We start from the raw sequence: 81,895 nt of genomic DNA on the forward strand, positions 1-81,895 counted from the left end.
CGACGGACCTCGGGACGCTCTTACACCACGTCTGCGCGCGCCACCTACAGCTATCCATTATCAAGGCACTTTAAGGTGGTTAAAGTCATTTTTAGCAGGTTTTAATCGCTCGCAGACACCCAACTAGGCCCTCAAAAGCTAAATTTCGCTGTTACTAAATTAGTGACAGTACTCATATTTAGCATTTTTTGTCCATGGAGTCCCGGGGAGGCGACAATTCGACTCCCCGGGACTGCTCGCCTATTCGGAAATCGGCGCCCCATGGCCCCAAGAGCCTTCCATGCCGCATACGGTCGAAGCAAACCCCGCCGCAAAGTCGAGTGCACGCTCGATGGCCTCGACGCCATCCTCGCCACGCTTGGCGGAATCGAGATAGCACATCAAGAACGAAGTCAGAAACGAGTCACCCGCACCCATAGTGTCCTTCATTTCCGTTACCGGTTTAGCCAGTTGGCGGTAATAACGATCGCCATCATAGGCAATGCAGCCCTCAGCGCCAGCCGTTGCCGATACAAAACGCGGACCTAGGCTCTTCACCCATGCCAGACGCTCGCGAATCTCATCCTCGCTCGCGGCGTCTGCCGCGCTAAAGAATGCGAAGTCAACGTAGGGAGCAATCTGCTCGTAGTACTCGTCGGTCGAATCGTCCGAGAAGTCAAACGAAACCGTGATGCCCGCGGCCTTCAACTTGGGAAGTTCGCGCTCGGTAAAGCAATAGTTGCCCGAGTGGACTACGTCGAACTGCTTCATGTACGCAAGGTCAAAGCGATCGAGCACATAGCGAGCATCACCACGGATGCCACCCTCATTGGAGCCAAGGAAAACACGGTCGCCGTTAACGACGGTCACGCGCGCAGCACCATTCTCACCGATGAGCTGCTTGCATTTGGCTAGTTCAACGTCCTCATCTTCAAGACTCGCAATCACGTGCTCGGCAGCAGCGTCATTACCAAAGATGCCCATATACGCGGAGCGCGCGGCTCCGCATTTCTTGGCATACACGGCAAAGTTCACCGCATTGCCACCCGGATACATCGTGCGAATATGCTCGTAGCGGTCGACGACGTTGTCGCCAAACCCCAGTGCGCTCACGTTAAATGCCATAGCGCGCCCCTCTCTTATGCCAACGGAACCACTGTTGTGACAGCAGTACCGCCCAGGATCTACGCGAGTTCCAGTAGCTCCGGCAGCTGGTCGATAATCTTGTCCGCGGCGTCCTGGCTAAAGCCGAAGCGCTCCTCGCGCTTGGCAATGACCGTCAGGCCGGCTCGCTTGCCGGCAGTGATGCCAGGCACCGAATCCTCAACGCAGCAGCAGCGATTCGCGGGCAGCCCCAGCAGGTCCAGCGCATGCAGGTAGATGTCGGGCTCGGGCTTGCTCTCCTTAAACTGCTCGCCGCTCACCACATACTCAAAGGCATCCGACAGCCCACACGCGTTGAGCACTTCCTCGATGCTATCCATGGGAGACGAGCTGGCAAGCGCCACGCGAACGCCACGGCGCGGCAGCTCTCGAATCGTATCCACGGCGCCTGGGTTAATCAAAGCCTGATAGTCGCGCGGACGCTTATGCGCCCACTCGTCCCAACGGGCCAACGCTTCCTCGCCAGTGAAATGCCCCTTACCGGCGCGCTCAAACCAATCGACCAGCATATGCAGGAAGAACTGATGCGAGGTACCGACTTGCCCATTCAACTCCTCTTGAGTCAGATTAAGCCCAAGCTCCTTGGCAAACGCGGCAGTCTCGCCCAGGTAGTAATACTCGGTATCGACAATAACGCCGTCCATGTCAAAGATAACGGCATCGAACGGAAATGCGGACACGGCACCCTCCCTAACAAAAGGGCGCCTGTAAGCAGGCGCCCGAACCATACATTATCGGCGATTCTAGCCCAGCAGCTTATCCAGCGCCACTGCAATACCGTCTTCGTTGTTATCGGCGGTTACCATCTGGGCAACTGCCTTAACCTCATCGACGGCGTTGCCCATGGCAACACCGGTGCCGGCCCACTCAATCATGGACTTGTCGTTCTGGCCGTCGCCAAACGAGACGACCTCGCTGGCATCGATACCGAGCTTGGGCAGGGCACCCTCGAGCGCACGGGCTTTGTCGATACCGGGCGCCGTGTACTCAAAGTACCAGTCGGCCGTAAACATGCCCGAAAGCGTCTGGGTAAAGGGCGCATACATCTCCTCGTAATGCGCCTGCAGGTAGGTCGGATCACCCGCCGTCAGCAGCTTGTCCACGGGATAAGTGTCCACGACCTCATGCAGGCTCTCGACCTCGCGAATCTTAAGATCGCACGCATCGCGCTCATACTTGACGATATTCTTCCGCAAGCCGTCAGGCAGCGTGATCATGCAATGGTACGAGTCCTCGACGTGCAAATCGCGACCGAGCGAAATCATAGGAATCACGTCGAAATTGCGCAGATGATCAATCAGACGGTGCAGTTCGTCAGCCGGCATGGCCTGATCAAATAGGACCTCATCGGTCTGAGCGTCGACCACGTGCGCGCCATTAAAGGCAACTAGCAGACCATCATGGTTTTGAAGGTCGAGCTCCTGCGCCAAGGCGTGCAGCCCCCATGCAGGACGACCCGAAGCCAAGATGAGCTTAATGCCCGACTCCTGCGCAGCGAGCAGCTTCTCGCACGTACGCGGGCTGATGACCTTTTGGTCGTTGGTGAGTGTACCGTCGATATCCATTGCGATGGCTTTGATTGCCATATATGCCTCCCTATCATTGAACAACCTTGTCTGAGCCATCATACAGAACACCCACGGCGGCTCTGTCTGCAACGGGTAAAAAGTCATATTGTCCCGAACATGAACGGCGCGCCTTCGACGATTGCGATGCCCGTCGAGGCGCCTCCCGATACATTCCATCCTATCCAAATAGCAAGGGCCCGTATCCCAACGGATACGGGCCCCTTTCAGCCATAAGCCAACTCGGCCGTAAAAACTACTTGCGGTGAGCGCGGTAGAACTCGATGAGCGCCTGGGTCGAAGCGTCCTGCTCGGCCTTGGCAGCGTCGTCGTGGAAGGCCGGGGTGATCTGCTTGGCAAGCTGCTTGCCCAGCTCGACGCCCCACTGGTCGTAGGAGTCGATGCCCCAGACCGTGCCCTCGACAAACGTGATGTGCTCGTACAGGGCGATGAGCTCGCCGAGTGCGAACGGGGTCAGCGTGTCGCCGAAGATCGAGGTCGTCGGACGGTTGCCCTCAAAGCAGCGGGCCGGGACGATCTGCTCGGGCGTGCCCTCGGCACGAACCTCGTCGGCCGTCTTACCAAAGGCGAGCGCCTTGGTCTGGGCCAGGAAGTTGCCCAGGAACAGCTCGTGGACGTCCTGGCCGCTGTCGGTTGCGGGGTTGGCAGTGTTGGCGAAAGCGATAAAGTCGGCCGGGACCACCACGGTGCCCTGGTGCAGCAGCTGGTAGAAGGCGTGCTGACCGTTGGTACCGGGCTCGCCCCAGAAGATCTCACCGGTATCGGAGGTCACAGCGCTGCCGTCCCAGCGGACGTGCTTGCCGTTGGACTCCATGGTGAGCTGTTGCAGGTAGGCCGGGAAGCGGTGCAGATACTGGCAGTACGGCAGCACGGCGTGGCTCTTGGAACCGAAGAAGTTGACGTACCAGACGTTGAGCAGGCCCATCAGCGCGACGGCGTTGTTCTCGAGCGGGGTGTTGCAGAAGTACTCGTCGATGGCGTGGAAGCCCTCAAGGAACTGCTGGAAGCGCTCGGGGCCGAGCACGACGATCAGCGACAGACCCACGGCGGAGTCGACGGAATAGCGGCCGCCGACCCAGTTCCAAAAACCGAAGGCGTTGGCGGGGTCGATACCGAAGGCCTCGACCTTTTCGAGCGCGGTGGAAACGGCGACAAAGTGCTTGGCCACGGCCTCGGCGTTCTGCTCATCGGAGCCGTCGATGGCACCCTGAGCCTTGAGCTGCTCGAGCATCCAGGTCTTGACCTCGCGAGCGTTGGTGAGGGTCTCGAGCGTGGTGAAAGTCTTGGAGACGATAATCACGAGCGTGGTCTCGGGATCCAAACCCTTGAGCTTCTCTGCCTGATCGTTGGGGTCGATGTTGGAGATGTAGCGGCAGTCAATACCGGCGTCGGCGTAGGGACGCAGGGCCTCGTAGGCCATGACCGGGCCCAGATCGGAGCCGCCGATGCCGATGGACACCAGGTGCTCGATCTTTTTGCCGGTAACACCCTTCCACTCACCGGAGCGCACGCGCTCGGCGAAGGCATACATGCGGTCGAGAACCTCGTGCACGTCGGCGACGACGTCCTGGCCGTCGACGATGAGCTGGCCCTTCTCGCTTGCCGGGCGGCGCAGCGCGGTGTGCAGGACGGCGCGGTCCTCGGTGGTGTTGATGTGCTCGCCGGAGAACATGGCGTCGCGGCGCTCCTCGAGCTTCACCTCGCGGGCAAGATCGCACAGCAGCTTGACGGTCTCATCAGTCACCAGGTTCTTGGACAGGTCGAAGTGCAGGTCACCGGCGTCAAAGCTCAGCTTGTTCACGCGCTCGGCATCGGCGGCGAACCAGGCCTTGAGGTCGATACCCTCGGCCTCGAGCTTCTCCTGATGGGCCTCGAGCGCCTTCCAAGCGGCAGTCGACGTAGCATCGATAGGTGCGGCAACAGTTGCCATAGAGTCCTCCTCAGCATACGGGCGCACGCCTCCATGCGCCCGGACATTCAGATGCCACTATTCTAGCGCAGGTCAAGACTATAATCAGCGAGCGTTGCCAATCGGCCCCCAAACGGCAACCGACCAAAAAGGGACAGGTTTAATTTGGCAGGTCAAACGCTTTACCAATCAAAAATAACCTATCCCTTTATGCCAAATATTAGGCCGCAGCGCAGACGCTACCGAGCAACTCACGCAGAGGAGACCCGATGCCCTCCAGCAGTTCGGGCGCGATGATGGCAAAAACGGGAACCTCGCCGGCCCCCACGACGGCAGGCACCTTGCCCTCCGAGACGATACATCCATAAGGGACAAAACCGTCTTCGCCGACATCGAGCGCCCCCATGCGACGGGCGAGCTCGCGCGCAAAGCCGGCAGTATCGGCATCGCCAATCGCCAAGACAAAGTCCACGCCTTCGTCGATCGCCAGGGCCACGGCTTCGTCGATCAGCTCGTCTCCTCCGTCGCCTTCAACCGAGCCGCAGCGGAAAAGCACGCGCTCGAGCAGAGCTCGATCAACCGAGCCCAGCGCCGCCGAAACGAGCTCATCACGCGTGTGCTTGTCGCCTCCCAGCACGACCAGTGCCTTGGTGCCGCCATAGTGGGCAACCAATCGCCCGCACCAGCGAGCCACATCCCCATCCGCAACCAAGCGCGTCGGCATACCAAACCCATAGTTGACCATTATCCCCACAACCCTTCCGTGCTTTATGGTGGTATCAATCGTTAGCCTCATGCTACGAAGCGAGCTTTTCCGAGCTGTTACGCACTCTTTAGGGCTGCGTTAAAAACCCGATGCAGCCGCACGACCATACCTGCCAAAAAGGGGCAGGTTTTGACGGTGTCCGGTCGAGCAGGTATTATCGAACAGGTATTCGATAAGAACATGTGTTTGATGGGAGGCTCGGATGGAGCACGAGCAGCACACCTACATCTGCATCGACCTCAAGACGTTTTATGCCAGCGTCGAGTGCGTCGATCGTGGGCTCGATCCGCTCACCACCAACCTGGTCGTTGCCGACGAATCGCGCGGACGCACGACCATCTGTCTCGCTATCACGCAGACCATGAAGGACCTCGGGATACACAACCGCTGCCGTCTATTCGAGATTCCCGACGGCATCGACTACATCAAAGCAGTGCCGCGCATGCAACACTACATGGAGGTGTCGGCGCAAATCTACGGCATCTATCTGGAATACGTGAGTCCGCAAGACATTCACGTCTACTCCATCGATGAGTGCTTTATCGACGTGACGCCCTATCTGGACCTTTATCACACCGATGCCGAAGGGTTCGCCTGCATGTTGCGCGACGAGGTCTTGGGGCGCACCGGCATCACGGCGACGGTCGGTATCGGCCCCAACCTATTCCAGGCCAAGGTGGCGCTCGACATCACCGCCAAGCACGTAGCCAGCCGCATTGGCGTACTCGACGACGAGATCTTTCGCAAGGAGATCTGGCCCCATCGCCCCATCGCCGACATCTGGGGCATCGGCCCCGGCGTGGCGGCCCGTCTCGAGAAATACGGCGTCTACGACCTGATGGGCGTCGCCGCACTCGACGAGAACCTGCTCTACGACGAACTCGGCGTCAATGCCGAATATCTCATCGACCACGCCTTCGGGCGCGAGCCGACAACCATCGCCGATATCCAAGCCTATCGCCCGCAAGCGACCTCGACCACCACAGGACAGGTGCTCTCGAAGGGCTATGCCTACGAGCAGGCCTACACCGTCTTGCGCGAAATGGTCGACAACGCCGTGTTGGATCTAGTCGATAAGCACGTGGTCTGCGACAGCATCTCGCTCTTTGTGGGCTACGCGAGCGAGCGCGCCGACATACGCCGGCTCAACGCCAGCGGCACGGCGCAGTATATAGACGGCTGCGGACACTTGCGCTCGAGCACCTCGAGCATCGAGCCCGCAGCGACCGACGGCCCCGAGCTCGCGCCCCGTGCTCCCAAGCCCGTCCAGCGCGATGACGAAAGGCGTCGCCTGGTGCGCGAAGCGCAGGCAATCGATGGCATCTTTGTGGGAGAGCATGGCGGCAAACCGCGTGGTGGCTATGCCGCACTCTTTGCGCACTCCAACGCCTCGCGAAAGCTGCCCGAGCGCACTAATTCGTTTAAGAAAATCATGGGGTATTTCGATGACCTTTGGGCACAAACGGTCGATCCCAAACGACCGGTCAAGCGCATCAACCTGGGATTTGGCAATCTTGTGCCCGAGGAATTTGCCACCATCGATCTGTTCAGCGATATCGAGGCCGATGAGCGCGAGCGCGACCTGGCGCGCGCCGTCCTGGCCGTGAAAGGCAAGTACGGCAAGAACGCGCTCGTCAAGGGATTAAGCTTTACCGCCGGCGCCACCGCGCGCGAACGCAACGGCCAAGTTGGAGGACATCGTGCCTAAACCCAAGCAGCAGCCCGTGCGCCCGCCGACCGCCTTCGAGCGCCTGGCGGACCCCGAGGGCAGACGCCGCGCCGCCGACCCCAACCTCACTGCCAACGGTGCCGTGCGCGCCAACCGCGCCGCACAGTTTATGCCCTTTGCCGCCCTCACGGGATACTACGAACTCGTGCGCAAGCAGGAAATCACCGTCGAGCCAAAACGTGAGCTCACGGAAGAAAAAGCCCTCGCGCTTTCTAAAAAGCTCGAGGGTCTCAAACGTGGCGACTTGATTCGTGTCACCTATTACGATACATACGGCTATCGCAGCCGCACCGGCATCCTCGACGAGGCGCTCCCCGCCTTCAAGCTCCTCAAACTCCGAGACATCGCCATCGACTTCGACGACATCCAAGACATCGAACTGCGCGGACGAGCCTAGCCAAGGAAGCGCATCCAGGGCGGCGCTTACAGAGTCATGACGTAGTAGCCCGCGTCTTTCACGGCCGTCTCGAGGACACCACGATCAACCGGCCGCTTAGAGCGCACGCGTGCCGTGTGGTCCGCATACGTCACCGTTGCCCACACGCCATCCAGCGCATTGAGGGCATTGGCTACGTTCTGAGCGCAGCCGTCACAGTTCATGCCGCCGATGAGCAGCTCATCGCTATAGGGATAGTGTGACGCATCGGTATCCACCACAACAACCTTTTTGGCCTTCTTGCCGCTCGTACCATCGCTGCAGCAACTCTTCCCGTGTGTCGAAGCGGCAATGCGACGCAGTCCAAAAAACATGCCGACGGCAATGACGGCCAGCACGATGAGATTCGCAGGGTTGAGCAAGTCACTCATGCGCTCCCCTTTCAAGTAGCACTATCTAGATACCCCCATGGGGTGCCCCCATCTTAACCCAAAATCATGTCTGTTCGGTCAATTAGTTTCCCTCTTCAAACTTTTTTGTTGACCATGGCTTACTTTCGTGTATAAGTTTTCCTAGGCTAACAGTTTAGATCCGTAAGGAGCGCCGTGACTCGAACCATAGACATCCCAACGTTTCAGGCAGCGGTCGTGCGCAACTGCTCTCCCACGGTCGCGGGCATCAAGCCGGCATCGCTCTTTACCTATCCAGGCACCTACGCCCACGGGAACGGCTCGACCACAACCGAAACCATCGCAGAACGCCGAGCACGCCTGCTCAACGTTATCGCCCAGTGCAATCGCGAGCTTGACCCGCTCGGCATCCACCTGAGTGTTTTGGTCTGGCGGCCCTGCGGAGCACTCGTGTACGTGTACCAAGCCAAAAGCCTCGCCACCTATTTCGCAGACCCTCGCGTCCAAACGGCGCTCACCTCGGAAGGCTACGATACGAGAGACCTTTCGGCATGCCTTGTGCATTTGGCATCACGCATCACGCTCGCGAGCAATAACGTCGCGGAATGCGCCTGCAGCCAGACTCGATGCGCACTACCCCAGCAAGCTAGCTGCAGCAAAGACTGCACCTGCGAGTTTCCGCACGAAATAGGCTACTTCCTTGGATATCCCTACGACGACGTGCACGAGTTTATCGTCCAGCGCGGCGAGAACTACAAGGTCTTTGGGGCCTGGAAGGTCTACGCAAATGTCGAGCAGGCGCTTGCGACGTTTGATGCCTACCGTGCCTGCACCCAATACTTCACTTTTATCTATCAGCAGGGCTGCAGCCTGGCGCAACTTGCCCAGGCAACCCGATAGAACGTACAAGCCGCGGCAAGCGCCGCACGACCGAAAGGACAAAACATGAGCAAGATCGCCGTCGTCTACTGGAGCGGCACGGGCAATACCGAGGCCATGGCAAACCTCGTCGCCGAAAGCGCCACGTCCGCGGGGGCCGAGACTGAGGTCATCCCCTGCGCCGACTTCTCTGCCGACAAGGCCGCCGAATATGATGCCTTCGCCTTCGGCTGCCCCGCCATGGGCTCCGAGGAGCTTGAGTATGACGAGTTTCAGCCTATGTGGGACGAGGTCAAGGAGACCCTCGGCGACAAGAAGGTCGTCCTCTTTGGCTCCTATTCGTGGGCCGAGGGCGAGTGGATGGACAACTGGAAGGCCGACGCCGACGAGGCCGGCGTCAACGTCGTGGACTCCGTCATTTGCTACGATGCGCCCGACGATGAGGGCGAGGCGGCCTGCAAGGCCCTGGGAGCGGAGCTCGCGTAACGAGCCCGGGGTCTCCAAGAGAGCCTGCATCAAAGCGCATCCCCATCCCTACAAAAGAGCGGGGCTGGATTCAAGTCCAGCCCCGCTCTTTTGTAACGGCAGTTACATCAGCCGGCTACGAAATATTGCCCAAGAACGCCTTGGTGCGCTCGCTCTTGGGGTGGTCAAAGACCTCGCTCGGCGTACCCTCTTCCACGATAACGCCGCCGTCCATAAAGACGACGCGATCGGCGACGTCACGGGCAAAGCCCATCTCGTGCGTCACGACGATCATGGTCATGCCGTCGCGGGCCAAGTCGCGCATAACGCCCAGCACGTCGCGGACGAGCTCTGGGTCGAGCGCGGACGTGGCCTCGTCAAAGAGCATCACGTGCGGGTTCATCGATAGGGCACGGGCGATGGCCACGCGCTGCTGCTGGCCGCCCGAAAGCTGACTCGGCATAAAGTCGATGCGCTCGGCAAGACCAACCTTGGTCAGCTCCTCAACGGCAATCTTCTCGGCCTCTTCCTTGCTGCGCTTGAGTACCTTTTGCTGCGCAAGCATGACGTTCTTTTTGACTGACAGGTGCGGGAACAAATTGAACTGCTGGAACACCATGCCCAGATGCGTACGTACCTTGTTGAGGTCCACGCCCTTGGCGCACACGTCCACGCCCTCAACGACAATCGAGCCGCTCGTGGGGTGCTCCAGACGATTGATGCAGCGAAGCATCGTCGACTTGCCCGAGCCAGAAGGACCCAGAACTACAACGACCTCGCCCTTGTGCACATCCAGATCGATATCGCGCAGGACCACGTTATCGCCAAAGGCCTTCTGGAGGTTCTTGATGCTGACGACGACCTCGTTCGAGTTATTGGTTTCGCTCATGATAGGACCTCCTTACAGACCGGCGATGTGATCAGCGGGCGTCGCGACGACCCGTCCGGCGCTCTTGGCGGGACGCTTCTTTTTGGTTTCGGCCGTACCCAGCAGCCTCGCCTCAAGACCGCTCACCAAGCGAGCAAGCGGCAGAGTAATGACCAGATAGAACAGGGCGGCGACCACATACGGCGTAATGGAGCCCGTCGTGGCCACGATGGTACGGGCGTTCATGACGATCTCGACCACGCCCACGGCGGCGAGCAGCGACGTATCCTTGTAGAGCAGGATAAACTCGCTGGTCAGCGTAGGCAGAACATTGCGGAACGTCTGCGGAATCATAACGTAAAGTAGTGTCTGGAAGGCATTCATGCCCAGCGAGCGAGCAGCCTCGTTTTGGCCCTTAGGAATCGACTGAATACCGGCACGGAAAATCTCGCACAGATACGCAGACGAGTTCATGGACATGACGATGACGCCCAGGACATAATCATCCACCTTGACGCCGGCCAGTGGCAGGCCAAAGAACGCGATATAGATCTGCAGGAACGCCGGCGTGCCGCGGATGATATTCACGTAGATGCCGGCAAGGCAGCGCAGGATGCGCGACTTGGAGATGCGCATGAGCGACAACGCAAAACCGAAGGGAATTGCCAGCGGGAACGCCACAAGCACGATCGAGAGCGACATGAGGAAGCCCTTGAAGACGATCGGCAGGCTCTGGACCAAAATAACCGGGTTCAGGAACAGGCGGAGGAACATATTTGAGTTCCACGCCTCGATCCACGGCTGCTCCTTAAGGTCGGCCAGGAAGTTATCGAATGCCGTCACGCCCTTGATCTCCACCGACGGAATCTTGGAGATCTTCTTGGTCGAGCCGTCAGCCAAGATGTAGGTTCCGCTAAAGGCCTCGTCGCCGCCCTCGACGGGGAACGTCACGCCGTAAACCTCAACACGGAAAAAGCCGCCGGCAGGCGCCGTCTCGCCAAAGTCGATCTTGAGCGTCTGGCCATCGGCCTTGCACGTGGGCTTCATGGGCGTACGGTCCATGAGGTCCTCGCCCGAGAGCATCGTCAATCGCGTGTCATCGGTACCAAACGTCGTGCCGTCGACAAACGTCAGCGAAAGACCGCTCAGCTCCTCATCCGAATCGGCCTGAACTTCCCAGGTAATGCGCGTCTCGGTGCCGCCGACCACAGCGCTGCCCGAACCGGTGTTGGGTCGGGCGGTAATCTTTGCGGTCTCAAGCGCCTGGGCGGTCGTGGGCGCATATGCCCCCGCGCACACCAGCGCGAGCGCCACGGCCATGATGCAGGCTAGCTTTTGGAGCAAGGCGGACAGTGAAAAACGCTGCTCCGTGGCCCCTTTGTTCAATCGAGACAAGGTGGCTCCTATCGTAGAAGTTGCCGGCAAAACAAGACGGAAACGCGGTCCGTCGAGAGAAGCGCAAAGGCCCTCTCCGCAAAACGGAAAGGGCCCGCACGCAATCAAGCATTAATTTACTTGATGCTGTACTTAGCCATGAGGGCGTCAACGGTACCGTCGTCGGTCAGGTCCTTGATGGCCTGGTTGATGTCGTCCTTGAGCTTGGTGTTGCCCTGGTTGATGGCGATGGCGTACTCCTCGCCGGTGCTAATCTGCTTGATGGTCTGGCAGGTGTTGAACTGCTCGGCGGTCAGCTGGCTGGCAACGGAGCGGTTGGTGACTACTGCGTCGCCCTTATCGGACTGCAGGGCGCTGAAGCACTCGGTGGCGTCCTTGTAGGGAACAATCTTGGCCTTGGGGAAGTTCTCCTGGGCAAAGGCCTCGGCGGTCGAGCCAGACTGGACGATGATGGTAGCGTCGGCGTTGTTGAGCTTCTCGCTGAAGTTGTCGGCCGTGATGTCGGTGTTATCGACCTTGGTCACGATAGCCTGATCGTCCATGTAGTAAGAGTCGGAGAAAGTGACTTCCTTCTCACGCTCGGGCGTGTCAGTGATAGCCGCGATGGCGACGTCGTACTTGGCGCCCGAAGCGACGCCCGGAACCAGCGTGTCGAAGTCGTTGTTGACGTACTCGACATCCAGACCCAGCTTATCGCCGATAGCCTTAATGAGTTCAAGGTCAAAGCCCTGGTAGTCGCCGTTGTCATCCTTGTACTCAAACGGCGCGTACTCGGCAGAGGTGCCGACGGTGAGCGTACCGTCCTTGACGAGCGCGTACTCCTTGGAGCCGTCGACCTTCTCGACCTTAGCGTCGTCAGAGCTGCTGGAACTGGCATCAGAACCAGAGGTGGCGTTGGACGAGCCGCAGCCCGTCAGTGCGAGAGCGAGCGCCATGGCGCCCGTGGCGGCAAATGCACCAAGCTTCTTGAGCTTCATAATCAGTCTCCTTCCAGTGACCCCATTTGATTCAGAGGCCTGCAAAAACTGTTGGTTATTATGCACCTGTAAGTGCGAATCTGCAATTAGAAAACTGATTGAAACAATCACATAACGTGAATGGAACACTCCACTTTGTGACAGTCGTTACTGCTGTAACGACCTTAAAAGTTTGATTTCAGCTGCATAACCTGCAAGTTCGTTCGGCGTCTCCAAAATGAACGGCAATGCACGCAAACGGCTATTCGATACAATAATCTGCATAACCTGCATATCACCGCCAAACTCCTCGCTGCCAAGGTATCCCTTGCCGATGCACTCGTGGCGATCCTTATGGGCGCCGCAGGGGTTCTTGGAGTCATTGATATGCACGGCGCGCAAGCGCTCGATACCCACCACGCGGTCGAACTCGTCGAGTACGCCGTCCAGGTCATGGATGATGTCGTAGCCAGCATCGCTCACATGGCAGGTGTCCAAACAAACGCCCAGCTTATCGGACAGCTCCGGGCACTTGGCGGCAACGCCCTCGATAATGCGCGTCAGCTCTTCAAAGCTACGGCCCACCTCGGTGCCCTTGCCCGCCATGGTCTCAAGCAATACCGTCGTCTGCTGTCCCTCAAACATCACCTGGCACAGCGTGTCGACAATCATCTGAATGCCGGCGTCTGCCCCCTGTCCCACATGCGCACCGGGATGGAAGTTGTAGTAGTTGCCGGGCAGTGCTTCCAGACGCTGCAAATCTTCCGCCATAGCCTCCAAGGCAAACTCGCGCGCTCGCTCCTTAGCGGAGCAGGGGTTATAGGTATACGGGGCATGCGCCACCAGCGGTCCAAAGTCGTTTTGCGCCATAAGCTCGCGCAGAGCCGCCACGTCATCCATGTCAAGGTCTTTTGCCTTGCCACCGCGCGGGTTGCGCGTAAAGAACGCAAAGGTATTGGCGCCAATGGACAACGCCGTCTCCCCCATCGCCCGATAGCCCTTCGTCGTCGAAAGATGACACCCGATCGTCAGCATCTCCAACTCCCCCTCATCAGTTGCGGTGAAATACGGTCTATTGGTGCCTTATTTTGGCGCAATCAGACCGTATTCCACCGCAAGATATAAAAGGGGCATCAGGGGCAAGGTCCGCCGAGCCCCCTTGAGCACCAGCACCGCAGCCTAGAGCGTCAAGCGAATCGCATCGATTATCTGCGCGCAGCGCTGCGTGGCGGCAAGAGGCATAACGGGGCTTTCAAGCTCTCCCGTCTGGACGAGCTGCGTCGCATGCTGAATTTCGCCGTAGAAATCATCGACATCAAACGGGGCATTAATTTCGAGCATTCGTCCGTCGGAGTACTTCACATGGGCGAGCTCGGGGCGATGGAGGCGCTCGATTTCCACCGAACCCCGTTCGCAAGCAATCATTAAGCGGCTTTCATATGCTGCTTTGCCGTCGCACACCATATGAATGGGTATACCGCCGACACTCATATGGATCTCATCGGCCCAATCCACGCGGCCGCCTAATACGTCACGCCAGCGAACTTCACGAGACGAAACATCGCACGCACCCGCAAGCAGATCCTCAAACCACCCGACCGCATAGCAGCCCATGTCATATAGACAGCCGCCCTGCAACGGATCGAGCAGATAACTCGAAGGGAACTCACCATAATCGAGTTTTTGCACGCTTTCGATCGAGACGATACAGCCGAACTCGCCCGACGCAAGCAAGTCCTCCACGCGAGTGCGCATCGGGCAAAACCGATTCTTCATCGCCTCCATAAACAGCACGCCGCACTCGCGAGAGGCGGAGGCAATCGAGAGAGCCTCTTCCTCACTCAAAACGGCCGGCTTTTCGCACAGCACGGCCTTTCCGGCGCGCAGCGCGCGACAGGCCCAACGCGTATGCATACCATGCGGAAGAGCCAAGTAGATTGCGTCGACATCGGGGTCGGCAATCAGCGCATCATAAGCCGCATCGCCGCCATCGTCAGCCGTGACATAACTGTGCGCAGCATCGACCGAAAACGCTCGACAAAATTCCTCGACATGTGCAGGAGTGCGGCCGGCCGCAGCCACCAGCCGTGCCCCGTCGACCTTCTTGAGCGACGATGCAAATCGATGCGAAATGTGCCCAGCGCCCAAAACGCCCCAACGAACCTCACGCAAATCATCACATGAATCCCGATAGCCCACGACAGCCCCCTTCAGTTGCGACGAAATAGTTCCTGCTATCGCCCTATTCTGCCGCAAACAGGAACTATTCCATCACAAGATATAAAAGGGTCATGAGGAGCGAGTTTTGCTGAAGACTTTAAGCGCGGCCGTTACGGGGCCAGGCTGGAAACGTCGGCGCGCGTCGTCGAGACGCTCGGGGATATCGATGTGTTGCGGGCAGTGACGCGCACATTTGCCGCACTTGACGCAATTGCTCACGAGCTTGGGCTCGCTCGTGCGCACCGCGCTCGCCGTAAAGTATTGCGACAGCCCCGTAAACCAGCTGTGCGCATAGCTCGCGTTGTAAGCGGCAAAGCAGCCGGGAATGTTAATACCCTTGGGACATGGCATGCAGTAGCCGCATCCCGTGCAGGGCACGCGATTCGATTTTTCAAACTCCGCCAGCACGCGTGCGATGGTATCGAGCTGAGCGGCTGTCATCGAATCCGGCAGGGCCCGATCGGCCAGCACCGCGTTCTCGTCCACCTGAGCGGTATCGGTCATGCCCGAAAGCAGCATCGTGACTTGAGGATGGTTCCACACCCACGAAAGGCCCCAAGCAGCCGGCGTCTTCAGGTACGGATCGCGTACGTCATCGAGCACGGCGCGGGCCCGCGGAGGCAGCTTGCCCGCCAGGCGTCCGCCCAAAAGCGGTTCCATCACAAACACCGCGAGCCCGCGCTCGGCGGCTGCTATAAGTCCCGCCGTTCCCGCTTGGTAGCGCTCTCCAGCGTAGTTGTACTGAATCTGGCAAAAATCCCAGTCATACGCGTCGAGCATCGTGAGGAAGTCCGCCGCACTGCCGTGATACGAAAAACCTATCTGGCGAATACGCCCCGCAGCCTTTTGGTGCGCAATCCAGTCTTCGATGCCTAACGCCACCACGCGCTCCCACTGGGCGGGCGAAGTGATGTTGTGCATAAGGTAATAGTCGATATGGTCGGTCCGCAGGCGACGCAGTTGCTCGTCGAAGAACCGGTCGAAATCCTCCGCGCACTTGCACGAAGCGTGCGGCAACTTGGTCGCCAGCAACACCCGGTCGCGCAGCCCCAAGCGCTCAAGTGAGGCGCCCACGCACGCCTCGTTACCGGGATAGAGATACGCAGTATCCAGATAATTAATCCCCTGCTCCACCGCATGGGAAATGATGGCATCGGCTGTCTTCGCATCGGGGTGTCCCGGCGAACCGGGAAACCTCATGCAGCCCAGACCCAGAGCAGATATTCGGTTACCACTTTTGGGGTCAACGCGGTATTGCACGGCCCCTCCCTTCGCCATCAGCGCCCCGGCAAGGCGAAACACAATGGTCACGCGGCCGAAACATCGTGGAATCGCAATCGAGAACGTATCGTAACGCAGCAGAAATCGAGCCGTCACGACACCGCTTTAACATCAGCAAAAAGCCCGATGAAAGGAGGCGACCGTGACCACACGTGAGGACGCCCACCCCTGCCCCGGCGAGCAGTACATCCTCTCGGTCGACCGCTATCAGATCGAGGTCATGGACCATCTGGACGAGCTTCCCGCCACAGGCGCCGTCATCTTCTGCACCTTCCCCAAGGTGCGCGATGGCGTTGGATATCCCGCACGCGTTTTCGCGGTCTGCCCCGCAGCGTAAGCTCCACGCGTCCATTCATTTAAAAATCGCCACCCTGCATGCACAAGGTGCGCTGGCGGCATACAATCCATCAGGCGCCCCTTACGCGGGCACCTTTTATATGGGGAGATAATTCACATGCAGATCAACAAGGTCACCTTTATCGGCAAGGGCGGCGTCGGGCTACTCTACGGCAGTATGATCGCCCAGGCACTCGGCAACGACGCCGTCGAATACGTTATGGATGACGCCCGTTTTGAGCGTCACGCGGGCGATGCGCTCACCGTCAATGGCAAGCCCTGTGCGCTCAAGTCCGTCCGCGCCAGCGAGGCAACGCCCGCCGATCTGGTCATTCTCACGGTCAAGACGACTGGACTCAACCAAGCACTCAAGACTATGGAGCGCGTCGTGGGACCCAATACGCTCATCGCCTCGCTGTGTAACGGCATTACGAGCGAGCAGAAGATTGCCGAGCGCTTTGGCTGGGAGCATACCGTTCTTGGTATTTGCCAGGGCATGGACGCCGTGTTCCTCAACGGAGAGCTCACCTTTACCAATGCGGGCGAAATCCGCTTTGGCGCGGCGGCCGGCACCGAGCTCGCAACCGTCACCGCCATCGACGAGCTCTACACGCGCTGCGGCATCGCCCATACCGTCGAGAGCGACGTTGCGCACCGCATGTGGGCCAAACTCATGCTCAACGACGGCATCAACCAGACGTGCATGGCCTACGGCGGGACCTACGGAAGCGCCACGGAGCCGGGCTCCGAGCAGCGTCGCTGCCTTGTTTCTGCCATGCGCGAAACGCTTGCGGTCGCCAACGCCGAGGGCATTGAGCTGACCGAGGCAGACCTGACGCAGATGGTGCACCTCATCGAGGGAATCGACCCCACCGGTATGCCCTCGATGGCGCAGGACCGCATCGCGCAACGAAAAACCGAAGTCGAGGAGTTCGCGGGCACCATTTGCCGCCTGGCCGTCAAACACGATATCCAAGTGCCGCAAAACGATTGGCTCTATCAGCGCATCCGCGATATCGAGAAAAGCTGGTAGCGCCCGGCTCACCACGTCAACAGGCTCAACAGCAAAGCCGCCACAAGGAGCACTCCCCTTACGGCGGCTTTCATCTTCATCTATAACCAGTAGTCGATGTCCCGACGGTTAGAGCTGCGACTCCGACGCCTGGTCCTCATCATCGCGACAAAGGACTACACCCGCACTTCCCAGCAGTGCGGCCGCGACCAACGCACTGACCACGATAGAGGCAGCCCCACAAGACCCCTGCATGCCCGCAACGAGCGCGGCCGTAGGACCAAGGCAGCCAAGCACCAATGCGACGGCGGCAATGGCAACATCTCGAGCGTTCACAAGACCACTTCCTCCACGAGAAAGACCTTATTCCTCATGAACTAGTGTGCCCCGCGCCCATATGCGCGGCGTACTGCCACGGTAAGCGCTCTGTTAACTCAAACGCATACATAGAACGGGCGTCCTTACGTTGCCCTAAAGCTCGGTAAAGACGCCCATCCGCCAAATATCCGTGATGCAGAAAAATTACCAGCCAGTGTAGTAGTCGGTGGTTCCGGCAGCACAGCCGGAGTCATAGACCTTGCACTCGCCCTTGGAACCGGTAAACGTGGAGCCTTGGGCCTTATCGCCCGCGGCAACGACGTAGTAGCCATCGGAATCGCGCCAAAAGCCCTCGGAATCCTGCGTCCATTCGCCCGTGCGGTGGTGATACAACACGTTGCTGCTGTAATAAGTCTCGCGGCGGCCGTTATAGTTATTGACGCCGCTCGAGCGCGTCAGACCCGAGCCGTTCGCGTAATACGCAGCAGACGTGTAAGACGAGCCAGAGCCGGCGTTGTAGTACGAAGCCTGGGCGGCCTCGGCAGCCTCCGCCTCGGCTGCGGCGGCCTCGAGCGCTTCGCGCTTGGCATTCTCAAGCGCAGTGCGCAGCTCATCGAGCTCGGTCGACTTCGCGTCGACCTCCCCCATCGTCAAAAGGCTGCCCGCACCATCGATACAACCCTGCAGCACAGCGTGCTCGTCATCGGTGGCATAGTCACCATACATATTCATAATGATCTGAGCGCGCATCTCAAGGGAATCGCGCTTGGCCTCCATCGAGGCGTTCCACTCCTGCATGGAACCATAACCATCGCCGCGATAATCAACGGGCTGTACCAGCGTCGCCTCGGACGGCGTAGATCCAACCGTATCGGACAGTGTTGCCGCGTGGGCATCAGTTGCGCCGGCGCCTGCCAAAAGTGCCACGGTCAGAGCGGCGGAAAGGGCAGCGGCTTTCGGTTTTCGTGAATCGATCCTCATGTAGCTGGAAACCTCCGTAGTGCGTTTTTGCTGCGTTTGAGCTGCGTGTGATTCGATCGCGCTGCATAGTACCTCGAGCAAATCGCGACCTGCGGTTTTACTCAAAAGGCGCACGTCAATTGCGTAAAACTCACATCCTCTCAACAGGAGTTTTCCACAACTCGAATGCATAAAGCATGCCAAAAACCCTGTAATAGCGCCCTTCCTATGCAAAAAAGACGCCTGCGCAACCATTGCTTGCGCAGGCGCCTTGAGCAGGCATTTATGCAGTTATACCTATCGAGTCGCAAGGGGTCCTTGCACAAGTCGCCTTACTCGTCCAGCGCGGCGAAGGCCTGCTTCAGATCCCAAATGATGTCCTCGCCGTTCTCGGTACCGATGGAAAGACGGATCGTGGAGGGCGTGATGTTCTGCTCGGCGAGCTCCTCGGCAGAGAGCTGGGAGTGCGTGGTGGTAGCCGGGTGCACGACGAGCGACTTGACGTCGGCCACGTTGGCGAGCAGCGAGAACACCTGCAGATGATCGATGAACTTCCAGGCAGCCTCCTGGCCACCCTTAATCTCAAAGGTGAAGATCGAGGCGCCGCCGTTGGGGAAGTACTTCTGATAGAGCTCGTGATCGGGGTGCTCAGGCAGGCTCGGGTGGTTCACCTTGGCAACGTGGCTGTCGCCGGCAAGGAACTCAACGACCTTCTTGGTGTTCTCGACATGGCGGTCGACGCGCAGCGACAGGGTCTCGGTGCCCTGGAGCAGGACCCAGGCGTTGAACGGGCTGATGCAGGCACCCTCGTCACGCAGCAGGATGGCGCGGACATAGGTTGCGAAGGCGGCGGGACCGGCAGCCTCGGCAAACGAGACGCCATGGTAGGAGGGGTTGGGCTCGGCGATCTGGGCGTACTTTCCGCTCGCCTTCCAATCGAAGTTACCGCCGTCGACGATCACACCGCCCAGCGAGGTGCCGTGGCCGCCGATGAACTTGGTTGCGGAGTGGACAACGATATTGGCGCCATGCTCCAGCGGACGGAACAGATACGGGGTGCCGAAGGTGTTGTCGACGACAACCGGCAGACCGTGCTTCTTGGCGATCTCGGAGATGGCGTCGATGTTGGGGATGTCAGAGTTGGGGTTGCCGAGCGTCTCGAGATAGATGACCGTGGTGTTGTCCTTGATGGCACCCTCAACCTCTTCCAGGTTATGAGCATCGACAAACGTGGTCTCGACGCCAAACTGGGAGAGCGTATGCTCGAGCAGGTTGTAGGAGCCACCGTAGATGGTCTTCTGAGCCACCACGTGGTCACCAGCCTGGGCAAGAGCCTGCAGGGTATAGGTGATGGCAGCGGCACCGGAGGCGACGGCAAGACCGGCCACGCCACCCTCGAGCGCGGCGATACGGTCCTCAAAGACGCCCTGGGTGGAGTTGGTCAGACGGCCGTAGATGTTACCGGCGTCGGCAAGACCAAAGCGGTCGGCGGCGTGCTGGGAGTTGCGGAACACATAGCTCGTGGTCTGGTAGATAGGCACGGCGCGGGAGTCGGATGCGGGGTCGGCGCTCTCCTGGCCAACATGAAGCTGCAGGGTATCGAAACCAAAGGTGTGCTCGGGGTTGTTGATGAACTGGCTCATGATGATCTCCTTGATCGAACGAAAGTAAATAAAAAGAGAGAAGTAAGTCGCTGTCTCCTGATCACGCCGACGGGCGCAAACAGGAGCCCGGCATTCGTCTTGGTAAGCAATTCATATGCGGGCCTCCTTTCGCATCCCGGTTCCGTGGTCGGCTTAATTACCTACCGCCTTTGTGTGTTTTGAATAGTACGAGCATCGTCTCCCTCAGTCAATCACTTAAAAGCGCTAGCCTGTTATCGGTTTTTTAGATAGCTATCGAAAGGACGGGCGCCGATGACCCTCCAGCAGCTTCGCTTTCTTATCGCCGTGGCAGAATCCGGCTCAATTAACGCCGCAGCGCAGCGCCTCTATACCGCACAGTCCAATATCTCCAACGCCGTCAAAAGCCTCGAGCAGGAGCTCCATCTGGAGATCTTTACGCGCTCCAGCCGCGGCGTCACGCTCACCAACGACGGTACCGAGCTTTTAGGCTATGCGCGCCAGGTCGTGGAGCAGGCAGATATGCTCGAGGCACGCTACGAGGACGGCGGCACCCCGCAAGCCCGCCTCGCCATTTCCGCCCAGCACTACGCCTTTTCGGTCGAGGCCTTTGTCAACGTAGTCGAGCGCTGCCGCGACAGCAAGTTCGAGTTCATCATGCGCGAGACCACCACATCGCAGATCATCGACGACGTGCGCGCGTTTCGCAGCGACATCGGCATCCTCTATCTGGACGACTTTAATACCCGTGTCTTGCAGAAAGCCTTCGCCGATGCCCGCGCAAGCTTCCATTCCCTCTTCGACGCGACGGTCCACGTCTTCGTCAGCGAACGCCATCCGCTCGCACGCCGCCCTCAACTGTCCCTTGCCGACCTCACGCCCTATACGCGCTACAGCTTTGAGCAGGGAACCTCAAACTCCTTCTATTACGCCGAGGAACCCTTTAGCTATATCCCTTGCGACCGCAACATACGAATCTCGGACCGCGGAACACTTACCAACTTACTTATCACGTCGAACGGTTACACCCTGTCGACCGGTGTCCTCTCCAATGAAATGCAATGGGGCATGGCATCGATCCCGTTAGCAGACGCCCCAACGATGCACGTTGGCTACATCATGCACGACGAGCGCAAGCCCTCTCTCCTCTTGCAGCAATACCTCGACGAGCTCAACCGCATCATCCATGCCAGCTAACAGTCGGAAGACGGGGCAGAAATCGTAGATTGCTGGCCCCCGGCGGGCATGGCGCTACAATGGTCACTCACACGAAACGTACCCAACGAAAGGAAACCCGTGAAGGTCATCATCTACACCGACGGCTCGGCCCGATCAAATCCGGGACGCGGCGGCTACGGCGCCGTGCTCAAATACACCAACCCCGCCGGCAAGACCTTTACCTCCGAGCTTTCGCGCGGCTACGCCAAGACCACCAACAACCGCATGGAGCTCATGGCCGTTATCGTGGCGCTCGAGGCACTCAACCGCCCCTGCGAGGTCGAAGTCCATTCCGATTCGCAGTACGTCGTCAACGCCTTTAACAAGCACTGGATCGACGGCTGGAAAAAGCGCGGGTGGAAAACCGCCAACAAGCAGCCCGTCAAGAACCGCGACCTGTGGGAGCGCCTACTCACCGCCAAAAGCAAGCACAAGGTTGAGTTCATCTGGGTTAAGGGTCACGCCGGCCACGAGCTCAACGAGCGCTGCGATGAGCTCGCCACCACGGCGGCCGACGGCAGCAACCTCGATATCGACACCGGCTTTAACGAGAGCGACCTGTAATAGCGTTTTCGCGCAGCTTTATATCCCCACGCGCTACACTCATCCTGTAGACCAAACAACGCAAGGGGGACGTATGCTGCGCATCGCGACCATCGGCACATCCATGATCACTGACGACTTTATCCAAGTCGTCAACGCCAACGACCAAGCCGCGTTTGTGGGCACGCTTTCACGCGATGCCAATCGCGGTGCTGCCTTTACCGCCGAGCGCGGTGGCGAGCGAAACTTTACTTCACTCGATGAGCTCGCGACAGCCGCCGACGTCGACGCCGTCTACATCGGCAGCCCCAATGCGCTCCACTACGAGCAGGCCCTTGCCTGCATCGCCGGTGGCAAGCACGTCATCGTCGAGAAGCCCTTCTGCGCCACCGAAGCGCAGGCTCTGGAAGTCTTCCTCGCTGCCGAGGCAGCAGGTGTCGTGGCCCTCGAGGCCATGCGTCCCCTCCACGATCCCGCCTTCCACGCCATCGAGGACGTCCTGAGCGAGATCGCCCCCATCCGCCGCGCCTCATTGCGCTTTGGCAAGTATTCTTCGCGCTACAACGAGGTTCTCGCGGGGCGCGCCACCAATATCTTCGACTGCAATATGGCATCGGGTTCCCTCATGGACATTGGAGTCTACGCCGTCGAGCCCATGGTCGAGATTTTCGGCATGCCCTCCGGCCTTACGAGCATGACTACTCTACTCGACCCCACCACGCGACGGCTCACGCACGGCCCCATCGACGGTTGCGGTTCCATCCTCGCCAGCTATGGCGGAGGGCGCATCTCCGTCGAACTTGCGCACTCCAAAATTACGAATGACCTGCTGCCCTCGCAGATCGAAGGCGAGCGTGGCACTATCCAGATCGACCATCTGTCCACGCCCCGCAATGTCCGCATCGACTATCGCGGCGATGTCGTATGCGGCTCGGCGACCGAGGCACCGCGCGAACAGGGCGACAACGGCCGCGTGCTCGACCTGCCCAAATCGAGCAACACTATGGAATACGAACTCACAGACTTTATCACCGCCATCGGCGGCATCGATAACGTTAAGGAGGAGATTTGGGAGACCCCGGCGGGACGTCACGAACTTGGCCACTACCGCGATGTCACGCTCGTCTCATTGCGCATCATGGATGCCGTGCGCCAGCAGGCCGGCATTACCTTCCCGTCCGACGCAGGCAAGCAGGCCTAGCGATGGGCTTCTTCGATGCGTTCTTCTCCAGCGTCACCGGCGGCAGTCGAGAGCCTCAAAAACCATCAAACATTGAGCTCGAGTTGCGCCGCAGGCTTACTGTGCTCGCAAGCGACGAGGCCACTCAAGACACTCCCCTGCGCTATTTCCTGCGCTGGGCGGGGCAAGTCCAGGGCGTTGGTTTTCGCTTCACCAACACCAACCTCGCACAGGCACGCGCACTCACCGGCTGGGTGCGCAACATGGAAGACGGCTCGGTCGAGATGGAGATACAGGGAGCTCCGGCAAACATCCTATCTCATCTCGAGGCGCTTCATGCCTCCTACGAGCGCATGGGAACGCGCTTTCGCCTCGTAGAAGCCCAGGCCCAAGCCCCACTTGCCAATGAAGACAGCTTCATTCCTCGTTATTAGTATTGTGTGCTAAATACGGTATCATTTACCTACAACCGTTTGTAGAAAAGAGGCGAGGCGCATGGCGGTGCAAAGAAGGAATACCAGGCAGCGAAAGCTGGTTCTTGACGCCGTGCGCCAAAGCTACAACCATCCCACCGCCGACGAAATCTACAACGTCGTGCGCGCACAGGATGACAAAATCAGCCGCGGTACGGTCTACCGCAATCTCAATCTCTTGGCCGACGCCGGCGAGATCCTCTCCATCAAGACGCCGGGCGGCAGCCGCTTCGATCGCACGATCGAGCCGCATGCGCATATCATCTGCACCTCATGCAGCCGCGTCATCGACGTACCGCTCCCCTTCGATGCCCAGCTCGACGCCAAGGCGTCCGAGCAAATCGGCTGGCACGTCACGTCGCACTACACCATCTTCGAGGGTCTCTGCCCCGACTGCCGGTAGATGTTTGGGACATGCCTACTCAGCAAGTAGACGACGCAGCTCCTCTTCGACCGTGCGCACGTAGCGGACACGGTCATTGACACCGCGCATGCTGGGATTGCAGCTCTCCATCAGATAGGGATGGCCCACCACGTTGAGCATGTCGCGATCGTTTTCGTTATCGCCAAACGCCATCATTTCGTTAGGTGAGATCCCCAGCGCACAACCATAATCGGCAAGCGCGGACCCCTTGCCCGAATCAAAGCCGATAAAGTCGGTCCATTCGGTTCCCGACGTCATCACATCGACCCGGTCGCTAAAGCGACGCACAAAATACTCCAGCGCCGCCGGCTGCTCCGCCCCGGGCGTCTGGAAGGCAATCTTAATGACATCCTCGTCAATGTCTTCGGGACGGTCGACTACCGCCACATCACAATGGACCTCATAACGCAGGTGGTCAACAAACGCATCGTTGCTGCTCATGGTGTAGAGGTGTCCCTTGCACGAAAGGGTCACGTCGGCATGGGGGTACGCAACCACGGCATTCGCGATATCCATGGCCAGGCCACGCTCCATAGAACGCTTGACCACGGCACGCCCCTCGCTCATGACCAGGGCTCCGTTTTCGCATACATAGGCGAGTTCATCGGCCACCGGGGCAAACAGGTAGCGCAGGCTCGCATATTGACGGCCACTCGCCGGCATAAACACGATACCGCGACGATGCAGCTCATCGATAAGCTCAAAGGCCTCGGAACGCGGTTCGCGCTCCCCCGGGTGCAGCAACGTGCCGTCCAAATCGCATGCAATCAGCTTGATTCCCTCAAGACCCATATGCTTCCCCCAAAGCCTCCTATCAACAGCAAGACGGACCTTGATCGGTCACCCCTCAAAGCCCGTCTTGCGCATACGCGCGCTTAGTCGCGCGTCTTTTTAACGATGGTAAAGTCCGGAGCCATGCTCACGACAACATCGGCCGCGCTCGACGCAAAGCGTCGGCCCGCATCGAGCTCGCGCGAAACGATCGAGATTCGAGCTCCCTCGACGCCGCGAAGCATACGGCCCAAAACCGGCTGCACCGGCGTATACATGCGCACGGTATGCTCGTCCGAGTCGCCCCGGAAGAGCGGCGCATGCATGTTGCCGATCTCCCAGCACGCATGCGCGAGCGCAATCGGATCCATGCGGTCGACTTCGACCAAATAGACCTCGGCGCTGCGCAGGCGCACGACAACCACCACGGGCACCCTGCCCGAACGGTCAATGGTGAGCACGTCGCCATCGGCAAGACGACCGCCGTCGGCAGTATCCAGCCGAACATCGATCGTGCGCCCCAGCTCCGTCACGCCCACAAACGTGCGCGCATCAGCCTGGTCCCAATCGAGCAGGAGCTCGTCAACTTCAAAGACACCGCCCAGCTCCCGGCGAAGTAGGAGTTCATAGGACGGATCGTTGAGATTTCCCAAGCATGTCGTCGAAACCAAGCGTTCAGGCATACTCTAGCCCTCGACCTCGACGAGCTCGATATCAAAGTTGAGGTCCTTGCCGGCCAGCTCGTGGTTGGCGTCGAGCGTCACGGCCTCAGGCGTCACGTCGATGACCACGGCGGGGACGGGCATACCGCTCGGCGTGGACAGGAAAAGCTTCATGCCCTTCTCGATCTGCTCGATGTTGGGAACCTGTTCGGCCGGGAAGGTAATAACCATCTCGGGATTGCGCTCGCCGTAGGCATCGGCAGCAGGAATGTGCACGGTCTTCTTCTCGCCCACCTGCATGTCGACAACAGCGGCGTCGAAGCCCTTGATCATCTGACCGGCGCCGCAGGTGAACTCCAGCGGCTCGCCGCGATCGTAGGAGCTATCGAACTGCGTGCCGTCATCGAGCGTGCCGCGATAATGGGTCTTGACCTTCTTGCCCTGGTTGGACATGATAACCTCCGTGATAAGGGCGGCGCACAACGCGGGCCGCCGTGAACATATGGCGCTAACTATACCCTAGTCATACAATTCAATGACAGTTTGCAAAGAAACGCTGCAACCGGAGGAACCATGGCATATCCCGTATTTGACCTACACTGCGACACTGCCGACCGAATCGGCTGGGCCACGCTCGATCTCGACCTGCGCTTTACCGCCGGCACCGACGGTTATTTCCCCGGCGACGAAACGCATCCGCAAGATTTCGACCTCATCGAGGGTAACGCCTGTGCCATCTCGCTCGCAAAGATCGGCAACACGCCGTGGGCACAGTGCTTCGCCACGTTTGTCCCCGACGAGATTCCCACCGCCCACGCCGCGCGCTTCCAGGCGCAGATCATGGCGCATATGAGCGGCCAGGCAATGCTCAACCACGACCGTATGGTCAACGTGCGCAGCGCCGCAGACATTCGCCCCGCGCTCAAGGACGGCAAGGTCGCTTGCATCCACACCATCGAAAACGCCACGTTCTTTGCCGAGGACCCCGCGCTGATCGAGGTGCTCAAGAGCCTGGGCGTGCTTATGTCGTCGCTCAGCTGGAACGCGCAGGGACCGCTCGCGAGCGGCCACGACACCCACGCCGGCCTCACCGCCGCCGGCATCGAGGCGCTTACGCAGATGGAGCACGCCGGCATGGCGCTCGACGTCTCCCACCTCAACGATGAGTGCTTTGACGAGGTCGCCGCCCGCGCCACGCGTCCCTTCGTCGCCAGCCACTCCAACTCCCGTGCGGTTTGCGGCGCCAAACGCAATCTTACCGACGACCAGTTCCGCACCATTCGCGACATGGGTGGCATCGTCGGCCTCAACTACTGCAGCGAGTTCCTTTCCAACGACGCAACCGACAAGACCGCCGCAGACGTCACCTTCGACCAGCTGGCGGCGCATATCGAGCACTGGCTCGACCTGGGCGGCGAGGACGTCATCGCGCTCGGCGGCGACTGGGACGGCGCCACGGTGCCCGCTTTCCTCTCCGATGCCAGCAAGATGCCCGAGTTCCAGAACATGCTTTCCAAGCATTTTGGCAAGACCGTGATGCAAAAGCTCTGCAGCGACAACGCGCTTGCCTTCTTCGAGCGTTATTAATTTCACATCCCTTGAGCGGGCCGGCATGCCGAACGGTCGACATGCCGGCCCGTCCCCGATCTGAAGGACCGCTTTTGACGCAGCAGTTTACGATTTCCGCATCCCGACCGGATGGGACGACCATCCCCGTCGTCGTTACCAAAAAGCGCGTCAAGAACTTCAACCTACGCGTCACATCGAGCGGCGAGGTCCACGCCAGCGCACCGATCGGCGCCAGCCGCGAGCGTATCGAAGCGTTTGTGAAGCGCAACAGCGCCTGGATTATCAGCCGACTTGCCCAGCGCGAGCAACGTCAGGCGACGGCACGAGAGCCGCTCAGCCCCTCGTCCATCATTGCACTTTGGGGCAAGCCCATCACGGTACAGGATGCACTCGATCACAACTTTGCATCACCCGCACCGCGACCCAAACAGGCCACCTTCGCAAGTTTTATGGGTGCCGACGAGCCAAGTGGGTGCACGCAGGCAAAGCAGCGCACAGCCCTCGACGGCCTAACGCCCAAAGAACTCCAGACCCACATCGATCAGCTCTATACGTCCGAAGTCACATCGGCGCTACGTGATATGGTGCACGCATACGAAATCGCAATGGGCGTCGCCGTATCCCGCGTTTCCGTGCGCGGCATGAAAACGCGCTGGGGATCATGCACGCCCAAAACCGGAGCCATTCGCATCGCACGCGAACTTGCCGCCTATCCCATCGAATGCCTCGACATGGTTGTCGCCCACGAGCTCGTCCACTTGCTCGAGCCAAGCCACAACCAGCGGTTCCACGTCCTGCTCGACACATACTGCCCCAACAATAGAGCACTGTCTCAGCGACTCAAAAAACCACCTGTCAACGAGTTGTAGGGCCAGTTAGCGCACGCGCTCGATCTCGACACCGCAGCTTGCCAGGGGAAGACCGACGGGCGCCCAAGGCTTATCGAGCTTAACGCGCACGCCAAGCAGCAGAGGGTAACGACGCAGCAGCATCTGGGCTGTCCCCTCGGCTGCCGCCTCGATGAGCTTAAACGTATGCTCGCGCAGATAGCCATCGACATCGTGGCACACCGAGCCGTAGTCAATCGAGGCATCCAGGTTATCGTGCTCCCCCGCCGCGCGCAGGTCGGCATAGAGCACCAGAGAAACGATGAACTTCTGACCCAGCGCGTTCTCCTCGGGATACACGCCATGGTTGGCAAAAACCTCAAGACCGTCAATGACAATACGATCGGCATGGCGCAAATCGTCATAGCTCACGTGAGGCACCGCCGTTGCGGTGGATATTTCGCCCCTTCCACGGCGGGCGAGCTCGGCGCCTTCGGTCTTGGTTGCATTCTCGGGCAGTTTCTTGTTACTCAACGCGATCGTCTCCTTCGTTTAGAACCCCGACCGCGCAAACTAACTACACGCGAATCGACAGGTTCTTTTTATCATCGCTCCAGTTGCAAGCGTTGCGCGCGGGGCATGCAAAGCAGGCACGCGACGCTTTGTCGGCTGCATAGAGCAGACGCTCAAGCGGTTGGCTGTTCACGCGCAGCTTTCGATGGCCCAGAATGGCCGTCTTAATGGCTGCGGCATCGGCCGGCTCAAACGCCACGTCATCGGGCATGCCGCCGAGAATCGCATCAGCGACGCGTTCGCTTGCAACATCATGGGATATACCCGATTCATACTGTTCATCTTTGCCGATATCGTGAAGAAGTGCCGTGGCGTAGATGACCTCGCGGTCAAATTCGAGCTGTTCCTCGAGATTCTTGATCCACATAATGCGAGCGACATCGAGCAGATGGTCAATACCGTGGCGGCAGAAGATGCGCCCCGATTCCAACTGTACGATGTTGCCCAGGTGCCGCCGGAACAGCCCGTTGGCACAAATGTAATCAATGCGAGGCATGGCACCAAAGGGGGCCAAGCCCGAAGCCATAAAGCCGCGACGCGACGTCCCCTCATCGGTCTTCGATGTAAAGTCGTTGACGACTCTCATGGTTAGCGGCCCAGCATCCTAAAGAAACGCTCCTCGAGCGCGGGATCGGTCTCAAAGACGCCGCGGCGAGCAAGCGTCACGGTCTTGGTGCCGGGCTTTTGCACGCCACGCATCGTCATGCACATATGCTCGGCTTCCATCAACACAATCGCTCCCTGGGGAGCGAGATAATCCATGAGGGCATCGGCAACCTGTGCACACAGTTGCTCCTGCAGCTGAAGACGGCGGGCATAAACCTCAACCGTGCGGGCGAGCTTGGAAAGCCCAGCCACCCGACCGTTAGGGATATAACCAATGGCGGCCTTGCCATAAAACGGCAGCAGATGATGTTCGCACAGCGAGTAGAACGTGATGTCGCGCTCGATAACCAAATCGTTCGAAGCGACGGCAAAGGTTTTGGACAGGTGCTCCTCGGCACTCTGGTCCATGCCGCCGGCAATCTCACCATACATACGGGCAACGCGCGCCGGGGTCTCCAGCAGGCCCTCACGAGTTGGGTCCTCGCCTATGCCCTCAAGCAACAGCTTAATGGCGGCCTCGACTTTTTCCTGATCGACCATCTGGGCCTCACTTTTCCGATTTCACGTTCGCGCTATGGTACCACGCCCTCCGGCATCGACCACAAGCTACATAGTATGGGTCGAATAGACTGGATCGTCCCGCCAAAGCTCCACAGCGTCGCAAAGCGCAACGCCCTCACGCACAGCGCGGTCGCGCGTAGCGTTCATATCGATCACACGCTGGTTACTCGAGCCCCTAAAGCGCAACGAGATATCATAAAGATCCTGAACAAACGGGCCATCCACCAACATGTCGAGGCAGGCAAGGATACGGTCCGTCACCTCAGTATGGTGACGACCACCCGGCATAAGCTCCTCGAGCACATCGCCGGTGAAGCACCAAATAGTCTTCCCCGACCCCGCTGGATAGGCCGCGCGAACACGCTCGACAAAATCAACGAGCCCCGCTTGATTCTCGGGCTCCATAGGCTCGCCGCCCAGAATCGTCAGGCCGTCAATAAAGGGATGATCGAGGCTCTCGATAATCTTGTCCTCGACGGCACGATCAAACGGCTCGCCCGCGGCAAAGTCCCACGCGACGGAGTTAAAGCAATTCTTGCAGCCACGACGGCACCCGCTCACAAACAGAGAAGTACGAACGCCTTCTCCATCAGCAATGTCGAAATACTTAATGTTCGCGTAGTTCATAGGTAACTCTCCCGAGAGGCCGGGACATATCATCCCGTCCTCAAACATTCTCGGCCTGCGGCCTGCGAAACTGCGGGCGGGACGATATGTCCCGGCCTCATGCAAAGGGTAACTCAATGAACGAAGCGAACATCGAGTATAGGGTTCGTGGTCTAATAAAAACTGGGTTGCGGCTCAACCGCCATCGCAAGTAAATCGCAGCTGCAGCTCGAATTATTTCCGCTAAGAACTTCGAGGAGTGAGCAGACCGCGCGCTGCATCTCAGCTACGTCAACTTGGCTGAGCCGAGAGGGCCGCTTGGGCTTTTGCTCGATATGAGTTCCGCACGCAAAGAAGGCCACTTAATGTGGCCTTCGTCTTGCGCAGGACTGTCCGAAATAGCGAGCAAAAGCCCAAGCGGCCCTCTCGGCTCAGCCCCGGAACGGTATTAGAGATGCAGCACGCGGTCGCGGATCTCCTCGGTTCGACCCTGGTTCCAGAACTGGGTACCGATGTAGCCGCACGTGCGACGGGCGACATTCATCTTCTCCTGGTCGCGGTTGCCGCAGTTGGGGCACTCCCACACCAGCTTGCCATCGTCCTCGACAATGCGGATCTCGCCATCGTAGCCGCACACCTGGCAGTAGTCGCTCTTGGTGTTGAGCTCGGCGTACATGATGTTGTCGTAGATGTACTGCATCACGCGGATGACAGCCTTGAGGTTGTCCTGCATGTTGGGAACCTCGACGTAGGAGATGGCACCGCCCGGCGAAAGCTGCTGGAACATGCCCTCGAACTTGAGCTTGTCGAATGCGTCGATCTCCTCGGACACGTGGACGTGGTAGCTGTTGGTGATGTAGCCCTTGTCCGTCACGCCCGGGATGATGCCAAAACGACGCTGCAGGCACTTGGCGAACTTGTAGGTCGTCGACTCAAGCGGGGTACCGTACAGCGAGAAGTCAATATCGCTTTCGGCCTTCCACTCGGCGCACTTGTCGTTCATGCGCTGCATGACGGCCATGGCAAAGGGCGTGCCCTCCTTCTCGGTGTGGCTGTGGCCCGTCATGTACTTGACGCACTCATACAGGCCGGCATACCCCAGGCTGATGGTGGAATAGCCGCCCACGAGCAGCTTATCGATCGTCTCGCCCTTCTTCAGACGCGCCAGGGCGCCGTACTGCCACAGAATCGGTGCGGCATCCGAAAGCGTGCCCATCAGGCGCTCATGACGGCACAGCAGGGCACGATGGCACAGCTCAAGGCGCTCATCGAAGATCTTCCAGAACTTGTCCATGTCCTGATGCGAGCTCAGCGCGACATCGGGCAGGTTGATGGTCACAACACCCTGGTTAAAGCGACCATAGTACTTAGGCTTGGTCGGGTCATAGTTCAGCGCGTTGGCGACATTGTTAAAGCCGTTGCCCGAACGGTCGGGCGTCAGGAAACTACGGCAACCCATGCAGGTGTAGCAATCGCCGTTGCCGGCGGTCTCGCCCTTAGACAGCTTGAGCTCGCGCATCTTCTTCTCGGAGATGTAGTCGGGCACCATGCGCTTGGCGGTGCACTTGGCAGCCAGCTGGGTCAGGTAGAAGTACGGGGAATTCTCGTGAACGTTATCGTCCTCGAGTACATAGATAAGCTTGGGGAATGCCGGGGTAATCCACACACCGGCTTCGTTCTTAACGCCCTCATAGCGCTGACGAAGCGTCTCCTCCACGATCATGGCAAGGTCGTGCTTCTCCTGCGCTGAGCGAGCCTCGTTGAGATACATAAAGACCGTCACAAACGGCGCCTGGCCGTTTGTGGTCATAAGGGTCACGACCTGATACTGAATCGTCTGGACGCCGCGACGGATCTCGTCACGCAGACGGTCCTCAACGACCTCACGGACCTTTTCGGCAGATGCCGAAACACCGAGCTCCTCGAGCTCGCGGGCAACCTCGCCGCGAATCTTTTGACGGCTCACCTCAACAAAGGGGGCGAGATGGGTCAGCGAAATAGACTGGCCGCCGTACTGGGAGGAAGCAACCTGGGCGATAATCTGCGTCGCGATGTTGCAGGCAGTCGAGAAGCTGTGCGGCTTCTCGATCAGCGTGCCCGAGATAACGGTGCCGTTCTGGAGCATGTCCTCCAGGTTCACCAGGTCGCAGTTATGCATGTGCTGGGCAAAGTAGTCGGAATCGTGGAAGTGGATCAGGCCCTCATTGTGGGCATCCACGATCTCCTGGGGCAGCAGCACACGCTGAGTCAGGTCCTTGGAAATCTCGCCGGCCATATAGTCACGCTGGACGGAATTGACGGTCGGGTTCTTGTTAGAGTTCTCCTGCTTGACCTCTTCGTTATTGCACTCGATCAGCGACAGAATCTTGTCGTCGGTCGTGTTCTTCTGGCGCTTCAGGCTCTGAACATAACGATAGATGATGTAGTGGCGAGCAACCTCGTAGCAGTCGAGACGCATGATCTCGTCCTCGACCAAATCCTGGATCTCCTCGACCGAAACGGTGTGGCCCGCGTTCTCGCATGCCTCGGCGACGTTTTGTGCCGCGTAAACCACCTGGCGGTCGGTTAGACGAGAGCTCTCCTCGACCTCCAAGTTGGCGGCGCGGATGGCATTGACGATCTTATCGATGTCAAAGACAACCTCGGTGCCGCTGCGCTTGATGATCTTCATCCTCTTGCCTCTTTCGCGTCGTAGTCTCATTGCGCTTCAGAGCCAAACGATGCCCGGCAGGGCCTGTCCCTGTCTTGCGGCGCCGTCGCGCAATCTGTGTTCTCGATAAACCATAAGCCTCCATGCGGACATTCCCAGGAGCCGATCAAGCGGTTCAAGGACACGTTCAAAAGAGGCAGTTAAGGTCTTCGTTCTCTGTCCGCCATCTATCATACGACAAAGAGGCATCTATATCCTGTATTCTTTTTTTAGGTCAAACACAACATATAGTGTTTCAGCAGGTCAAAGCAATTGGTCATTTTGCAGACGCATTAAAAATGAGGGGTATTTGACAAGTCGGTAAAACGTTACCAACACGGCTACCTGCATGGCAGTTATAAAACCCCCTTAGTCAAGCCGCTGACAAATCCTACCAAAACCAAGCCGCTCACGCCAAAAGAATCCAAAAGATTATGCTTGACCAACATGTTGCGGTCGTGCCTTGCCGAGCCTCATGCAACCGCGGCACGAGTCCTTAAAAGATATGTGTATGCAAACGGAGAAGATGAGAGTTTCCCCGGATGACTACTGAGAAGCATCCCGGAAGATCAAAAACTCGAAATTTGGTGACGTATTTGGCGACACATTTGGCAACCAAAACAAAACAGCCCAGAGGACATAGCCTCTGGGCTGCGAACATTTGGTGGGCGTTAGAAGATTTGAACTTCTGACCTCTTCCGTGTCAGGGAAGCGCTCTCCCCCTGAGCTAAACGCCCAAATGGAGCGGACAACGGGGCTCGAACCCGCGACCCCAACCTTGGCAAGGTTGTGCTCTACCAACTGAGCCATGTCCGCCTGCGAGGATTTAATATACGGGATGATCCACCCAAATGCAAGAACTTTTTTTGAAAAGTTTTGCGACGCCCTCGCGAACCTCGCGAAGACATCAGCCACCACGGAAGGTGTAGGCAAACGCAAGCTCGCCGCAAGAGGCCCCCTACAACTCAGCGAGCATGATCCAGGCAGAGCTGTCCTGCGCGAGCCTGCCATCTGCAAGCGGTGATGAGGTGAGCAGGACCCTACCCGCCGGCAGCTCCACGGGTGCTGCACCGAAGTTCGTCACACACGCCCAGCCGTTGTCGCGGCGATAGGCGATGACGCCGCCCTCAGCGCCCTCGGCACCATCCGCAAGGCCGGTGCACCCGTCAAGATCGAGCCACGCAAGATCGTTGGCGCACCCGCGCAGCTTGCGCCGCAGCCAGAGGGCGTCGCGATAGAACGCAAGCATCGATGCCGGGTCCGCTTCTTCCCTATCGGCAGCGTAATCGGAAAACCATGCAGGCTGTGGCAGATGGGGCGCCGCATCGGCGTCCGCCGGTGAAAACCCAAACGATCCGCCCTGCGCGGGATCGTCCGCTGCCACCCACGGCAGGGGCACACGACAGCCGTCGCGCCCCTTCTCGCGCTTCGGTCCGTGCGTATTGGTCGCAGTGGGATCTTCGAGTGCAGCCCACGGGATGTCAGCCACCTCAAAAAGGCCGAGCTCCTCACCCTGATACACGTATGCCGAGCCCGGAAGCGCCAACTCAAGCAAAAGGGCTGCCCGCGCGCGGCGCTCGCCGAGTTCACGGTCCTCGTCATAAGACGACCCGTCGCGTAAGAGCCAGTCGAGCGCAATCTGATGGTAGCGCGTCGCCTTGATTTGCGGCAGGGCATAGCGTGTCGCCACGCGCGGCACGTCGTGGTTGGAGAGTACCCAGGTCGAGGCGGAACCGGATTCGATGGCCGCCTTCAAGCCCTTCTCGATTGCAGCGTGCATGTCATCATAGGTCCAAGTGGCCTTGGCGAACTCAAAGTTGAATGTCTGGCCAAGCTCGCTGGGGCGTGCGTAGAGATACTGGCGCTCGGGCAGAACCCACGCCTCGGCAACGGCGCTGCGCGGCGGATCATAACGGTCGAACACGCGGCGCCACTCGCGATAGATCTCATGGACCTCGTTGCGGTCCCACAGCGGATGGGTGCCGTCCTCAACCATGTCATCGCCCTCGGCGAGATGCCACTGGTCGAGGTCATCGCGGTCGAGATCCTTGGCGAGACCGTGCGCCACATCAATGCGAAAGCCATCGACGCCTCGATCGCTCCAAAACGCCAGGACGTCGCAAAAGAACGCATGAACCTCGGGACACGACCAGTCAAAGTCCGGCTGCTCGGGCGTAAACATGTGCAGATACCACTGACCGTCCGCGACGCGCGTCCAGGCGGGGCCGCCAAAGTTGGCATTCCAATTGGTGGGAGGCAGCTCGCCGTGCTCGCCGCGACCATCGCGGAAGATATAACGGGCGCGCTCGGGTGATCCGGGGCCGGCGGCAAGAGCGGCTTTGAACCAGGGGTGCTGGTTGGACGAATGGTTGGGCACGATGTCGACGATGACCTTGATGCCGTGCGCATGAGCCGCAGCGATCATGTCATCGAAGTCGTCAAGCGAGCCGAGACGTGGGTCGACATCGCAGTAGTCCGCCACATCATAGCCGCCATCGACAAGAGGCGATGGGTAAAACGGGCTCAGCCAGATGGCCTCGATGCCCAGCTGCTCAAGATAGTCCATCTGCTGGGTAATGCCCGCGATATCGCCCAGATCCGAACCAGTCGAATCCTTAAACGAGCGCGGATAGATCTGATAGATCGCGGCATCGGACATCCATGGGCGCGACGAGGACTTTTCTGTAGCCATGGGATGAGTCTCCCTTGCAACGAGGTTTTGCGAGATGCCCACGATGATACGCCCAAAGCGGACATTCGCGGCAAACAACGCCACAGCCACGCCCCAAACGCTCGCTCCCTCTCGGGTTCGAGTCTCCTGGGACGAATCGATCGATCAGTGAAAAGAACGGAAGGCCCACTCCTCCGGCCACGACAGCGAGCGGGCTCCGGGTGCCCCAAGTTGCCGCGAAAGAGGAGGGAAGCGTACTTTATGTACGCGACCGACGATTGAGGGGCAAGATGGGGTGCCCGGGGCTCGCGCAGCGTCAACAAAAACGCGGTTCGTTAGAACCGCGTAAGATAGTTGGAGCGGACAACGGGGCGTCTGCGTATTCGCTTCGCGGATCCGCACCGGCTTCGGCCGCCTGCCGGCGTCTTCGCCAGCTCGCTACAAACGCTCCGCGTTTGCTTAACGCTCACTCCCTCTCGGGTTCGAGCCCATACGATGGGTACAAAAAAGCCCGGCTACCGTAGTAGTCGGGCTGTTGCGTTTGGAGCGGACAACGGGGCTCGAACCCGCGACCCCAACCTTGGCAAGGTTGTGCTCTACCAACTGAGCCATGTCCGCATATGTAAAACAAAACGGGCGCCGGAGCGCCCGGATGTTACCTGGAGGCGAAGCCCGGATTCGAACCGGGGGTAAAGGCTTTGCAGGCCTCTGCCTTACCACTTGGCCACTTCGCCGAAAAAGGACCGCCTAAACGGTCCGGAAATGCAATGGAGCGGACAACGGGGCTCGAACCCGCGACCCCAACCTTGGCAAGGTTGTGCTCTACCAACTGAGCCATGTCCGCTTGCGGGTTATTAATTTACGCGAGTTGTCCAAAAGACGCAAGTACTTTTTTCAAAAAACTTGTCTGCCGCATGTTCTTAGTAGCTAAACGCGCTAAAGCGATTGGCTAGGCACACGATTCCAGCGCTCCGCTAAACAGCTTCACCATCTGCACGCGCGTGCCGGCGCCGTCCGTACGACGAGCAACCTCCACGTTATCGACGAGCATACGCATAAGCTTGATACCACGGCCGCGCTCCTCAGATGCGACCGGTTCGCTCGTTTCATCGATAGAATAGCCGGCACCTCGATCAAGTACCTCGACCACAACGCGATCGCCATAGGCCTGAACCGTCAGGATGCACCCGATACCGCCCGCATGGTCATAGGCATTACCCAGCGCCTCCCCCGACGCCAACGCGACATCGTAGCGCTCGTCACGGCGCAACGGAAGCGATTCAAGGAGTTCGGCGATGCGATGTCGGTAGTATGGAAGATTCTCGATACCCTGACGGACCTCGACGCTCTTACTCCAGCGAGGCAGCTCCCCCACCGGAATGGCGGGAATAGACTCCCGTGCCGGCCCCGCGACATGAAGAATATCGACAAGACGGGCAATCTCCAAAAAGCGAACAACTTCACCTGATGCATTGACGAGCGAAAGCAGGCCTTCTCGCCTCATGAGCTCACGAGCGCGCGTAAGCAGGAATGCCAAGCCCGTCGAATCGATAAAGCTAACAGCCTGGCAGTTGATGACGACACGACGCACGCCGCGGCCAATCAAAGCATCCAACCGCCGACGCAGCGCAGGCACCGTGGCGATGTCGATATCGCCTGGTGGCGTCAAAACCACTATGTCATTCCACTCATTCATACGACCATGGTTCCCCAAAAAAGCCCACTCGATGCATTCGTTTCCCCAACCGTACGGATTCAGCCCGCCCAGCGTCGTCTATGAACGACCCCGTAAAAACTCAAGGGACACCAATGCAATGTCATCGTCCAGCGCCGATTCGGTAAATCGGTCAAGCTCGCCCAAGACCTTGCCGCAAATGCCCGACACGCCCTCACCCGAGACAGAGAGCAGAAGGTCGCGAAGGCGCTGCTCGCCAAAGAAAGCACCCGAGCGGTCACGCGCTTCGATTGTTCCGTCGGTGTACATAAATAGCATGTCACCAGGAGCGAACGTAAACACGCCTGTCTCGTATACCATGCTCTCAAAGGCACCGATTACCCCCGATTGGCATCCAAGCAGCTCGACCTCCCCCCCACGGGCCTCGCCGCCACCCAGCGGCATCGACTCTGGCCTGATGACCATGGTCGGAGGATGGCCCGCCGAACAATACGTTGCACGTCCGGCTTTAAGGTCAATCTTGGCGATAAAGGCCGTCACGAACGTCTCGACCCTTGAAAAGCCCATGAGCATGCTGTTAAGGGAGCGTGCCATGCGGGCCGGCCCAGCGCCCTCCCAGGCATATGCCGTCAGGGCCGTCTTGACGAGCGCGGACATCGATGCAGCCTCAATGCCTTTGCCAGACACATCGCCCAGAATCATGACGGCGCAATCGTCGGGAAGACGGATGAGCGTATAGAAATCGCCGCCGACCAACGCCGAGTTCGTGGCCGACAGGTACACCGAATCGGCGGCGATTCCCGGAACATCCCCCAGTGAATTTCTCATGCCAATCTGAAGGGTCTGAGCGATATGGCGCTCCTCACGCTTTTGAGATTCGCCTTCATAGATCAGTTCAAAGTCATGAGCCAAGTGCACCAAGTAGTCATATTCAAGGTCATCAATCGGCTCTTGGCTACCATCACGAAGCAGCAGCGCGCGCGTCGTCGGGCCCTTCGCAACAGAAGCAGGAACGATCGCGTCGTTACTGTGCTTGCCATCGCCCTCAGAGCGCGGGCGCCCCGCCTCGATGCCGGCGTCGACGTAGAGACCCTGGCAAGGCAGGCCATGCGCCCTAAGCCAGCCTCCCATAGGCATCGATTCGTCAACGCGAGTTAGACGGACGTGTTTAAGGTCCTCGGCGCTCGTGCCGCCCAAAACAGATGCCTCAAAGCCATCAGGGCCAGCCCCCAGACGTGCCGCTGGCGCCGTCGTGGAAAAGAAAAGCTTCTCGGGATCGTCCGGCAAAGCAACGCGACTGCCGCCTTCAAAATCTATGACGTAGGAATCCAGACTGGCGTCATACTCAATAGGGCAAAAATGGCAGTTGAGCATATTGCAGATCTCGGACGATACCGCCTGGGTAGCCGCGGCGGAATCGTCTAGAAAGGTAAACAACTCGTCACGCAAGACATTGAGCGAGCGGCCAAGCTCGGCCGTGCGACGGGAGCGAAGGCTCGATGCCATGCCGACCAGCTGGATAGACAGGTAATCGCAAATGACCTCGAGCACATTAACGTCATAGGCGAGCGGTGCCTGAGGGCGTTTCCAACCAACTTCCAGCACGCCAAGGATCTGCGTACCGTAAAAAACGGGAAGACAGATCTCGCTGCGGTACGGAGGCATATCCTGCATGCGCAACAGGTGCTTAGAACGATTGTCCAGATCCATGAACATACCGGAGGCGACCTTATCACCCTCAAGGTCCTGTTGAATCGACAAGCGACAGGCACGCGACTCACGAAGAACATACGTCGGAATGCCAGCGCCATACGGCAAAAACTCAGGCAGGTAGCTGTCGTACAGCTCCTTGGAAACACCGCGAAGTTTAAAACCACCGCTCTCAGAAAAATAGATAGCGGCACCCGAAGCATCGAGCGTTCCTACAAGCTGGTTCAAAACGGTATCAAGTAGGCTGGGCAGCTCATCGGAGCCCACGGTACTCATAATGACCGAGAGCGTGCCAGAGAGGCGCTTGTTCGCCACTCTAAGCTCCGAAAGCGCACGCTTGAGTTGCCGGTCGTGAGAATACTGTTCCTCGATACTGTGAAGCGCCACCAGGACACGTGGTGCGCGGCGCCCAAAGATGTGTGGAGGCGTTACGGAGCCCGCACGAACCAAGACGGGAATAAAAGAGCCGTCACTCAGCTTGAGCATCAGTTCGTTCTCGGAGCCATCAGTTTCAAATGGCAGACGATGTTCCGTCGCACGTTCAAAAGCGGACGAGTACAGGACGTCTTTAACATCTCCGCCGATGACGTCGGCGCGTTCCTCGCACATCAAACCAAGTAAGCGATTATTCACATGCAGAATGGTTCCGTCGAGCTCGCAGATGATGACAGCATCGCTCGTGATCTCGACTAGTTGGGCAACGTCTGCCCACTCGTTGCGTTCAAGCGTTTCCATCGTGGACCTCACCGTCTATCGGTAACAAAAAAGCCTCCGAAGAGGCTTCTCAAATGCGATGGTGTCGGAGGCGGGACTTGAACCCGCATGACCAAAAAGCGGTCACTAGCACCTCAAGCTAGCGCGTCTGCCAATTCCGCCACTCCGACATGCTATGTTGTTGATTCGCGGTTCGTTTTGTTGGACCCGCGCGTTCAACGAGGAAGATAATAACCTATGATTCGAGAACTGTGCAAGCACTTTTTTCAAAAAAGTTTACGAATTTGTAAATGCGCAGGTAGATCCGTATGCCCGGCCCCGAATCGGTGTTGCCTCCCGGCGCGTCCTCGGGCATGGGCGATATTTTGCTACGCACTTCGTGCTGCAAAATATCGCTCCCCCTGCGGAATGCGCCGGGAGGCAACACCGATTCGGGGCCTACGGCCACATTCTCCAAACACAATTCCCAAACATGTTCTGGGGGCTGATAAAAAGTTTGTGGCTCGGCTTTGCCGAGCCCTTATATAAGGAGGCCGGAGCTAAAGCTCCGGCCTCACTCAATTTCTTATTAGGTTTAGTGAGCGATCGAGGAATCGCACTCCCCCTGCCGAGTTACCGCAGGGCCCGCCCTGGCGTTACTTTTCAGAACATTCCGCAGGACAGAGGAAGCCCCGCAGCGCGTAGCGCGCGGCGGGGCTTCCGACATGTCCGAGGACGTTCTGAAAAGTAACGCCAGGGCGGGCCCGGACGATAACAACCGACTACAGGTCGATGTGCGATTCCTTGATCGGGAACGGCTCGGCGAAGTGGCACGCGCAGCAGTGGCCCGGGGCAACTTCCTTAAACTCAGGAAGCTTCTCGGAGCAGATGCCCTGCGCGATCGGGCAGCGCGTGTGGAAACGGCAGCCGGTCGGCGGATCCAGCGGCGACGGCGGATCGCCGGCGAGGATGATGCGCTTGCGGGTCTTCTGAATATCCGGATCGGGAACCGGCACGGCAGATAGCAGCGACTGCGTGTACGGATGGTGAGGCTCGCTATAGAGCGTCTTCCAGTCCGAAACCTCGACCATCTTACCCAGATACATAACGGCAACGCGATCGGAGATGTGCTGCACGACGGACAGGTCGTGGGCAATGAAGAGATAGGCCGTACCGAACTTGTCCTGAAGTTCCTTGAGCAGGTTAAGAACCTGGGCCTGAATGGAAACATCCAGAGCGGAAACGGGCTCGTCGCAGATGATCAGCTTGGGCTTCAGAGCGAACGCACGGGCGATGCCGACACGCTGACGCTGACCGCCCGAGAACTCGTGCGGATAGCGGTTGATGTGCTCGGGGTTGAGGCCGACGACGTCCAGCAGCTCGCGGACGCGCTCGATTCGCTCTTCCTTGGTACCCACGCCATGAATGGTCATGGGCTCAGAGACAATCTCGCCGATGGTCATACGAGGATTGAGCGAAGCATAAGGATCCTGGAAGATAAACTGCATCTCGCGACGCATGTCCTTGATCTCATGCTTGCTCATCTCGGCAACGTCTTTGCCCTGGAAAAACACCTTACCGGCGGTCGGCTTGGTCAGGCGCATGATGGTGCGACCCGTCGTGGACTTACCGCAACCAGATTCACCAACCAGACCAAAGGTCTCACCAGGATAAATCTCAAAAGAGATGTCGTTTACAGCAGAGACGACGCGCTTGGAAAAACGCTTGGCGAACATGCCGGACTCTGCGGGGAACTCCTTAGAGAGGTGCTCGACCTTCAGCAGCGGAGTACGCTCGTTGGTATCTGCCATTACGCCTCGCCTCCCTTCTTAGAATCCTTGCGCGTACGGGACGTCTCAGGAGCGTTCTTGAGGAACTCGGGGTCACCGGAGTAGTGGCACGCAGAGTAATGACCGGACTCGGTGACAACGCGCTCGGGGCGCTGCTTGCGGCACTTGTCCGTCGCATAGGGGCAACGAGGAGAGAAGACGCAGCCCTCGGGCAGGTTCATGAGCGAAGGCGGGTTGCCGTGAATCGGCGTCAGCGGCTTCTTCTCTTCGATGGCCTGCTCCGGGATAGAGCGGATAAGGCCCCAGGTGTAGGGGTGGCGGCTCTCGTAGAAGATTTCCTCAGCAGTACCGAACTCGACGGGACGGCCGGCGTACATAACCATGATTTTGTCGGCCATATCGGCGACAACGCCCAGGTCATGGGTAATCATGATGATGGCGTTGCCGTTCTTCTCCTGCATTTCCTGCATAAGCTCAATAATCTGAGCCTGAATGGTAACGTCCAGGGCGGTCGTGGGCTCGTCGGCAATCAGAATATCGGGATCGCAGGCAAGGGCCATAGCAATCATGACACGCTGACGCATGCCACCAGAGAACTGGTGCGGATACTCATTGACGCGCTTCTCGGGCTCGGGAATGCCAACGAGGTCCAAAAGCTCGGTGGCGCGCTTGAGCGCCTCCTGCTTGGAGTAGCCACGATGCAGACGAAGGCCCTCGCCCACCTGCTTGCCGATCTTATAGACCGGGTTCAAGGAGGTCATAGGATCCTGGAAGATCATCGCGATATCGTTACCGCGAATGTGCTGCATCTCTTCCTCGGTCATCTCGAGGATAGAACGACCGCGATAGCGAACGTCGCCGCCCTCAATCTTTCCCGGAGGCATCGAAATGAGGCCCATGATGGTCATGGCGGTCACGGACTTACCGGAGCCGGACTCACCGACGACACCCAGGGTCTCGCCGCGATCGAGTGTGTAGGACACACCGTCGACAGCGCGAACGACACCATCTTCGGTATGGAAATACATCTTAAGGTCATCGACCTCGAGCAGATGCTGGCCCTCGGGAACCGGCTGGTCCTTCAGGTCCACATAGTTCTTGTTCTTCTTCATCCTTATGCGTCCTTCATCTTGACGTCGAGGGCGTCGCGCAGACCGTCACCCAGCAGGGTGAAGGCGAGCACCGTCGAGAGAATTGCCAGACCGGGCATGATCATCATCCAGGGAGCAGTCAGAAGATACTGCTGACCGTCCTGAATCATGGAGCCCCACGAAGGCGTAGGCGGGATAACGCCCATGCCGAGGAAGGACAGGGCAGACTCGGTCAGAATAGCGCCACCAATGTTCATGGTCGCATAGACCACGATAGAAGCAACGGAGTTCGGGAAGATATGGCGCATAACGATACGCGCATCGGATGCACCCATAGCGCGAGCGGCGTCAACATAGTCGTTCTCTTTGACCGTCAGGATCGCGGATCTAAAGACGCGCGCAATCGAAGGCCAGCCGAGAATGCCGATGGCGATAAAGACATTCTGAAGACCACGACCGATAACGGCAATCATGGCAACAACGAACAGCACGTACGGGAACGCCAGGAAGATGTCCGCACAGCGCATGATGATCGTATCCCAGATGCCGCCATAGAAACCGGCCAGGGCGCCCATGACCAGACCGATCACCGTGGAGATGGCGGTGGCCATAATACCGACGGAAAGCGAAACGCGTGCACCGTAGATAACACGGACGAGAATGTCACGACCAAGAGAGTCGGTGCCAAACGGGTGCTCGGCACACGGAGCCAGCAGCGACGTCTCGGCCATGGTGGTCGAGTCAGAAGCCGTAGGAGAGCCGAGCCAGGGCTTAGCCCACAGATCGGCGGTCAGGGCGACCACAACAACGATGATGATCCAGCAGACACCGATAACGGCGAGCTTGTTCTTACGAAGACGCTTAAAAGCGTCGCCCCACAGCGTGCGGGACTTGGCGGGAGCAGATGCGGCCTTGGTGGCGGTAGCCTGCTCCTGAGACTGAGAATCAGTTTCCTGCATGAGACGTACCTCCCTTAGGCCTTATCCGACGGACCGCCAAGGCGGATGCGCGGGTCGAGGAATGCATAGCTAATGTCGACGAGCAGGTTGATCACCATAACGACGACAACAATGAGCGTAACGCCGCCCATAACGATGGGCCAGTCGCGCATGCTAATGGCGCGGTAGACCTCGAAGCCGATGCCGGGCCAGTTAAAGACCGTCTCGGTCAGGATGGCGCCCGAAAGCATGCCGCCGAAGTCGACACCAATATAGGTAACGACGGGGATGAGTGCATTCTTAAGCGCATGCTTGATAATGATCGCGCGATTGGAGAGACCCTTGGCCTTTGCCGTACGGATGTAATCCTGGTTCATGACGTCAAGCAGCTGCGAGCGCATAATGCGGGCGGCATAAGCGGTCGAAACCGAAGCCAGCGTAATGGTCGGAAGCACATAGTGCATCCAATCCTGATACTGAGAGCTGGAACCGCCGGCACCCGAGATCGGCATGGAGAATGCACCGCCCGTGGCGTCCTTGAGAATGACGCCAAAGAACAGCTGCAGCAACATACCGAGCCAGAAGGCCGGGACGGCAACGAGAATCGACGTGGTGAGCGTTACCAAAATATCCCAGAAGGAATAACGCTTAACCGCCGAAATGATACCCGCACCGATACCCATGATTGCCTCGAGCACGATGGCGCACGCGGCAAGTTTGACCGTATACGGATACTTCTGGGCAAAGATTTCCGTAACCGGCAGCTTGCGCTGGTACGAATTGCCCAGATCGCCATGAAGCAGGCCGTTCATGTAATACAAGTAACGGTCCACGAGCGACGTTTGAACGGGGTCGCCGTTCTCGTCAAGGATCGCGTTGCCGTCCTCGTCCGTCTGGACCAGGTGATAGCGAACGCGAAGCTGAAGCTCCACCTCGGGGGACAGAGCCTTGTCTCCACCGATCAGCTTGATCGGATCTCCCGGCACGATATTCTGGAGGGCGAACAGAATCAGCGTAACGCCCAAAAACACCGGGATGAACTGAAGCACACGTTTAACGATGTACTTACCCATACCACTCCCCTATCTAGGGATTAACCTAAATGGGATGCCGATCGCCAGACCGGCATCCCAAAATTACCATCAGCCAGTTTACCCCAGGTTAGGGAGAACTGTATGTTTCCCATGAGGTCTACGTAAATACTTGACCCTCACGGAAGCTGCAAAACCCTTAGGCGAGCTCGGCGGTACCCAGATCGGCGTGCTTCTGCGGATCAACATAGAGATGCTTGACGCGGTCAGAGCCAGCGATGGTGTGCGTGTAGAACATCACCGGGATAACCGGGCAGTCAGCAGCGACCATAGCGTCGGCCTCCCGCATCTTGGCGATGCGCTCCTCGTCATCAACCGTGGTGCGGGCCTCGTCGACCTTGGCATCGAACTCGGGGTTGCTGTAACCGGAGCGGTTGTCGCCACCGAGGGAGTCGGAGTGGAACAGCGGGTACAGGAAGTTGTCCATGATCGGGTAATCGGCGATCCAGCCCAGACGGCCGAACTGATAGTTGAAGTTCTGATACTGCTCGAGCAGGGCAGACCACTCAGGGGTATCGGAGACAGCGGTAACGCCAACCTTGGCGAGGTCGCCGATGATGGACTCCATGATCTCCTTGTGACCACCGTCCTGGTTGTAGGAAAGGGTCACGCTAATGCCACGATCGCCGTTAGCGCCAGCGGGAGCGACCTTGTCGAGGTACTCGTTAGCCTTGTCGACGTCATAGGCGCAGAACTCCCATGCGCCCTCCTTGTAGCCGGCGATTCCCGGAGGAACAATACCGTCGGCGGGGGTACGGGTACCCTTGAAGATGGTCTTGCAGATGGCCTCACGGTTGATGGCCAGGGAGATGCCCTTGCGCAGGTCGGCGTTATTGAACGGCTCGGCCGTGGTGTTGCAGGTCAGATAGTACGTGGAAGGCTCGGCACCGAGCAGCATATGCTCGCCGTCACCCATGGTGTAACCGTCCTTGGACTCGCCACGGTCCTTCTTGGCGGCATCGATCTGAGCAACGGGAACGTCGCAGACATCGAGGTTACCGGCCTGGAACTCCTTGTAAGCGGTCTCCATGTCCTTGATGACCTGGAAGTGGATGCCATCGATCTTGGCCTTGTCGCCATAGTAATCGTCAAACTTCTTGAGGTTGATCTCCTGGCCATCCTCCCACTTACCGTCCATCATGAACGGGCCGTTACCGACCGGGGCAAGGTAGAAGCTCTTGACATCGGACTCGGCGCACTCGGGAACCGGGGACAGAGCCGGGTGAGAGGCGACGAAGGGGAAGTCGGCGTAAGCGGAAGACAGCTTGACGACGAGGGTCTCATCGTCGGGGCAAGTAACACCGCTGAGCTCGGTAGCGTTGCCGGCAAGCAGATCGTCATAGCCCTCAACCATGGAAAGGTGATAGGAGACCTCGGAAGGACCATACTCGGTGGCGATGGCCGACTTGGTGTTGACTAGACGCTCCCAACCGAGCTTGAAGGACTTGGAGGTAACGTCGTCACCGTTGTGGAACTTAGCCTTCTTGATCTTGAAGGTGAACTCGGTGGCGTCGTCGTTAGCCTCAAAGGACTCGCAAGCCAGCGGAACGATCTCGCCCTTCTCGGGGTCGTACTCCGTCAGAGCGTCGAAGAGCTGGTACTCGACCTGAGTGCCCTGATCCTCCTGGACGTTGTAGGGGTCGATGCAGACCGGGTTGTTGATGTAGAAGTTCAGCGTCGAACCGGAGTCAGATCCGGAAGCGTCGCCGCCCTTCTTGCCGCATGCGGCAAGAAAAGCCATGGAGCTCGCAGCGAGGGTGCCGCCAACAAAGGCGCGACGACCCATAACGGGCTGGTGGAACATAGAATCAGCCATGCCATCCTCCTTATGAGATAGGACAAAGTGAATTCGGCCGGGCAACGTCGAGACAGCCCAATCGAACCATTCAAACGCGGTCCGCCGTTATGGCTGGTTATGCAGTGCGGGCCAACGTTTTGCAATACAGTAGCGCATTTTATGCACAATTTGGCGCTGATTCCGGTTAACGGTCGAGAATTTCTTTAGTTAGGCGAAGTATGTGGGGATATTTTGACTCTATTACAAGTCTGTAAACAAAAAGGGCCCCGCACATGCGGGACCCTTTACAAACGTATATACGCCGATGCTTAGTAGCCGACGATGCCCTGCGGGAAGAAGAACATGCACAGCACGACGCACACGGCAAACACAACAGCCATGATGACGGTCAGGCGGTCAAGGTTCTGCTCCATAACGCCCGTGGCAGAGGTGGAGTTATACAGAGAACTGGCGATCATATCCGAAACGCCGGTGCCCTTACCGGAGTGCATCAGAACGAGAATCGTCAGCGCCACGGCAGAAACAGCCCACACAGCAAACAGAAGAATCTGGAACGGACCCATAGATAAGCTCCTTAATAGAACAATTCAAACTCCAGTACTGTACCACAACCCCCAACACTCCCCATCTGCCATTTGGGGACGGAGTAGAAATGGCAGAAATACCAAAAGGGGGTTGCCCGGACGTGGACAACCCCCTTACAAGAAAACGATAGTTGTTTTCTTTAGGCCTCGGTGGCGAGCACGCGGCCCGTCATCTCGGCGGAAGGCTCGAGACCAGCCATGGTGAGCATGGTCGGAGCGATATCGGAGAGACGACCGTCCTCGATACCGGTGAGCTTGGCCTTCTCATCAACGATGATGAACGGCACACGGTTGGTGGTGTGAGCCGTGAACGGATGCTTGGAACCGTCGGAAGCAACGTCAAACATGTGATCGGCGTTGCCGTGGTCGGCGGTAATCAGCGCAAAGCCGCCCTTGGCGAGAATCGCCGGGACAACCTTGGACAGGGCATCGTCAACAGCCTCGACGGCCTTAACGGCGGCGTCGAAGACACCGGTGTGACCAACCATGTCGCAGTTCGCGAAGTTCACGATGTAGAAATCAGCGCGATCCTCGTTAATAGCAGCGACGAGCTTCTCAGTAACCTCCGGAGCGCTCATCTCGGGCTGCAGATCATAGGTAGCGACCTTGGGGGAAGCGACGAGCACGCGCTCCTCGCCCTCCTTGGGCTCCTCGATGCCGCCGTTGAGGAAGAACGTCACGTGGGCGTACTTCTCGGTCTCGGCGGTATGCAGCTGCTTCAGGCCGTTGGCGGCGATAACGTCGGCCAGGACGTTCTCGGGGAACGTCTTGGGGAAGGCGACCTCGACGTCAAACGTCGGATCGTACTCGGTCATCGTCACAAAGTGAGAAAGCTTGATCTGCTCGCGCTCAAAGCCGTCGAACTCCTTGTCCGTGAACACGCGGGTCATCTGACGAGCACGGTCGGGACGGAAGTTGAAGAAGATGGCCGCGTCGCCCTCGTGGATGCCCTCGTTGTGGGCAGCGAAGGGCTCGACGAACTCGTCGCCGCGCGGATCCTTCTCATAGTAGGCCTTGATACCGGCAACGGGGTCGGTATCGGCATCGGACGCGTTGACCATGACGTCGTAGGCGCGCTGGATGCGCTCCCAACGATTATCGCGGTCCATGGCCCAATAACGGCCCGAGACGGTGGCAACGCGAGCGTCGCAACCAGTCTCCTCGGAGATCTTAGCCAGGAAGGCGCAGAACTCACTCATGTAACCGGCACCGGACTGCGGGTCAACGTCGCGGCCATCCATGAAGGCGTGGACGCGAACGGTCTTGACACCATGCTCGGCAGCCATCTTGACCAGAGCCTCGACGTGGTTCATGTGAGAATGAACACCGCCAGGGCTCATAAGGCCCATGAGGTGAAGGGTCTTGCCGTCAGCCTTGACGTCGTCCATAGCCTTGACGAAAACCTCGTTCTTGGCGATGGAGCCGTCCTTGATGGCGTTGTTGATGCGCGAAAGCTCCTGGAACACGATGCGGCCGGCACCGATGTTGAGGTGACCCACCTCGGAGTTACCCATCTGGCCATCGGGAAGACCCACGTCCTCGCCCGAAGCGCCGAGCGTGGTGTGGGGGTACTTCTCGTACAGGCTATCAAGGAAGGGCGTCTTGGCAGCGGCGACGGCGTTCTCGCCATCGGCCGGAGCAAGGCCGCAACCATCCATGATGATCAGGAGTGCAGGAAGATGACGCTGTGCCATATGTCCTACTCGCCTGCCTTGACGACCATAGAGGCGAAGTCGGCAGCCTTGAGCGAAGCGCCGCCCACAAGGGCGCCGTCAACGTCGGGCTTGGCGACGAGCTCGGCGATGTTGCCGGGCTTAGCGGAACCGCCATACAGGACGCGGATGCCGTTAGCGAGCTCCTCGCCGAACATCTCCTTGAGGGTCTCACGGATAGCGCCGCAGACCTCCTGAGCGTCCTCGGCGGTAGCGGTCTTGCCGGTGCCGATGGCCCAGATGGGCTCGTAGGCGACGACGACCTGCTTGGGGCAGGTGATCTCAAGACCAGCAAGGCCGGCCTTGACCTGGTTCACGACGTGCTCGACATAGGTGCCGGCCTCGCGGACCTCAAGGGACTCGCCGCAGCAGAAGACGGGAACAAGACCGGCGGCAACGAGAGCCTTGGCCTTCTTGTTCTGGTCCTCGTCGGTCTCGTGGAAGTAGTCGCGACGCTCGGAGTGACCGATGATGCAGTAGGTGCAACCAGCGGACTTGAGCATGTCGCAAGAGGACTCACCGGTGAAGGCACCCTTGGCCTCCCAGTACACATTCTGTGCACCGAGGGCGATGGGGGCAGCCTGAATGCGGTCATGAACCGTGGTGATGTCGATAGTCGGAGGGCAGACGAGCACCTCGACGCCAGCCGGAACCTCGGGCAGAGCCTGAGCCAGCTCGTCGGCGAGCTTGGCGGCCTCGGCGACGTCGTTGTTCATCTTCCAGTTACCAGCGATAAGAAGGGTGCGATTAGGCATCGAGAAGCGCCTCCACTCCGGGCAGGGCCTTACCCTCGACGAGCTCCATGGAAGCTCCACCACCGGTGGAGATCCAGCTCATCTTGTCGGCCAGGTTGAACTTGTTGACAGCTGCGACGGAGTCGCCACCGCCGATGATCGAGGCGCAGTCGGCCTCGGCGACAGCCTCGGCGATAGCCTGGGTGCCGTGAGCGAAGTTGTCGAACTCGAAGACGCCCATGGGGCCGTTCCAGAACACGGTCTTGGCACCCTTGACGGCCTCGGCGTAAAGCTCCTCGGTCTTGGGGCCGATGTCCATGCCCTCACGATCGTCGGGGATAGCGTCGGAAGCGACAACCTCGGGGACAGCGTCCTCGCCAAAGTGATCGGCAACGCGGTTGTCGATGGGGAGCAGGATCTTGACGCCCTTCTCCTCGGCCTTCTTGAGCATCTCGCCAGCGCGCTCGACCCAGTCCTCTTCCTTGAGGGACTGACCAACGGACAGGCCCTGAGCCAGGAAGAAGGTGTAGGCCATACCGCCACCGATGATCAGGGTGTCAGCAGAGTCGATGAGGTGATCGAGAACGCCGATCTTGGAGGAAACCTTGGAACCGCCGACGATGGCGACGAAGGGGCGCTCGGGCTCGGCGAAGATGCCGGTCAGCGTGTCGACCTCCTTCTCGAGCAGGAAGCCGGCGACGGCAGGCAGGTAAGCGGCGGGGCCCACGACGGAACCCTGGGCGCGGTGAGCGGTGCCGAAGGCATCGAGAACGAAGACGTCACCATAGGAAGCGAGCTTCTTGGCGATCTCGGGATCGTTCTTCTTCTCACGCTTATCGAAGCGGACGTTCTCGAGAACGAGAACCTTGCCCGGCTCGACGGCGGCGACAGCCTCGGCAGCCTTCTCGCCGTAGGTGTCGGCAACAAAGGCAACGTCAAGACCAGAGAGCTCGGCGAGCTTCTTGGCGACGGGCTCGAGGGACAGCTCGGGCTGGAAGCCGGTGCCATCGGGACGGCCGAGGTGGCTCATGAGGATGACGCGAGCATTGTGCTCAACGAGATAGTTGATGGTGGGCAGGGCAGCCTTGATACGGGTGGTGTCGCCAACGACGCCATCCTTGATAGGCACGTTAAAGTCAACGCGGACGAGAACGCGCTTGCCGTCGACATCGATGTCGCGGACGGTCTTCTTGGTAAAGGCCATGTTTGCTTCTACCTTTCGTACGTGTCTGCCTCCCATTACGGCAGACGATTTCTTATAAAAAGGGCGCGACCCTAGGGTGTAAGCCCTATAAGGCCGCGCCCTTCTTTAGACGCTCAACGAGCTATTCGCTAAAAGCTAAATTAAGCAACGAACTTCTCGAAGTACTTGATGGTGCGGACCATCTGAGAGGTGTAGGAGTTCTCGTTGTCGTACCAAGAGGTGACCTGAACGAGGGTCTGGCCGTTGCCGAGGTCAGAGCACATGGTCTGAGTGGCGTCGAAGATGGAGCCATGGGTCTCGCCGATGATGTCGGTGGAGACGATGTCGTCCTCGTTGTAACCGAAGGTCTCGGAGATGGTGGCAGCGTAGGCCTTCATAGCAGCGTTGACCTCGTCGACGGTGACCTTCTTGTCAACGACAGCGTAGAGGTTGGTGATGGAGCCGGTCGGCGTCGGGACGCGCTGGGCGGCACCGATGAGCTTACCGTTGAGCTCGGGGAGAACCAGGCCGATAGCCTTGGCAGCACCGGTGGTGTTGGGGACGATGTTGACGGCGCAGGCGCGGCTACGACGCTTGTTGCCCTTGCGCTGCGGGCCGTCGAGCGGCATCTGGTCGCCAGTCCAGGCGTGAATGGTGGTCATGATGCCGGACACGATGGGAGCGAAGTCGTTCAGACCCTTGGCCATCGGGGCGAGGCAGTTGGTGGTGCAGGAAGCAGCGGAGATGATGTTGTCCTCAGCGGTCAGCGTCTCGTGGTTGACGTTGTACACGATGGTGGGCAGATCGCTGCCAGCCGGAGCGGAGATGACGACCTTCTTGGCGCCAGCGTTGATGTGGGCCTGAGCCTTAGCCTTGCTGGTGTAGAAGCCGGTGCACTCGAGAACGACGTCGACGTCGAGGTCGCCCCAAGGCAGGTTGTTGGCGTCGGCCTCCTTGTAGATCTTGATCTCCTTGCCGTCAACGGTGATGGAATCCTCGCCAGCAACGACCTCGTGATCGCGAGCGTAGTTGCCCTGCGTGGAGTCGTACTTCAGCAGGTAAGCGAGCATATCGGGAGAGGTGAGGTCGTTGATAGCGACGATCTCGGAGCCCTCATGACCGAACATCTGACGGAAAGCCAGACGACCGATGCGACCGAAGCCGTTAATAGCAACCTTTACTGCCATTGTGTCTCCTTTCGTAAGGCCCCCGCAAGCTACAGCGCCTGCCGTTGAGGCCCACAAACTAACCACTCGCCTAATATACCTTTTTTTTGACTTGAATTTCACGAGAATGCTCGAAATTGAAAATCAAATTTACGTTAAAACGTTTTAAATACTAAAACAGCAGCTAAATCCGTATATAAGTCGATACTTTAATCTACCTGTTTGCTTCAATGAGCTTTTCAAGCCTCAAAACTCGATGGTAGAGGGCCGACTTCGACAAGGGAGGGTCAGCCATCTCCCCTAAATCACGCAGCGAAAGATCGGGATAGCGCTCGCGCAGGTCGCAAAAGACCGCCAAGGCATCCGGAAGCGCATCGCGAAGGCCTCGCTGCTCGAGCTCATCGATAAGCGCAAGCTGATGCTGGGCAGCACCGGCGCTTCTGGTCTGGTTGGCGAGCTCGGCGTTCACGCGACGGTTCACATCGTTCTTAACCAACTTGACCGCGCGCGCCTCCTCAATCTCGGCAACGCTGCGCTTGGCACCAATCAGCTTTAATAGATGCTCGATTTCCTCGGCGCTCTTAATGTACACGGCATATGACCCCCGCCGCGCATTAACACGAGCATGGACCCCAATCTGCTCCAACAGATCGCAAAGCCCCTTGGCATATTGCTCGCCCTGCACCGCGATCTCCAAATGAAAGTCGCCGCGGGGATCGGCCACGAAACCGCCCGCGATGAGCGCGCCGCGGATGTAGGCAAGCCTGCAGCAGGGACGGGCAACGATGTGCCGGGGAACACCGGCGACGAGCCCTCCCCTGCGGTCGAGAATGCCCAGCAGCACCAGAGCCTTGTCCAGGTCGGGTTGATCGGGCAAGGTGATGAGGTAGTTTCGAACCTTATGCAATACAGATTTACGGACGGTGAACTCCGTTTTGAGCTTAAGGATGCGATGCGTCAGTGTGATCATCGTGCGCGCGACGGCGCCCGTCTCGGTCGCGACCGTCAAACGATACCGCCCGGAGCCGGCCAACGAAAGCGTACCGCTCACACGCGTCAGGGCGGCAAGCGTCGACAAATCGCAGTATTCACATTCGGGTTCGCAGCGCGCAAGCTCGTCGCGCACCTCAGCGGTAAACGACATGCAGGCCTATGCCTTCGTGTTGGCGCGCGACAGGTCGCGGTGGGAGATGCTCACGTGATACTGGGCGCCTTCCAGGTAACGGGCCGTGGCCTCGGCAATGGCGACGCTACGGTGCTGTCCGCCCGTGCAGCCGATGGCGATAGAAAGCTGCGGCTTACCCTCCGCGATATAGCCCGGCATCACCGTATCGAGCAGCTGCGTCCAGGCCTTCCAGAACTCCTGGGTCTTGGGATGGTCCAGAACAAAGTCGGAGACTTTCTTATCGAGACCGGTCATGGTACGCATCTCGGGATCGTAAAACGGATTGGGCAGGAAGCGAACGTCGATCATAATGTCCGCCTCGACGGGCATACCGTGCTTAAAGCCAAACGAGAACACGTGAACGTCCATGAGCTGCTGGTCGGACAACTCGGAGAACGCCATGCGCAATTTGTTGCGCAGGGCAGAGGTGCGCAGGCGGCTCGTGTCGATAATCATATCGGCTCGATCGCGCACGCCCTGCAGCTGAAGGCGCTCGCGCTGAATGGCATCGGCCGTAGTCTCCCCCGGCTTGGCAATGGGATGACGGCGGCGATTTTCGCTGTAGCGACGAATCAGCACCTCGTCAGAAGCCTCCAGGAACACGATGTCGCAGCTCATCTCGCGCTCTTCGAGCGCGGCGACCGCATCGAGCAACTCGTCAAACAGTCCCTGGCTACGCAAATCGCAGGTGACGGCGAGATGCCTGCCCACGCCCGTATTGATGCCGACGAGCTCGGCAAGCTGGGCGATGAGACGCGGAGGTAGGTTATCAATGCAAAAATAGCCCATGTCCTCGAACACGTGCATGGCCTGTGTGCGGCCCGATCCGGACATTCCGGTGATGATGACGATATCGGGGATGCGCTCCGAGCGCTCCGCCGCATCCATGGCATCTCCCTTTTGCATGTGCTGCCTCCCAAAAACAAGCGCGGGACCCAGCAACCCGGATCCCGCGCGGTCAATTGCCTATATTGAGTATACCGCCCCGAGCGGATACGAGGCCTGTCTTACGCCTCAAGCGCAGCCTTGAACCAACTCGTAATACTCGTGGGGTGCGTGATGGCGGTGCCGACGACAACGGCCCAGGCGCCAGCATCGATCGCAGCGCGAGCCTCCTCGGGCGTGTGCACGCGGCCCTCGCAGATGATGGGAAGACCGGGGAATTCCTCGGTCGCCTGACGCAGGAGTGGCAGGTCGGGGCCATCGGCCATGGTGCAGTCGATGGCGGCGACGCCGTGAGAAAGCGTGGTGGATACCAGGTCAAAGCCCATATCAACCGCACGGCGAATGTCCTCGATGGTGGCACAATCCGCCATCAGGAGCACGCCCTCCTCGTGCAGCGGGCGGAAGGTATCCTCGACGGTCTTGCCATCGGGACGCGGACGATCGGTGGCGTCGATCGCCACGATATCGGCACCGGCAGCAACGCAGGCGCGAGCGTGACGCAGCGTCGGCGTGATGTAAACGCCCTCGTGTCCATCCTTCCACAGGCCGATGACGGGAACCTCACAGCGACCCTTAATAGCGGCAATGTCGGCAAGGCCCTGACAGCGAATGGCGGCGGCGCCGCCAAGCTCGCAAGCGCGAGACATTTGAGCCATGGTCTCGGGCGTACGAAGCGGCTCGCCCATATACGCCTGAACGCTCACGACGAGCTTGCCCTTCAGGGATTGAATCAAAGGATCGACGGTCATAAGGCTGCAACCTTTCTCAGAACAGCCTCCCGAGGCGTGTTGTCTCGGGAGGCTCCTACAGCAGATACGTTTACTTCAACGAGGCAAGAAGATGCTCAGCGGCACCGATGAGCGGAGCATCGCCCTCCAGAGAACCGATGAGGATCGGCGTGTCCTGAAGCGGATCGAGCGCCTGGCTGGCATAGCCCTCGTGCACCGAATCCTTCCACGTCTGCGAACGCCAATCGGGACCTTGGTGAATCACGCCGCCCGAAAGCACGATGACCTCAGGGTCCAGGATGTTAGCGAGCGAGCCCAAGCTGGCGCCCAGCGCAAAGCCGGCGTCGTGGATGACCTCGGTTGCCTTTGCGTCGCCCGCGCGGCACAGGTCGTTCACATCGCGACCGACCGAAGGACGGCTGGGGTCGACGCGGCCAAAGCGCTCATCGTACATACGACCAATGGAAGTGCCCGAAGCGACAGACTCAAGATGGCCGGAACGCCCGCAGGCGCAGGGAATGCCGGCGGCAGCCGAGCACTCGATGTGGCCCATATGGCCAGCAGCACCATGGAAGCCCTGCATCACGCGGCCGTTCTCGACATATGCGCCGCCAATGCCCGTACCGATGCCCAGGCACAAGACGGAGAACTTGCCCTTGCCGACGCCCCAGTGGGCCTCGCCCAGAGCATGAGCCTGCACGTCGCCTACAACGGCAACGGGAAGACCGAGATCCTCACGCAGACGCGGCCCCAACTGAACGCCGGACCAGCCGGGCATGATCTCATTGGCATACGCGATGGCGCCCGTCTTGGGATCGACGACGCCGGCGGCACCGATACCGACGCCAAGGACCTCGACATCGGGATTCGCCTCGAGAGCAGCCTTGATGGACGCCTCAATACGCTGGAAGACGGCCTCGCCGCCCTCTTGGGCCTCCGTGGGAACCTCGGCCTCAAAAACGGGATGGGGCACACTACCGTCAGCCGGGTACTCCATGATGGCAGTCGCAATCTTAGTTCCGCCGATATCGACAGAGCAGACGTACTTGTTCTCCATGTCGCTCTCCTTCGGAGATAAAAACAACTACAGGAAATGCGCCGTCAGGCTAGCCGTCACAGCGCAGTAAAGGTTATCCAGGTGCCCAAGATCGCCGAGAAACCGTGTGGCCATTGACCTAACGGGTCATGGCCACACGGTTGAACGGCGAGGTCGGGTGCCTGGGAAAGCTTTACAGGAGACCGTTGTCCTGGAGGACCTTCTTAATAGCCTCGACGTTCTCGCCAGTCATGGCCTTCACCGGGCGCGGCATGGTCGGGCTGTCGAAGATGCCCATGAGGTTCATAGCGGTCTTGAAGGCGCCGACGCCACCGGCATAGCCCTGGACGCCCGAGGTGACATCCCAGATGTGGGAGATCTCGTTGAGGCGATCCTGCTCGGCCTTGACGGTAGCCCAGTCACCGGCCTGAGCGGCCTTCCACTGGCGCACGTAGCCCTCGGGCTCAACGTTGGCAAGGCCCGGGACAGAACCGTCGGCGCCACCGAGGTAAGCGCCGTCGACGACAACCTCGTGACCGGTGAGGATACTCATCGGATGACCGTTCTTCTCGTTCTCCTGAACGAGGTAGCGGAACGAGATGTCATCACCCGAGGAATCCTTGACGCCAGCAAGGACGCCCTCGGCGCCGAGCTTGGCAAGGAGCTTCCAGGGGAGCTTGGTGTGAACGCAGACGGGAATGTCATAGGCAAAGATGGGCAGGTCGAGCTCCTCGTGCAGGATGCGGAAGTGCTCCTCGACCTCGGTCATGCCCTGCAGGGCATAGAACGGGCAGGTGGCGACAAGCGCATCGGCGCCCAGCTCCTGAGCGACCTTACCGTGCTCGATCATGCGCTCGGTCTCGGTATCGATGATGCCGACCAGGACGGGCACGCGATGGTCGACGATACGAACGGCCTCGGCAATGATCTGGCGACGACGCTCATCGGTGGAGAAAACGACCTCGCCCGAAGAGCCCAGGAAGAACAGGCCATCGACGCCGGCATCGATCATGCGGTTGATGCTGCGCTCAAAGGAGGCAACGTCGAGCTGGTGATCTTCGGTATCGGGAACAACGACGGGAGGGATAACGCCGGTGAATTTCTGAGTTGCCACAAGAATCTCCTTAGTTGTCTGGCGGGCGGCCCTATGCCACCCACTCTTGTTGGCAGTGTCCAGGCCGTCTAGGCCAAAGAACACGGGTAGAACGTTTGGTTAAAAAAGTCGATGACTTCGTTTTCGAACGCATTGATGCGCTCATGAGCGTATTTGGCATAGATGATATGCCTCCGGTCACACTCAAGACCGTTGAATACGGCAAACTGGCCCTTGGGATCGCTCACGGCATCCATGAGCGATGTGCCCATGAGCACCGATCCACGCACCCGAGACGACAACGCCTCGAGGCCACCGGGAATTGGATTGGCAACCGCCGTGCAGGCGAGGCCCCGCTCGTCCAGAGCAGAAACCGCCAGCGCGACTCCGCCGCCAAGGCCCTCGCCCCATGCAAAGATGCGGTCGGGGTCCACGCCATCAAGATTGCGCGCCACCTTCGCCATCGCGCAACCCCAACGGACGCGCTTGACAAAAGCAGGAGAGGCAATCCCCTGCTGCAGCTCGCTGGATCCAATCGCCTCATCGTCCAGCGCAAGCACGGCATATCCCATGGCCGCAAACCTCGTCATGTGATGCCATCCCCGCACGGGTCGGTCGATGTCGTGAAACATCAGACATAGCGGCACAAGCTCGGATGCTCGGGCGCGACCGGCAGGCTCAATCAAGCGTGCGTGGACCACATCGCCACCAAGCTCAAAGGAAACCTCCGAGTAACGGGCGCAGGGGTTAACAAAGTCAATCGCCGTAATGGCCAGGCCTTGAATCTCAAGATTCGAAGCACATGTCTCCAAATCAGAAACATCTGCCTGAACATCACCGTGCCAGTCCCGATATTCAGAGAGCCTTGACGAAACCGTCCCGGGAATCCCCACAAGGTCGGAGACAATCAGCTCGCCGACATTGCTCTCGCACTTAGACATGAGCCTCCCCTCCCTTGCAGAAAAACGGAATGATCAGATCGTCAAAATCCTGAATCTCCTCGTGGCCAAAGCCTTCAAAGAACTCATGACGCTTTTCACAGGTCAGGTTGTTATAGACCGCAAACTGCGTCGCTGGCGGACAGACGGTATCGGCTGTGCCGGTGCCAAACAGCACGGGGCATTTGACCATGGGGGCAAAGTTCTTGGAATCGAAGTACGCCAGCTTGGCATAGGCTTCGTCAATACGAGTCGAGTCCTCGTCAAACCAGCGAGACCAATAGCGCAGGCCCTCGTAGGCGATGTCGTCGGCATCCAAATCCCAGACCAGGCGGAAATCTGACAGGAAGGGATAGAGGATGGCGGCGCGATTGATAAGCTCGCTGTTAAGTGCACAGGTCGCAATGCCCAAACCGCCGCCCTGCGACGCGCCGTTCACAAACACACGGGCAAGATCGATGCCCTCGAGCTCGCGAACGATGCGGCACAGGATGCGAATATCTTGGTGCAAGCGGACATAGTAGAGGTTGGCCGGGTCGCCGTCGATACCGGCGACGATATGGCCCGCGACCGTTGTGCCCTCAAATCCACCAATGTCCTCGGAGGGACCTCCTTGACCGGGGCAGTCGAGGGCGATGAGTGCCATGCCCATGCCCGCAAACGACGCCTGCTCAAACCAGCTGCGGCTTGCACCCGGATATCCATGGAACTGAAGTACCAATGGCACGGGCTCGTCCGAGACGGGTTTAAGGTACTTGGCATGCAGGCGAGCGCCACACATGCCGGTATACCAGAGGTCGAAAAGCTGGCAGGTCACGGCATCTGTGACCGATGCCGTCTCGATCGCATAGTCAAGCCCGACCGCGTCGGCCTCGGCCATGCGATCCTTCCAAAAGAGATCGAAATCTGATGGACGGGGCATGGCGCCTCGATATTCACCAAATTGATGTTGTAGCTCCTGAGCACTTGGCATGGCTCGTGAACCCAACCTTTCGAAATCGCAACGGAGGTGCGCCCGGCAAGGGAACCGGGCGCACGGGAGGGAAAGCGAGGCTACTCGCCGAGCTTGGGATGCAGCAGCGACGGCGCAGCGCCGAGCAGCATCTTGGTGTAGGGGTCCTGGGGGTGCTGGAAGACCTGCTTGGCCTCGCCCTGCTCGACGATCTTGCCGCCATTCATAACGATGATGTCGTCAGAGATATAGCGGACCGTCTGGATGTCATGGCTGATGAACACCATGGCCAGGCCGAGCTCCTTCTTAAGGTCGGTCAGCAGGTTCAGAATCTGCGCGCGGACCGAAACGTCCAGAGCCGAGGTGGGCTCGTCGGCGATGATGGCATCGGGGTTCAGCGACAGGGCACGGGCAATTGCGACGCGCTGGCGCTGGCCGCCCGAAAGCTGGCCGGGAAGAACCTCGGCGGCGGAGCTGGGCAGACCGGTGAGCTCCAAGAGCTCCTTGACGCGCTTCTCCTGCTCGGCCTCGGTACCCAGGTTGTGGACGCGCATGGGGTCGAGCAGTTGCTCGCGAACGACCATGCGGGGGTTGAGTGCCGTGGCCGGGTTCTGGAACACGACCGAGATGACGCGACCCATGTGGCGACGGTCCTCGGCGGTACGTTTGGTAACGTCCTTGCCCTTAAAGTAGACCTTGCCGCTCGTGGGGGCCTGCAGGCCGCACATGACGTTGGCGGTGGTGGACTTACCGCAACCGGACTCGCCGACGATGCCGATCGTCTGACCGGGCATGAGCCTAATCGTTACACCCTGGACGGCGTGAACCAGGTTAGGGTGCAGAATCGAGCCGGTACGGGTCCTAAAGGTGACGTGGACGTCATCAAGGAAGATGATCGGCTCGACGCCGTTGACTGCGGTCTCGCTCATCTACATCACCTCCGCGTGAGGGGTCAAACCATTTGCCTTGAGCACCTCGTCGGGGAGCTCGGAATAGAAGTGCTCGGTGCCGGGCACGCGCTTGAAGACCGGACGGGTGTCCAGGCCAATACGCGGATGGCTCGAGCGGGGCGCGAAGCGATCGCCCTTGGGGAAATCGCGCGGGCTCGGAACGGCGCCGGGCACCTGGTGCAGGCGGCCCGAACCGCTCTCGATGGACAGGACGGAACCCAGAAGACCGCGGGTGTACTCGTGGATCGGGTTGGTGAGCAGCTCCTTGGTGGGCGCCTGCTCGATAACCTGACCGGCGTACATCACCGTGATGTTATGGGCGACCTCGGCGACCAGCGCCAGGTCATGCGAGACGAAGATCATGGCAAAGCCGAGCTTGGCCTGAAGGTCGTTGAGCAGCTTGATGACCTGCTTCTGGACGGTAACGTCCAGGGCGGTCGTGGGCTCGTCGCAGATGACCAGCTTGGGGTCGCGGGTAAGGGCCATAGCAATCAAAACGCGCTGACGCTGACCACCGGAAAGCTCGTGCGGATAGCTTTCGAGCGTACGCTTGGGGTCGAGGCCCACGAGCTCCAGGAGCTCCTCGGCGCTACGGGTGCCGCCACGCTTGGTGAGCTGCTTCATCTGGGCAGAGATGAGCATGGAGGGATTGAGCGAGGACAGGGCGTCCTGATAGACCATAGCGATATCGGTACCGCGCAGGCCGAACCACTCCTTCTTACTCATCTTGAGCAGGTCGCGGCCCTCCCAGAGTACCTCGCCGGAAAGGTGCTCATCGTCGTCGGTCAGGCCCATGATGGCCAGCGTGGTGATGGACTTACCGCAACCGGACTCGCCCACCAGGCCCATGGTCTGACCAGGACGGACGTCAAAGTTGACATGGTCGACGACGTTGATATCACCGTGATGCTCAAACTGAATGCAGAAGTCACGGACCGAGAGAATCGGTTCGACAGACTCGTCGGGCACATGGCGATCGTCACGCTTGAGCTCGACATCGCGCAGGGCGCCAAGGCGAGCAGAGAGGGACTGGGCCTGCTCCTTGTAGGCGCGAACGGGGTCGGAGACCAGCAGGTCGGCCTCGCGACGCTTGGAGGAATCGGTCGGATCCAGGGCGGCGGAGGGAGCAGCGGCCATGGCGTCGGTAATGCCCTCGGAGAGGATGTTGAGCGCCAGGCAGGTGATCATGATGGCCAGGCCCGGGAACAACGCCTGCCACCAACGGCCGGCGAGCACGCCGCCGCGGGCGTCGGCGAGGATGTTGCCCCAGGTAGCGGTGGGCTCCTGGATACCAGCGCCGATGAAGGTCAGCGAAGCCTCGAAGATGATGGCGTCGGCGACTAGGGTAACGGTGAAGACCATGATCGGGGCGATGCAGTTACGCAGAACATGCTTGATTAAAATCCACGGAGCCTTGGCGCCGGAAACGATGACCGCGCGGACATAGTCCTCGCCGTACTCGGACACGATGTTGGCGCGCACGATACGGGCAATCTGCGGAGTGTACATAAAGCCGATGGCGAAGATGATCGACGGCACGGAGTTGCCCAGGATGGAGACGAAGACGGCCGCGAGGGCGATGCCCGGGATGGACATGATGATGTCCAAGATACGCATGATCGTCTCGGAGACGGCCTTGCGCGAAACCGCTGCAAGGGCGCCCACGACCGAGCCGCAGACCAGAGCCATGGCAGTGGCGCCAAAGCCGATAATCAGCGAGTAACGACCACCGTAGAGCATACGCGACAGAATATCGCGACCCTTATCGTCGGTACCGAAGATAAATCCGTTGCCGGGAGCCTGGCGAGCCGTAAAGATCTCGACCGGGCTATAGGGGGCAAGAAGGGGCGCCAGAATCGCAGTCAGGGCGACCAGCACCAGCACGACGGCGGCAATCTTAGAAGATAGCGTCATCTTCTTCCAGCCACCGAGCTTGAGCCCCTTGGAGGCAGCCTTCTCGAGCTGCTCGGTTTGCTTCTCTCGAATCTTTACCATAATCTACACCGTCCTGATGCGCGGGTTGATGAGCAGGTAGAGCATGTCAACCACGATGTTGATGATGATGAAGGCAAGAGCAACGACGATAACGACGCCCTGAACCAGGTTCGCCTCGTTGCCCTGAACGCCCTGCAGAATCGCGGTGCCCATGCCGGGGAGGTTGAAGATAACCTCGATGACGACGGCGCCGCCCATGAGGTAACCGATCTTAAGACCGAGGGTGGTGACCGGGGTGATCAGCGCATTGCGAAGAACGTTGATACCGACGACGACCTTCTCGGGAACGCCGGCACCGCGAGCCATACGGACATAGTCCTTGTCGAGCTCCTCGACCATGGCGGTACGCACGATACGAGTCATCTGGCCCGTCAGGGGAAATGCCAAGGCGATGGCGGGCATAATCATGCGGCCCAGATAACCAGCCGGATTCGTGGTGAAGTGAGGCAGAGCACCCGATGCCGGGAGCACCTTAAGGTAGGAAGAGAACAGCAGGATCAACAGAACGGCAAGCCAGAACGACGGGGTTGCCAAGCCGGCGATGGAAAAGACGCGGATCACTTGGTCCGGCCATTTGTCGCGATACAGTGCCGCGATGACGCCGAGCAAAAACGAAACGACCGCACCGATGGCAAGGCCGATGAAGGTCAGCTGCATCGTGACGGGCAGGGCCGTGGAGATGCGCTTGGCAACGGAGTTGCGAGCAGCACCATAGGTGCCCATGTCGCCATGAATCAAATCGCCCATATAGCGCACGTAGCGCACGGGCCAGGGGTCGTCCAGACCATACTTCTCATGGTACTCGGCAACCGCCTCGGGCGAGGCACCGTCACCCAACGCCGTGTAGGCGGGGTCGGTCTTGGAGAACGACATAAGGAAGAACACCAGGACGGTGACGCCCAATGCCATGATCGGCAGCGCCACAAGACGCCTTCCAATCAAACGTAGCAAGTTGTTCACGTTCTCTCCCCTTTCTTTTGTCGGTAGGACCAACTGGTATATGAGTACGGATACTCATTACAAGACCCGAGCGACATCGTTGCCGCCCGGGTCTTTGTTTCAACTATGAGGATACGGTCCCAACGACCGACATCCTGCATAAAGACTCAAGCGAGTCTTACGCCTTGACGGTCGCGACGCCCCTGAAGGACATGCTCGTCGTGCCGATGCCCTTGAAGCCATCGAGGGCCTCGCCGTTGGGCGCAGTGGACGGATCGTCCCAGGAAGCGGAGACGGTCTTGACGTGGACAACGGGGTACAGAACGGCATTATCGGCAATGATGTCGAAGCACTCGTTCCACTTCTTCTGTTGCTCGTCGCCCTCGGCGGCAAGAGCCTCGTCCATGAGACCGTGGAGCTTCTGCCACTCAGCGGACTCCTTCCACGGGCAACGGGTCTGCATCCAGACGTTGTCGCCGTACCACCAGTTGAGCAGCAGGTCGGGGTCGGCGCCGAAGCAGGAAGGATCGCCAGGGGCAAGGAGGATATCGTAGGCCTCGCCGCCGTCGATGGCAGCGTAGGTGGCCGGCGAGGTATCGGTCTGGATGGTCACATCGAAGCCGAGAGCGTCGAGGTCGTTCTTGACCTGGGCGGCCATGCCCTTAATCTGCTCGTTGTCGGTGGTGCGCAGGGTGATGGCACCCGGGGTGATGCCAGACTCCTCGATGAGCTTCTTAGCCTTCTTGGCGTCGGTCTTGTACACCGTGGAAGCCTCATGATAGTTGGTGAAGCTCTTGGGCAGGTAGCAGCTGGCAGCGGTGGCAAGGCCGGCGAAGGTGTTGCTGACCATCTTCTCGGTGTCGAGCGCATACATGACAGCCTGACGGACCTTGACGTTGTTCCAAGGCTCCTTGGCGACGTTGAACATGATGAAGCGGGTGCCGAAACCCTGAACGTTATCGATCTTGCAGCCGGCGCTCTCGAGCTGGTCGACGGCGTCAGCGGTAACGAGCTCCATAACGAGCGTGGAGCCCTCCTGCTGAGCGGTAACGCGAGCGGTGGGGTCGGTCAGGATGCTGTACTGGATCTTCTTATCCTCGGCAGCATACTCACCGTTGTACTCGGGGTTGGGAACCAGGGTGATCTCGGTATCGGAGATAGAGTCGTACATCCAGGGGCCGGAGCCGATCGGCTGCTTGGCGCGATCCTCCTCGGTCTGGGTGGCCGGGGTAACGCGGACGATGGCCAGACGATCCTTGAGCAGGGAGAAATTGGGGACCTTGGTCTTGACCGTCACGGTGCTGGCGTCCTTGGCCTCGATGGACTCGAAGGGCTGGAAGAACGGAGCATAGGTAGCGGAAGCGGCGCAAGCGGTGTAGGAGGCAACGACATCGTCAGCGGTGACCTCGGTGCCATCGGAGAACTTGGCACCCTTGCGGATGGTGACCTCGAAAGTGGTGTCGTCCACAGACTTGGGATCGTCGGTGGCGAGCTCGTTGAAGGTGCTGTAGTCGTGGTAATCGATGCCGTAGAGGCCCTCGACGACGTGCCAGTTAGCACCCAGGCCCACAGCGGAGCCGGTGCTGGCGGGATCGAAGCTGGACGGAGCGTAAGCGGAACCAGCGGTGATCACGCCGCCACCACGGTTGGCGGAATCGGTGGAACCGGAAGCGGAACCCTCGTCGCTGGAGCTGCCACCGCAGCCGGTGAGACCAAGCCCCGCGACAGCAGCGACGCTGCCGGTGAGGCCGAGGAACGAACGCCTGGACATACCCTTGTTGATGATGGCCATGTCTTCTCCTATCAATAGAGAATCTTACCCGGGAGCACCTAGACGTGCCCCCGCGCAACTTGCGGACGATATATACCTTACCTACCGACGAGCCCAACTGAGGTGCCGCGCTCGGCGACCGATACATACATACGCTTGAACGGTATTTACTACCGTTCACCGAATTCATTGACAAACGATTCGCCAGACAGTATGTATAGACGAGGTGAGATATCAGTCTTCGTCAACCCGCAGGATAGCAGGGTTGTTCACCATGGCTAGTCAAACGTTTTAGCGTTAATAAAACCCGAAATCGGCTGGTAATCGCCGTGAAATTAATGATTGAAAATCACGCAATCATGTATATCAGTTGTTTAGAGGCGTGTTTAGTTTTCGGATTGCTTTGCCGCCGCTTCGGCGCGCTCGGCATTCCATGCAACGAGCGCCTCGTGAACCGCTTTGGCGACATCGGCAGGAATGCCTCGAACTTCCGCGATCTCTTGCTCGCTCGCCGCGCGCAAACGCTTCATCGAGCCAAAATGGCGCATAAGGGCACGTTTTCTGGTGGGTCCCACGCCTGGAACGTCATCGAGTACCGAAACCGTCATGGCTTTATCGCGCAATTCGCGATGGAACGTGATGGCAAAACGGTGCGATTCATCGCGCACCTGTTTAATTAGATAGAGCGACGCGGACCCGGTCGGCAGCACGACTGGAGTCTCGTCCCAAGGCACGAAAACCTCCTCATCGGCCTTTGCCAAACCACAAACTGGTATATCGAGCCCAAGAGCCTCAAGTTGCTTGATCGCAGCGGTCAATTGCGGCTTACCGCCATCGACAACGAGCAAATCGGGGCGCGAGCCAAAGCGCTCGTCGGCCATGCGCTCGGGAGCATAGCGTCGTCCCAAAACCTCGGACATCGACACGAAGTCGTTTGCCTCGTCCAATTCGGCCTGAATTTTAAAGCGACGATACTGGCCCTTGTCGGCACGGCCGTTGGTAAATACCACCATAGAAGCGACGGTAAAAGTGCCGTGCAACGTCGAGATATCGAAGCACTCGATGCGCAACGGCGGCGCAGGCAGCGCCAGTGCACTTTCGAGCTCCAGGAGCGCTTGATTGGTGCGATCGTCAGCATACCCCGTGCGCATCATGTAGCGCATGAGGGCATGGCGCGCATTTTTGGAAGCCATATCGAGCAGGCGGTGCTTTTCGCCGCGCTGCGGCCTATGGAGATGGCAAGAGCGCTCGCGCTTGCCCGCAAGCCACTCCCCCAACGCTTCGGCATCTTCAAGCTCGACAGAGAGATTGATCTCGGCTGGAATATCAGCCGTCTCGTCGTAATAGCGCTTAAGAAAGCCCGATTGAAGCTCTTTCTCGTCGACGTCCAGGCCTTTATCGAGGATGAACTCACAAGTTCGAACCGTTCGGCCCTCGCGAACGACAAAGACACAGGCGGCAGAGATAGTCTCTTCGCGATAGAAGCCGATGACGTCGATATCGACGCTTGATGGAAAAACGACCTGTTGGCGATCGTCCAGGCCCCTAATGACTTCCAGGCGACGCTTGACGCGCGCCGCACGCTCAAAATCGAGCGCCTCGGCTGCCTCCGTCATCTCGGACGTAAGCTCGTCGACGACATCCTTGCGATGGCCCGACAAGAAACGTTCGACACGCTTGACGTTCTTGGCATAGTCGGCAGGGGAAATCGCACCGACGCATGCGCCCGGCCCGCGCCCGACATGGTAGTCAAAGCAGGGACGCCCGTTTTGCGCGCAAATCATATTGACGATGTCTTGTTCGCCCTTATGAGATTCGACGATGCGGCGGCAGCGGCGCCATTCCGCACAGGAAGCCGAGCAAATAGGAATAACCTTGCGTAGCGTATCGATGGTCTCACGCGCCGCACGGCTATCGGTATAGGGGCCAAAATAGCGCGTTCCCGGTTTATGACGCTCTCGCGTGTATTTAATAGCCGGAAACAAGTCGCTCTTGGTAATGGCGATAAAGGGATAGCTTTTATCGTCTTTGAGATCGACATTAAAGTACGGATGGTACTGGCCAATCAGATTGCGCTCGAGCACCAATGCCTCGTGTTCGGTCTCCACCACGATATAGTCGAAGCTCGCCACGAGCTGCATCATGAGCGGAATCTTTTGACGCTCGTCCTGCAGCGTCACGTATTGACGCATACGGGCACGCAAGTTTTTTGCCTTACCCACATAGATGACATCGCCCTTGGCATCTTTCCAAAGGTAGCAGCCGGGCTGCGTGGGAACGCGCGAAACCTGCTCGGCAAGTGTTGGAATGTTGTCGTGACCTGCCACGCGTACCTACTCGCGACGAAGCAGCGCCGAGACCTCGGGCATCTTAAAGACGAAGGCAAGACCAAAAGTTACAGCAAGCGAGACGACGCCTGCAACACAAACGTAGCCCAGGGTAATTAGGATCGAGCTGCCAAGCACTCCGACAAAGTGCTCGAGTGCCCACATGACGCCGGCGCCTGCGGCAGCACCCAGGCCACCAAGAAAAAGGCCAAAGAACCCGCCATGCAGGATAGATTTGACCTGAAGGCCACGCAGGCGACGACGCAGCCACCACAGCGAACAACCGACCAAGATCATGTAGTCAACGACATACGAAAGCGCGATTGCCGGCATACCGAAGCCCAGCACAACGCCAAACAGCAGCACCGAGCCGGCCTGGCCGATGGCGGAATACAGGCAATAGCGGCTATAGGGCTTCATGTCGAGCAAGGCAGAGAAGCTCTTCTGCATCAACACGACCACGCCGTAGAGCGGCAGCGAGAACGCCAGGTAGACAAGGAACTCGGACACCAGCGCCACGCCGGACTCATCAAACTTACCGGCACAGTAAATCATATTGAGCGGACGCGCGAAGACAATCAGGTACAGCGCGAACGGAACCAGGAAGAACAGCATCTGGGCGACGCCACGCGAAATGCCCGTGCGAACGCTGTCGTAATCCTTCTCCTGTGCGTCGTGAGAGAGCTCGGTATAGAGCGCCGTCGAAAGCGAGGCGGCAATCAGCGCGTAGGGCAGCGTGTACCACAGGCGCGCATAGGCTATGACGGAAGGACCAGTCTCGGGCTGGACCACCAGCGCGGCAGCGTTGGTGATAGAAGTCGAGACAAACATGCACACCGTGGCGAGCAGCGTCGGGATACCGAGCGCAATCGTCTGGCGCAGTGCGGGGTCCTTAAAGTCGATATGGATATGGGGATGCACGCCGTGCTTGCCAAGCGCGGGGATCTGACATGCCATCTGAACAAAGACACCGAGGGTCGTACCGGCCGCAATCAAGATGATGCCGGCACGTTCGCCAAACTGTGCGGACACGGGCGCAAAACCCATAAAGCTCGCAATGACGATCACATTGTTGAGGACCGGGGCAAACGTCGACCAGAAGTAGTCGCGGTGTGCGTTGAGAACGCCCGAGAACACCGAGCCCAAACCATAAAACAGAATCTGGATGGCAAAGAAACGGAACATGAACGCAGCGGTATCCATGCTGCCGCCGTCACCCGAAAGAAACGATTGCGTCCAGATAAAGCCCGGGGCGAACACGGTTCCCAGCAACGAAATGCCACCCAGCACCAAAAGCAGAATGCCGAGCAGGTTGCCCACGTACTCGTTCGAGGCCTCGCGACCCTGCTCACGCCTCACGCCCATGTACACGGGCAAAAACGCCGTCACGAGCATGCCGCCCATCACGAGTTCGTAGAGCATATTGGGCAGGTTGTTGGCGACCTGATAGGAGGACGAGAGTAGCGACATGCCGATAGCGGCCGCCATTGCCCACGTGCGGATAAAACCGGTGACGCGAGACACGATGGTCAGGATGGTCATAAGCCCGGCGGAACGACCAACCGTGGAGTAGTCCGACGAGCCCATGTCGTCAGTGTCATCTCGCGACAAAGAAGCTTCAGATGAGGGTGTCTGAGGCGCAGATTCTTTTGCAAAATGAGCTCCGCACTTCAATTCTTCCTGCGGCATCGCTCAGTCCTCTCTCGTAATCGCGGCAACCGTCGCCCCGCAAAATGCAATTAAATCATCGGGTGCAAGCTCGAGCTGATAACCACGCTTGCCTCCCGAAATAAAAATGGTATCCCAAAGGACACATGTCTCATCAATGAGCGTCCGGTAGCGTTTTTTCATACCGACCGGACTGCAGCCGCCGCGAACGTAGCCAGTCGCCGCAAGCAAATCCTTCACATGCATCATGGCCAAGGACTTCTCCCCCGCGGCACGCGCGGCGGACTTTAGATCGAGCTCGTCGGCAACAGGGATGCAGCACACAACATGGTCGTTGGACGGCGTCACGCAGACCAAGGTCTTAAATCCTTGACCGGGCTCCTCGCCAAGCTGCTCCGAAATCGCGACCCCCAGGCCCGCCGACTCATCACCATCGTCTTCGTACGTATGTAGAACATAGGAAATGTCGGCGCTTTCCAGCTCGCGCATCGCATTGGTTTTTGGCGTCTTTACAGCCTTTGCCATGACATATCCTTTCCCTCGCATTCGGACGCAAGGATTAAGTATATGTCCAATTCGGCTGCATACGTCACTTCGACACAGCAAGCGCCATCGAATCACAAGGAGTCGATGGCGCCCATAAACTGAATCGCCTATTTATTGAGCATCAAGTTGAGCCTGACGCTCCCGGTCACGCCTGAGCAACGGCGCCAAAAACTTGCCCGTATAACTCTGCGGACAGTCTGCAACCTGCTCCGGTGTGCCCGAAACCACGACGGTTCCGCCGCCGTTACCGCCCTCGGGGCCCATATCGATCAGGCGGTCGGCAACCTTGATGACATCAAGGTTGTGTTCAATCACCAGCACCGTGTTGCCCGCATCGACCAAGCGCTGCAGCACATCGAGCAGTTGGCGGACGTCCTCAAAATGAAGGCCGGTCGTCGGCTCGTCCAAAATATAGAACGTCTTGCCCGTCTGGCGTCGATGAAGCTCCTTGGCGAGCTTCACACGCTGCGCCTCGCCGCCCGAGAGCGTCGTGGCGGGCTGGCCCAGGCTCACGTAGCCCAAGCCTACATCGTACAGTGTCTGGAGCTTGCGCTTAATCTGCGGGATATTCCCAAAGAAGGCCAGCGCCTCGGTGACGCTCATGTCGAGCACGTCAGAGATGGTCTTACCACGGTAGGTGACCTCAAGCGTCTCGCGGTTATAGCGTTTGCCGCCGCAGACCTCACAGGGGACATAGATATCGGGAAGGAAGTGCATCTCGATCTTAATTTGTCCGTCGCCCTTGCATGCTTCGCAGCGACCGCCGCTCACGTTAAAGGAGAAACGTCCCGGCGAGTAGCCGCGCGCCTTCGACTCCGGCGTACTCGCAAACAACGCGCGAAGATCATCCCACAGGCCAATGTACGTAGCAGGGTTGGAACGCGGCGTGCGGCCAATCGGCGACTGGTCGATATCGATAACCTTATCGATGCACTCGATGCCCTCGATTTTCTTATACGGACCCACAGGGCGCGTCGAACGGTGAATGGCATTCGTAAGGGCAGGCGCAATGGTGTCGGTAACCAGGGAGCTCTTGCCCGATCCCGACACGCCGGTAACAACCGTAAGCGTACCAAACTCGATCTTGGCGGTAACGTTTTTGAGGTTGTTGGCGCGGGCGCCCGTGATCTTAAGGCAGCCGCGACCGGGCTTGCGGCGTTCATCGGGAACCCGAATCATTCGCTTGCCGGTCAGGTAGGCACCCGTCATCGAATCGGGGCACGCCATGATATCGGCAGGCGTTCCCGCGGCGACCACGTGTCCGCCGTTCACGCCCGCGCCGGGGCCCATGTCGATCACATAGTCGGCAGCACGAATCGTATCCTCATCATGCTCGACGACGATGACGGTATTGCCGATATCGCGTAGGCGCTCAAGCGTCTTGATCAGGCGCTCGTTATCGCGCTGATGGAGGCCGATCGACGGCTCGTCCAAAATGTACAGCACACCCATGAGGCCGGCGCCGATCTGCGTTGCCAGGCGAATGCGCTGGGCCTCGCCTCCGGAAAGCGTCGCCGAGGCACGGTCGAGGGTCAGATAGTCGAGTCCGACATCGACCAGAAAGCGCAGGCGCTCCAGGATTTCCTTAACGATGCGCCCGCCGATAAATTGTTGGCGCTCGGTAAGCTCCAAGCCCTCAAAAAACTCGAGCGACTCGCGGCACGATAGGCAGCAGACCTCGTAAATGGACTTACCGCCTACGGTAACGGCGAGCATCTCGGGGCGCAGACGAGCACCATGGCAACTCGAGCACGGCTCCTCGCGGATGTACTTCTCCAAGCGCGCCTTGGTGTTCTCATTCGTCGTCTCGGTATAGCGCTCGTACAGGATATTGCGCACGCCCGAGAACTTGGTGTCCCACTGGCTGCGGCGCCCATCGAGCTTTTGATAGTCGACCGAAATCTTCTGGTCGCCCATGCCGTCTAAAAACGCGCGACGCACCCGCGGAGGCAGATCCTCCCACGGCGTATCGACGCTCACCTTAAAGTGTTTGCAGACCGCAGCGAAAATCTGCGGATAGTAGTTAGAGTTGCCAAACAGGCTGCCAAAGACCCCGTCGGCGATCGACTTCGAGGGGTCTTCGATTAGGGCCTCGGCGTCGACCGTCTTCTTAAAGCCCAGGCCATCGCACTCGGGGCACGCGCCATAGGGCGCGTTGAACGAGAAGTCACGCGGCTGCAAGTCATCGATGGAGTGTCCATGCTCCGGGCACGCTAACGCCAGCGAATACTCCAGCAACTCGCCTTCGGTCCCCTCGGGAGCGTCGCGGTCGGGCAGCAAGTATACGTTCACATTGCCGTGCGCCAGCGCAGTCGCCTGCTCAACAGACTCGGCGATACGGCCCAGAGAGTTCTCACGGATCACGATGCGATCGACCACGACCTCGATATCGTGCTTGAACTTCTTGTCCAGATCGATCGGATCGTCGAGCGAGCGCACTTCACCGTCGACACGCACGCGGCTAAAGCCCTCGGCGCGAAGGTCCTCAAACAGTTTGGTGTACTCGCCTTTTCGCCCGCGCACCACCGGTGCCAGCACAAACGCGCGGCGGCCCTCCCCCGCCGCCAAGACCTTGTCGGCAACCTGGTCGGTCGTCTGACGCTCAATGACGCGCCCGCATTCGGGACAGTGCGGGGTGCCCACACGGGCGAACAGCAAACGCAGATAGTCATAAATCTCGGTTACGGTGCCCACCGTCGAGCGCGGGTTCTTGGATGTCGTCTTTTGATCGATTGAGACAGCCGGCGAAAGGCCGTCAATCGAATCCAGGTCGGGCTTGTCCATCTGGCCCAAGAACTGGCGCGCATAACTCGAAAGGCTCTCGACGTATCGACGCTGGCCCTCGGCATAGATAGTGTCAAATGCCAGCGAACTCTTGCCCGAGCCAGAAAGACCGGTAATGACCACGAGTTGGTCACGCGGAATGGAAACATCGATATCACGGAGGTTGTGCTCACGAGCGCCGCGAATAACGATAGAAGAATCAGACATGGAAGCTCCTTGCCTCCTATTGCATCGAATCATACTGCCGATGAGTTTAGCGCACTCGACGCGCACAGATGTTCGTAATACAAGATTCGCAGACCTTTAGCTTTGCGTATCGGGCGCTTTGTTTCTCGAAATGCCGTGGAAAGGTTACAGTAATCTAATACTGAACTTAATTTGCTGTACCAGAGGAACGTCCATGACCGAAGATATCCCCCTTGAAATCACTTCGAGCGACATGGCCAATCTACCCATATTCATCGCCGTCCTTATCGTGGCCGCCGTCGTCGTGCGCGTGTATTTTTCAATCAAACGCAACGAAAAGCCACCCATCGCCCGCGTCTTTTGGTACGCGACGCTCCTCATCCCGCTCGGCGTGGTAGCTGCATGGGTTACGAATCAATTGCTCGTAAATGAGGGCAGCTCCCTATGGGTCCTTTCTTATTCGGCGCTCGGTGCTGCCGCCGTCATGCTTCTTGTCGAGCCCTTGATTTCGGGACTTATCGACCAAACCGACCTTGCGACGGGAACGGTTGCCTGTATTTGCCGTGACATCCTTGTCATCGCCGCTGTTTCAGCGCTCTCGTTCGTTTCACTCGAAATTGCCTGCAACGAAACGTTCTATCGCATTCCCGCCAACTCATTCGGGTTTTCCGTCGGGCTGCTCGCGACGGTTCTGCTCTCCCTTTATTTGCTGGGACAGCGTCATGGAGGCGTCATGGCTCTCGTGCCCGTCGTCTGCTGCATCCTTGGCATTGCCGAGCACTTCGTCATAACGTTTAAAGGCGAAGCCATCCTGCCAAGCGATATCTTGGCCCTTGGCACCGCAATGGAAGTGAGCGAGGGATACGAGTTTACCTTTACCGCCGGAATCGTAACCTCTCTCGCCCTGCTGGAGATTTCCTTGGGGCTTCTTTCGCTCATCCGACCGCGAAAGCTCCGTGCGCCCACCCATGTCTTCCCCGCTATCGCCGCTAACCTCTGTGCTTTTCTGCTAGTGACCGTTGTGGGGCTCTCAGGCTTTTCCAACATCGACTTGGAGCAGGCGCTGGATTTTGGATTTGACCGTTGGCAGCCCATCACCACGTATGCGTCTCAGGGTTTTATCACTTCGTTCACCGAAATGGTCAACGAGTTGCCCATTGAGAAGCCCGAAGACTATACGCCCGATGAGGCGCAGAGCATCGAGCAGGAGCTCGCCGCCGTCTACGACAGCACATATGGCTCGAGCGAACAGCGCGCGGCGGCCGTTGCCCAGTTCAATGAAATCAAGCCGACGATTGTTGCCGTCATGAACGAGAGTTTTAGCGACCTTTCGTGCTTTGAGCAGCTCCAGGCGGCCGGGTACACCGGCCCCGCATTCTACAACTCGCTTCCCGACACACTTGTTCGCGGCACCATGCTCGCTTCGGTCGCCGGTGGCGGAACGGCGAACTCCGAATTCGAATTTTTGACCGGAGCGACAACGGCCTTTGTCGGATTAGGCAAAATTCCCTATCAACTGTATCAGATGAATGGCGTCAACAGCCTGGCAAAGGACCTTAAAGAGCTTGGGTATACCGCTACCGCTATGCACCCGCAAAACCCCGTCAACTACCATCGAGATAAAATCTATCAGCAGCTGGGCTTTGGAGACTTTCTTTCAATCGGCGATTTCGAAGGTGCGCCCTATTACCATGCCGGCGTATGCGACTACGCCACCTACGACAAGATACTCGACCTGCTTAGAACCGACGAAGCGCCGCAGTTCATCTTTGACGTCACGATGCAAAATCACGGCGGCTACGACTATGGCACCGTTCCCGCCGAAGAGCTGACAAACTATTGGGTCGAGGGAGCCAGCGAAGGCGCCAACAGCGCGCTCAACACCTATCTCACCTGCATCAACGCATCCGACCGGGACCTCGAGTACTTTATCAACGAGCTCCGCAACATCGGCAGACCGGTTGTTCTTGTCTTTTTTGGCGACCATCAGCCGAGCGCCGCAACGACTCTCAACGACGAGCTGTACCCTCAGGAAGATACGGCAAGCCACGCTTTCCGTATCTATCAGTCGACATATCTCGTCTGGGCTAACTATGAGATCGCCGGCAATACCGAGCTCAACGTCTACGACACCGTCGGGGCAAACGAGATTGCAGCCATTACCCTTAATAAGATCGGAGCCCCGCTCACCAATTACCAAAAGGCCCTGCTTGCGACAAGGTCAGATGTGCCCACCATCAATGTCGCCGGCTATCTCGGTGCCGACGGGCTGCGCTACGACTTGGAATCGAAAGACAGCCCCTACGCCTCGACGATCGACAAGCTGCAGCGCATGCAATACCTCGAGTTCGCCAGCAAAGTTCAGTAAGCCCGCCCATTCGCTTGGGCCCATCGTATTGCAAGCACGCTCGGCCCAAACGCATCGCAAATGACTCCCGCTCGCAAACGAGGGTACAATGACGCTCGTGTCACATCGCGGGGCCCCGGCCCCAGCATATACAAAGGAGTCATACATGGGTTGCGAACACGCACAGGCCGCCGGCGGACAAACGTCGCCGTCGCAATTTGAGGAGAACACGCTGTCCGAGGTCAAGCGCGTCATCGCCGTGCTTTCCGGCAAGGGCGGTGTCGGCAAGTCATTTGTCACCGGTGCCATCGCCACCGAGCTTGCCCGTCACGGCCACAAGGTCGGCGTCCTCGATGCCGACATCACCGGTCCCTCTATCCCCAAGATGTTCGGTATGAGTGGACGCCACGTCCATGCCCTTGGCAACCTTATGCTGCCCGAAATCTCCGAGCACGGCGTCAAGGTCATGAGCTCCAACCTGCTGCTCCAAAACGAGACCGACCCCGTCCTTTGGCGCGGTCCGGTCATCGCAGGCGCCATTAGGCAGTTCTGGAGCGAGACCTCGTGGGGCCCCATCGACTACCTACTGGTCGACATGCCTCCGGGAACAGGCGACGTTGCGCTCACCGTCTTCCAGTCGCTGCCGGTCGACGGCATCGTCATCGTCACGAGCCCGCAGGATCTGGTCTCGATGATCGTCGCCAAGGCGGTCAACATGGCCGAGAAGATGAACGTCCCCATTCTGGGCATTGTCGAGAACATGAGCTATACTGAGTGCCCCGACTGCGGCAAGAAGATCGAGGTCTTTGGCAAGAGCAAGCTCCCCGAGGTCGCAGAGCGCTATAACCTCGACATCTTGGGCCAGCTTCCCATTAATCCGGCACTCGCCGAGGCCTGCGATAAGGGCGAGGTCGAGACTGCGCTGCCCGATGGCATGTTGCCCAAGGCAGTCTCTGCCGTCGAGGCTATTACCCCGCACGAGACCGACGAGGCCTAAGTGAACGCGAGCGCCCTCTATGACGTCTTGGTAATCGGCGGCGGGGCTTCAGGCCTCGCCGCCGCCATTACGGCCGCACGCGCTGGCAAAAGCGTCTGCATCGTTGAGCGCGATGTCGCCTGCGGCCTCAAGCTCCTTGCGACCGGTAACGGCCGTTGCAACCTCTCCAACGAATCGATTGATCCTCAGCGGTATAACCACCCCGCATTCGTCGAATCCGTCATGGGCCCCCAGCCCGAACAAGAGCTTATGGGTTTCTTCTCCTCGCTGGGCATCATGACAACCTCCGAGGAAGGCCGGCTGTACCCGCGCTCCCTTCGCGCCGAATCGGTGCGCGACGCGCTTCTCAGCGTTTGCGACCGCCTAGGTATCACCTTAATCTGCGGAGCCAACGTTGCCTCGGCGCACAAAGCTTCCGAAGGCTGGGCACTCCAAATAGACCGTCCGGCGCGGGCACTCAAGGCAAAAAAGCACGACGACCGAAAATCGGAGCTCCGCTCGCTTCGGAAAGCGCTCGCCGATGTCCCTCGCAAGAACGAGGCCCTGCAGGCACATGCCGTAATTATCGCCACGGGCGGCAACCCCACCGGTATCGCCGATACGTTTCGCCTCCCCCTCACTTCGCTGCGCCCCATCCTCTGCCCCGTATCGGCAACGGTCTTTGGCGATCGGGCGGCGCTCAAGACGTTGGATGGCCTGCGCGTCCGCGCCCGCTTGACGCTCGCCCGCAATCATAATGAGCTCTGGCACGAAGACGGTGAAGTGCTGTTTCGAACCTTCGGTATCTCGGGCGTCGCTGTCTTCAACCTCTCTCGTCGTATCCAGCACGGCGATACGATCCTGCTCGACGTTTTCCCCGACCTCTCCAAAGACGAGTTGCTCAATATGCTCAACCGGCGCGTTGAGCTGCTCGGCGGCTTTTCGCCCCGCGATCCCCGTTGGCTCGACGGCATGCTCGCCCCGCAACTCTCCCGCGTCGTCTGCACAGCGTTCGAGCAGTGCCATCCAGGCTCCAACGATGTCATCCACCTGGTCTCGATCCTCAAGCACTTTAAGTTGCTCGTCAAGGGAACAGCCGAGGAGCGCTCAGCGCAGGTCACGCGTGGTGGCGTATCTGTCGAGAGCATCTCAACACCCAGCCTACGCGCGCGCAGCGTTGTCGACGCCCCGCTTTACGTCTGCGGTGAAGCGCTCGACATCGACGCCGATTGCGGAGGCTTTAACCTTGCGTGGGCCTGGATCTCGGGCATTCGCGCTGCAAGCAGCCTGTAGCCGCGCAGTCTATAATCAAAAACGCATTCGGGCCGTCTGGGATACCGGACGGCCTCTTTCTTGCCTCTAAGGAGACCTCGATGATCGAAATCACCCAAGTCAACGCGTCGCTCGATGAAGCCAACGATGAAAATGCCTGTCTCATTGTTGGCAAGCGAGTCGCCAAGCGCGTCCTACGTTGCAAGGACTCCGAGATCAAGTCCATCGAGCTCCACCGCAAGTCAATCGACGCTCGCAAAAAACGAGACGTCCATTTTATCCTGAGCTTTCGTGTTGAGCTGACTAGTCCCCACCTCGAGCGAGAAGCGGTCGACAGCGTTGCCGAGCGTGACCGCTCGCGCGTACGCGCGATAGAAGACGATGAGCCTTCATTCCCCTCCCCCGCCTCCGACGCACCTCAAGAACGCCCTGTCGTTGTCGGTGCCGGATGCGCCGGCCTTTTCGCTGCGCTTACGCTCGCCGAAGCAGGTCTTAAGCCCTTGCTCATCGAGCGCGGCGACCCGGCATTTCGCCGCTCGCAGGCGATCGACCTCTTTCTAAAGGAGCGCATCCTCGACCCCGAGAGCAATATCCAGTTTGGCCTGGGCGGCGCGGGAACCTTCTCGGACGGCAAACTCAATACGGGAACCAAAAATCCCGCCCATCGCCTTATCCTCGAAACCTTCGTCGAAGCGGGCGCGCCCCGCGATATTCTATGGGATGCCAAGCCGCACATTGGCTCCGACATCCTTCCCACGGTTGTCACCGCTATATCCCAGCGCATCGAGCAGCTCGGAGGTGTCGTCCGTTATCGAACGAAGCTCGTCGACATTCGCATCGACGCGTCTGGCGCCATCACCGGTATTGATGTCCAATCGTCCCAAGACGCCGCTTGCGAGCCAATCGAGACAAATCACCTCATCCTCGCCTGCGGGCATTCTGCTCGCGATATTTTTGAGCTCCTTAAGGGCCACAACGTGGCCCTCGCACAAAAGACCTTTGCCATGGGCGTTCGCATCGAGCATCCGCAGCGCGACATCGACCGAGTCCAATACGGAGCCTCGGCGGGACATCCTGCCCTCGGAGCAGCCCCTTACAAGCTCGTCGCCCATCTTCCCAACGGCCGCAGCGTGTTCTCGTTTTGCATGTGCCCCGGCGGGCAGGTTGTCGCCGCCTCTTCCGAGCAGGGCCACCTGTGCGTCAACGGCGCCAGTCTCAATGCCCGCGGCGGACGCAACGCAAATGCCGCCCTGCTCGTTAACGTCACACCCGAGGACCTTCCCAACGATGACCCACTCGCCGGCATCGAGCTCCAGCGTGCCTGCGAGGCGGCCGCCTATCGCCTGGGCGGTTCCAACTGGAACGCACCGGCACAGCTCGTCGGAGATTTCCTCGCAGGACGTGCCAGCAAGGCGCCCGGAAAGGTAAAGCCCACCTATCCGCTCGGTGTGACCTGGACGGCAATTGACGAAGCCCTGCCGCAGCATATCGTCGAGTCGCTCCGCCTGGGACTTCCCCTACTCGGAAAAAAGCTACGCGGCTACGACCGCCCCGACGCCGTTCTTACCGGCGTGGAGACTCGTTCGAGCTCACCGGTCACTGTCACCCGAGACCGAACGTGCCATGCCGTGTCGACCCCGGGCCTCTATCCTTGTGGTGAGGGAGCTGGATATGCCGGCGGCATCATGAGCGCGGCAACCGACGGCATCCGTTGTGCCGAAGCCCTGATCGCAGACCTCTAACGCACGAATTCCAGCGCGCAAAAGACACAGGCCCCAAGCTCCACAGGGAACTCGGGGCCTGTTCACTATTTCTTAAACCGTGCACCCTGGCGTTTTCTGCCCGATGCGAACGTGGAACCCTTGCGGGCCTGCGAACGTAAGCGCTCGATCGTCTCGTCCTCAGACGCACCCTCGAGCATCGCTCGAATCTGAACGACGGCATCGCGCAGGCGCGCCGCCTCCTCAAAGTCCATGGCAGCAGAAGCGTTACGCATATCCTCTTCCATGGTTTCGACGATCCGCACAAGCTCGTCATGCGGCAGTTCTTCCAACTGCTCCGCAAGTGTCTGCTCGGGCGCCACCGTTTCCGGCACGCCACCCTCGCCCGACTCATCGGGCGTATAGAATGCGCCATGTCCAAGAGAGTCGCCCTTCGAGCGCCCCTTGGAACCCACGGTTTTTTCGGCCTCGGCAATAAAACTTGAGATGTCGTTGATGGCCTTGCGCACCGTCTTGGGCACAATGCCATGCTCTTCGTTATATGCCATCTGAATCTCGCGACGGCGCTGCGTCTCCTCGATGGCCTCTTTCATCGAATCGGTCACAACGTCCGCATACATGATGACTTCGCCATCGGCGTTACGGGCCGCGCGGCCAATCGTCTGAATCAGCGAACGGCGGTTGCGCAAGAAGCCTTCCTTATCGGCATCGAGAATTGCCACCAGTGAGACCTCGGGAAGGTCTAGGCCCTCGCGAAGCAGGTTGATGCCAACGAGAACATCGATCTTGCCCTCGCGCAGCGTTCGCAGGATCTCGACACGGTCCATCGTCGCTGTATCGGAGTGCATGTAATTGACCTTAATGCCGGCATCAAGCAGATGGTCGGTCAGGTCCTCGGCCATGCGCTTGGTGAGCGTGGTCACCAGCACGCGCTCCTTGCGGGCAACGCGCTCGCGAATCTCGTCCTCAAGATCGTCAATCTGCCCACGAACCGGACGCACATCGATCTTGGGGTCGAGCAGACCGGTTGGACGAATAATCTGCTCAACGTCGTTTTGGCTCACCCGCAGCTCGTAGTCGCCCGGTGTGGCCGAAACATAGATAAACTGGGGTATCCTTGCCTCAAACTCATCGAAACGAAGCGGGCGGTTATCGAGTGCCGAAGGAAGGCGAAAACCATGCTCCACCAGCGTCACCTTACGCGAGCGGTCACCTTCGTGCATGCCGCGAATCTGCGGCACCGTCACATGGCTCTCATCGATGATGCAGAGCATATCCTTGGGAAAGTAATCGATTAGGGTAAACGGCGGCTCACCCGGCTTGCGACCGTCCAGATGACGCGAGTAGTTCTCGATGCCGTTGCAAAAACCCATCGTCTCGAGCATCTCAAGATCATAATCGGTGCGCTGCTGCAGACGCTGCGCCTCGAGCAACTTATCAGTCGCCTTGAGCTCCGCCACGCGCTTCTCGCACTCTTCGCTGATCGATTTCAGAGCCGCCTTGACCTTCGGCTTCTCGGTCACGTAGTGCGATGCCGGCCATACGGGGATGGCCTCGTACTCACGAAGCATCTCACCGGTAACCTCATCGATCTCGGCAATCAGCTCGACCTCGTCGCCAAAGAACTCAAACCGCAACGGATGCTCGGCATAAGGCGGATACACGTCGACAACATCGCCGCGCACGCGGAACGTGCCGCGCGCCAGGTCATAGTCATTGCGATCATATTGAATGTCGATAAGTGCATGGATAAAGTCATCGCGCTCGAGCGGCACCTTCTTGTCGACGTTTGGAGCCAGACCCGCATAGTCCTCAGGAGAGCCAATGCCATAGATACACGAGACCGATGCGACAACGATCACATCGCGTCGAGAGAGCAGTGACGCGGTCGCCTGATGGCGCAGCATCTCGACCTCTTCGTTAATCGAGGAGTCTTTCTCGATATATGTATCGCTTTGCGGCACATACGCCTCGGGCTGATAGTAGTCGTAGTACGAGACAAAGTAGACCACAGCGTTGTTGGGAAAGAACTCTTTGAGCTCGCTCGCAAGCTGAGCGGCGAGCGTTTTATTGGGAGCCATGACCAGCGTCGGCTTCCCCAGGGCCTCAATAGTCTTAGCCATCGTGAAGGTCTTGCCCGAACCAGTCACGCCCAGCAAAACCTGATAGCGATCTCCGTCCCTCACACCCTGCACAAGCGACTCAATGGCCTTAGGCTGGGAACCAGCGGGCTCGTATGGAGACACGACCTCAAACGGCACCTCAGAGCCCTCAACGCCAAAACGTTTGAGCTCTCCTCCAACACGCTCAACTTCAAATTCCGCCATGGATACTCCTAACTCATATATCTGCAGTATACGCAGGCGGCAGGCATAGTCCTATACGAACCGATCGGGATAGAGGGTCTTGTAGCGAACCCAGGCATTATTGACACGAATCAGATACGCCTGCGTCTCGGGAAAGGTGATTGCATTATGAAGCGACGTGCTCTGCTGCGCCCATCCGTCGACATTGCCCATGCCGGCGTTATAGGCGGCAATGGCGCTGTCAGTCGACCCGTTAAAATACGTTAGAAGATACGAAAGATACGCACAGCCAAACTCGATGTTCGTAGCGGGATCGTTAAGGTTGTCGGCGGAATACTCGCTACCATCGACAAGACCCTTGGCAATCATATCCTGGGCAGTCTCGGGCATCAGCTGCATCAATCCCCGAGCGCCTTGATTCGACTCAGCCTCGGGATCCCAATTCGATTCCGACTTTATGACAGCACACACCAGATATGGATCAAGATTGTGCGAAATGCTCGATTGCTTTACATACGCCTCGTAGTCAATTGGATACAAAGGCTTAAAGAAGGCGGCAGGAGCATACGAGTAGACGAGCGAAATAAAGCCGAAGACGAGCACAACGGCAAGTGGCGCAACGCGATACCACGTAAAGAAACGTGTCTTAGGCATCGGCCTCCTCCTTATCCGTTACATCCCCGAAGCCATGGAGGAGAAGCCATGCGTCCAGTTGTTCAAAGAGCGAATTATCGCCTCCCGCATTATCGATTACCGTCGTAGCGAGATTGCAAAGCGAAGCCTCATCAGGTTGGCATGCAGAGCGAGCATCAAAATCAGAGGACTCCATACCACGATGAATGGCACGCTCGCGACGAACTGCCAAAGGAGCACTGATAACCAGAATTTCATCAGCCAGGCCAAAAGCATCCTCAAAACCAGTCGGGGCAGAAACCTCGACAACCGCAAAGGGATAACGGGGGGACGAAACCGTACAACAAACCGGATCGAGAATCCTAAGCGAAAGCTGTTCAATGAGAACGGGGTGCACAAGGTCATTGAGCCGTGCGACCGAATCAGGAGAAGCGAAAGCTCGAGAAGCGAGGATGTTACGGCGAACGCCGCCCTCCTCGTCCAAAATATCCCAGCCAAATTCTTCCGCGAGGGCATTGACGATATCGGAGCCTGGCACATACAGCGATTTGGCAAGCTCGTCCAGATCGATAAGCATGGCGCCATGAGATTCGAGATAGCGGCAGGCAGTCGACTTACCCGAAGCAATATTGCCCAAGACAAAAACGGTAAACATCAAGTCCTCCCTAACGCCAATGGGAGTTATTATCGCGCAAATACAAAAGGAGGACTCATAATACAGCCAAACAGTAAGACAAGCCAAACGAAGGCGAGTGCTTGTATTACGGCTCTCCATCAAACGCAAAAAAGGGGAGGCCGCGAGGCCTCCCCCTTCTGCAGTTCAAGCGTACGGCTCGGTGCCGTCCACC

General features: G+C 58.9%; 71 protein-coding genes and 6 tRNA genes. 17 read left to right on the forward strand and 60 right to left on the reverse strand.

Features of this window, described 5'->3' with window-relative positions:
• Positions 1–240: 240 nt before the first annotated feature.
• The 5 genes from DWW12_RS03610 to DWW12_RS03630 form a co-directional block, all read right to left on the reverse strand.
• A complete protein-coding gene (locus DWW12_RS03610) occupies positions 241–1,104 on the reverse strand; it encodes a PfkB family carbohydrate kinase (RefSeq protein WP_117855039.1) in 864 nt (287 codons plus the stop codon).
• Between the two features lie 59 nt (positions 1,105–1,163).
• A complete protein-coding gene (locus DWW12_RS03615) occupies positions 1,164–1,823 on the reverse strand; it encodes an HAD family phosphatase (protein ID WP_338404326.1) in 660 nt (219 codons plus the stop codon).
• Positions 1,824–1,886: 63 nt separating this feature from the next.
• On the reverse strand, positions 1,887–2,729 hold the full coding sequence (locus DWW12_RS03620) for a Cof-type HAD-IIB family hydrolase (RefSeq protein ID WP_199570671.1): 843 nt from the start codon (positions 2,727–2,729) through the stop codon (positions 1,887–1,889).
• Positions 2,730–2,964: 235 nt separating this feature from the next.
• Positions 2,965–4,659, reverse strand: coding sequence for a glucose-6-phosphate isomerase (pgi, locus tag DWW12_RS03625; protein ID WP_117564424.1), 1,695 nt, complete (start codon positions 4,657–4,659; stop codon positions 2,965–2,967).
• A gap of 199 nt (positions 4,660–4,858) precedes the next feature.
• Positions 4,859–5,383, reverse strand: a complete 525-nt coding sequence (locus tag DWW12_RS03630; RefSeq protein WP_158564370.1) for an iron-containing alcohol dehydrogenase — start codon at positions 5,381–5,383, stop codon at positions 4,859–4,861.
• A gap of 223 nt (positions 5,384–5,606) precedes the next feature.
• Here DWW12_RS03630 and DWW12_RS03635 point away from each other — a divergent pair, with 223 nt between their 5' ends.
• Both DWW12_RS03635 and DWW12_RS03640 read left to right on the forward strand, forming a co-directional pair.
• On the forward strand, positions 5,607–7,112 hold the full coding sequence (locus tag DWW12_RS03635) for a DNA repair protein (protein WP_117855046.1): 1,506 nt from the start codon (positions 5,607–5,609) through the stop codon (positions 7,110–7,112).
• Positions 7,105–7,530: a hypothetical protein gene (locus DWW12_RS03640; RefSeq protein ID WP_233506767.1), complete on the forward strand. Its 426-nt coding sequence runs from the start codon at positions 7,105–7,107 to the stop codon at positions 7,528–7,530. The genes DWW12_RS03635 and DWW12_RS03640 overlap by 8 nt, the downstream gene beginning before the upstream one ends.
• Before the next feature lie 26 nt (positions 7,531–7,556).
• On the opposite strand, the gene DWW12_RS03645 is transcribed toward DWW12_RS03640, so the two are convergent.
• On the reverse strand, positions 7,557–7,940 hold the full coding sequence (locus DWW12_RS03645) for a heavy-metal-associated domain-containing protein (RefSeq protein WP_117564427.1): 384 nt from the start codon (positions 7,938–7,940) through the stop codon (positions 7,557–7,559).
• 174 nt (positions 7,941–8,114) lie between these two features.
• Here DWW12_RS03645 and DWW12_RS03650 point away from each other — a divergent pair, with 174 nt between their 5' ends.
• Positions 8,115–8,819, forward strand: coding sequence for a DUF3793 family protein (locus DWW12_RS03650; protein ID WP_117855048.1), 705 nt, complete (start codon positions 8,115–8,117; stop codon positions 8,817–8,819).
• 45 nt (positions 8,820–8,864) lie between these two features.
• Entirely contained in the window at positions 8,865–9,284 is a 420-nt protein-coding gene (locus DWW12_RS03655; protein WP_117564429.1) for a flavodoxin, read from the forward strand.
• A 115-nt stretch (positions 9,285–9,399) separates the two neighbouring features.
• Here the strand turns inward: DWW12_RS03655 and DWW12_RS03660 are convergent, their stop codons facing one another.
• The 6 genes from DWW12_RS03660 to DWW12_RS03685 form a co-directional block, all read right to left on the reverse strand.
• Positions 9,400–10,152: an amino acid ABC transporter ATP-binding protein gene (locus DWW12_RS03660; protein ID WP_055251428.1), complete on the reverse strand. Its 753-nt coding sequence runs from the start codon at positions 10,150–10,152 to the stop codon at positions 9,400–9,402.
• Positions 10,153–10,164: 12 nt separating this feature from the next.
• A complete protein-coding gene (locus DWW12_RS03665) occupies positions 10,165–11,526 on the reverse strand; it encodes an amino acid ABC transporter permease (RefSeq protein WP_233544220.1) in 1,362 nt (453 codons plus the stop codon).
• A gap of 116 nt (positions 11,527–11,642) precedes the next feature.
• The gene (locus DWW12_RS03670) at positions 11,643–12,503 is read right to left on the reverse strand and encodes an ABC transporter substrate-binding protein (protein WP_117758557.1); all 861 of its coding nucleotides are present in this window, start codon (positions 12,501–12,503) and stop codon (positions 11,643–11,645) included.
• Positions 12,504–12,650: 147 nt separating this feature from the next.
• The gene (locus DWW12_RS03675; protein ID WP_117855049.1) at positions 12,651–13,517 is read right to left on the reverse strand and encodes a deoxyribonuclease IV; all 867 of its coding nucleotides are present in this window, start codon (positions 13,515–13,517) and stop codon (positions 12,651–12,653) included.
• Between the two features lie 144 nt (positions 13,518–13,661).
• Positions 13,662–14,681: a Gfo/Idh/MocA family protein gene (locus DWW12_RS03680; protein ID WP_233544221.1), complete on the reverse strand. Its 1,020-nt coding sequence runs from the start codon at positions 14,679–14,681 to the stop codon at positions 13,662–13,664.
• A gap of 90 nt (positions 14,682–14,771) precedes the next feature.
• A complete protein-coding gene (locus DWW12_RS03685) occupies positions 14,772–15,962 on the reverse strand; it encodes an aldo/keto reductase (RefSeq protein WP_117855093.1) in 1,191 nt (396 codons plus the stop codon).
• Between the two features lie 163 nt (positions 15,963–16,125).
• Here DWW12_RS03685 and DWW12_RS03690 point away from each other — a divergent pair, with 163 nt between their 5' ends.
• Together DWW12_RS03690 and DWW12_RS03695 are read left to right on the forward strand one after the other, a co-directional pair.
• Entirely contained in the window at positions 16,126–16,320 is a 195-nt protein-coding gene (locus tag DWW12_RS03690; RefSeq protein ID WP_117770158.1) for a hypothetical protein, read from the forward strand.
• A gap of 117 nt (positions 16,321–16,437) precedes the next feature.
• Positions 16,438–17,352: a ketopantoate reductase family protein gene (locus tag DWW12_RS03695; RefSeq protein ID WP_233544222.1), complete on the forward strand. Its 915-nt coding sequence runs from the start codon at positions 16,438–16,440 to the stop codon at positions 17,350–17,352.
• A 108-nt stretch (positions 17,353–17,460) separates the two neighbouring features.
• Here DWW12_RS03695 and DWW12_RS03700 read toward each other — a convergent pair whose 3' ends face one another.
• The 3 genes from DWW12_RS03700 to DWW12_RS03710 form a co-directional block, all read right to left on the reverse strand.
• Positions 17,461–17,667 carry a hypothetical protein gene (locus tag DWW12_RS03700; protein WP_117770160.1) on the reverse strand — a complete coding sequence of 69 codons (207 nt, stop codon included), beginning with the start codon at positions 17,665–17,667 and terminating at the stop codon, positions 17,461–17,463.
• 186 nt (positions 17,668–17,853) lie between these two features.
• A complete protein-coding gene (locus DWW12_RS03705) occupies positions 17,854–18,630 on the reverse strand; it encodes a hypothetical protein (protein WP_117855053.1) in 777 nt (258 codons plus the stop codon).
• Positions 18,631–18,941: 311 nt separating this feature from the next.
• Positions 18,942–20,252: an O-acetylhomoserine aminocarboxypropyltransferase/cysteine synthase family protein gene (locus DWW12_RS03710; RefSeq protein WP_117855055.1), complete on the reverse strand. Its 1,311-nt coding sequence runs from the start codon at positions 20,250–20,252 to the stop codon at positions 18,942–18,944.
• Between the two features lie 273 nt (positions 20,253–20,525).
• On the opposite strand from DWW12_RS03710, the gene DWW12_RS03715 reads away from it, so the two are divergent.
• The 5 genes from DWW12_RS03715 to DWW12_RS03735 all read left to right on the forward strand — a co-directional run bounded on the left by DWW12_RS03715 (position 20,526) and on the right by DWW12_RS03735 (position 24,048).
• A complete protein-coding gene (locus tag DWW12_RS03715) occupies positions 20,526–21,428 on the forward strand; it encodes a LysR family transcriptional regulator (RefSeq protein ID WP_117855056.1) in 903 nt (300 codons plus the stop codon).
• 48 nt (positions 21,429–21,476) lie between these two features.
• On the forward strand, positions 21,477–22,013 hold the full coding sequence (gene rnhA / locus DWW12_RS03720) for a ribonuclease HI (protein WP_117637459.1): 537 nt from the start codon (positions 21,477–21,479) through the stop codon (positions 22,011–22,013).
• A 73-nt stretch (positions 22,014–22,086) separates the two neighbouring features.
• Entirely contained in the window at positions 22,087–23,193 is a 1,107-nt protein-coding gene (locus DWW12_RS03725) for a Gfo/Idh/MocA family protein (RefSeq protein ID WP_117855058.1), read from the forward strand.
• Between the two features lie 2 nt (positions 23,194–23,195).
• Entirely contained in the window at positions 23,196–23,606 is a 411-nt protein-coding gene (locus DWW12_RS03730; RefSeq protein WP_117655275.1) for an acylphosphatase, read from the forward strand.
• A 61-nt stretch (positions 23,607–23,667) separates the two neighbouring features.
• The gene (locus DWW12_RS03735) at positions 23,668–24,048 is read left to right on the forward strand and encodes a Fur family transcriptional regulator (RefSeq protein WP_172677978.1); all 381 of its coding nucleotides are present in this window, start codon (positions 23,668–23,670) and stop codon (positions 24,046–24,048) included.
• 15 nt (positions 24,049–24,063) lie between these two features.
• Here the strand turns inward: DWW12_RS03735 and DWW12_RS03740 are convergent, their stop codons facing one another.
• The 3 genes from DWW12_RS03740 to DWW12_RS03750 form a co-directional block, all read right to left on the reverse strand.
• A complete protein-coding gene (locus DWW12_RS03740; RefSeq protein WP_117855059.1) occupies positions 24,064–24,861 on the reverse strand; it encodes an HAD-IIB family hydrolase in 798 nt (265 codons plus the stop codon).
• Between the two features lie 83 nt (positions 24,862–24,944).
• Positions 24,945–25,523 carry an urease accessory protein UreE gene (locus DWW12_RS03745; RefSeq protein WP_117855061.1) on the reverse strand — a complete coding sequence of 193 codons (579 nt, stop codon included), beginning with the start codon at positions 25,521–25,523 and terminating at the stop codon, positions 24,945–24,947.
• A 3-nt stretch (positions 25,524–25,526) separates the two neighbouring features.
• The gene (locus DWW12_RS03750) at positions 25,527–25,955 is read right to left on the reverse strand and encodes a peptidylprolyl isomerase (protein WP_117855062.1); all 429 of its coding nucleotides are present in this window, start codon (positions 25,953–25,955) and stop codon (positions 25,527–25,529) included.
• A 120-nt stretch (positions 25,956–26,075) separates the two neighbouring features.
• Between DWW12_RS03750 and DWW12_RS03755 the strand changes: the two genes are divergently transcribed.
• Positions 26,076–27,089: a dipeptidase gene (locus DWW12_RS03755; RefSeq protein ID WP_117855064.1), complete on the forward strand. Its 1,014-nt coding sequence runs from the start codon at positions 26,076–26,078 to the stop codon at positions 27,087–27,089.
• A gap of 74 nt (positions 27,090–27,163) precedes the next feature.
• Positions 27,164–27,940, forward strand: coding sequence for a M48 family metallopeptidase (locus DWW12_RS03760; RefSeq protein WP_158564372.1), 777 nt, complete (start codon positions 27,164–27,166; stop codon positions 27,938–27,940).
• 6 nt (positions 27,941–27,946) lie between these two features.
• Here DWW12_RS03760 and folB read toward each other — a convergent pair whose 3' ends face one another.
• From folB to uvrA, 39 genes are all read right to left on the reverse strand, one after another.
• Entirely contained in the window at positions 27,947–28,432 is a 486-nt protein-coding gene (gene folB, locus DWW12_RS03765) for a dihydroneopterin aldolase (protein ID WP_199570673.1), read from the reverse strand.
• 43 nt (positions 28,433–28,475) lie between these two features.
• Complete coding sequence (locus tag DWW12_RS03770) at positions 28,476–29,057, reverse strand: HD domain-containing protein (protein WP_172622418.1); 582 nt, start codon at positions 29,055–29,057, stop codon at positions 28,476–28,478.
• Positions 29,058–29,059: 2 nt separating this feature from the next.
• Positions 29,060–29,617, reverse strand: coding sequence for a GTP cyclohydrolase I FolE (folE, locus tag DWW12_RS03775; RefSeq protein WP_022094399.1), 558 nt, complete (start codon positions 29,615–29,617; stop codon positions 29,060–29,062).
• A gap of 66 nt (positions 29,618–29,683) precedes the next feature.
• On the reverse strand, positions 29,684–30,265 hold the full coding sequence (gene nrdG, locus DWW12_RS03780) for an anaerobic ribonucleoside-triphosphate reductase activating protein (RefSeq protein ID WP_117855067.1): 582 nt from the start codon (positions 30,263–30,265) through the stop codon (positions 29,684–29,686).
• Between the two features lie 427 nt (positions 30,266–30,692).
• The gene (nrdD, locus tag DWW12_RS03785) at positions 30,693–32,915 is read right to left on the reverse strand and encodes an anaerobic ribonucleoside-triphosphate reductase (protein ID WP_117855069.1); all 2,223 of its coding nucleotides are present in this window, start codon (positions 32,913–32,915) and stop codon (positions 30,693–30,695) included.
• 680 nt (positions 32,916–33,595) lie between these two features.
• Positions 33,596–33,670: transfer RNA gene (locus tag DWW12_RS03790), tRNA-Val, on the reverse strand.
• A 3-nt stretch (positions 33,671–33,673) separates the two neighbouring features.
• Positions 33,674–33,749: transfer RNA gene (locus tag DWW12_RS03795), tRNA-Gly, on the reverse strand.
• A gap of 142 nt (positions 33,750–33,891) precedes the next feature.
• Positions 33,892–35,625: a glycoside hydrolase family 13 protein gene (locus DWW12_RS03800; RefSeq protein ID WP_233544223.1), complete on the reverse strand. Its 1,734-nt coding sequence runs from the start codon at positions 35,623–35,625 to the stop codon at positions 33,892–33,894.
• A gap of 521 nt (positions 35,626–36,146) precedes the next feature.
• Positions 36,147–36,222, reverse strand: a tRNA-Gly gene (locus tag DWW12_RS03805).
• Between the two features lie 42 nt (positions 36,223–36,264).
• A tRNA-Cys gene (locus DWW12_RS03810) sits at positions 36,265–36,338 on the reverse strand.
• Positions 36,339–36,372: 34 nt separating this feature from the next.
• Positions 36,373–36,448: transfer RNA gene (locus DWW12_RS03815), tRNA-Gly, on the reverse strand.
• Positions 36,449–36,553: 105 nt separating this feature from the next.
• Positions 36,554–37,300 (reverse strand): anti-sigma factor antagonist, encoded by a 747-nt coding sequence (locus tag DWW12_RS03820; RefSeq protein WP_117773761.1) that lies wholly within the window; start codon positions 37,298–37,300, stop codon positions 36,554–36,556.
• A gap of 78 nt (positions 37,301–37,378) precedes the next feature.
• The gene (locus DWW12_RS03825) at positions 37,379–39,724 is read right to left on the reverse strand and encodes a GAF domain-containing SpoIIE family protein phosphatase (protein WP_117773760.1); all 2,346 of its coding nucleotides are present in this window, start codon (positions 39,722–39,724) and stop codon (positions 37,379–37,381) included.
• Between the two features lie 59 nt (positions 39,725–39,783).
• Positions 39,784–39,873: transfer RNA gene (locus tag DWW12_RS03830), tRNA-Leu, on the reverse strand.
• Between the two features lie 591 nt (positions 39,874–40,464).
• Complete coding sequence (locus DWW12_RS03835) at positions 40,465–41,493, reverse strand: ABC transporter ATP-binding protein (RefSeq protein ID WP_022094888.1); 1,029 nt, start codon at positions 41,491–41,493, stop codon at positions 40,465–40,467.
• Positions 41,493–42,584, reverse strand: coding sequence for an ABC transporter ATP-binding protein (locus DWW12_RS03840; protein WP_022094887.1), 1,092 nt, complete (start codon positions 42,582–42,584; stop codon positions 41,493–41,495). The genes DWW12_RS03835 and DWW12_RS03840 overlap by 1 nt, the downstream gene beginning before the upstream one ends.
• Before the next feature lie 2 nt (positions 42,585–42,586).
• Positions 42,587–43,522: an ABC transporter permease gene (locus DWW12_RS03845; protein ID WP_117640785.1), complete on the reverse strand. Its 936-nt coding sequence runs from the start codon at positions 43,520–43,522 to the stop codon at positions 42,587–42,589.
• A gap of 14 nt (positions 43,523–43,536) precedes the next feature.
• Entirely contained in the window at positions 43,537–44,574 is a 1,038-nt protein-coding gene (locus DWW12_RS03850) for an ABC transporter permease (protein WP_117758574.1), read from the reverse strand.
• A 157-nt stretch (positions 44,575–44,731) separates the two neighbouring features.
• On the reverse strand, positions 44,732–46,408 hold the full coding sequence (locus DWW12_RS03855; RefSeq protein WP_117758575.1) for an ABC transporter substrate-binding protein: 1,677 nt from the start codon (positions 46,406–46,408) through the stop codon (positions 44,732–44,734).
• A gap of 290 nt (positions 46,409–46,698) precedes the next feature.
• Complete coding sequence (gene secG, locus DWW12_RS03860) at positions 46,699–46,953, reverse strand: preprotein translocase subunit SecG (protein WP_117773759.1); 255 nt, start codon at positions 46,951–46,953, stop codon at positions 46,699–46,701.
• A 161-nt stretch (positions 46,954–47,114) separates the two neighbouring features.
• Positions 47,115–48,668, reverse strand: a complete 1,554-nt coding sequence (gpmI, locus tag DWW12_RS03865) for a 2,3-bisphosphoglycerate-independent phosphoglycerate mutase (protein WP_117773758.1) — start codon at positions 48,666–48,668, stop codon at positions 47,115–47,117.
• Positions 48,669–48,673: 5 nt separating this feature from the next.
• Entirely contained in the window at positions 48,674–49,441 is a 768-nt protein-coding gene (gene tpiA, locus DWW12_RS03870; protein WP_022094882.1) for a triose-phosphate isomerase, read from the reverse strand.
• Complete coding sequence (gene pgk / locus DWW12_RS03875) at positions 49,434–50,624, reverse strand: phosphoglycerate kinase (RefSeq protein ID WP_117855071.1); 1,191 nt, start codon at positions 50,622–50,624, stop codon at positions 49,434–49,436. The genes tpiA and pgk overlap by 8 nt, the downstream gene beginning before the upstream one ends.
• Positions 50,625–50,764: 140 nt before the next feature.
• Positions 50,765–51,790 (reverse strand): type I glyceraldehyde-3-phosphate dehydrogenase, encoded by a 1,026-nt coding sequence (gene gap, locus DWW12_RS03880; RefSeq protein WP_022094880.1) that lies wholly within the window; start codon positions 51,788–51,790, stop codon positions 50,765–50,767.
• Between the two features lie 193 nt (positions 51,791–51,983).
• On the reverse strand, positions 51,984–52,913 hold the full coding sequence (gene whiA / locus DWW12_RS03885) for a DNA-binding protein WhiA (protein WP_022094879.1): 930 nt from the start codon (positions 52,911–52,913) through the stop codon (positions 51,984–51,986).
• A gap of 6 nt (positions 52,914–52,919) precedes the next feature.
• Positions 52,920–53,840, reverse strand: coding sequence for an RNase adapter RapZ (gene rapZ / locus DWW12_RS03890; RefSeq protein ID WP_022094878.1), 921 nt, complete (start codon positions 53,838–53,840; stop codon positions 52,920–52,922).
• 101 nt (positions 53,841–53,941) lie between these two features.
• A complete protein-coding gene (locus tag DWW12_RS03895) occupies positions 53,942–54,628 on the reverse strand; it encodes an N-acetylmannosamine-6-phosphate 2-epimerase (RefSeq protein WP_022094877.1) in 687 nt (228 codons plus the stop codon).
• A gap of 70 nt (positions 54,629–54,698) precedes the next feature.
• Positions 54,699–55,664, reverse strand: coding sequence for an ROK family protein (locus DWW12_RS03900; RefSeq protein WP_022094876.1), 966 nt, complete (start codon positions 55,662–55,664; stop codon positions 54,699–54,701).
• 172 nt (positions 55,665–55,836) lie between these two features.
• Positions 55,837–56,757: a dihydrodipicolinate synthase family protein gene (locus DWW12_RS03905; protein ID WP_035138887.1), complete on the reverse strand. Its 921-nt coding sequence runs from the start codon at positions 56,755–56,757 to the stop codon at positions 55,837–55,839.
• A 68-nt stretch (positions 56,758–56,825) separates the two neighbouring features.
• Positions 56,826–57,677 carry an acetylxylan esterase gene (locus tag DWW12_RS03910; RefSeq protein WP_117855073.1) on the reverse strand — a complete coding sequence of 284 codons (852 nt, stop codon included), beginning with the start codon at positions 57,675–57,677 and terminating at the stop codon, positions 56,826–56,828.
• Positions 57,670–58,647: an acetylxylan esterase gene (locus DWW12_RS03915; RefSeq protein WP_117855075.1), complete on the reverse strand. Its 978-nt coding sequence runs from the start codon at positions 58,645–58,647 to the stop codon at positions 57,670–57,672. The genes DWW12_RS03910 and DWW12_RS03915 overlap by 8 nt, the downstream gene beginning before the upstream one ends.
• A gap of 80 nt (positions 58,648–58,727) precedes the next feature.
• Positions 58,728–59,555 (reverse strand): ABC transporter ATP-binding protein, encoded by an 828-nt coding sequence (locus DWW12_RS03920; RefSeq protein WP_089573612.1) that lies wholly within the window; start codon positions 59,553–59,555, stop codon positions 58,728–58,730.
• Positions 59,556–61,571, reverse strand: a complete 2,016-nt coding sequence (locus DWW12_RS03925) for a dipeptide/oligopeptide/nickel ABC transporter permease/ATP-binding protein (RefSeq protein WP_035138893.1) — start codon at positions 61,569–61,571, stop codon at positions 59,556–59,558. It lies immediately after the preceding gene.
• 3 nt (positions 61,572–61,574) lie between these two features.
• Entirely contained in the window at positions 61,575–62,531 is a 957-nt protein-coding gene (locus tag DWW12_RS03930; RefSeq protein WP_055251823.1) for an ABC transporter permease, read from the reverse strand.
• A 157-nt stretch (positions 62,532–62,688) separates the two neighbouring features.
• Positions 62,689–64,302, reverse strand: coding sequence for an ABC transporter substrate-binding protein (locus DWW12_RS03935; protein WP_035138897.1), 1,614 nt, complete (start codon positions 64,300–64,302; stop codon positions 62,689–62,691).
• 365 nt (positions 64,303–64,667) lie between these two features.
• Positions 64,668–66,608, reverse strand: a complete 1,941-nt coding sequence (uvrC, locus tag DWW12_RS03940; RefSeq protein WP_117855076.1) for an excinuclease ABC subunit UvrC — start codon at positions 66,606–66,608, stop codon at positions 64,668–64,670.
• A gap of 6 nt (positions 66,609–66,614) precedes the next feature.
• Positions 66,615–68,219, reverse strand: coding sequence for a murein biosynthesis integral membrane protein MurJ (gene murJ, locus DWW12_RS03945; RefSeq protein ID WP_231500775.1), 1,605 nt, complete (start codon positions 68,217–68,219; stop codon positions 66,615–66,617).
• Positions 68,220–68,300: 81 nt separating this feature from the next.
• On the reverse strand, positions 68,301–68,801 hold the full coding sequence (ybaK, locus tag DWW12_RS03950; RefSeq protein WP_117855078.1) for a Cys-tRNA(Pro) deacylase: 501 nt from the start codon (positions 68,799–68,801) through the stop codon (positions 68,301–68,303).
• Between the two features lie 132 nt (positions 68,802–68,933).
• Positions 68,934–71,813, reverse strand: a complete 2,880-nt coding sequence (gene uvrA / locus DWW12_RS03955; protein ID WP_099431427.1) for an excinuclease ABC subunit UvrA — start codon at positions 71,811–71,813, stop codon at positions 68,934–68,936.
• Between the two features lie 193 nt (positions 71,814–72,006).
• Here uvrA and DWW12_RS03960 point away from each other — a divergent pair, with 193 nt between their 5' ends.
• From DWW12_RS03960 to DWW12_RS03975, 4 genes are all read left to right on the forward strand, one after another.
• Complete coding sequence (locus DWW12_RS03960) at positions 72,007–74,160, forward strand: LTA synthase family protein (protein ID WP_158564374.1); 2,154 nt, start codon at positions 72,007–72,009, stop codon at positions 74,158–74,160.
• A gap of 145 nt (positions 74,161–74,305) precedes the next feature.
• Entirely contained in the window at positions 74,306–75,136 is an 831-nt protein-coding gene (locus tag DWW12_RS03965) for an Mrp/NBP35 family ATP-binding protein (protein WP_117855082.1), read from the forward strand.
• Positions 75,137–76,408 carry an NAD(P)/FAD-dependent oxidoreductase gene (locus DWW12_RS03970; RefSeq protein WP_117855083.1) on the forward strand — a complete coding sequence of 424 codons (1,272 nt, stop codon included), beginning with the start codon at positions 75,137–75,139 and terminating at the stop codon, positions 76,406–76,408. It begins immediately after the preceding gene.
• 80 nt (positions 76,409–76,488) lie between these two features.
• Complete coding sequence (locus DWW12_RS03975) at positions 76,489–78,129, forward strand: NAD(P)/FAD-dependent oxidoreductase (protein WP_117855085.1); 1,641 nt, start codon at positions 76,489–76,491, stop codon at positions 78,127–78,129.
• Between the two features lie 65 nt (positions 78,130–78,194).
• Here the strand turns inward: DWW12_RS03975 and uvrB are convergent, their stop codons facing one another.
• From uvrB to coaE, 3 genes are read right to left on the reverse strand one after another with little or no spacing between them, the layout of a single operon-like run.
• Positions 78,195–80,435, reverse strand: a complete 2,241-nt coding sequence (gene uvrB / locus DWW12_RS03980; protein WP_089573604.1) for an excinuclease ABC subunit UvrB — start codon at positions 80,433–80,435, stop codon at positions 78,195–78,197.
• Between the two features lie 51 nt (positions 80,436–80,486).
• A complete protein-coding gene (locus DWW12_RS03985; RefSeq protein WP_089573603.1) occupies positions 80,487–81,068 on the reverse strand; it encodes a lytic transglycosylase domain-containing protein in 582 nt (193 codons plus the stop codon).
• Positions 81,061–81,702 (reverse strand): dephospho-CoA kinase, encoded by a 642-nt coding sequence (gene coaE / locus DWW12_RS03990; RefSeq protein ID WP_117855087.1) that lies wholly within the window; start codon positions 81,700–81,702, stop codon positions 81,061–81,063. Before coaE ends, DWW12_RS03985 begins: the two co-directional genes overlap by 8 nt.
• Between the last annotated feature and the right edge of the window lie 193 nt (positions 81,703–81,895).

This window comes from Collinsella sp. AF14-35, from assembly GCF_003464565.1.
Lineage (GTDB): Bacteria > Actinomycetota > Coriobacteriia > Coriobacteriales > Coriobacteriaceae > Collinsella.

Excerpts from the sequence above, each read along its gene's own strand:
- DWW12_RS03675 (WP_117855049.1), bottom strand. The coding sequence starts at position 13,517 with ATGCTGACGATCGGGTGTCATCTTTCGACGACGAAGGGCTATCGGGCG.
- DWW12_RS03900 (WP_022094876.1), bottom strand. The coding sequence starts at position 55,664 with ATGGAGAACAAGTACGTCTGCTCTGTCGATATCGGCGGAACTAAGATT.
- uvrA (WP_099431427.1), bottom strand. The coding sequence starts at position 71,813 with ATGTCTGATTCTTCTATCGTTATTCGCGGCGCTCGTGAGCACAACCTC.
- DWW12_RS03845 (WP_117640785.1), bottom strand. The coding sequence starts at position 43,522 with ATGCAGGAAACTGATTCTCAGTCTCAGGAGCAGGCTACCGCCACCAAG.
- DWW12_RS03935 (WP_035138897.1), bottom strand. The coding sequence starts at position 64,302 with ATGGCCATCATCAACAAGGGTATGTCCAGGCGTTCGTTCCTCGGCCTC.
- DWW12_RS03610 (WP_117855039.1), bottom strand. The coding sequence starts at position 1,104 with ATGGCATTTAACGTGAGCGCACTGGGGTTTGGCGACAACGTCGTCGAC.
- DWW12_RS03820 (WP_117773761.1), bottom strand. The coding sequence starts at position 37,300 with ATGAATGAGTGGAATGACATAGTGGTTTTGACGCCACCAGGCGATATC.
- DWW12_RS03695 (WP_233544222.1), top strand. The coding sequence starts at position 16,438 with ATGCAGATCAACAAGGTCACCTTTATCGGCAAGGGCGGCGTCGGGCTA.
- whiA (WP_022094879.1), bottom strand. The coding sequence starts at position 52,913 with ATGTCGTTTACCGCTGAGGTGCGCGACGAGCTTGCGCGCTGCGAACCC.
- DWW12_RS03740 (WP_117855059.1), bottom strand. The coding sequence starts at position 24,861 with ATGGGTCTTGAGGGAATCAAGCTGATTGCATGCGATTTGGACGGCACG.
- DWW12_RS03670 (WP_117758557.1), bottom strand. The coding sequence starts at position 12,503 with ATGAAGCTCAAGAAGCTTGGTGCATTTGCCGCCACGGGCGCCATGGCG.
- nrdG (WP_117855067.1), bottom strand. The coding sequence starts at position 30,265 with ATGAACTACGCGAACATTAAGTATTTCGACATTGCTGATGGAGAAGGC.
- DWW12_RS03745 (WP_117855061.1), bottom strand. The coding sequence starts at position 25,523 with ATGCCTGAACGCTTGGTTTCGACGACATGCTTGGGAAATCTCAACGAT.
- DWW12_RS03725 (WP_117855058.1), top strand. The coding sequence starts at position 22,087 with ATGCTGCGCATCGCGACCATCGGCACATCCATGATCACTGACGACTTT.
- DWW12_RS03960 (WP_158564374.1), top strand. The coding sequence starts at position 72,007 with ATGACCGAAGATATCCCCCTTGAAATCACTTCGAGCGACATGGCCAAT.
- rnhA (WP_117637459.1), top strand. The coding sequence starts at position 21,477 with ATGGCGCTACAATGGTCACTCACACGAAACGTACCCAACGAAAGGAAA.
- gpmI (WP_117773758.1), bottom strand. The coding sequence starts at position 48,668 with ATGGCACAGCGTCATCTTCCTGCACTCCTGATCATCATGGATGGTTGC.
- DWW12_RS03840 (WP_022094887.1), bottom strand. The coding sequence starts at position 42,584 with ATGAAGAAGAACAAGAACTATGTGGACCTGAAGGACCAGCCGGTTCCC.
- uvrB (WP_089573604.1), bottom strand. The coding sequence starts at position 80,435 with ATGGCGGAATTTGAAGTTGAGCGTGTTGGAGGAGAGCTCAAACGTTTT.
- DWW12_RS03855 (WP_117758575.1), bottom strand. The coding sequence starts at position 46,408 with ATGGCTGATTCTATGTTCCACCAGCCCGTTATGGGTCGTCGCGCCTTT.
- gap (WP_022094880.1), bottom strand. The coding sequence starts at position 51,790 with ATGGCAGTAAAGGTTGCTATTAACGGCTTCGGTCGCATCGGTCGTCTG.
- DWW12_RS03850 (WP_117758574.1), bottom strand. The coding sequence starts at position 44,574 with ATGGGTAAGTACATCGTTAAACGTGTGCTTCAGTTCATCCCGGTGTTT.
- DWW12_RS03985 (WP_089573603.1), bottom strand. The coding sequence starts at position 81,068 with ATGCCTAAGACACGTTTCTTTACGTGGTATCGCGTTGCGCCACTTGCC.
- DWW12_RS03660 (WP_055251428.1), bottom strand. The coding sequence starts at position 10,152 with ATGAGCGAAACCAATAACTCGAACGAGGTCGTCGTCAGCATCAAGAAC.
- folE (WP_022094399.1), bottom strand. The coding sequence starts at position 29,617 with ATGGTCGATCAGGAAAAAGTCGAGGCCGCCATTAAGCTGTTGCTTGAG.
- rapZ (WP_022094878.1), bottom strand. The coding sequence starts at position 53,840 with ATGCAAAAGGGAGATGCCATGGATGCGGCGGAGCGCTCGGAGCGCATC.
- DWW12_RS03705 (WP_117855053.1), bottom strand. The coding sequence starts at position 18,630 with ATGAGGATCGATTCACGAAAACCGAAAGCCGCTGCCCTTTCCGCCGCT.
- DWW12_RS03825 (WP_117773760.1), bottom strand. The coding sequence starts at position 39,724 with ATGGAAACGCTTGAACGCAACGAGTGGGCAGACGTTGCCCAACTAGTC.
- pgk (WP_117855071.1), bottom strand. The coding sequence starts at position 50,624 with ATGGCCTTTACCAAGAAGACCGTCCGCGACATCGATGTCGACGGCAAG.
- DWW12_RS03770 (WP_172622418.1), bottom strand. The coding sequence starts at position 29,057 with ATGAGAGTCGTCAACGACTTTACATCGAAGACCGATGAGGGGACGTCG.
- DWW12_RS03715 (WP_117855056.1), top strand. The coding sequence starts at position 20,526 with ATGACCCTCCAGCAGCTTCGCTTTCTTATCGCCGTGGCAGAATCCGGC.
- DWW12_RS03735 (WP_172677978.1), top strand. The coding sequence starts at position 23,668 with ATGGCGGTGCAAAGAAGGAATACCAGGCAGCGAAAGCTGGTTCTTGAC.
- DWW12_RS03925 (WP_035138893.1), bottom strand. The coding sequence starts at position 61,571 with ATGGTAAAGATTCGAGAGAAGCAAACCGAGCAGCTCGAGAAGGCTGCC.
- DWW12_RS03620 (WP_199570671.1), bottom strand. The coding sequence starts at position 2,729 with ATGGCAATCAAAGCCATCGCAATGGATATCGACGGTACACTCACCAAC.
- DWW12_RS03655 (WP_117564429.1), top strand. The coding sequence starts at position 8,865 with ATGAGCAAGATCGCCGTCGTCTACTGGAGCGGCACGGGCAATACCGAG.
- DWW12_RS03750 (WP_117855062.1), bottom strand. The coding sequence starts at position 25,955 with ATGTCCAACCAGGGCAAGAAGGTCAAGACCCATTATCGCGGCACGCTC.
- secG (WP_117773759.1), bottom strand. The coding sequence starts at position 46,953 with ATGGGTCCGTTCCAGATTCTTCTGTTTGCTGTGTGGGCTGTTTCTGCC.
- DWW12_RS03975 (WP_117855085.1), top strand. The coding sequence starts at position 76,489 with ATGATCGAAATCACCCAAGTCAACGCGTCGCTCGATGAAGCCAACGAT.
- tpiA (WP_022094882.1), bottom strand. The coding sequence starts at position 49,441 with ATGCCTAATCGCACCCTTCTTATCGCTGGTAACTGGAAGATGAACAAC.
- DWW12_RS03965 (WP_117855082.1), top strand. The coding sequence starts at position 74,306 with ATGGGTTGCGAACACGCACAGGCCGCCGGCGGACAAACGTCGCCGTCG.
- DWW12_RS03730 (WP_117655275.1), top strand. The coding sequence starts at position 23,196 with ATGGGCTTCTTCGATGCGTTCTTCTCCAGCGTCACCGGCGGCAGTCGA.
- DWW12_RS03910 (WP_117855073.1), bottom strand. The coding sequence starts at position 57,677 with ATGTCTAAGTGCGAGAGCAATGTCGGCGAGCTGATTGTCTCCGACCTT.
- DWW12_RS03755 (WP_117855064.1), top strand. The coding sequence starts at position 26,076 with ATGGCATATCCCGTATTTGACCTACACTGCGACACTGCCGACCGAATC.
- ybaK (WP_117855078.1), bottom strand. The coding sequence starts at position 68,801 with ATGGCAAAGGCTGTAAAGACGCCAAAAACCAATGCGATGCGCGAGCTG.
- DWW12_RS03800 (WP_233544223.1), bottom strand. The coding sequence starts at position 35,625 with ATGGCTACAGAAAAGTCCTCGTCGCGCCCATGGATGTCCGATGCCGCG.
- DWW12_RS03835 (WP_022094888.1), bottom strand. The coding sequence starts at position 41,493 with ATGGCAGATACCAACGAGCGTACTCCGCTGCTGAAGGTCGAGCACCTC.
- nrdD (WP_117855069.1), bottom strand. The coding sequence starts at position 32,915 with ATGAAGATCATCAAGCGCAGCGGCACCGAGGTTGTCTTTGACATCGAT.
- coaE (WP_117855087.1), bottom strand. The coding sequence starts at position 81,702 with ATGTTTACCGTTTTTGTCTTGGGCAATATTGCTTCGGGTAAGTCGACT.
- DWW12_RS03630 (WP_158564370.1), bottom strand. The coding sequence starts at position 5,383 with ATGGTCAACTATGGGTTTGGTATGCCGACGCGCTTGGTTGCGGATGGG.
- DWW12_RS03920 (WP_089573612.1), bottom strand. The coding sequence starts at position 59,555 with ATGAGCGAGACCGCAGTCAACGGCGTCGAGCCGATCATCTTCCTTGAT.
- DWW12_RS03635 (WP_117855046.1), top strand. The coding sequence starts at position 5,607 with ATGGAGCACGAGCAGCACACCTACATCTGCATCGACCTCAAGACGTTT.
- pgi (WP_117564424.1), bottom strand. The coding sequence starts at position 4,659 with ATGGCAACTGTTGCCGCACCTATCGATGCTACGTCGACTGCCGCTTGG.
- DWW12_RS03645 (WP_117564427.1), bottom strand. The coding sequence starts at position 7,940 with ATGAGTGACTTGCTCAACCCTGCGAATCTCATCGTGCTGGCCGTCATT.
- DWW12_RS03710 (WP_117855055.1), bottom strand. The coding sequence starts at position 20,252 with ATGAGCCAGTTCATCAACAACCCCGAGCACACCTTTGGTTTCGATACC.
- DWW12_RS03915 (WP_117855075.1), bottom strand. The coding sequence starts at position 58,647 with ATGCCAAGTGCTCAGGAGCTACAACATCAATTTGGTGAATATCGAGGC.
- DWW12_RS03895 (WP_022094877.1), bottom strand. The coding sequence starts at position 54,628 with ATGACCGTCGATCCTTTGATTCAATCCCTGAAGGGCAAGCTCGTCGTG.